120 protein-coding genes, 1 pseudogene and 1 riboswitch (2 of these 122 cut by a window edge) are annotated in these 109,819 nt (G+C 60.4%); of the genes and pseudogenes, 73 read left to right on the top strand and 48 right to left on the bottom strand.

Annotated elements, in window-relative coordinates; translation table 11 throughout:
• The 5 genes from FHW77_RS16405 to FHW77_RS16385 form a co-directional block, all read left to right on the top strand.
• Positions 1–432 carry the 3' portion of an RrF2 family transcriptional regulator gene (locus tag FHW77_RS16405; RefSeq protein ID WP_004440445.1) on the top strand. Its footprint begins 9 nt before the window's first position, so 432 of the gene's 441 nt are visible here — the last part of the coding sequence; the start codon falls outside the window, past its left edge; its stop codon occupies positions 430–432.
• A gap of 245 nt (positions 433–677) precedes the next feature.
• Positions 678–1,703, top strand: coding sequence for a sulfate ABC transporter substrate-binding protein (locus tag FHW77_RS16400; protein ID WP_004440447.1), 1,026 nt, complete (start codon positions 678–680; stop codon positions 1,701–1,703).
• A 198-nt stretch (positions 1,704–1,901) separates the two neighbouring features.
• A complete protein-coding gene (gene cysT / locus FHW77_RS16395) occupies positions 1,902–2,759 on the top strand; it encodes a sulfate ABC transporter permease subunit CysT (protein ID WP_004440449.1) in 858 nt (285 codons plus the stop codon).
• A complete protein-coding gene (cysW, locus tag FHW77_RS16390) occupies positions 2,752–3,624 on the top strand; it encodes a sulfate ABC transporter permease subunit CysW (RefSeq protein WP_004440450.1) in 873 nt (290 codons plus the stop codon). Before cysT ends, cysW begins: the two co-directional genes overlap by 8 nt.
• 11 nt (positions 3,625–3,635) lie before the next feature.
• The gene (locus tag FHW77_RS16385) at positions 3,636–4,676 is read left to right on the top strand and encodes a sulfate/molybdate ABC transporter ATP-binding protein (protein ID WP_004440452.1); all 1,041 of its coding nucleotides are present in this window, start codon (positions 3,636–3,638) and stop codon (positions 4,674–4,676) included.
• Between the two features lie 665 nt (positions 4,677–5,341).
• On the opposite strand, the gene FHW77_RS16380 is transcribed toward FHW77_RS16385, so the two are convergent.
• The 3 genes from FHW77_RS16380 to FHW77_RS16370 form a co-directional block, all read right to left on the bottom strand.
• Positions 5,342–6,355: an NAD(P)H-quinone oxidoreductase gene (locus FHW77_RS16380; protein ID WP_004440457.1), complete on the bottom strand. Its 1,014-nt coding sequence runs from the start codon at positions 6,353–6,355 to the stop codon at positions 5,342–5,344.
• Between the two features lie 87 nt (positions 6,356–6,442).
• Positions 6,443–8,245 carry a GGDEF domain-containing protein gene (locus FHW77_RS16375; RefSeq protein WP_004440459.1) on the bottom strand — a complete coding sequence of 601 codons (1,803 nt, stop codon included), beginning with the start codon at positions 8,243–8,245 and terminating at the stop codon, positions 6,443–6,445.
• A gap of 168 nt (positions 8,246–8,413) precedes the next feature.
• A complete protein-coding gene (locus FHW77_RS16370) occupies positions 8,414–8,650 on the bottom strand; it encodes a ribbon-helix-helix domain-containing protein (RefSeq protein WP_004440460.1) in 237 nt (78 codons plus the stop codon).
• Between the two features lie 370 nt (positions 8,651–9,020).
• Between FHW77_RS16370 and betI the strand changes: the two genes are divergently transcribed.
• The 3 genes from betI (at position 9,021) to betA (ending at position 13,009) form a co-directional block, all read left to right on the top strand.
• Positions 9,021–9,641 carry a transcriptional regulator BetI gene (gene betI / locus FHW77_RS16365; protein WP_004440462.1) on the top strand — a complete coding sequence of 207 codons (621 nt, stop codon included), beginning with the start codon at positions 9,021–9,023 and terminating at the stop codon, positions 9,639–9,641.
• 11 nt (positions 9,642–9,652) lie between these two features.
• Positions 9,653–11,134 carry a betaine-aldehyde dehydrogenase gene (betB, locus tag FHW77_RS16360; protein WP_004440464.1) on the top strand — a complete coding sequence of 494 codons (1,482 nt, stop codon included), beginning with the start codon at positions 9,653–9,655 and terminating at the stop codon, positions 11,132–11,134.
• 225 nt (positions 11,135–11,359) lie between these two features.
• Complete coding sequence (betA, locus tag FHW77_RS16355; protein WP_004440466.1) at positions 11,360–13,009, top strand: choline dehydrogenase; 1,650 nt, start codon at positions 11,360–11,362, stop codon at positions 13,007–13,009.
• 3 nt (positions 13,010–13,012) lie between these two features.
• Here betA and FHW77_RS16350 read toward each other — a convergent pair whose 3' ends face one another.
• Positions 13,013–13,312: a type II toxin-antitoxin system RelE/ParE family toxin gene (locus FHW77_RS16350; RefSeq protein WP_004440468.1), complete on the bottom strand. Its 300-nt coding sequence runs from the start codon at positions 13,310–13,312 to the stop codon at positions 13,013–13,015.
• Positions 13,309–13,584 (bottom strand): YlcI/YnfO family protein, encoded by a 276-nt coding sequence (locus tag FHW77_RS16345; RefSeq protein ID WP_004440470.1) that lies wholly within the window; start codon positions 13,582–13,584, stop codon positions 13,309–13,311. Before FHW77_RS16345 ends, FHW77_RS16350 begins: the two co-directional genes overlap by 4 nt.
• A 146-nt stretch (positions 13,585–13,730) precedes the next feature.
• Between FHW77_RS16345 and FHW77_RS16340 the strand changes: the two genes are divergently transcribed.
• Positions 13,731–15,074: a chloride channel protein gene (locus tag FHW77_RS16340; RefSeq protein ID WP_034495915.1), complete on the top strand. Its 1,344-nt coding sequence runs from the start codon at positions 13,731–13,733 to the stop codon at positions 15,072–15,074.
• Between the two features lie 4 nt (positions 15,075–15,078).
• Here the strand turns inward: FHW77_RS16340 and FHW77_RS16335 are convergent, their stop codons facing one another.
• On the bottom strand, positions 15,079–15,831 hold the full coding sequence (locus tag FHW77_RS16335; RefSeq protein WP_034495912.1) for a DUF3750 domain-containing protein: 753 nt from the start codon (positions 15,829–15,831) through the stop codon (positions 15,079–15,081).
• Positions 15,832–15,904: 73 nt separating this feature from the next.
• Between FHW77_RS16335 and FHW77_RS16330 the strand changes: the two genes are divergently transcribed.
• Positions 15,905–16,903 (top strand): asparaginase, encoded by a 999-nt coding sequence (locus FHW77_RS16330; RefSeq protein ID WP_004440476.1) that lies wholly within the window; start codon positions 15,905–15,907, stop codon positions 16,901–16,903.
• Positions 16,904–17,037: 134 nt separating this feature from the next.
• Positions 17,038–17,658: a glutathione S-transferase family protein gene (locus FHW77_RS16325; RefSeq protein WP_004440479.1), complete on the top strand. Its 621-nt coding sequence runs from the start codon at positions 17,038–17,040 to the stop codon at positions 17,656–17,658.
• A 153-nt stretch (positions 17,659–17,811) separates the two neighbouring features.
• Here the strand turns inward: FHW77_RS16325 and FHW77_RS16320 are convergent, their stop codons facing one another.
• Together FHW77_RS16320 and FHW77_RS16315 are read right to left on the bottom strand one after the other, a co-directional pair.
• Positions 17,812–18,471, bottom strand: coding sequence for a glutathione S-transferase family protein (locus FHW77_RS16320; RefSeq protein ID WP_004440482.1), 660 nt, complete (start codon positions 18,469–18,471; stop codon positions 17,812–17,814).
• An 82-nt stretch (positions 18,472–18,553) separates the two neighbouring features.
• Positions 18,554–19,069 carry a MarR family winged helix-turn-helix transcriptional regulator gene (locus FHW77_RS16315; protein ID WP_004440484.1) on the bottom strand — a complete coding sequence of 172 codons (516 nt, stop codon included), beginning with the start codon at positions 19,067–19,069 and terminating at the stop codon, positions 18,554–18,556.
• Between the two features lie 141 nt (positions 19,070–19,210).
• Here FHW77_RS16315 and FHW77_RS16310 point away from each other — a divergent pair, with 141 nt between their 5' ends.
• Positions 19,211–20,740, top strand: coding sequence for an MDR family MFS transporter (locus FHW77_RS16310; protein ID WP_004440486.1), 1,530 nt, complete (start codon positions 19,211–19,213; stop codon positions 20,738–20,740).
• Positions 20,741–20,769: 29 nt separating this feature from the next.
• Here the strand turns inward: FHW77_RS16310 and FHW77_RS16305 are convergent, their stop codons facing one another.
• Positions 20,770–21,069 carry an addiction module antidote protein gene (locus tag FHW77_RS16305; protein WP_004440487.1) on the bottom strand — a complete coding sequence of 100 codons (300 nt, stop codon included), beginning with the start codon at positions 21,067–21,069 and terminating at the stop codon, positions 20,770–20,772.
• Complete coding sequence (locus FHW77_RS16300) at positions 21,050–21,364, bottom strand: type II toxin-antitoxin system RelE/ParE family toxin (RefSeq protein WP_004440489.1); 315 nt, start codon at positions 21,362–21,364, stop codon at positions 21,050–21,052. Before FHW77_RS16300 ends, FHW77_RS16305 begins: the two co-directional genes overlap by 20 nt.
• 239 nt (positions 21,365–21,603) lie before the next feature.
• On the opposite strand from FHW77_RS16300, the gene FHW77_RS16295 reads away from it, so the two are divergent.
• The 3 genes from FHW77_RS16295 to FHW77_RS16285 all read left to right on the top strand — a co-directional run bounded on the left by FHW77_RS16295 (position 21,604) and on the right by FHW77_RS16285 (position 25,378).
• Entirely contained in the window at positions 21,604–22,614 is a 1,011-nt protein-coding gene (locus FHW77_RS16295; RefSeq protein WP_034496274.1) for a ligase-associated DNA damage response exonuclease, read from the top strand.
• Position 22,615: 1 nt separating this feature from the next.
• A complete protein-coding gene (locus FHW77_RS16290) occupies positions 22,616–24,241 on the top strand; it encodes a cisplatin damage response ATP-dependent DNA ligase (RefSeq protein ID WP_004440496.1) in 1,626 nt (541 codons plus the stop codon).
• A 171-nt stretch (positions 24,242–24,412) separates the two neighbouring features.
• Entirely contained in the window at positions 24,413–25,378 is a 966-nt protein-coding gene (locus tag FHW77_RS16285; RefSeq protein WP_034495910.1) for an alpha/beta hydrolase family protein, read from the top strand.
• A gap of 35 nt (positions 25,379–25,413) precedes the next feature.
• On the opposite strand, the gene FHW77_RS16280 is transcribed toward FHW77_RS16285, so the two are convergent.
• Positions 25,414–26,196 (bottom strand): glycosyltransferase family 32 protein, encoded by a 783-nt coding sequence (locus FHW77_RS16280; protein WP_004440500.1) that lies wholly within the window; start codon positions 26,194–26,196, stop codon positions 25,414–25,416.
• Between the two features lie 153 nt (positions 26,197–26,349).
• A complete protein-coding gene (locus FHW77_RS16275; protein ID WP_004440503.1) occupies positions 26,350–29,100 on the bottom strand; it encodes a heavy metal translocating P-type ATPase in 2,751 nt (916 codons plus the stop codon).
• Between the two features lie 166 nt (positions 29,101–29,266).
• Between FHW77_RS16275 and FHW77_RS16270 the strand changes: the two genes are divergently transcribed.
• On the top strand, positions 29,267–30,181 hold the full coding sequence (locus tag FHW77_RS16270; protein WP_004440506.1) for a L,D-transpeptidase: 915 nt from the start codon (positions 29,267–29,269) through the stop codon (positions 30,179–30,181).
• A gap of 155 nt (positions 30,182–30,336) precedes the next feature.
• The gene (locus FHW77_RS16265) at positions 30,337–31,062 is read left to right on the top strand and encodes a L,D-transpeptidase (RefSeq protein WP_004440507.1); all 726 of its coding nucleotides are present in this window, start codon (positions 30,337–30,339) and stop codon (positions 31,060–31,062) included.
• Between the two features lie 54 nt (positions 31,063–31,116).
• Here FHW77_RS16265 and FHW77_RS16260 read toward each other — a convergent pair whose 3' ends face one another.
• Positions 31,117–31,575, bottom strand: a complete 459-nt coding sequence (locus FHW77_RS16260; protein WP_004440509.1) for a MarR family winged helix-turn-helix transcriptional regulator — start codon at positions 31,573–31,575, stop codon at positions 31,117–31,119.
• Positions 31,576–31,767: 192 nt separating this feature from the next.
• Between FHW77_RS16260 and FHW77_RS16255 the strand changes: the two genes are divergently transcribed.
• From FHW77_RS16255 to FHW77_RS16245, 3 genes are all read left to right on the top strand, one after another.
• Positions 31,768–32,190: an organic hydroperoxide resistance protein gene (locus FHW77_RS16255; protein WP_003509379.1), complete on the top strand. Its 423-nt coding sequence runs from the start codon at positions 31,768–31,770 to the stop codon at positions 32,188–32,190.
• A gap of 299 nt (positions 32,191–32,489) precedes the next feature.
• Entirely contained in the window at positions 32,490–32,873 is a 384-nt protein-coding gene (locus FHW77_RS16250) for an MbcA/ParS/Xre antitoxin family protein (protein WP_004440515.1), read from the top strand.
• Positions 32,833–33,594, top strand: a complete 762-nt coding sequence (locus tag FHW77_RS16245) for an RES family NAD+ phosphorylase (RefSeq protein WP_004440518.1) — start codon at positions 32,833–32,835, stop codon at positions 33,592–33,594. The genes FHW77_RS16250 and FHW77_RS16245 overlap by 41 nt, the downstream gene beginning before the upstream one ends.
• Before the next feature lie 40 nt (positions 33,595–33,634).
• Here FHW77_RS16245 and FHW77_RS16240 read toward each other — a convergent pair whose 3' ends face one another.
• From FHW77_RS16240 to FHW77_RS16230, 3 genes are all read right to left on the bottom strand, one after another.
• Entirely contained in the window at positions 33,635–35,149 is a 1,515-nt protein-coding gene (locus tag FHW77_RS16240) for an ABC-F family ATP-binding cassette domain-containing protein (RefSeq protein WP_004440520.1), read from the bottom strand.
• A 405-nt stretch (positions 35,150–35,554) separates the two neighbouring features.
• Positions 35,555–35,977 (bottom strand): YciI family protein, encoded by a 423-nt coding sequence (locus tag FHW77_RS16235; RefSeq protein WP_004440523.1) that lies wholly within the window; start codon positions 35,975–35,977, stop codon positions 35,555–35,557.
• Positions 35,978–36,064: 87 nt separating this feature from the next.
• A complete protein-coding gene (locus FHW77_RS16230) occupies positions 36,065–36,511 on the bottom strand; it encodes a MarR family winged helix-turn-helix transcriptional regulator (RefSeq protein ID WP_004440524.1) in 447 nt (148 codons plus the stop codon).
• A 149-nt stretch (positions 36,512–36,660) separates the two neighbouring features.
• Here FHW77_RS16230 and FHW77_RS16225 point away from each other — a divergent pair, with 149 nt between their 5' ends.
• The 3 genes from FHW77_RS16225 (at position 36,661) to FHW77_RS16215 (ending at position 38,780) form a co-directional block, all read left to right on the top strand.
• Complete coding sequence (locus tag FHW77_RS16225; protein ID WP_004440526.1) at positions 36,661–37,389, top strand: DUF899 domain-containing protein; 729 nt, start codon at positions 36,661–36,663, stop codon at positions 37,387–37,389.
• Between the two features lie 29 nt (positions 37,390–37,418).
• Positions 37,419–37,907 (top strand): DUF1579 domain-containing protein, encoded by a 489-nt coding sequence (locus FHW77_RS16220; protein WP_004440527.1) that lies wholly within the window; start codon positions 37,419–37,421, stop codon positions 37,905–37,907.
• Between the two features lie 93 nt (positions 37,908–38,000).
• Entirely contained in the window at positions 38,001–38,780 is a 780-nt protein-coding gene (locus tag FHW77_RS16215; protein WP_004440528.1) for a VOC family protein, read from the top strand.
• A gap of 39 nt (positions 38,781–38,819) precedes the next feature.
• On the opposite strand, the gene FHW77_RS16210 is transcribed toward FHW77_RS16215, so the two are convergent.
• Complete coding sequence (locus tag FHW77_RS16210; protein WP_004440529.1) at positions 38,820–39,716, bottom strand: LysR family transcriptional regulator; 897 nt, start codon at positions 39,714–39,716, stop codon at positions 38,820–38,822.
• Positions 39,717–39,837: 121 nt separating this feature from the next.
• Here FHW77_RS16210 and FHW77_RS16205 point away from each other — a divergent pair, with 121 nt between their 5' ends.
• From FHW77_RS16205 to FHW77_RS16195, 3 genes are read left to right on the top strand one after another with little or no spacing between them, the layout of a single operon-like run.
• Positions 39,838–40,560 carry an SDR family oxidoreductase gene (locus FHW77_RS16205; RefSeq protein ID WP_004440531.1) on the top strand — a complete coding sequence of 241 codons (723 nt, stop codon included), beginning with the start codon at positions 39,838–39,840 and terminating at the stop codon, positions 40,558–40,560.
• Positions 40,561–40,570: 10 nt separating this feature from the next.
• Entirely contained in the window at positions 40,571–41,047 is a 477-nt protein-coding gene (locus tag FHW77_RS16200; RefSeq protein WP_004440533.1) for a carboxymuconolactone decarboxylase family protein, read from the top strand.
• Positions 41,044–41,394, top strand: coding sequence for an Atu4866 domain-containing protein (locus FHW77_RS16195; protein WP_004440535.1), 351 nt, complete (start codon positions 41,044–41,046; stop codon positions 41,392–41,394). The genes FHW77_RS16200 and FHW77_RS16195 overlap by 4 nt, the downstream gene beginning before the upstream one ends.
• A gap of 56 nt (positions 41,395–41,450) precedes the next feature.
• Here the strand turns inward: FHW77_RS16195 and FHW77_RS16190 are convergent, their stop codons facing one another.
• On the bottom strand, positions 41,451–43,022 hold the full coding sequence (locus FHW77_RS16190) for a helicase HerA-like C-terminal domain-containing protein (RefSeq protein ID WP_004440537.1): 1,572 nt from the start codon (positions 43,020–43,022) through the stop codon (positions 41,451–41,453).
• Positions 43,023–43,334: 312 nt separating this feature from the next.
• Between FHW77_RS16190 and FHW77_RS16185 the strand changes: the two genes are divergently transcribed.
• The gene (locus tag FHW77_RS16185; RefSeq protein ID WP_004440538.1) at positions 43,335–43,727 is read left to right on the top strand and encodes a hypothetical protein; all 393 of its coding nucleotides are present in this window, start codon (positions 43,335–43,337) and stop codon (positions 43,725–43,727) included.
• Between the two features lie 6 nt (positions 43,728–43,733).
• Here FHW77_RS16185 and FHW77_RS16180 read toward each other — a convergent pair whose 3' ends face one another.
• Positions 43,734–44,165 carry a winged helix-turn-helix transcriptional regulator gene (locus FHW77_RS16180; RefSeq protein ID WP_004440539.1) on the bottom strand — a complete coding sequence of 144 codons (432 nt, stop codon included), beginning with the start codon at positions 44,163–44,165 and terminating at the stop codon, positions 43,734–43,736.
• A gap of 103 nt (positions 44,166–44,268) precedes the next feature.
• Between FHW77_RS16180 and FHW77_RS16175 the strand changes: the two genes are divergently transcribed.
• From FHW77_RS16175 to FHW77_RS16165, 3 genes are all read left to right on the top strand, one after another.
• The gene (locus tag FHW77_RS16175; RefSeq protein ID WP_004440540.1) at positions 44,269–45,027 is read left to right on the top strand and encodes an SDR family oxidoreductase; all 759 of its coding nucleotides are present in this window, start codon (positions 44,269–44,271) and stop codon (positions 45,025–45,027) included.
• Between the two features lie 70 nt (positions 45,028–45,097).
• Positions 45,098–45,940 carry a helix-turn-helix transcriptional regulator gene (locus tag FHW77_RS16170; RefSeq protein WP_004440542.1) on the top strand — a complete coding sequence of 281 codons (843 nt, stop codon included), beginning with the start codon at positions 45,098–45,100 and terminating at the stop codon, positions 45,938–45,940.
• A gap of 187 nt (positions 45,941–46,127) precedes the next feature.
• Positions 46,128–46,739, top strand: a complete 612-nt coding sequence (locus FHW77_RS16165) for a LysE family translocator (protein WP_004440543.1) — start codon at positions 46,128–46,130, stop codon at positions 46,737–46,739.
• A 24-nt stretch (positions 46,740–46,763) separates the two neighbouring features.
• Here the strand turns inward: FHW77_RS16165 and FHW77_RS16160 are convergent, their stop codons facing one another.
• Both FHW77_RS16160 and FHW77_RS16155 read right to left on the bottom strand, forming a co-directional pair.
• Positions 46,764–47,591, bottom strand: a complete 828-nt coding sequence (locus tag FHW77_RS16160; protein WP_004440545.1) for an aldo/keto reductase — start codon at positions 47,589–47,591, stop codon at positions 46,764–46,766.
• A gap of 111 nt (positions 47,592–47,702) precedes the next feature.
• Entirely contained in the window at positions 47,703–48,626 is a 924-nt protein-coding gene (locus FHW77_RS16155) for a bestrophin family protein (protein ID WP_004440547.1), read from the bottom strand.
• Between the two features lie 187 nt (positions 48,627–48,813).
• Here FHW77_RS16155 and FHW77_RS16150 point away from each other — a divergent pair, with 187 nt between their 5' ends.
• Both FHW77_RS16150 and FHW77_RS16145 read left to right on the top strand, forming a co-directional pair.
• Positions 48,814–49,518 carry a helix-turn-helix transcriptional regulator gene (locus FHW77_RS16150; RefSeq protein WP_004440550.1) on the top strand — a complete coding sequence of 235 codons (705 nt, stop codon included), beginning with the start codon at positions 48,814–48,816 and terminating at the stop codon, positions 49,516–49,518.
• A gap of 48 nt (positions 49,519–49,566) precedes the next feature.
• A complete protein-coding gene (locus FHW77_RS16145; RefSeq protein WP_004440552.1) occupies positions 49,567–49,935 on the top strand; it encodes a VOC family protein in 369 nt (122 codons plus the stop codon).
• Positions 49,936–50,142: 207 nt separating this feature from the next.
• Here FHW77_RS16145 and tam read toward each other — a convergent pair whose 3' ends face one another.
• Positions 50,143–50,913 (bottom strand): trans-aconitate 2-methyltransferase, encoded by a 771-nt coding sequence (gene tam / locus FHW77_RS16140; protein ID WP_004440553.1) that lies wholly within the window; start codon positions 50,911–50,913, stop codon positions 50,143–50,145.
• A gap of 337 nt (positions 50,914–51,250) precedes the next feature.
• On the opposite strand from tam, the gene FHW77_RS16135 reads away from it, so the two are divergent.
• Both FHW77_RS16135 and FHW77_RS16130 read left to right on the top strand, forming a co-directional pair.
• Positions 51,251–52,132 carry a branched-chain amino acid aminotransferase gene (locus FHW77_RS16135; RefSeq protein WP_182590601.1) on the top strand — a complete coding sequence of 294 codons (882 nt, stop codon included), beginning with the start codon at positions 51,251–51,253 and terminating at the stop codon, positions 52,130–52,132.
• A 166-nt stretch (positions 52,133–52,298) separates the two neighbouring features.
• Positions 52,299–54,647, top strand: coding sequence for a methyl-accepting chemotaxis protein (locus tag FHW77_RS16130; RefSeq protein ID WP_034495901.1), 2,349 nt, complete (start codon positions 52,299–52,301; stop codon positions 54,645–54,647).
• Between the two features lie 223 nt (positions 54,648–54,870).
• Here FHW77_RS16130 and FHW77_RS16125 read toward each other — a convergent pair whose 3' ends face one another.
• Entirely contained in the window at positions 54,871–55,758 is an 888-nt protein-coding gene (locus FHW77_RS16125; protein ID WP_004440559.1) for a LysR family transcriptional regulator, read from the bottom strand.
• Positions 55,759–55,854: 96 nt separating this feature from the next.
• Here FHW77_RS16125 and FHW77_RS16120 point away from each other — a divergent pair, with 96 nt between their 5' ends.
• Positions 55,855–56,397: a GNAT family N-acetyltransferase gene (locus FHW77_RS16120; protein ID WP_004440561.1), complete on the top strand. Its 543-nt coding sequence runs from the start codon at positions 55,855–55,857 to the stop codon at positions 56,395–56,397.
• Positions 56,398–56,403: 6 nt separating this feature from the next.
• Here the strand turns inward: FHW77_RS16120 and FHW77_RS16115 are convergent, their stop codons facing one another.
• Entirely contained in the window at positions 56,404–56,748 is a 345-nt protein-coding gene (locus FHW77_RS16115) for a hypothetical protein (protein ID WP_004440563.1), read from the bottom strand.
• Between the two features lie 221 nt (positions 56,749–56,969).
• On the opposite strand from FHW77_RS16115, the gene FHW77_RS16110 reads away from it, so the two are divergent.
• Positions 56,970–57,572: a superoxide dismutase gene (locus FHW77_RS16110; RefSeq protein WP_182590600.1), complete on the top strand. Its 603-nt coding sequence runs from the start codon at positions 56,970–56,972 to the stop codon at positions 57,570–57,572.
• 255 nt (positions 57,573–57,827) lie between these two features.
• Positions 57,828–58,673, top strand: a complete 846-nt coding sequence (locus FHW77_RS16105; RefSeq protein WP_004440566.1) for a metallophosphoesterase — start codon at positions 57,828–57,830, stop codon at positions 58,671–58,673.
• Here the strand turns inward: FHW77_RS16105 and FHW77_RS16100 are convergent.
• Positions 58,662–59,370: pseudogene (locus FHW77_RS16100) on the bottom strand (helix-turn-helix transcriptional regulator). The gene FHW77_RS16105 and the pseudogene FHW77_RS16100 overlap by 12 nt on opposite strands.
• A 133-nt stretch (positions 59,371–59,503) precedes the next feature.
• Here FHW77_RS16100 and FHW77_RS16095 point away from each other — a divergent pair.
• From FHW77_RS16095 to FHW77_RS16070, 6 genes are all read left to right on the top strand, one after another.
• Positions 59,504–60,133 (top strand): LysE family translocator, encoded by a 630-nt coding sequence (locus tag FHW77_RS16095; protein WP_034496270.1) that lies wholly within the window; start codon positions 59,504–59,506, stop codon positions 60,131–60,133.
• A gap of 117 nt (positions 60,134–60,250) precedes the next feature.
• The gene (locus FHW77_RS16090) at positions 60,251–60,685 is read left to right on the top strand and encodes a c-type cytochrome (protein ID WP_004440570.1); all 435 of its coding nucleotides are present in this window, start codon (positions 60,251–60,253) and stop codon (positions 60,683–60,685) included.
• A gap of 88 nt (positions 60,686–60,773) precedes the next feature.
• On the top strand, positions 60,774–61,694 hold the full coding sequence (locus FHW77_RS16085) for a c-type cytochrome (RefSeq protein ID WP_004440571.1): 921 nt from the start codon (positions 60,774–60,776) through the stop codon (positions 61,692–61,694).
• A gap of 46 nt (positions 61,695–61,740) precedes the next feature.
• Positions 61,741–61,978, top strand: a riboswitch (cobalamin riboswitch).
• A gap of 159 nt (positions 61,979–62,137) precedes the next feature.
• Complete coding sequence (locus FHW77_RS16080; RefSeq protein WP_004440573.1) at positions 62,138–62,320, top strand: CbtB domain-containing protein; 183 nt, start codon at positions 62,138–62,140, stop codon at positions 62,318–62,320.
• Positions 62,321–62,330: 10 nt separating this feature from the next.
• Entirely contained in the window at positions 62,331–63,044 is a 714-nt protein-coding gene (locus tag FHW77_RS16075; RefSeq protein ID WP_111813916.1) for a CbtA family protein, read from the top strand.
• A 3-nt stretch (positions 63,045–63,047) separates the two neighbouring features.
• Positions 63,048–63,362 carry a hypothetical protein gene (locus FHW77_RS16070; RefSeq protein ID WP_004440577.1) on the top strand — a complete coding sequence of 105 codons (315 nt, stop codon included), beginning with the start codon at positions 63,048–63,050 and terminating at the stop codon, positions 63,360–63,362.
• 170 nt (positions 63,363–63,532) lie between these two features.
• Here FHW77_RS16070 and FHW77_RS16065 read toward each other — a convergent pair whose 3' ends face one another.
• The 5 genes from FHW77_RS16065 to FHW77_RS16045 all read right to left on the bottom strand — a co-directional run bounded on the left by FHW77_RS16065 (position 63,533) and on the right by FHW77_RS16045 (position 66,648).
• A complete protein-coding gene (locus FHW77_RS16065; protein WP_004440580.1) occupies positions 63,533–64,099 on the bottom strand; it encodes a type 1 glutamine amidotransferase family protein in 567 nt (188 codons plus the stop codon).
• Between the two features lie 21 nt (positions 64,100–64,120).
• Positions 64,121–64,609 (bottom strand): GNAT family N-acetyltransferase, encoded by a 489-nt coding sequence (locus FHW77_RS16060; protein ID WP_003509304.1) that lies wholly within the window; start codon positions 64,607–64,609, stop codon positions 64,121–64,123.
• Between the two features lie 193 nt (positions 64,610–64,802).
• Positions 64,803–65,750, bottom strand: a complete 948-nt coding sequence (gene pip / locus FHW77_RS16055) for a prolyl aminopeptidase (RefSeq protein ID WP_004440584.1) — start codon at positions 65,748–65,750, stop codon at positions 64,803–64,805.
• Between the two features lie 76 nt (positions 65,751–65,826).
• Entirely contained in the window at positions 65,827–66,240 is a 414-nt protein-coding gene (locus FHW77_RS16050; RefSeq protein WP_004440587.1) for a MerR family transcriptional regulator, read from the bottom strand.
• Between the two features lie 60 nt (positions 66,241–66,300).
• On the bottom strand, positions 66,301–66,648 hold the full coding sequence (locus tag FHW77_RS16045) for a hypothetical protein (RefSeq protein ID WP_004440589.1): 348 nt from the start codon (positions 66,646–66,648) through the stop codon (positions 66,301–66,303).
• Positions 66,649–66,777: 129 nt separating this feature from the next.
• Between FHW77_RS16045 and dmeR the strand changes: the two genes are divergently transcribed.
• Together dmeR and dmeF are read left to right on the top strand one after the other, a co-directional pair.
• The gene (dmeR, locus tag FHW77_RS16040; protein WP_003509296.1) at positions 66,778–67,050 is read left to right on the top strand and encodes a Ni(II)/Co(II)-sensing transcriptional repressor DmeR; all 273 of its coding nucleotides are present in this window, start codon (positions 66,778–66,780) and stop codon (positions 67,048–67,050) included.
• Positions 67,051–67,070: 20 nt separating this feature from the next.
• Positions 67,071–68,096 carry a CDF family Co(II)/Ni(II) efflux transporter DmeF gene (gene dmeF, locus FHW77_RS16035; RefSeq protein WP_044458746.1) on the top strand — a complete coding sequence of 342 codons (1,026 nt, stop codon included), beginning with the start codon at positions 67,071–67,073 and terminating at the stop codon, positions 68,094–68,096.
• A gap of 10 nt (positions 68,097–68,106) precedes the next feature.
• Here the strand turns inward: dmeF and FHW77_RS16030 are convergent, their stop codons facing one another.
• The 6 genes from FHW77_RS16030 to FHW77_RS16010 form a co-directional block, all read right to left on the bottom strand.
• Complete coding sequence (locus tag FHW77_RS16030; RefSeq protein WP_004440595.1) at positions 68,107–68,394, bottom strand: hypothetical protein; 288 nt, start codon at positions 68,392–68,394, stop codon at positions 68,107–68,109.
• Positions 68,395–68,769: 375 nt separating this feature from the next.
• Complete coding sequence (locus FHW77_RS16025; RefSeq protein ID WP_004440598.1) at positions 68,770–69,873, bottom strand: quaternary amine ABC transporter ATP-binding protein; 1,104 nt, start codon at positions 69,871–69,873, stop codon at positions 68,770–68,772.
• The gene (locus FHW77_RS16020; protein WP_004440601.1) at positions 69,866–70,774 is read right to left on the bottom strand and encodes an ABC transporter permease; all 909 of its coding nucleotides are present in this window, start codon (positions 70,772–70,774) and stop codon (positions 69,866–69,868) included. Before FHW77_RS16020 ends, FHW77_RS16025 begins: the two co-directional genes overlap by 8 nt.
• A gap of 242 nt (positions 70,775–71,016) precedes the next feature.
• The gene (locus FHW77_RS16015) at positions 71,017–72,027 is read right to left on the bottom strand and encodes an ABC transporter substrate-binding protein (RefSeq protein ID WP_004440603.1); all 1,011 of its coding nucleotides are present in this window, start codon (positions 72,025–72,027) and stop codon (positions 71,017–71,019) included.
• Positions 72,028–72,384: 357 nt separating this feature from the next.
• The gene (locus FHW77_RS26760) at positions 72,385–72,510 is read right to left on the bottom strand and encodes a hypothetical protein (protein ID WP_262621354.1); all 126 of its coding nucleotides are present in this window, start codon (positions 72,508–72,510) and stop codon (positions 72,385–72,387) included.
• Positions 72,510–74,609, bottom strand: a complete 2,100-nt coding sequence (locus FHW77_RS16010) for a S9 family peptidase (RefSeq protein ID WP_004440604.1) — start codon at positions 74,607–74,609, stop codon at positions 72,510–72,512. The genes FHW77_RS26760 and FHW77_RS16010 overlap by 1 nt, the downstream gene beginning before the upstream one ends.
• A gap of 223 nt (positions 74,610–74,832) precedes the next feature.
• Between FHW77_RS16010 and FHW77_RS16005 the strand changes: the two genes are divergently transcribed.
• From FHW77_RS16005 to FHW77_RS15990, 4 genes are all read left to right on the top strand, one after another.
• Entirely contained in the window at positions 74,833–75,234 is a 402-nt protein-coding gene (locus FHW77_RS16005) for a DUF930 domain-containing protein (RefSeq protein WP_004440606.1), read from the top strand.
• 104 nt (positions 75,235–75,338) lie between these two features.
• A complete protein-coding gene (locus tag FHW77_RS16000) occupies positions 75,339–76,247 on the top strand; it encodes a dihydrodipicolinate synthase family protein (RefSeq protein ID WP_034495895.1) in 909 nt (302 codons plus the stop codon).
• 61 nt (positions 76,248–76,308) lie between these two features.
• A complete protein-coding gene (locus FHW77_RS15995; RefSeq protein WP_004440610.1) occupies positions 76,309–77,034 on the top strand; it encodes a polysaccharide deacetylase family protein in 726 nt (241 codons plus the stop codon).
• A 159-nt stretch (positions 77,035–77,193) separates the two neighbouring features.
• Positions 77,194–78,279, top strand: coding sequence for a bifunctional transcriptional activator/DNA repair enzyme AdaA (locus FHW77_RS15990; RefSeq protein WP_004440613.1), 1,086 nt, complete (start codon positions 77,194–77,196; stop codon positions 78,277–78,279).
• Between the two features lie 76 nt (positions 78,280–78,355).
• Here FHW77_RS15990 and FHW77_RS15985 read toward each other — a convergent pair whose 3' ends face one another.
• Together FHW77_RS15985 and FHW77_RS15980 are read right to left on the bottom strand one after the other, a co-directional pair.
• A complete protein-coding gene (locus FHW77_RS15985; RefSeq protein WP_004440617.1) occupies positions 78,356–79,516 on the bottom strand; it encodes an AI-2E family transporter in 1,161 nt (386 codons plus the stop codon).
• An 85-nt stretch (positions 79,517–79,601) separates the two neighbouring features.
• Positions 79,602–80,462 (bottom strand): VOC family protein, encoded by an 861-nt coding sequence (locus FHW77_RS15980; protein WP_004440619.1) that lies wholly within the window; start codon positions 80,460–80,462, stop codon positions 79,602–79,604.
• On the opposite strand from FHW77_RS15980, the gene FHW77_RS15975 reads away from it, so the two are divergent.
• From FHW77_RS15975 to FHW77_RS15955, 5 genes are all read left to right on the top strand, one after another.
• On the top strand, positions 80,445–80,780 hold the full coding sequence (locus FHW77_RS15975; protein ID WP_234797385.1) for a hypothetical protein: 336 nt from the start codon (positions 80,445–80,447) through the stop codon (positions 80,778–80,780). The two genes, FHW77_RS15980 and FHW77_RS15975, sit on opposite strands and share 18 nt — an antisense overlap.
• Positions 80,737–81,147, top strand: a complete 411-nt coding sequence (locus FHW77_RS15970; RefSeq protein ID WP_004440622.1) for a universal stress protein — start codon at positions 80,737–80,739, stop codon at positions 81,145–81,147. Before FHW77_RS15975 ends, FHW77_RS15970 begins: the two co-directional genes overlap by 44 nt.
• Positions 81,148–81,269: 122 nt before the next feature.
• Complete coding sequence (locus FHW77_RS15965; protein WP_004440625.1) at positions 81,270–81,590, top strand: TraR/DksA family transcriptional regulator; 321 nt, start codon at positions 81,270–81,272, stop codon at positions 81,588–81,590.
• A gap of 317 nt (positions 81,591–81,907) precedes the next feature.
• The gene (gene trhA, locus FHW77_RS15960; RefSeq protein WP_004440627.1) at positions 81,908–82,576 is read left to right on the top strand and encodes a PAQR family membrane homeostasis protein TrhA; all 669 of its coding nucleotides are present in this window, start codon (positions 81,908–81,910) and stop codon (positions 82,574–82,576) included.
• A gap of 103 nt (positions 82,577–82,679) precedes the next feature.
• Positions 82,680–83,177 carry a GNAT family N-acetyltransferase gene (locus FHW77_RS15955; RefSeq protein WP_004440629.1) on the top strand — a complete coding sequence of 166 codons (498 nt, stop codon included), beginning with the start codon at positions 82,680–82,682 and terminating at the stop codon, positions 83,175–83,177.
• A 194-nt stretch (positions 83,178–83,371) separates the two neighbouring features.
• Here FHW77_RS15955 and msrB read toward each other — a convergent pair whose 3' ends face one another.
• On the bottom strand, positions 83,372–83,779 hold the full coding sequence (gene msrB / locus FHW77_RS15950) for a peptide-methionine (R)-S-oxide reductase MsrB (RefSeq protein WP_004440632.1): 408 nt from the start codon (positions 83,777–83,779) through the stop codon (positions 83,372–83,374).
• Positions 83,780–83,986: 207 nt separating this feature from the next.
• On the opposite strand from msrB, the gene FHW77_RS15945 reads away from it, so the two are divergent.
• The 10 genes from FHW77_RS15945 to FHW77_RS15900 all read left to right on the top strand — a co-directional run bounded on the left by FHW77_RS15945 (position 83,987) and on the right by FHW77_RS15900 (position 92,501).
• The gene (locus FHW77_RS15945; protein ID WP_004440634.1) at positions 83,987–86,353 is read left to right on the top strand and encodes a putative monovalent cation/H+ antiporter subunit A; all 2,367 of its coding nucleotides are present in this window, start codon (positions 83,987–83,989) and stop codon (positions 86,351–86,353) included.
• Positions 86,350–86,769 carry a Na(+)/H(+) antiporter subunit B gene (locus FHW77_RS15940; protein WP_004440637.1) on the top strand — a complete coding sequence of 140 codons (420 nt, stop codon included), beginning with the start codon at positions 86,350–86,352 and terminating at the stop codon, positions 86,767–86,769. Before FHW77_RS15945 ends, FHW77_RS15940 begins: the two co-directional genes overlap by 4 nt.
• Positions 86,769–87,146, top strand: coding sequence for a Na+/H+ antiporter subunit C (locus FHW77_RS15935; RefSeq protein ID WP_004440640.1), 378 nt, complete (start codon positions 86,769–86,771; stop codon positions 87,144–87,146). The genes FHW77_RS15940 and FHW77_RS15935 overlap by 1 nt, the downstream gene beginning before the upstream one ends.
• Positions 87,147–87,165: 19 nt before the next feature.
• On the top strand, positions 87,166–88,731 hold the full coding sequence (locus FHW77_RS15930; protein WP_004440644.1) for a Na+/H+ antiporter subunit D: 1,566 nt from the start codon (positions 87,166–87,168) through the stop codon (positions 88,729–88,731).
• The gene (locus FHW77_RS15925) at positions 88,728–89,207 is read left to right on the top strand and encodes a Na+/H+ antiporter subunit E (protein WP_004440647.1); all 480 of its coding nucleotides are present in this window, start codon (positions 88,728–88,730) and stop codon (positions 89,205–89,207) included. The genes FHW77_RS15930 and FHW77_RS15925 overlap by 4 nt, the downstream gene beginning before the upstream one ends.
• Positions 89,204–89,590: a cation:proton antiporter gene (locus FHW77_RS15920; RefSeq protein ID WP_004440650.1), complete on the top strand. Its 387-nt coding sequence runs from the start codon at positions 89,204–89,206 to the stop codon at positions 89,588–89,590. Before FHW77_RS15925 ends, FHW77_RS15920 begins: the two co-directional genes overlap by 4 nt.
• Positions 89,590–89,919, top strand: a complete 330-nt coding sequence (gene mnhG, locus FHW77_RS15915; protein ID WP_004440653.1) for a monovalent cation/H(+) antiporter subunit G — start codon at positions 89,590–89,592, stop codon at positions 89,917–89,919. The genes FHW77_RS15920 and mnhG overlap by 1 nt, the downstream gene beginning before the upstream one ends.
• A gap of 432 nt (positions 89,920–90,351) precedes the next feature.
• Entirely contained in the window at positions 90,352–90,780 is a 429-nt protein-coding gene (gene ros / locus FHW77_RS15910) for a MucR family transcriptional regulator Ros (protein WP_004440665.1), read from the top strand.
• Positions 90,781–91,258: 478 nt separating this feature from the next.
• Entirely contained in the window at positions 91,259–91,681 is a 423-nt protein-coding gene (locus FHW77_RS15905) for a helix-turn-helix domain-containing protein (RefSeq protein ID WP_004440668.1), read from the top strand.
• Positions 91,674–92,501, top strand: coding sequence for a DUF6456 domain-containing protein (locus FHW77_RS15900; protein ID WP_004440671.1), 828 nt, complete (start codon positions 91,674–91,676; stop codon positions 92,499–92,501). The genes FHW77_RS15905 and FHW77_RS15900 overlap by 8 nt, the downstream gene beginning before the upstream one ends.
• A 3-nt stretch (positions 92,502–92,504) precedes the next feature.
• Here the strand turns inward: FHW77_RS15900 and FHW77_RS15895 are convergent, their stop codons facing one another.
• On the bottom strand, positions 92,505–92,921 hold the full coding sequence (locus tag FHW77_RS15895) for a SufE family protein (protein ID WP_004440673.1): 417 nt from the start codon (positions 92,919–92,921) through the stop codon (positions 92,505–92,507).
• Between the two features lie 179 nt (positions 92,922–93,100).
• Positions 93,101–93,526, bottom strand: coding sequence for a DUF5330 domain-containing protein (locus tag FHW77_RS15890; protein WP_004440675.1), 426 nt, complete (start codon positions 93,524–93,526; stop codon positions 93,101–93,103).
• 487 nt (positions 93,527–94,013) lie between these two features.
• Between FHW77_RS15890 and FHW77_RS15885 the strand changes: the two genes are divergently transcribed.
• From FHW77_RS15885 to FHW77_RS15875, 3 genes are all read left to right on the top strand, one after another.
• A complete protein-coding gene (locus tag FHW77_RS15885; protein ID WP_006700070.1) occupies positions 94,014–95,546 on the top strand; it encodes a sensor histidine kinase in 1,533 nt (510 codons plus the stop codon).
• Positions 95,518–96,420 carry a peptidoglycan-binding domain-containing protein gene (locus FHW77_RS15880; RefSeq protein ID WP_004440677.1) on the top strand — a complete coding sequence of 301 codons (903 nt, stop codon included), beginning with the start codon at positions 95,518–95,520 and terminating at the stop codon, positions 96,418–96,420. Before FHW77_RS15885 ends, FHW77_RS15880 begins: the two co-directional genes overlap by 29 nt.
• A 273-nt stretch (positions 96,421–96,693) precedes the next feature.
• Positions 96,694–97,047 carry a DUF1491 family protein gene (locus FHW77_RS15875; protein WP_004440678.1) on the top strand — a complete coding sequence of 118 codons (354 nt, stop codon included), beginning with the start codon at positions 96,694–96,696 and terminating at the stop codon, positions 97,045–97,047.
• Positions 97,048–97,118: 71 nt separating this feature from the next.
• On the opposite strand, the gene FHW77_RS15870 is transcribed toward FHW77_RS15875, so the two are convergent.
• On the bottom strand, positions 97,119–98,054 hold the full coding sequence (locus FHW77_RS15870) for a DUF2336 domain-containing protein (protein ID WP_210277022.1): 936 nt from the start codon (positions 98,052–98,054) through the stop codon (positions 97,119–97,121).
• 553 nt (positions 98,055–98,607) lie between these two features.
• Between FHW77_RS15870 and FHW77_RS15865 the strand changes: the two genes are divergently transcribed.
• Positions 98,608–98,796 carry a hypothetical protein gene (locus tag FHW77_RS15865; RefSeq protein ID WP_004440680.1) on the top strand — a complete coding sequence of 63 codons (189 nt, stop codon included), beginning with the start codon at positions 98,608–98,610 and terminating at the stop codon, positions 98,794–98,796.
• Positions 98,797–98,816: 20 nt separating this feature from the next.
• On the opposite strand, the gene FHW77_RS15860 is transcribed toward FHW77_RS15865, so the two are convergent.
• From FHW77_RS15860 to FHW77_RS15850, 3 genes are all read right to left on the bottom strand, one after another.
• Entirely contained in the window at positions 98,817–99,365 is a 549-nt protein-coding gene (locus FHW77_RS15860) for a DUF1254 domain-containing protein (RefSeq protein ID WP_004440682.1), read from the bottom strand.
• Complete coding sequence (locus FHW77_RS15855) at positions 99,358–99,945, bottom strand: DUF1214 domain-containing protein (RefSeq protein ID WP_004440683.1); 588 nt, start codon at positions 99,943–99,945, stop codon at positions 99,358–99,360. The genes FHW77_RS15860 and FHW77_RS15855 overlap by 8 nt, the downstream gene beginning before the upstream one ends.
• 110 nt (positions 99,946–100,055) lie before the next feature.
• On the bottom strand, positions 100,056–100,664 hold the full coding sequence (locus FHW77_RS15850; RefSeq protein WP_004440685.1) for a LysE/ArgO family amino acid transporter: 609 nt from the start codon (positions 100,662–100,664) through the stop codon (positions 100,056–100,058).
• Between the two features lie 103 nt (positions 100,665–100,767).
• Between FHW77_RS15850 and FHW77_RS15845 the strand changes: the two genes are divergently transcribed.
• Positions 100,768–101,667 (top strand): LysR family transcriptional regulator ArgP, encoded by a 900-nt coding sequence (locus FHW77_RS15845; protein WP_004440687.1) that lies wholly within the window; start codon positions 100,768–100,770, stop codon positions 101,665–101,667.
• Between the two features lie 243 nt (positions 101,668–101,910).
• Here FHW77_RS15845 and FHW77_RS15840 read toward each other — a convergent pair whose 3' ends face one another.
• The 3 genes from FHW77_RS15840 to FHW77_RS15830 form a co-directional block, all read right to left on the bottom strand.
• Positions 101,911–103,206 (bottom strand): serine hydrolase domain-containing protein, encoded by a 1,296-nt coding sequence (locus FHW77_RS15840; RefSeq protein WP_051674143.1) that lies wholly within the window; start codon positions 103,204–103,206, stop codon positions 101,911–101,913.
• A gap of 25 nt (positions 103,207–103,231) precedes the next feature.
• A complete protein-coding gene (locus FHW77_RS15835) occupies positions 103,232–104,674 on the bottom strand; it encodes an alginate export family protein (protein ID WP_004440689.1) in 1,443 nt (480 codons plus the stop codon).
• 341 nt (positions 104,675–105,015) lie between these two features.
• A complete protein-coding gene (locus FHW77_RS15830; protein ID WP_004440690.1) occupies positions 105,016–107,208 on the bottom strand; it encodes a transglycosylase domain-containing protein in 2,193 nt (730 codons plus the stop codon).
• 253 nt (positions 107,209–107,461) lie between these two features.
• Here FHW77_RS15830 and FHW77_RS15825 point away from each other — a divergent pair, with 253 nt between their 5' ends.
• The 4 genes from FHW77_RS15825 to FHW77_RS15810 form a co-directional block, all read left to right on the top strand.
• Entirely contained in the window at positions 107,462–107,941 is a 480-nt protein-coding gene (locus FHW77_RS15825; protein ID WP_044458749.1) for a YcgN family cysteine cluster protein, read from the top strand.
• A gap of 170 nt (positions 107,942–108,111) precedes the next feature.
• Entirely contained in the window at positions 108,112–108,936 is an 825-nt protein-coding gene (blaOXA, locus tag FHW77_RS15820) for a class D beta-lactamase (RefSeq protein ID WP_044458750.1), read from the top strand.
• 34 nt (positions 108,937–108,970) lie between these two features.
• The gene (locus FHW77_RS15815) at positions 108,971–109,579 is read left to right on the top strand and encodes a class I SAM-dependent methyltransferase (protein WP_044458751.1); all 609 of its coding nucleotides are present in this window, start codon (positions 108,971–108,973) and stop codon (positions 109,577–109,579) included.
• Between the two features lie 67 nt (positions 109,580–109,646).
• Positions 109,647–109,819, top strand: the 5' portion of a protein-coding gene (locus FHW77_RS15810; protein ID WP_004440697.1) for a YkvA family protein. It continues 208 nt past the right edge of the window; only the first 173 of its 381 coding nucleotides appear in the window; it begins with the start codon at positions 109,647–109,649; its stop codon lies off the right edge, out of view.

The raw sequence follows: 109,819 nt of genomic DNA, 5'->3' as shown, positions 1-109,819 counted from the left end.
CAGAAGGCAAAATATGCGCTGAGGGCGCTTCTCTCGCTGGCCAAGGCCGACGGCGGCTGTCCTGTGCAGATTTCCGACATTGCCCGCGAACAGGCCATTCCGAAAAAGTTCCTGGAGCAGATCCTTCTCGAAATGAAGAAGGAACGCCTTGTCGAAAGCCGGCGCGGCAAGCAGGGTGGTTATCTTCTGGCTCGCCCGGCGGATGATATTACTTTCGGCGAGGTGCTGCGGCTCATTGATGGCCCCCTTGCTCCTCTCCCTTGCCTCTCCCAGACCGCCTATCGCCGCTGCGAGGATTGCGACGGCGAGAAGCAGTGCGAGATCCGCCACGTCTTCGCCCGTGTGGCCGATGCGACGCGCAACATCCTGTTCAACACCACCGTTGCGGATGCGGTGGCGGGTGTCGAAGTGCCCGAGCTTTTGACGGCCTGACGAAAAATTCGTCTAAAACACCTCAATATTTTTCGCCATCGCGGCAAAAAACCGGCAAAAATGTGAAACGCTTTTGCATTCAGCAAAGTTTTACACGACGCTTGTTGCGCCTTTCGCTTATGCTGCGCTGTATTTGTTGCCCGGAGAAACGCTCAAGGGAAACACTTTTTCGATCGTATTCGGCCTCATTGACCAACTCTACTCAACCGGTAGAGTTAAGCCATCGCAATCAGGAGGGAATACCGATGTCCAAGCTTCTGTCCGGTTTGAGCGTTGTCGCGCTCAGCCTCTCACTGGCACTTGGCGCAGCTGGCTCGGCCGCGGCGCAGACCAAGCTGCTGAACGTGTCCTATGATCCGACCCGTGAACTCTATAAGGATTTCAACGAAGCCTTCGCCAAGAAATGGAAGGCCGACACCGGCGAGGACGTCACCATCCAGCAGTCGCATGGCGGCTCCGGCAAGCAGGCCCGTTCGGTCATCGACGGTCTGGAAGCCGACGTCGTGACGTTGGCGCTGCAGAGCGACATCGACGCCATCGTGCAGAATTCCGGCAAGATCAACAAGGACTGGCGCGGCCGCCTGCCGCATAATTCCTCCCCTTACACCTCCACCATCGTTTTCCTCGTTCGCAAGGGTAACCCGAAGGGCATCCATAACTGGGGCGATCTGGTGAAGGGCGACGTACAGATCGTGACGCCGAATCCGAAGACCTCGGGCGGTGCGCGCTGGAACTATCTCGCGGCCTGGGCTTGGGCCAATGAAGAGTTCAAGGGCGACAAGGACAAGATCAAGGCCTATGTCGGCGAGCTCTACAAGCGCGCTCCGGTTCTCGACACCGGCGCCCGTGGTTCCACGGTAACCTTCGCACAGCGCCAGATCGGCGACGTGCTGCTCGCCTGGGAAAACGAAGCCTATCTGGCCGGCCAGGAATTCGGCGCTGACGCTTTCGATATCGTCGTTCCGCCGATCTCGATCCTTGCCGAGCCGCCGGTCGCCGTGGTTGACGCCAATGTCGACGCCAAGGGCACCCGCAAGGCAGCCGAAGCCTATCTGCAATATCTCTATTCCGACGAGGGCCAGAATATTGCGGCCAAGCACTTCTATCGTCCGTCCAACCCGGCCGTTGTCTCCAAGGACCTGCTGAAGCAGCTGCCTGACATCAAGCTCGTCACCATTGACGACCCGATCTTCGGCGGTTGGGCAAAGGCGCAGCCGGAACATTTTGGTGACGGCGGCATCTTCGACCAGATTTACAAGCCCGCGAAGTAAGCGGATGATGGGGTGAACGTAGTCACCCCGTCCCACGGGACAAGACAAATCAGAACCTGATCGACCGGACGCCGTGCCGGTCGATACTTTATAATAAGCGCCGGGGGAATACCGGCTCCCAGAGAGCACCTCCAGGACGGGCAGACCTCGGTTGACTGTCCCGGAAATGTTCAAAAACTAAGATTATCCGGAGCCTTGATGAGCAATAATATTTCCGGAAGCAGGTGGAGGTGGCGGCAGTCGAGCGTCATACCGGGCTTCGGCCTGACGTTTGGTTACACCGTCACCTATCTGTTTCTCATCATTCTTATTCCGCTTGGCGGCCTTATCTGGTCCACGGCGAAACTCGGTTTTGCAGATTTCATTGCGATTGCCACGGATAGCCGTACGCTGAATGCGTTGCGCGTCAGTTTTGGCACGGCGTTCCTCGCCGCATTGGTCAATGTGGTCTTCGGCGTCATCGTCGCCTGGGTTCTCACACGTTACCGCTTTCCCGGTCGCCGCTTCGTGGATGCCATCGTGGACCTTCCCTTTGCGCTTCCAACGGCGGTCGCGGGCATTGCGTTGACGGCGCTTTACGCCAATCGCGGCTGGGTCGGTTCGCTGTTTGAGCCCTATGGCATCAAGATTGCGTTCACGCCGACTGGCATCGTCATCGCGTTGATCTTTATCGGCCTGCCATTCGTGGTGCGCACCGTGCAGCCGGTGATGGAGGAGATCGACCGGCAGGTGGAGGAGGTGGCAGCAACGCTCGGTGCCAATCGTTTCCAGACCATCACCCGCATTCTGTTGCCGAGCCTCACACCCGCCATCCTAACGGGGTTTGCGCTGGCCTTCGCGCGTGGTGTCGGAGAATACGGCTCGGTCATCTTCATCGCCGGCAATATTCCCTACGTCTCGGAAATCGCGCCGCTCCTCATCGTCATCCGGCTGGAGGAGTTCAATTATGCGGCCGCCACCGGCATTGCCACCATCATGCTGATCATCTCCTTTGCCATGCTGTTCCTCATCAATCTCATTCAGGCCTGGAGCCGCAAGAGGTACGGTTATGTCTGAGACTGTTTCCCGCACCACATCCCGGCCGTTCCGCGACCCCGCCAGCGAAAGCCTGCCAGCGCGGCTGGCCCTGATCGCCATCGCCTTCGTCTTCCTCGCTGCATTTCTCGTCCTGCCCCTGGTTTCCGTCTTCTTCGAAGCATTCCGCAAGGGCACGGAAAGCTTCTGGGAGGCGATTTTCGAGCCGGATGCGCTTTCCGCCATTCGCCTGACGCTGCTCGTCGCCGCTATTTCGGTGCCGCTCAACCTCATTTTTGGAGTAGCGGCCGCCTGGGCCATTGCGAAATTCGAGTTCAAGGGCAAGGCATTCCTGATCACGCTGATCGACCTGCCATTCTCGATCTCTCCGGTCATATCAGGTCTGGTCTATGTCATCCTGTTTTCCTCGCACAGCGTGCTCGGCCCATGGCTGAAGAGTTACGGCATCGAGATCCTCTTTGCGGTGCCGGGCATCGTGCTCGCCACCATCTTCGTCACCTTTCCCTTTGTCGCGCGCGAGTTGATCCCGCTGATGCAGGATCAGGGCAATGGTGACGAGGAGGCGGCGATTTCGCTTGGCGCATCCGGCTGGCAGACCTTCTGGTACGTCACGCTGCCGAACATCAAATGGGGCCTGCTTTATGGCGTGCTGCTCTGCAACGCCCGCGCCATGGGCGAGTTCGGCGCCGTCTCGGTGGTTTCAGGCCATATTCGCGGCGAGACCAACACCATGCCGCTGCATGTCGAGATACTCTATAATGAGTACAATATCGGCGCATCCTTCGCCGTCGCGACGCTGCTTGCCGGTCTGGCTCTGGTGACCCTCGTTCTCAAAACCATTCTCGAAATACGCTTTGGCGCGGGCAACGCAGCCGGCAAGCATTGAAAGGCATCTTCATGGAAGTGAAAGTTTCCGGCATCACCAAGCAGTTTGATCGCTTTCCGGCGCTGAACGACGTGTCGCTCAACATTCGCTCGGGCGAGCTGATCGCGCTGCTTGGTCCTTCCGGTTCCGGCAAGACGACGCTGCTGCGTCTGATTGCCGGTCTTGAGCAGCCGACGACGGGCCAGATTTTCTTCGGCGACGAAGACGCCTCGCATCGCACCGTGCAGGAGCGCAATGTCGGTTTCGTTTTCCAGCATTACGCGCTGTTTCGCCACATGACGGTGGCAGACAACATTGCTTTCGGCTTGAAGGTGCGACCCTCCGCCAAGCGTCCGCCAAAAGCGGAAATCCGCAAGCGCGTGTCCGAGCTTCTCGACATGGTGCACCTTTCCGGGCTTGAAAAACGCTACCCCTCGCAGCTCTCGGGTGGCCAGCGCCAGCGGGTGGCGCTCGCCCGCGCCGTCGCCATCGAACCGAAGGTGCTGCTTCTCGATGAACCCTTCGGTGCGCTGGATGCCAAGGTGCGCAAGGAGTTGCGCCGTTGGCTGCGTGAATTCCACGACCGCACCGGCCACACCACCGTCTTCGTCACCCACGATCAGGAAGAGGCGCTGGAACTGGCGGACCGCGTCGTCGTCATGAGTCAGGGCAAGATCGAGCAGGTCGGCACCGCCGATGACGTCTACGACACGCCGAACTCGCCCTTCGTCTTCTCCTTCATCGGCGAATCCTCCAGCCTGCCGGTCACCATCCGTGATGGCCATGTGCTGTTCCAGGGCGAAAGCATCGGCGTAAACGAAAGCGGCACAGGCGAGGGCGAATTGTTCTTCCGGCCGGAAGACGTGGTGCTGACGGACGAAAAGGACGCGCTTTACGGCAAGGTCACCACCTGTCGCCGCCTGGCCGGCACCCGCATCGCCGAAATCGACATCGCCAATAACGGCCATGAACCCTACCACCTCGAGATCGAAGTGCCGCTCAACGCCGCCGTGGCGGTGGGTGCCGAACTGCGGTTCCGCCCGACGCGGTGGAAGGTGTTCGGGAAGAAATAAGGAAGAGGTGACCGCATTTGACGGTCGATGATGTTTCGCTTTCTAACGCGCGCCACGTTTACTCCGATTCCACGTTACACCACGGTTGAAATCATCGACGGTTCTGGGTGTCGTTACCCCCCTCTGTCCTGCCGGACATCTCCCCCTCAAGGGGGGAGATCGGCAGGAGGCTTTCTTGCCACTTCATTTCCAACCGCCGAGATGCGCGAGACCTCGCCACGGAACGATCTCCCCCCTTGAGGGGGAGATGTCCGGCAGGACAGAGGGGGGTAACGACACCCAGAACCGTCGATGGTTTCAACGGCGGTGAACTGCAATCTGATTAAGGAGATTTTCTCGTCGCGAGAGAACCGCACCTGCACTCGAAGCGCAGATTTCTCAATAGCCGAAGCAATAAGCAAAAACGGAAAAGGGCCGCCTGAGCGACCCTTCCATGAGTTTGGTCCTGTTTACAGACCCGGGACTGTTTCTCAACGTTCCGAAGGCAGAAGAGGTTTACAACGAGGGCTGCCCCGTCGAAAACACACCCTTTCCATTGCCTGCACCAGAGACCGAAATCTCACTAGACATTGGATCACCTCCTTCCGATACGTTGAACATAACTAGAAGGTAGTACGATTCGTGAGTAATGCAAGAGGGCTAACTGAGAACTTGCTTTGCGGAATCTAGTCGACCCGCATTACGATCTTGCCGATATGGCTGCTGCTTTCCATCAGCCGGTGCGCTTCCGCAACCTCATCCAGTGTGAAGACGCGGTTGATGACCGGTGCGACCTGGCCGCTTTCGATCAGCGGCCAGACCTGATCCACGAGATCGTCACGGATGGCGCGTTTCTCGTCCGCCGTGCGCGGGCGCATGGTGGAGCCGGTGACGGTCAGGCGCTTGACCATGATCGGCGTGAGGTTGACCTTGTCGGCCACGGCGCCCCCCAGGAAGGCGATGATGGACAGGCAGCCGTCCTTGGCCAGCGCCGCAAGGTTCTTTTCGAAATAGGCAGCACCGATCATGTCGAGAACGACATCGACGCCCTTGCCGCCGGTTTCGGATTTCACGACTTCGGCGAAATCCTCGTCGCGGTAATTGATCGCCCGTTTGGCGCCGAGCTTCACACAGGCCTCGCATTTTTCCGCAGAGCCCGCCGTGGCATAAACTTCCGCGCCAAAGGCTTTGGCAAGCTGGATCGCCGTCGTGCCGATGCCGCTGGTGCCGCCGTGGATGAGCACGGTTTCACCTTCGGTCAGGCCCGCCATCTGGAAGAGATTGGCCCAGACGGTGAAGAAGGTTTCCGGCAAGGCTGCGGCTTTGACGGCGTCGTAACCTTTGGGAAAGGGCAGGGCCTGCCCAGCGGGAACGGCGCAATATTGCGCATAACCGCCGCCATTGGCGAGCGCGCAGACCCTGTCGCCAAGCTTGAATTCATCGACGCCTTCGCCAAGCGCAACAACCTCTCCGGCGATCTCAAGGCCGAGGATCGGACTTGCATCCTTCGGTGGCGGATAGGTGCCCTGGCGCTGCGCGACATCCGGCCGGTTGACGCCTGCTGCCTCGACCTTCACCAGAACCTCGCCTTTCGCGGGCTTCGGCAAAGGCGCTTGCGAAAGACGCATCACTTCCGGACCGCCATGGGAGGGAAGGTCGATGAAACGCATTTTTTCGGGCAGGGTCTTGGGGTCGGGCATGGTCAAGTGCAACTCCTCACTATCGGCGTCGCCTGAAGATGTAGGTCAGATGCGCCGCTTAGGGAAGAAGGCCGTTTGTCACTGGTGTCAATTTGTCTCGCCGAAGACCCGGATGACGAGGCCGCTGTCATTTTCCTTCGCAGCCGCCTTAACGCCCGCGATCTCGCTGCCGATGCGCTCGGGATTTGCGATGATCAATCCTTTGGGCAAGCTCAGAACGCCAATGGAACAGCGCAGAAGCGCGAAGTCCCGCTCATTGCCGTGCCGGTCCTGGCCCTTCATGCAGCCCGCCTCGCGATCCTCGGCCGAATACAGTTCCGCGACATCGTCGTGGAAATCGCTGAGCAGCCGCTCGAGTATTTCCGTCAGGTCTTCCACCGCCCAGTCGCGCACGCCGATGAAGAAGTCATCACCGCCAATATGTCCGAGGAAGCAGTCGCCGGCAAAAAAGTAACGGCGCATCAGTGCCGAAAACAGGGTGATGGCGTGGTCGCCGGCGTTGAAGCCGTATTTGTCGTTGAAGGGTTTGAAGTTGTCGAAGTCGCAATAGCAGAAGAAGCGTGTCTCGTCGCCATCGCTGCAGCGGTCGGCGATGAAGCCGCCAATCGCGCGGTTGCCCGGCAGTGCCGTCAGCGGGTTCTGGTCCTGCGCCATCTTCAACTGTTTTTCATTGATGACCTTGATCAGCGAAGCGGCGGAAACGATACCGGCATAACGCATGTTTTCGGTGAGGATAATGCAGGCGCTGCCGCCCATGCTGGCAAACATGTTCATCAACTGGTCGGCATCGGCATCGAGACCGACGATCGGCGCGGCGTCGACGAAATGGGAGATGGTGCGCTCATAGATCTTGTTCTTGAGCAGGTCACGGCCAAAGGGTCGGTAGATATATTCCTTGAGATGATATTCGTTGATGACGCCGCGCGGTTCGCCGTTGGCATTGAGAACCGGAAAAAACGCCTGCTGCGGGTTTCTCCGGAAGAGCTCGAAGACGCTGTCGACGCTGTCATGTTCGAAGACGGTGGGAAGTCGTTCGATTTCACGGCGGATCAGGATTTCATCCAGAGTCTGGCTGTTGCGCCGCGCCACGCCGATGCGGTTGATGTGGGGAAAGCTCTCCGGCAACTCGCTGGTGAAGACCGTTGGCCTGGCGATCAGCCAGCCCTGCACCAGGTCGACGCCGAATTCGCGACACGTCAGGAACTCCGCTTCCGTTTCAATGCCCTCGGCAATGACCCGCACCCCAAGAACATGGGCAATATTGACGATGCTGCGGACAAGATGCTGCTTGCGCGGGAGATGATCGACGCCGGTGATGAAGTGACGGTCGATCTTCAGATAGTCCAGCGGAAAATCGCACAGAAGCTTCATCTCGCCGTGTCCCGCGCCAAAATCGTCGATCGCCAGCTTGAAGCCCTCTTTCCGCATGCGGGCAATCAGCGTCGTGAATTCGGGGACGCTTGTATTGTCGAAGCGTTCGGAAAGCTCGAAGCAGATGGAGGAGGGGGGAATACCCGCGCGCGCCAGATGGCCCACAAGCTTGTCGAGAATGGCGTCGCCCTGCGCGATCAGCCGCACATCGAGGTTGAGAAACAGGGTGGCGGAGGAAAAGTCAGGCAGGGTGGAGAATTTCGCCAGCGCGCGGCTCGCCAACATCTGCTCGAAAGCCTTGAGTTCGCCGCCCTGCGCCGCCTGGTCGAGAAGCGCCAGCGGATCGGAAAAACCGAGCCGGTCGTGGCCGCGCATCAGTGATTCATAACCGAAAATAGTGCCCGTCGTCGCCTCGACGATCGGCTGAAACGCGGTTTCCAGCACGAGCTTCGCCATGGGAAACATGTGCCCGGAGGCAAATCGCCTTACGGCATCGTTTTCCAGCGTAACGGCCTGCATTTCTGTTCTCCGCTATTACGGCTTTCCTTCCGTGGCTGACGTAAGGAGAGCCTTTCTCTTTTGCGGCGAACAATCGCAGATTACAGGTCAACAAAAGCTTTCACGTCTGTGAAGCTTTGATGAACGTTTTGTTGCAACCCCCTTGATATATGGGGTAGTAGCCGGGCCTCACGCCCGGCGGACATGTCCTGAGTGCGCGGCATAGAGATCGGCCACGTTCAACCGCTCTCGGTCGGCTTCCACGGGTTCCCTGGACTTCGCGCCCATACCGTGTGCGCCAGACGCCGCCCATAATCGCAGCGCTTCCCTGACGACCTCGCTACCGGATGCATAAGCCCCGCAATTGACGGCTTCGCGCATTCTCGCGGCCTGTTCCGGGGAAATCGATACTGTCACCATTGGCATGATATCACTCCCTTCTTTAAACACTGCGAACGGTCATTCGATGCCCGGATGGGTATCGGCTGCCGTCGTGGTCTAGGGCGGGCGTTTTTATTGTCTTTCGTCTGGCGCCGCTTCCAGCGAAATTTGTATCAGCTGGGATATTAGCACGGAACGTGTTCCATTCCCAATTCGCAGTATATCACGGTTTAGTTTTTCCCCCGTGACCGCGCCGGGAGCATGAAGATGATCCTCACGCGCCGGCCATTGCCGAAACCAGGGTCCGTCCGATGAGAAAGAATTGATTTACAGCAAAATAGCGACACGGAATGGCGCATTTTTTATTGATTGATCAGTCAATCAAGAATATTTTGCCGCTCTCAAGGAGATCGTCATGCCCAAGGTCGGAATGGAGCCTCTGCGCCGAAAAGCGCTTGTGGATGCGGCGCTGCGCACCATAGGCCATCATGGCTCGTTGAATGTGACAATGTCTGACATCGCCCGGGAAGCGGGGGTGTCGGCGGCGCTTGCGCATCATTATTTCGGCAGCAAGCAGCAGCTCCTGCTGGAGACCATTCGCAGCCTGCTGCGTGATCTCAGGCGTGATGCGGTGGCGGCGCTGACCCGTGCTTCCGGCCCGCGCGAAAGGCTGAGCGCCATCGTCCATGTCTCCTTCCAGAGCGACCAGTTCACGTCCGAAACGGTGGCGGCATGGCTTGCCTTTTACGTTGAGGCGCAGCGCTCGGAAGAAACCCGCCGGCTGCTGGTGATTTATTCCCGCCGCCTGCGCTCCAACCTCATGGCAAGCCTCAACCGGCTCTGCCCGCCCGATGATGCCGCACGCATTGCAGAAGGGGCGGCGGCGCTGATCGACGGGCTTTACATCAGGCACAGCTTGCGTTCCGCCCCGCTCGGCCTCGCTTCTGCACCGGCGCTGGTCGAAGACTATTTCGACATGCAGCTCAGATCCTTTCCCGATGGACAGCGCGCCAAGCCGTCCATCCGCACTCTCTAGGAGACTTCGACATGACCATCGCCACGCCACTCAGGGCGCAGCCGAAAGCCTCGCATTTCATCGACGGCGATTATGTCGAGGATAATACAGGCACGCCGTTCGACAGCATCTTCCCCGCAACCGGCGAGATCATCGCCCGGCTTCACGCCGCAACGCCGGCGATTGTCGAGCGTGCCATCGCCTCGGCCAAGCGCGCCCAGAAGGAATGGGCGGCAATGAGCCCCATGGCGCGGGGACGCATCCTCAAACGCGCCGCCGATATCATGCGCGAACGCAATGAGGCGCTTTCGACGCTGGAAACGCTGGATACCGGCAAGCCCATTCAGGAAACCATCGTCGCCGATCCGACCTCGGGTGCGGATGCCTTCGAATTTTTCGGCGGTATCGCCCCTTCCGCATTGAATGGCGATTACATCCCGCTCGGCGGCGATTTCGCCTATACGAAACGTGTGCCGCTCGGCGTCTGCGTCGGTATCGGCGCGTGGAACTATCCGCAGCAGATCGCCTGCTGGAAGGCCGCGCCTGCGCTCGTCGCCGGCAATGCCATGGTCTTCAAGCCTTCTGAAAACACCCCGCTCGGCGCGCTGAAGATTGCTGAAATCCTTATCGAAGCGGGTCTGCCCAAAGGCTTGTTCAATGTCATTCAGGGGGATCGTGATACGGGGCCGCTGCTCGTTAATCACCCGGATGTGGCGAAGGTCTCGCTTACCGGCTCTGTGCCGACCGGCCGCAAGGTGGCCGCTGCCGCCGCCGGGCATTTGAAGCATGTCACCATGGAACTCGGCGGCAAGTCGCCGCTGATCGTCTTCGACGACGCCGATATCGAAAGCGCCGTCGGCGGCGCAATGCTTGGCAATTTCTATTCCTCCGGTCAGGTCTGCTCCAACGGCACGCGCGTTTTCGTGCAGAAGAAGGCGAAGGCGCGCTTCCTCGACAACCTGAAAAGCCGCACGGAAGCGATGATCCTCGGCGATCCCCTCGATTACGCCACCCATCTCGGCCCGCTGGTCTCCAAGGCCCAGCAGGAGAAGGTTCTCGGTTATATCGAAAAGGGCAAGGCGGAAGGTGCGACGCTCATCACCGGCGGCGGCATCCCCAACAATGTCGCGGGTGAGGGCGCCTACGTTCAGCCCACCGTGTTCGCTGACGTGACCGACGACATGACGATCGCCCGCGAGGAAATCTTCGGGCCCGTCATGTGCGTGCTGGATTTCGAGGATGAAGACGAGGTTCTTGCCCGCGCCAACGCCACCGAATTCGGGCTGGCCGGCGGCGTCTTTACCGCCGATCTCGCCCGCGCCCACCGCGTGGTGGATCAGCTGGAGGCGGGCACGCTGTGGATCAATACGTACAATCTCTGCCCGGTGGAAATCCCCTTCGGCGGCTCGAAACAATCCGGCTTCGGCCGCGAGAATTCGGCGGCGGCGCTGGAGCATTATAGCGAGTTGAAGACGGTTTATGTGAGCACGGGGAAGGTGGACGCGCCTTATTGAGGTTCAGTGGGTAAGTTCACCCCCTCTGTCCTGCCGGGCATCTCCCCCTCAAGGGGGGGAGATCGGCAAGCGGCGCTACCACCGCTCCATTCGCAAACGTTGAGATGGGCTGAATCCAACCACGAGTCGATCTCCCCCCTTGAGGAGGAGATGCCCGGCAGGGCAGAGGGGGGTGAACCCACCCCAATACATTCATCGGAACCGAAGCCCCAAGTGGAGCAACCAATGCAAGCAGATTACGTCATCGTCGGCTCCGGCTCCGCAGGGTCCGCCATCGCCTACCGCCTGTCGGAAGATGGTCGCTATTCCGTCATCGTCATTGAGGCCGGCGGTTCCGATTTCGGCCCGTTCATCCAGATGCCTGCCGCATTGGCCTGGCCGATGAGCATGAAGCGCTACAATTGGGGTTACCTGTCCGAGCCAGAACCGAACCTCAATAATCGCCGCATCACCGCCCCGCGTGGCAAGGTCATCGGCGGCTCCTCCTCCATTAACGGCCTCGTTTACGTGCGCGGCCATGCCGAGGATTTCAATCGCTGGGAAGAGCTCGGCGCGCAGGGCTGGGCCTATGCGGATGTGCTGCCTTATTTCAAGCGCATGGAACACAGCCATGGCGGCGAGGAAGGCTGGCGTGGCACGGATGGGCCGCTGCATGTGCAGCGCGGGCCGGTCAACAACCCCCTGTTTCACGCCTTCATTCAGGCCGGCGCCCAAGCGGGGTTTGAACTGACGGATGACTATAACGGCTCCAAACAGGAAGGTTTCGGCCTGATGGAGCAGACCATTCACAATGGCCGTCGCTGGTCCGCCGCCAATGCCTATCTCAAACCGGCGCTGAAGCGAGGCAATGTCACGCTGGTCAACGGTTTTGCCCGCAAGATCGTCATCGAGAACGGCCGCGCCGTGGGAGTCGAGATCGAGCGCAGGGGTGTGGTGGAGACCATCCAGGCCGGTCGCGAGGTCATCGTTTCGGCCTCCTCCTTCAATTCGCCGAAGCTGCTGATGCTCTCGGGCATCGGCCCCGCCGCCCATCTGAAACACATGGGCATTGAGGTGAAGGCGGATCGCCCCGGCGTCGGCGCAAATCTCCAGGACCATATGGAGTTTTATTTCCAGCAGGTCTCCACCAAGCCGGTCTCGCTTTATTCGTGGCTTCCGTGGTTCTGGCAGGGTGTGGCCGGTGCGCAATGGCTGCTGTCGAAAGGCGGCCTCGGTGCTTCCAACCAGTTCGAGGCCTGCGCCTTCCTGCGCTCCGCCCCCGGGCTCAAGCAACCTGACATCCAGTATCATTTCTTGCCCGTCGCCATCTCCTATGACGGCAAGGCGGCGGCGAAAAGCCATGGTTTTCAGGCGCATGTCGGCTACAACCTGTCGAAATCGCGCGGCAACGTCACCTTGCGCTCCGCGGATCCCTCAGATGAGCCGGTCATTCGTTTCAACTATATGAGCCACCCCGAGGATTGGGAGAAATTCCGCCACTGCGTGCGCCTCACGCGCGAAATTTTTGGCCAGAAAGCATTCGACGAATTCCGTGGCCCGGAAATCCAGCCCGGTGAAAATATCGAGACCGATGAGCAGATCGATGCCTTCCTGCGCGACCATCTGGAAAGCGCTTACCACCCCTGCGGCACCTGCCGCATGGGCGACAGAAACGACCCGATGGCGGTTGTCGATCCCGAATGCCGCGTGATCGGTGTCGACGGCCTGCGCGTCGCAGACAGCTCGATCTTCCCGCACGTGACCTATGGTAACCTGAACGGCCCCTCCATCATGACGGGCGAAAAGGCCGCGGACCACATTCTCGGCAAAACCCCACTGCCGCGCTCTAATCAGGAACCGTGGGTAAACCCGCGAGCGGCAGTCAGCGACCGGTGAGGGTCAATGATAATCATCCTCGCGCTGGTGGCGGATCGCGAGGATTGTTACCTTTTCAGCATTCTCTATTTCAAAGAGAATGACGTAGCCTGATGAACCGAACGGAATAAGAAACTCACGCAGAAACGGGTTGTCCGCATCAATTTTCCTGCAACTCATTGGAAAATCCGCCAGTGCGGCTATTCCTTTTTCGATTGCCCTATAGGCTCGCTTAGCCGCATGTTTGTCACGGTGAAGGAGATGAGAATATAGGCGCGTTATGTTGTCGCGCGCTCTGTCGGCGAGAAAAACCTGATACGTCACTTGTCGTCGTCTTCAGCGAGCTTCGCGTCAAGCATAGTTTTTAGTTCAGCAAGAACGTCTTCCGCCCTGTGATAAACACCCGTTTTTTTGGCTTCTTCACGTGCCGCCAGCCCGCGGGCAATAAAATCTGCCTGTGACTTGCGGATTTCAACTTCCCTGCGGACCGAATCCTCGACAAATGACGATAGCGTCTCGCCGTCCTTCAGAACGCTTTCTGCCGCTTCGCGGAAATCCGCCGTTACACGCAGCGAAGGCAAAGTTGCGGTTTTCATCTTGTCTCTCCATGCGTTGCATTTGCGATGCACAGCATCTGCCATCTGTCGCAACGAGTCAAATGCAAAACTTGCAATCGCCGGCTGGCAGGCCGATAAAAGGGCCTCCCGCCCGACAATGACTGAAATCACTGATCTGGATCCCCATGCCCGTCGATTATAAGAAGCTGAAAATGCTCCGCCGTTCCCGTGTTGTCTGGGGTTCATGGCGGATTTGGAAGCCAAGGGCGGTTTTCTGGATTGGCGCTATTGCAGTTGGCCTTATCAGCGTCGGTTTCGCTTGGGCAGCGGATCGCGCCCAGCACCTCTTCTTCGCGGCCACGTCCTCAGGCGAATGGGCGTTTCTGCTGCCGCTCATCATCACGCCGCTCGGCTTTACGCTCTGCGCCTGGCTCGCGATCACGGTTTTCCCCAATGCCGGCGGTAGCGGCATTCCGCAGGCCATCGCCGCCCGGCACCTGCGGGATGATGCGGATCGTTCGCGGCTTCTGTCGCTGAAGCTTGCTTTTGGCAAGGTGGTGCTCACCGTCGCCGGTCTGCTCTCCGGCGCGTCGATTGGCCGTGAGGGGCCGACGGTTCAGGTGGGGGCCTCGATCATGCTGCAGGCCGCTCGCTGGGGCGGCATGGCGCAGGCCAAGGGTCTCATCCTAGCCGGTTCGGCCGCGGGCATTGCGGCGGCCTTCAACACACCGCTCGCAGGCATCGTCTTTGCCATCGAGGAGATGAGTAAGACTTATGAATCCCGCGCCAACGGCCTTGTGCTGACGGCCGTCATCCTGTCGGGCCTTGCATCGCTGGCTCTGGTCGGCAGCTATACCTATTTCGGCACCAGCTCCGTCATGGCGAAAACGACGATGGACTGGCTGCTGGTGCTTGTCTGCGGCGTCGGCGGTGGTGCATTTGGCGCGCTGTTCAGTGCCGGGGCGTTGCGGCTCTCCGCGCGTATCCGTCGTTTCGCCCAGAAGATGCCCCTGAAGCGAATGCTGGCGGTTGCCGCCGCCTGCGGCCTTGCTTCCGCCGTCCTCGGCATCGCAACAGGCGGCGCGACATTCGGAACCGGTTACGAACAGGCCCGTGCGGCGATAGAGGGGCAAGCCGCACCGTCCTTCTTCTTCATCGAAAAACTGGCGGCGACTTTCCTTGCCATGATGTCGGGCATCCCCGGCGGCATTTTCGCGCCGTCTCTGTCGGTCGGTGCGGGTTTCGGCAGCACCATGGCGAGCTTGCTCGGCACCAGCATCGGCCTTGGCGCCATCGTCGGCATGGCGGGTTATTTTGCCGGCGTTGTGCAGGCTCCGATGACGGCCTTCGTCATCATCCTCGAAATGACCGGCAATCATGAAGGCGTCATACCCATCATGGCCGCATCGATGCTGGGATATCTGACGTCTCGGCTCTTTTCTCGCGAACCGCTTTATCACGGCCTGTCACGGGTCTTCATCGCCCAGAGCATCCGCGCCAGACGCGCCGCTCAGGCCACTGAAACGTGATGGCTCAAGCCCTGATGCCCGCCACGCCGAAATAACCGAGCCCCGGTATCTTCACGCCCGGCCGGGCGAGATCGATGCCGGCCACGAGACCGAGGAAGTTGATCTCGAAGCCGCTGCGCGCACCCGCCGAAATGCCGAACAGGCCACCGAGCGAAACGCTCGCATCCTTCCAGTCGTCGGCGACGTGGTAAAATGCACCGTCCGGCAGATAGTCGCGGCCGACCGCGTCCGGCGGCAACACGACGCCGAGTTCGGGCACGCTGCGCAGCACATGGGCGACGAAGGTGTTGGAGTTCGGGCCGGGATAGATGCGATAGCCGCCCGGCTTGCCATAGGGATAGTCGGCAATCGCCTTTTCGATCTTGGGGATCAGCTTTTCCGCCTCTACGCCGTGAATGGCCACCACCTGGCGCGGCATGTTGGAATACCAATAGGCGTCCGCCGCATATCCATTGTGGCGGATCGGCGTGCCCCAGCCCACTTTGTCATAACGGTCATAGCTCGTAGCGCCCGGCTTTTTCAGCACGACCCAGGCGTGGCTGGCAACCGAGCCCTTGAAGCCGCCGGTCATGGCGGAAAAGACGTAGACGGCGGCTTGCCCGTCGCTCGAAGCCGCCGGCAGCATGCCTGACGATGACCATCTGGCGGCATTCCAGCCGCGCGGATGGTCCTTCATGGCCCACAGTCCGGCCGATGCCAGTGCCGGCAGCAGATAGATGATGGCAATCGCCAGTAACAGACGTTTTGCAAATTTCACTGATGGCCCCGTGCATCGAAAAATCAATTGCGGTATCAACAACATAAAATCAGAATTTTTTGAGGCTGAGAGAATGAACAATTCCGTTACCGTCGAAGTCGTCAGGGGCAATCTCGTGGAAAGCCGCCACAGGGGCCTTGCGGTAGTGGTGGATGGCGATGGCGGCGTGCTGTTTTCCACGGGAGATCTGGAACGTGGCATCTTCCCGCGTTCGGCCTGCAAGGCCATGCAGGCCCTGCCGCTGGTGGAAAGCGGTGCCGCGGACGCCTATGGTTTCGGCAGCCGCGAGCTGGCGCTTGCCTGTTCTTCTCATTCCGGCGAGGACGCACATGTGGAACTTGCCGCTTCTATGCTCGCCAAGGCGGGCAGGGATGTGGATACGCTGGAATGCGGCGCGCACTGGTCCTCCGACCAGAAAACCATCATCCATCAGGCCCGCACGCTGGAAAAGCCGACGGCGCTTCACAATAATTGCTCCGGTAAACATTCAGGCTTCATCTGCGCCTGCTGTCATACCGGAACGGACCCCAAGGGCTATGTCGGTTATGACCACCCGCTGCAGCAGGAAATCCGCGCGACGATGGAGAGCCTGACGGGTGCTGCGCTGGGTCACGACAATTGCGGCGTGGACGGCTGCTCCATCCCGACCTATGCGGTGCCGCTCAAAGGGCTGGCACATGGTTTCGCAAAGATGGCGACGGGCAGGGGGCTGGAAGCCGGCCGGGCGAGCGCCTCGCGCCGGCTCGTGGAGGCCTGCATGGCAGAACCCTTCTATGTGGCAGGCACCGGCCGCGCCTGCACGAAGCTGATGCAGATCGCGCCGGGCAAGATTTTCGCCAAGACCGGCGCGGAGGGCGTCTTCGTCGCGGCCCTGCCGGAAAAGGGCATCGCTATGGCGGTGAAATGCGAAGACGGCACGACGCGTGCGGCGGAAGCCATGGTTTCGGCATTGCTCGCCCGCTATTTCGATGAAGGCAGCGCCGAACAACAGGCGCTGAGCGGCATGGCGAACCGGCAGATGCGCAATTGGAACGGCATCCATGTCGGCGATATCAGGGTCGTCGGTCTCTAAATAACCTTTGACGCGGCCGTTTGCCGGCACGATGATGACGCGCCCCGCACGTGACGGCCACCCCATGGCCCTCGCGGGGCGGTGTCCGCATGAGGAAGAAGCGGGCGCTTCATTGCTTTGGAGGTCGCATATCCATGTTCACATTGTTTTTCTCCCCCGGTTCCTGCTCCCGCGCCAGCCATATTGTGCTGGAGGAATCGGGCCTGCCTTACAAGGCCCACCGCGTCAATTTCGCGGAAGGCGAGCAACGCTCCGAGGCATTTTTAAAGATCAATCCCAAGGGCCGCGTGCCGGCGCTGGCGACGGAAAGCGGCGTGCTGACGGAGACGCCGGCCATCCTCGCCTTCATCGCCCAGATGGCGCCCGAGAAGAAACTCGCGCCGCTCGACGATCCCTTCGAATTCGCGTTGATGCAGTCCTTCAACGCTTTCATTTCTTCGACGGTGCATGTCGCCCATGCCCACGGCCGGCGCGGCAGTCGCTGGGCGAGCAAGGATAGCTCGCTTGAGGATATGAAGGCGAAAGTGCCGCAGACCATGGGTGAATGCTTCGAACTGATCGAGCACGGCATGCTGCGTGGCCCATGGGTTCTCGGCACTGCCTATTCCGTGGCCGATCCCTATCTTTTCGTCATGTCCGGATGGCTGGAAAGCGACGGCGTGGATATTGCCCGTTTCCCCAAGGTGCACGACCACTTCCGCCGCATGAACGACCGCCCGGCGGTCCAACGGGCGCTCGCGGGGGAGAGGGGCTGAGAGGCTGAAAGGCTCACTTCGTCATCCTCGGGCTTGTCCCGAGGATCTAATCACGTCTCGTAAATCCAGAGGTCGCAGATGCTCGGGACAAGCCCGAGCATGACGTTGAGTGTGGAGGCTGGTCTGCCAGCTATCGCAACTTGGCGTCTTGACTCAAGCCGCCTCGGCCGCGCGCGTATCCCACATCGTCTTGAACGCCGTGCGGGCCTGGCAACGATCCAGCCAGGCCTTCAGAGCCGGATGGGCGTCGAACAGCGGCTTGTGGCCCTGTGCGTAACGAACGATTTCCGCCGCGTTGAGATCGGCGACGGTAAAGCGATCGCCCACCAGATAATCATGACTGGAAAGATGCTGCTCCAGCACCCGGAAGGGGCGCTTCAGCAGGCGGCTGGCAACATCGATCACGGCCTTGCCGCTATCACTTTCCGACAGGCCTTCGGCGATGGCGGAGGAAATCTTCAGCGAATTCGTCTCCACTTCGGTCGCGGCAAAGAAGGACCATTGCAGCATCGCCGCATCTTCCTTCAGATCGATCGGCGCAAGCGGTCCGCCATATTTGCGGGCGAGGTAGAGATTGATGGCCATGGATTCGTAAAGCACCATGCCGTCATCCTCGATGCAGGGAATGGTGCCCATCGGGTTGACGGCCAGGAAGTCCGGAGACAGCGTGTTGAGCGGCGCATCCGCAGCCAGCGGATCGGCAAGACGGCGGGCCTGTATCACAGGCACGTGCTTGAATTCTATGCCGAGTTCGCCCGCCAGCCATAATGTGCGTGTGGCGCGGGAACGGTAGACACCGTAAATCGTCAACATCGAAATTACCCCTTCAACCTGTCAGATGGCGGCAAGTTACGGTCAAGCCCTCCTAAAGTGAAGCTGTGGATCGCAGCGCCAACTATGATTTTTTCTGATCCGGCAGGAGGTCTGTATCGGGCGAGAGCCGGCATTCGAAACGGTCGATGAACCGCTCGAACAGCCGGGCGAATGTCTCCACATCCTCCGCCGGCCAGCCATCCATCACGTCCTCGATGACGCTCATCTTCGTCCGACGCATTTCCTGCAAGAGACTGGTGCCGAGCGGGGTGATCTCTACGATGCTGCGGCGGGCGTCTTGCTGGGAAACGCCGCGTTTCAGCAGCCCTCTCCCGACCATATCGGCCACAACCCGGCTGCCGCGTGAGGGATCGATACGCATGCCCTCGGCAATCGCGCCCACGGTCACATCGCCCTCCGCCCGGCGTAGAATGTCGAGCACGTCGATATGGGAAAGTTCGAGACCTGGAGCGAGCCTGGCAAGCGCCATGCGGCCGATGATGCGGCGGCCGATCATGATGCGCATGCGCGTCATCGTATTGCCGATCCGCTTGATGTCCTCGGGCAGATCCTCGTTCCAGTTTTCCTCAGTCGCCACGCTTCATCGTCCCTTTCGATGCTGTTTTCCGATCACGTTTAGCGGCAATAGCACAGATGTCAAAAACTTGCCATTGACATATATATGCTGATAGCACACAAATTGTCGCAGCAAATCTGCCTGAAGCCAACGAGATTTTTCATGGATATGTCCACCGCCCCCGTGGCGCCGCTTGTGTCGGATCATCGCCGCAGGCTCATCGTCTTTCTGTTTCTGATGCTGGCCATGTTCATGGCGACCCTCGATAACCAGATCGTATCGACGGCACTGCCCACCATCGTCGGTGAATTCGGCGCGCTGGAGCGTTTCGGCTGGATCGGCTCTGCCTATCTGCTGGCGACCAGCGCGGTCATGCCTGTCTATGGCAAGCTCGGCGATCTGTTCGGCCGGAAATATGTGATGATCGCGGCGGTCGTCATCTTCACGCTTGGTTCGCTCGCCTGCGGGCTGGCATGGTCGATGGACAGTCTGATTGCTGCCCGCGTGTTGCAGGGCCTTGGCGGCGGCGGCATCATGGTATCGATCTTTTCCGTCAATGCGGATCTGTTCGAACCGCGTGAACGCGCCCGTTACCAGAGCTATTCCAGCCTCACCATCATGGCATCGGGCAGTGTCGGCCCGATCCTCGGCGGCACGATGAGTGATCTCTTTGGCTGGCGGTCGATTTTCCTGATCAATCTGCCGCTCGGCATCATCGTTATTGCCGGTCTGGCGCTGATGCTGCCTTACCGACGCCCGGCGCGCCAGCCGAAGATCGATTATCTCGGTGCGGTCCTCTTGGCGGCCACCATTGCCAGCGTGGTCTTCTGGGCGGACAGCAGCGAATTGTTCGGCTCGCTCATCGCGGCCCCCAGCCTCGGCATCATCGCCTTCGCCGTCATCGCCGCTTTCCTCTGGGTGCAGGTGGAGCGCCGCGCGCCGGAACCGGTGGTGCCCCTGCGTCTCTTCAAGGACAGCACCTTTCCGCTGTTGATGATCGTCTCGCTGACCAGCGGCGGCATCGGCATCGGCATGGTCAATTATTATGCCCTGTTCCTGCAGACGACCACCGGCCTTTCCCCCTCCCATGCCGGCCTGTTCTTCATTGCGGTCACCGGCGGCATCGTCATGGGTTCGCTTTCGGCCGGACGGCTGATTTCGATTACCGGCGTCTACAAGCCCTTCTCGGTTGCGGGCCTGACAATCAACGTCATCGCCATGCTGCTCTTCACGCAGATGCATGCGGGAACGCCGCTTTGGCTGATCGCGGTGCTGATGCTGGCGCAGGGTTTCGCAGTCGGCCTCGGCCAGCAGGCTCCGATCATCGGCGTGCAGAATTCAGCACCCAAAGCTGATATCGGTGCGGCGAGCGGCGCGGTAACGCTGACCCGCATGGGCGGCGCGGCGATTGCCATTTCTGTCTATGGCGCCATCGTCTCGTCGAGCCTGAAAGGTGTCGCGGTCGATATTCCAGGTGTCGGCAAGATCGAGGAACTGACGCCGAAAATACTCTCTGAACTGCCCGCAGCCTCCCAGGCCGCCGTCGCCTCGCTCTACTCGGATGCGTTTACGCCGCTGTTCTTCGCGGCCACGGCAACCGCTGCCATCGGCCTTGCCGCGGCGCTGATGCTGAAACCGGTGCGGCTGCCGGCTGCGGTTGAGGCGAAGCCGGCGGAGGCGGCGGGGGAGTAGGGCGCGAAGGTGGGTGTGTGGACGCCGCCTTACGCGGCGTTCGATGACTTTTCGACGGCCAGTCGGAAGCCTAGCGAATGCAGGATTTTCTGCACGGTCTCGTAGCGGAGCTTCGAACCGGGCTTAAGTGCCTTATAGAGACTTTCCCGGCCGAGACCTGCGGCATCCGCGACATGCGACATTCCGCGAGCTCTGGCGACCGCGCCAAGGGCGGCGATGAAGACGTCGGGGTTCTCGTCTTCCATCGCCACTGCCAGGTATTCGAGCATGGCTTCATCGCTATTCAGGTAGTCCGACACATCGAATTTGCTAAACTGCGTCACGGTCATTCCTTCCTATTGTTTGCGCCATCTCGACTGCCCGCTTTATGTCCCGCTTCTGCGAGGATTTGTCTCCGCCGACCAGAAGGAAATACACCCTCTTGCCAATGCGTGTGAAATAGACCCGATAACCCGGACCACAGTGGATGCGCATTTCTGAAACACCCCCACCGACCGGCTCGCAGTCGCCGAAATTCCCGTGCTCGGCCGCGGTAAGGCGATGAAGAATTCGCGCCTTTCCGGTGCGATCTTTCAAAGCCTTCAGCCATTCGTCGAACTCTGCCGATTTCTCGAAATCGTTCATAAAATGTATCCGATCGGATACGTTTCTGCAAACTCGAATCTCATGATTGTCCTCTAAGTCGGTCTTGCGCTGATGTTGTGTGCAAACCGCGGCCACAACTCGATACAGTCCCGGCTCAAAGCCGAAATGACAGGGGGGGCGACCGCAAAACAAAAACGCGCCCATTGGAAATTTAACGCGCGTTCCGCGTTATGCTCGCATCACTTAAGATTCGCGCGGGCGGCCCTATCTCAATGAACATGAAGCCGGAACAGCTCCTGAATTCCACGCCCAAGGGCCTTTATTGCCCGACGGGTGATTTTTATATCGATCCCGTGCGGCCCGTGGCGCGGGCGCTCATCACCCATGGTCATTCCGATCACGCCCGCGCTGGCCATGGCGCGGTGCTGGCCACGCGCCAGACGCTGGATATCATGCGCATCCGTTATGGTGAGGATTTCTGCGGCAGCGAGCAGGCGGTCGCATTCGGCGAGAGGGTGGAGGTGAACGGCGTCACCGTCGGTTTCCATCCGGCAGGCCATGTTCTGGGTTCGGCGCAGATTTCCGTGGAAATGAACGGTCTGCGCATCGTCGCATCCGGCGACTACAAGCGTGGCATCGACCCCACCTGCGCCCCCTTCGAGACGGTGCCCTGCGATGTCTTCATCACCGAAGCCACCTTCGGCCTGCCAGTATTTCACCATCCGCTGCCGCGTGTGGAAACGGCCAAACTGCTCACCTCCATCAAACAGTTTCCCGAACGTACCCATCTCGTCGGGGCTTATTCTTTGGGCAAGGCGCAGCGGGTCATCCGGCTCTTGCGCGATAATGGTTATGCCGAGCCGATCTATATCCACGGTGCGCTGGCGCGGCTCTGCGATTATTACGTCTCGCAGGGTATCGATCTCGGTGATCTCAGGCCCGCAACACTGGAAAAAAGCGATCCTTCCGCCTTCAAGGGCGCGATTGTCGTCGGACCGCCCTCGGCATTTCAGGAGCGCTGGGCGCGCCGCTTCAACGAACCACTGATTGCCTTCGCGTCCGGCTGGATGATGGTGCGGCAGAGGGCAAAGCAGGGCGGTGTGGAATTGCCGCTGGTGATCTCGGACCATTGCGACTGGCCGGAACTGCTGGAGACGATCAAGGAAATTTTCCCGCAGGCCGTCTGGGTCACGCATGGCCGGGAGGAGGCGCTGGTGCGCTGGTGCGAATTGCAGGGCATCGCCGCCAAGCCACTGCATCTCGTTGGTTACGAGGACGAGGGGGATTGAGATGAAAGCCTTCGCCACTCTTCTTGACCGCCTGGTTCTCACCCCGTCGCGCAATGGCAAGCTGAAGCTGCTGACCGATTATTTCCGCGATACGCCCGATCCCGACCGGGGTTACGGGCTGGCGGCCATTGCCGGCACGCTGGACCTCAAAAGCGTCAAGCCGGCCCTGCTGCGCGAACTGGTCTTGGAGCGGATGGATGAGGTTCTGTTCCGCTATTCCTATGATTATGTGGGCGATCTCGCCGAAACCATTTCGCTGGTCTGGGGCAATATCGGTGGTGCTGACGATTCAGAGGCACAGGATCCGCGTCTTGGTGAAGTGGTGACACTGATGAATTCGCTCGGCCGTACGGAGGTGCGCGGTGCGGTGCGTGATCTCCTGGATCGGCTCGATACGTCCTCTCGTTTCGCTTTCCTCAAACTTGCCACCGGCAGCCTGCGCATCGGTGTTTCGGCCCGGCTGGCGCGTCAGGCGCTGGCGGATTTTGCGGGGAAAGACATCATCGAGATCGAAACCCTTTGGCACGGGCTGGCGCCGCCCTATACGCCGCTTTTCGCATGGCTCGAGGGCAAGGCGGACCGCCCGGTGCTGGCAACGCCCGCCATCTTCCATTCGGTGATGCTGGCGACGCCGGTGGCGGATGGCGACCTCGATGGGCTGGACCCCGCCGACTACGCCGCCGAATGGAAATGGGACGGTATTCGTGTGCAATTGTCCCGCGCCGGTGGGACACGGAAACTCTATTCCCGTTCAGGCGACGATATTTCAGGCGCCTTCCCTGACGTTCTTGACGCGATCGATTTCGAAGGTGTGATGGATGGTGAGCTGCTGATTGGCGGCACGGCACGGTCCAACAATCTCACCCGAACCTTTTCTGACCTGCAGCAGCGACTGAACCGCAAGACGGTGACGGCGAAGATGCTGGACGACTATCCCGCCTTTATCCGCGCCTATGACCTGCTGTTCGACGGCGAGAGCGATATCCGCGCGCAGACCTATCTGCAGCGTCGCGGCCGGCTGTCTGACATTATCGAACATGCACCGCATGACCGCTTCGACCTCTCGCCGCTGATCGGCTTTTCCAGCTGGCAGGAACTCGATACGCTACGCGCCGCACCGCCCGATCCGGTCATCGAGGGCGTCATGATCAAGCGCCGCGACAGCACCTATCAGGCCGGGCGCGCTAAAGGCCCCTGGTTCAAGTGGAAACGCGATCCTTACAATATCGACGCCGTCATGATGTATGCCCAGCGTGGCCACGGCAAAAGATCGAGCTATTATTCCGATTTCACCTTCGGTGTCTGGGCGGAGGGGGAGGACGGCGAACAGCTCGTGCCTGTCGGAAAGGCTTATTTCGGTTTCACCGATGCGGAGCTGGAGGTGCTGGACAAGTTCGTGCGCGACAATACCGTCGAGCGTTTCGGCCCGGTGCGGGCGGTGCGGGCCACACCGGATTTCGGTTTCGTGCTTGAAGTTGCCTTCGAAGGCATCAACCGCTCTACCCGCCACAAATCCGGCGTCGCCATGCGGTTCCCCCGCATTGCCCGGCTGCGCGCCGACAAGTTGCCGGCCGAAGCCGACAGGCTTTCAACCCTGGTGGCGATGATCGACGGTGTGGAAGGCTAGGGTGGCACGATCGCCTGTTTATTTCCATGGGCGTCACAGCCGGGGCGAGGCGACGTCCAGAAATTGCCACGATGGCTGCGAATACATTGTTGTCATTCGCGAATCCGTGATTGGACAGCCTTCCGCCGCAGTGCTGAACTGCTAATGCAACCATCCTCGTCAGGTGACCATATGGCAGACAAACGCTTTCTTTCCTCACCCTTCGGACGGGAAGAGAGCGGCACGATCTCGCCGGGCATGACGCGGCGTGGATTGCTCGCTGGCGCAATGGGGCTGTCAGCAGCGCTTGTCCTGCCGCCCGCCGTGAAAGCGGGCATTCCGACACCTGAAGTCTTGCCGCTGGAACGGCAGGATTATGCGGAGGCTCGCCGACGTTTCCACACCCACCTGCTGCGCAAGATGTCGGCGCCGGAGAAGTCCTCGGCGCTTGGCACACCGCCCGGGGCGGAGCGTGTCACCTATCGTGGCGGGCCGGATGGCTCGATCGAACTTGTCGCCTGGCTCTCCCACTACCAGCCGTCAAAAACACTGAAACCGGCCGTCCTCTTCCTGCATGGCGGCAACGCCACCGGGGATGGCCATTGGGCGCTGATGAAGCCATATTGGGAAGCGGGCTTCGTTGTGCTGCTACCGTCCTTTCGTGGCGAAAACGGCCAGAACGGCAATTATTCAGGCTTCTACGACGAAACCTCGGATGCGCTGGCGGCGGCCACCTATCTTGAAAATCTTCCCGGCATTGACAGAGCTCGCTTCTTCATCGCCGGCCATTCCAACGGCGGCACGCTCACGCTTCTGGCAGCCATGAGCCGTAAATTCCGTGCTGCGGCCCCCATATCCGCTGGCGTCAATTCATGGCGCTATTTCAACCGCTATAGCGAGGAGATCTGTTTCGACGAAACCGACGAACGCGAATTCATCATGCGCTCCTCCGTCTGTTTCGGCCCCAGCCTCAAATGTCCGGCACTGCTGTTGCGCGGCACGGAGGAACGACCTTTCGACGCCGATCACCAGCTTTTTGTGGACCGCGCCCTGACCTCGGGTTTCAGGGTCGACAAAAAACTGCTGGCGGGAACTCATAATGGTGTCGTCCCCGGTGCAGTGGCGGAAAGCATCCGTTTTTTCAACGGCTTCGCGTAAACGCGATGTTGCACCGTCCGTAGGCGTGTGGTGTCCTACGTCTTGACGATGGACGTCTTGGCCTGCTCTGCCCACCATGCGCCGTCTTTTTTGTCGGCATATTGGGCGCGCTTGTTGGTGAATTGGCCCTGGGTGCAAATTTCCCGGTAGTTGCGGACCGGCAGCCCCAGTTCCTTGACGACGGCATGCACCACGGTTGGGCCCGTCATGTCATAGACGCTGACGAGCGTCCCTTCTTCGATATTACGGGCAATACGATCGGCTATCAGCCTGAGCGCCGGGTGGCCGGGTTTCGACGCCATGAAATAGTTGGTGATTTCGCCGTTCTTCATGGCAATGAAAACGGCTTCTTCATCCGTATCGATCACATCTTCGGGCCGGGCCGCAAAATTGGAATCAATATCCAGATAGATGCCGCCTTCCTGCAGAAGAACGAGAATGCGCCAGAAATCCGCTTTGGCGGCGCCCACCTGCAGTCGACGGAAGGCGTCCGCATAACGTCCGGGAAAATGGCGGTCGATATAGGCCTGACACGCCTCGTCATCATGGTAACGATATTCGAATTCCGGCGTCAGCCAGCGGTTGAACAGGAAATTCGCATAGATCGGCGTCGTGACCCGATTGGAGTAATTCGTCTGCCAGATAATGCGAGGGATGGCTTTTTCCGTTTTTGGGCTGCGTCTGGCAGGCTGATGCTGCGGGAGCGTTTTTCTCCTGCCGGGCCGGATGAACAAATCGATGGAAAAAATGACCTTGGCGATGTTTCCACCGATCTTGATCGCGCGGTACGCGATGCGGTTATAGCCATGCTTTGCCAAGTTCAGCGCTCCTGCGCGTGGAATCGATTGTCACGCACGTGGAAACGGCGGTACGCGGTATTTATTGGACGCAATTAGTTTGTCAATATGCCGTAAATGAGACGGTCGGGCCTCGATGGACGAGACCCGGCCGTCTTGCACGCAAATGGAATGTCAGCCCCTGTTGCGGTTGAAATATCCAAGCAGCCGCATTGCATTGGCGGTCACCAGAACCGTGGCGCCCGTATCGGCGAAGACGGCAAGCCACAGGCCGGAAAGGCCGGTAACTGTTGTGACCAGGAACACCGCCTTCAGGCCGAGCGCAATCGTCACATTCTGTCGGATATTGTTCATGGTGGCGCGCGAAAGGCCGATGAGGCGGGCGGCGTCGCCGACATTGTTGCGCATCAGCGCCGCATCCGCCGCTTCCATCGCCACGTCCGTGCCCGAGCCGATGGCAACACCGACGCTGGCCGCCGCAAGGGCCGGCGCATCGTTGATGCCGTCACCCACCATGACCACGGTCTTCTTTTCGGCAAGCTTGCGGATTTCCTCGACCTTGTTCTGCGGCAGGAGTTCACCGCGCGCTTCTAGGCCCAGCTTGTTGCCGATGGCACGCGCCGTGCGGGCATTGTCACCCGACAGCATCAGCGAGGAAATGCCCATTTCCTTCAGCGCCTTGACGCCTTCGGCGGCATCCTTGCGCGGCTCGTCGCGCATGGCGAAGAGGCCGCTTGCCGCACCGCCGGCCATGACGACAGCCACCGTCTTGCCTTCGCTTTCCAGCGCAGAGATGCGATCGGAGAGGTCCTTTGAAAGCGTACCGACCTCAGTCGCAAAGCGCGGTGCGCCTATAAACAGGTCCTTGCCGCCGACATTGCCCTGCATGCCGCGACCGGAAATCGCCTTGATGTTGGAACCGGGCAGCGGCTTGACGCCGGCCTTTTCGGCATGATTGACGATCGCGCGGGCGAGCGGATGGCTCGACTCGTTCTCGATGGTCGCGGCCTGCGCAATCAGCTCGGCCTCGTTGCCATCAACAGTGATCACATCCGTCACGACAGGCTCACCAAGCGTCAGCGTGCCGGTCTTGTCGAAGGCGACGGTTTCGGTGCGCGCCAGCATTTCGATGACCGCGCCGCCCTTCACCAGCATACCGTGGCGTGCCGCAGCCGAAAGGCTGGAGGCGATGGCGGCGGGAACCGAGATGACCAGCGCGCAGGGGCAACCGATCAGGAGCAGCGCGAGACCACGGTAAATCCAGGTATCCCAGTCGCCGAGACCGGCGAGCGGCGGCACGATGATGGTCAGCACCGAGATCGCGACGATCAGCGGCATGTAATAACGCGAGAAGCTCTGGATGAAGCGCTCGGTCGGCGCGCGGGCATCCTGTGCTTCTTCGACCAGCGTAATGATGCGGGCGATGGTGTTGTCTTCCGGCGCACGGTCGACGCGGATGCGCAGCGAACCGTCATGGTTGATCGAGCCGGCAAAGACGCGGTCGCCCTTGTCCTTGGCGACGGGAATGCTTTCCCCGGTCATCGGCGATTCGTCGACGCTGGACTGGCCGTCGATGACAACACCATCGGCGGCGATACGGTCGCCGGGGCGCGCCACGACCACCTGGCCGATGCGAACCTGATCGGCGGAGACCTGCCGAAGCGCGCCGTTTTCCTCCACCATCGCCGTTTTCGGCAGCAGTGAACCGAGCGCCTTGATGCCGGAGCGGGCGCGGGCGGCGGCAAAGCCTTCCAGCAATTCGCCGACGGAGAACAGCAGCACGACGATAGCCGCCTCTTCCGCCTCGCCGATGATGATCGCGCCGATGGCGGCAATGGTCATCAGCATCTCGATGGTGAAGACAGCGCCGAAACGGGCAGCATTAAAGGCATTGCGTGCGATCGGGAAGAGCGTGACCAGCGTGGCGACGATGAAGGCGTAACTACCCCAGGCCGGGAAGGTCAGTTCCGCCGCATAGGCAATCGCGACCAGAATGGTGCCGGTGAAGGTGTTGCGCGCCTTGGCGGTGCGCCACCATGCACCTTTTTCGTCCGCGCCATGGGCGTGCCCTATCTCGGCGCTCTGGTTTGCGGCGGCAGGTGCGGCAGCGTGGGAATGGCCCGCATGGTCGTGTCCGTGATCGTGACCTGAATGATCATGGCCGGAGTGATCGTGGTCATGCCCGTTGCAGGAATGCTGCTCGTCTCCCGAATGGTCATGCGCCGCGTGGTCGTGGCCGGAATGATCATGCCCGGAGTGATCATGACCGGAATGATCATGATCGTGATGGCCACCGCATGTCGCGTGATCATGATCGTGTTCGTGCTTTTGATCCGGCGTTTTTTCGCGCGCGGCCTTCTCCTGCGGCAGCAGGGCCGGCTTGAAGCCGAGCTTGCGCAACGTATCCTCGATCTTTTCCACCGGGGTTTTGTTTTCGGCAAGCGAAAGGTTCAGCCGCTCGCGGGCCACCGACACCTTGACGTCAGCAACGCCGGGCAGGCGGGACAGTGCGGTTTCGATCTTGGCCGCGCAGCTGCCGCAATCCATGCCGCCGACCGAAAAGGTCAGCGCATTGTTGTTTTCAATAGCCGTTTGGGGCGTGTCATTATGGTGACCGCCGCAGGAGGAATGGTCGTGATGATCGGCCTCCACCTTTGCTGCGGGCGCTTTTTCGCGCGGCAGCAGAGCGGGCTTGAAGCCGAGCTTGCGCAACGTATCCTCGATTTTTTCCACCGGGGTTTTGTTTTCGGCAAGCGAAAGGTTCAGCCGCTCGCGGGCCACTGACACCTTGACGTCGGCAACGCCCGGCAGGCGCGACAGCGCGGTTTCGATCTTGGCCGCGCAGCTGCCGCAATCCATGCCACCGACCGAAAAGGTCAGGGCCTCCGGTTCCCCGTTCAAACTGCCGCGTGTCGAAATATTCATGGTTTCGCTCCTGAATTCCACTCGACAGCCAATCTGGCACCTCTAGCAACTAGAGCTTCAAGAGAAAAAATGCAGTTCTTCGATTTTTTTTGAAAAACCGACGCCAGCTTCGCGCCAGCCGCGCGGTCCATCATGGCCTCAGATTGGATTCCATGAAGCGGTTCAGATGATAGCACTCCTTTTGAAAAACGGTCGCCGGGCGGCCTCTCTGGTCGGGCTTGCCCTGCTGCCCCTGATGAGCGGCTGCCTTTTCGTGACGGATACGACCCGGATGGATCCGGACGTCTTCGTCAGGGAAACGGCGCCAGTGTTCAATTTCAATTCCGTCAGCTCCAATCGCCAGCCGGAACTGCCGCCGCAGCCGGGCCAGCTTTCGACGCGCCCGCCGGATCTGTTCCGAACCCGCTTCCATCAGGAATATGGCCCGCCGGTGCGCGGCCAGGGGCTGCAGGCCCCGCAGGTGCAGGGCTATAATGTGCCCCAGGGTCAGAGCCAAGGCCAGGCGGTGGCCTATGGTCTGCCGGTCTCCAATCCGCTGCACCGTGTCATGTATGGCCCGATCCGCGATGAGGATCGCTCCTTGCCGGCCATTCCCTATGGCCGCATCGATCCGCGTTATCTCCGGCAGGAAGTCAGCTACCAGACGGCGGAAGCGCCTGGCACCATCGTGGTCGATACGAAGCAGCATTACCTTTATCTCGTTCAATCCGGCGGCAAGGCCATCCGCTATGGCGTCGGGCTGGGACGTGACGGTTACGCCTGGTCGGGCCGTGGCAAGATCCAGTGGAAGGCCAAGTGGCCGCGCTGGACGCCGCCCGATGAAATGGTCAAGCGCCAGCCGGAACTCGCCTCCATCTCCGCCGCCAATGGCGGCATGACGCCGGGTCTGAACAACCCGCTTGGCGCACGTGCGCTTTATATCTTCAAGGATGGCAAGGACACGCTGTACCGTGTGCACGGCACGCCGGACTGGCAGTCTGTCGGTAAAGCGACGTCCTCCGGCTGCGTGCGCATGCTCAATCAGGATGTGATCGATCTCTATGAGCGCGTGCCGCAGGGTGCGCAGATTGTGGTTATCTGAACACGTTCTAAAAGAAAGAGATAGGGGACCCATTCCGCCAGCAGCTTGTGACTGGCTTTTAGCGGTCGGTTAACTATTTTCGCAATACGCATGATACGGAACAAATGACGTACAACGGCGATCTAGCCGTTCGAAATGTGGGACAAACCGGCCTTATGACAAGCACCGACACAGATCTTTCCAGACGCACCTTTCTTTCCCTTCTTGGCCTTTCTTCCGCTTCGCTTCTCGCAGGCTGCGCCTCATCGGGCACGGGAGACGCCATCCGCCAGCAGGCAAGTGCCATTGGCAGCGATTTCCGCCAGATGTTCTCGTCCGGCGTCAGCGACGCGGAACTGGCCGTCATGTACGGCTCGGTCGAGGATGGCGGTTACGTCATTCCTGCCGTGCCGTATCAGAAAATCGACCGGCGTTATTACCGCCAGCGGGTCGTTGATCCGACGGGCGAACGTCCAGGCACCGTGGTCGTCGATACGCGTTCGCGCTTCCTTTACGTGGTGGAGCCGGGCGGCAGCGCCATGCGTTATGGCGTCGGCATTGGCCGCGAAGGTTTCGCCTGGTCGGGCGAGGGCGTCATCCAGTGGCGTCAGAAATGGCCGAAGTGGACACCGCCGGACGAAATGGTCGCCCGCCAGCCGGAACTCACCAAATATTCCTCCAAGAACGGCGGCATGCCGCCGGGCCTGAAGAACCCGCTCGGCGCCCGCGCGCTCTATATCTTCCAGAATGGCAAGGACACACTTTACCGCCTGCACGGTTCGCCGGAGTGGAACTCCATTGGCAAGGCGGTCTCCTCCGGCTGCGTGCGCCTGATGAACCAGGACGTCATCGATCTCTACGACCGCGTGCCGCAGAAGGCGCGTGTCGTGGTCTGGCAGTGAGCCGAGACTTCTTCATATGAAAAAAGGCGGCTCCGTGCCGCCTTTTTTGTTACGTCAGGGTCGGGTGAGGCTGTCCTTCAGCGCATTCACCCGGTCGCGGATCTGCACCAACTCTTCCAGACCGCAACCAGTGGCATTGCCGATCGCCGCCATGATCTTCACGCCCTCTTTTTTAAGGTTCGCGCCCTTTGGCGTCAGGGCCACCAGCACCTGTCGTTCGTCCACCGTCCCGCGCTTGCGGGTGATCAACCCCGCATGCTCCAGCCTTTTCAGCAGCGGGGAAAGGGTGCCGGAATCGAGCCCCAGCATTTCGCCGAGCGCCTTGACGGTGGAGGTCTCTTTCTCCCATAGCGCCATCATGACCAGATATTGCGGATAAGTCAGCCCGATTGGGTCGAGCAGCGGTTTGTAGGCCCTTGTGAAGGCATGCGCCGCGCCGTAAAGCGCAAAACATATCTGCTGGTCCAGCCTCAGCAGGCTTTCCATCTTCTTGTCGTCGCCCTCTGCACCCATTTTCCTGCTCCAAAATCAACCGGGGAGGGAACAATCGGCCCCCGCTTTCGGTTCCTGCCGCATGGATGCGCGGCGAAATTTCGTGAAAATTATCGCAAAAAACGAATTCGCATTCAATGTGCAAAATTATATTGCGCACAATTCAATTGTTCGCTATAAGAGCCTCAACGCCAACCCGAAGGAGTAAATGTCATGCCAATTCTCTACACGACCAAAGCATCTGCCACCGGTGGCCGCGCCGGTAACGCCAAGTCGGAAGACGGCGTTCTCGACGTCACACTCACCGTTCCCAAGGAACTGGGCGGTGATGGCGCCCGCGGCACCAATCCGGAACAGCTTTTTGCAGCCGGTTATTCCGCCTGCTTCCTCGGCGCCCTGAAATTCGTCGCAGGCAAGGAAAAGGTAAAGATTCCTGAAGACACCACTGTGACGGCAACCGTCGGTATCGGCCCGCGTGAGGATGGCGGCGGCTTCGGCATCGAAGTCTCGCTGAAGGCCAATATTCCTGGTGTCGAGCGCGAAGTTGCTGAAAAACTGGTTGCTGCTGCGCACATCGTCTGCCCCTACAGCCACGCCATGCGCACCTCCACGGAAGTGCCGGTCTCGGTAGCCTGATTTTTCAGGTCTGAAATGTGTGGCGGGTTCATCCCGGCCTGAAGTGGACCGCGACGTCTCCTCCGCATGCCGGACTATCCGGCATCCAGCCCCGGCGCGTCTGCGCCTTGAAAGGAGTCTATCGCGATCAAGGACTTGATCGCGCTGGACCCCGGATCTAGTCCGGGGTGACGGGGCGGGGCGCCCTGCACACGATAAATATCAGGCTTGGGCAGTGGATCGTCATTCCTGCGTTCATTCCGCCCTTCTTGTTTGCGGAAAGAAATGTGCTATATTCTTTCCAAGGAAAGGATATACCCATGAATATTCACACCAAGGCCACCGCGGACCCCGCATCGCAAGGCAGGGTCGTCACCAAGGCTGTCATCGCCGCCGCGGAGCGGCTCGGCCTGAATGCCGCCCGCACGGCGGATATTCTTGGCGTTTCCGCGCCCACGGTGTCGCGTATGAAGCGGCTTGATTTCCTGCTGGAGCCGGGTGCCAAATCTTTTGAACTGGCTGTGTTGCTGATCCGGGTTTTCCGTTCGCTGGATGCGATTGCCGGCGGCGACGAGGCCGTGGCGAAAAGCTGGCTGCGCAATCATAACACGGCGCTCGGCGCCGTACCTGCCGACAAGCTGACCACCATTACCGGATTGATCGATGTCCTCTCCTATCTGGACGCCCGACGCGCTCCTGTCTGAAAAACGCGCTGCGGCGGGAAAATACTGGCGGTTGGTGGAGGCGCAGCACCAGGTTTCCACCATGAAGCTGGTGGATACGGTGGAGGAGCAATCGCTGCTGGAAGATATTCTGGAGGCGAGCAAGCGGCCGTTTCCACCCGAATGCGCCGGTTTTGATTATCTTCTCGCGACGCCCTTCCGTTATGGCGCAGCCTATCCGCATGGCTCGCGGTTCCGCCGCGCGGGCTATACCGAAGGCGTCTATTACGCCGCCGCGAAGGTGGAAACGGCGCTTGCTGAAATGGCCTTTTACCGGCTGCTGTTTTACGCCGAATCGCCTGGCACGCCGCTGCCTGCCAATCCAGCCGACTATTCCGCCTTTGCCGCCCGCGTCGCCACCGATGCCGCGCTGGATCTGACCGAACCGGCACTCAACCGTGACGAGGCCCTGTGGACTGATCCCACGAATTACGAAGCTTGCCAGACACTAGCGGATCAGGCGCGTCTCGCCCGGATCGAGGCCATACTCTACCGCTCGGTGCGCGATCCGGCAGGCGGCCTCAACATTGCCATCCTGTCGCCGAAGGCCTTCGCCGAAAAATCGCCGGTGGAGCGGATGAGCTGGCGCATCCATCTTTCGAAAACCGGGGTGCAGGCGCTGTGCGAATTCCCGATGCGGCGAACCGGTTTTTCGGCCGCGGATTTTGCCGGTGATCCACGCCTCGCCAGCCTGCTGGGCTGACGGGCGTTCTCTGTTTCATCCTCTTGGTGGGCCGATGATGTCAGGCGGAAGCGAAAAACGCTTCCGGGTCGTCACCTTCCACCAGCCTGCGCTTGTCGATCAGCCAGAAGCGGTTACCTACCGTCCGCACAAAACTCCTGTCATGCGAAACGAAGACGCAGCTGGCTTCACGGCTGATGATTTCCGCCTCCAGCGCTTCCTGTCCCTCGATATCCAGATGGTTCGTCGGCTCGTCCAGCAGGTAGAAATTCGGCTCCGCCAGCCTGAGCGCCAGCATGGCAAGTCGCGCCTTCTGCCCACCTGAGAGCGTGGCGATCCGGCGTTTCTGCATTTCCATGTCGATGCCGGCGCCGGCGAGCAGGCCGTGGATGCGCTGGTCGCCGATGTCGAAGCGATGCGAGAGAAGCGTCGCCGGCGTGCTGTCGTCATCGATGTCGGCAAGCGACTGGTCGACATATCCGGCTACTAGCGAGGGCGTGGCCTTGATGCCCTCCTGAATATGGCCATCACCCGTCACCGCCGCCTGCAGCAGTGACATCAGCCGCGTCTTGCCGACACCGTTGCGACCGAGAATGACGATGCGGTCGCCCTGGCGGATGAATTGCCGGCCGGTGCGGAACAGCACCGTTCCGTCCGGCGTGGAGACGGCCACATCCTCCAGCGTTACCAGTACCTTGGCATGGGTGCCGCGATTGGCGAGCTGGATTTTGCCGGCGGATCGTTCGATATGGGCAGGGCGCGCTTTCTCCTCGATCCTTTCCGCACGCTCGCGCAATTGCTTGGTTTTAACGGTCAGGAGATCGCTGCCGGAATTGATGCCGATATTGTTGAGCTTGGCCGCCTGCCGGCGCAACTGCTGTGCGGTTTTCATGTCGCGCTGGAAACGCCGCTCATCGGCGGCGTCCTCCTCCTCCAGCGCCGCGCGCGCACGGCCATAGGGCAGGCGAAACAGCGCCGAGTTCTCAGGCCGCAGGAAAAGCGTCGTCCGCGTGACATTGTCGAGAAAGGCGCGGTCGTGGCTGACGATGATGACGGCCGTGTCGCGCGGCAGGGCGCCCAGCCAGCTTTCCAGCACGTTGATCTTTTCAAGGTCGAGATGGTTGGTCGGCTCGTCGAGCAGCAGCACGTCAGGCTCTGTGATCCAGGCCTTGGCCAGCATGGCAAGCCTCTGCCAGCCGCCGCTCAGTTCTTTCAGGCGACGCTCGCGGAACGGCTCCGGCACCAGCATGTCATCGAAGATGATGTCTGCGCGCCAGCTTTCGCTATCGATCGTATCCGCCGGCAGGGCGGAGAGCACGGCATCCCGCATGGTCAGCTCCATCAGGGCGGCAGGTGGATTTTGGTGCACGATGGACTGGGTTAGCCCGCGCAGCCGGCTGATGTCGCCGCTACTGGGCTCCATGTCGCCCACCAGGCAATTGAGCAGGGTGGACTTGCCGCAACCATTGGCGGCGACGATGCCGATGCGGTCGCCCGCATTCACGGTGAGGCTGAGATTGGAAAAAAGCGGTTTGCCAAGGATGATACCGAGGTTGCGCAGCGTAATGATGGTCATGATGTCGTCTCTGGCGAAGACGGACCCGCACCGTTGCCTGCGCGTGCAGGACGGGGTTTCGGTTATCGTTGATCCGTCGTGAAACTATGCGCAATGGCAGACGAACTGCGTCCTGCGCGGCCTTTTAGGCAAACCAGAGGGGTGGTGTTCCGGTCAGCCCTGCAAACGTGTCCGCAGGGCAAAAAGGTGGCAGAGCTGACGATTGCGCCAGAAGCAGGAAATATCCATGCGAAGCCTCCTTTCTTGAAACGGGTTGAACCGCCCGACCATTAACAGCGGCGGCGATCCGTTGCAACCCACTTTGAGAAGGGGTGGGTAGGGCCGATGCGGCAAGGCCTACCCGGTGCGAGATGTAGTCGATGCCGCACCTGATCCTTTCAGCCGGGCTCGTTCGGCCCGCTGGCGTCATTGGTTGCCGACACGCGCCCGCAGTTCTTCGACATGAGCGGCGATTTCAGGTGTCACCGCGTCGCCGAAGTCTTCCATTTCAAACATGGGGCGGATTTCGATTTCGCTGCGCTCCAACATCGGGTTCGGGCAGCGTTTCACCCATTCCACCGCCTCGTCCATATCCTTCACGTTCCAGATCCAGAAACCGGCGACCAGCTCGTTGGTGTGCGGGAAGGGACCGTCGATCACGGTGCGGCTGTCGCCGTCGAAGATCACGCGCTTACCCTTGGAGGAGGGGTGCAGGCCGTCGCCGGACTGCATGATGCCGGCATTGACCAGTTCTTCGTTGAATTTCCCCATTGCCTCCATCAGTTCCGTCGTCGGCATCACGCCGTCTTCGCTGCTTTTTGTGGCTTTTACAAAAACGATTGCACGCATGATCATTCCTCCTGGATTGCGTTTCGTTCAGTTTCGCTCTCCGGCGCGACAACCGGATGACAGTCTTGCCGGGGCGCTCCGTCCCTGTCAGCCAAGATCGATGAGGTCGCGGCGCAGTCTTTCAGGGTCACCGCTTCCAATCTTTGCTTCGATTTCCGCATGGGTCTGCTCCCATATCGGGAACGCGGCGGCGAGTACGGCCATCCCGTCAGCCGTCAGCCGCAGCCGTTTGCCGCGCTTGTCCTTCGGGTCCTGTTCGATGCTGACCAGCCCGCGCCGCTCCAGCGGCTTCAGCGCCGCCGTCAACGTCGTGCGGTCCATCGCCAGAAGATTGGCGACCGGCCCCATCGGCGGCGGCTCCGGGCGGTTCAGCGACATCAGCAGCGAAAATTGACCATTGTTGATGCCCACCGGCTTCAACGCATTGTCGAACAGCCGTGCCAGCGCACGTGCCGCACGCTGTGCATGCAGGCACAGGCAGGAATCACGCACGAGAATGGTTGTCGCAAAAGGAATCACGCTGACGTTTGACATGCGCCAAATATGTTGATATCAACCTAATTAGTCAAGCGGAACTTGGTGCTCTGCAGACTGTTTGTTGCCTTTCAGCACAGAAATAGGCGGTGCCGGCCGTTGGGACGGAGCGGCGCCGAGGTGAAGGACGGATCCAAGGAGGAAAGATCATGTCTCATCCCGTCGTTTCAAAAGAGGAGTGGCTTGCGGCCCGCCGCGATCTGCTGGTGAAGGAAAAGGAATTGACCCGTGCCCGTGACAGGCTGAACGAAGCCCGTCGCGCATTGCCGTGGGAGGAGGTGACGAAGGATTATATCTTCGACGCGCCTTCCGGCCCCAAATCGCTGCAGGAGCTGTTCGGTGATTGCAGTCAGCTGATCGTCTACCACTTCATGCTGGCGCCGGACTGGGAGGAGGGCTGCGTTGGCTGCTCCTTCTTCGCCGATCACGTCGATGGCGCGCTGATCCATCTCAAGCATGGCGATGCTGGCTTCGTCGCGGTGTCGCGGGCACCGCTTGAAAAGATCGAAAGCTACAAAAACCGCATGGGATGGAAATTCCCCTGGGTTTCAGCCGCAGGCACGGATTTCAATTACGATTATCAGGCCTCGTTTCGCGACGAGGATATGGCAAGCGGCGAAATCACCTACAATTACCGTGACATGGCGCCCTATGGCGACCTGAAGGACCTGCACGGCATCAGCGTTTTCGCCAGGGGCGAGGACGGCAAGATCTATCACACCTATTCCACTTATGCCCGCGGCGCGGAGCAGACGCTCGGCACATTGATGCTGCTCGATCTGGTGCCAAAAGGCCGTAATGAAGAGGGTGTAATGGATTGGGTGCGCCGCCACGACCAATATGAGGACGCGCCGAAAGCCGCATCCTGCTGCCACTGAAAACGGCAAGACGAGAGGAGGAGACGACAATGGAAATGGAAAGCGTCAAGCCGCAGAAGGAACACGAATTCCTGTCTAGGCTCGTCGGCGACTGGGTAATGGTTGCCGGCCATGAAGGATACGATCCTGATGATCCGGACCAGCGTTTTACGGAGACCGTCCGCTCCATCGGCGGGTTGTGGGTCATCGGCGAAGGCACCGGCAGGATGCCTGACGGCGACCGGATGACGGCCGTCATAACGGTCGGCTTCGATCCGGCCAAGGGCAATTTTGTCGGCACCTGGGTAGGGTCGATGATGACGCATCTCTGGGTCTACAAGGGCTGGCTGGAAGAGGACGGCAAGACCCTGACGCTGGAAGCGGAAGGCCCCGCTTTCGACGGTTCCGGTGGCACCGCGACCTATCACGACGTGCTGGTGCTGCATGATGACAATCACCGCAGTTTCTCCGGCAGCGTCAGGCAGCCGGACGGCACATTCAAGACCTTCATGACATCGGAGTTCCGGCGCAAGTCGTAAAGCTCGCCGGGACTTGATCTGAACGAACGTGCCGCCGCGCCCTGCGGCGGGCGCTTGCCGAAACACCCGCCAAACCCTCCATAGGAGACGACAATGTCCGATACGCATGGAAAATTCATCTGGGTCGAGCTGATGACACCCGACATGGAAGCGGCCGCCCGCTTTTATGGTCATGTCGTTGGCTGGCAGACCAAGGATTTCGGCTCGCCGGAAATGCCCTATCTCGTGCTGGAAGCCGACGGCAAGGGCATGGGCGGCGTCATGGAACTGACCGACGAGCACAAGGGCCAGGGCATTCCGCCGAACTGGACGGCCTATGTCGATGTCGACGATGTGGACGCGACGGCAAAACGTTTTGCCGAAAAAGGTGGCGCGATCCGACGTCCGCCGCAGGATATCCCGGAAATCGGCCGCTTTGCCGTGGTGGCCGATCCCTATGGCGCCGTGCTCTGCATCATGACGCCGCAGCCAATGGAAACCGGCGGTTTCCCTGAGGATATGCAGGCGAAACAGGGCCATGTCGGCTGGTACGAACTCTTCACCGACAATGTCGATGAAGCGATGGCCTTCTACGGCGATGTCTTCGGCTGGACCAAGGACCATGATTTCGACATGGGCGAAATGGGCCCGTACCGCATCTTCGCCCATAACGGCAAAGCCGTTGGCGGCATAATGAAACGCATGCCGCAGGTTCCCGTCTGCCATTGGGGTTATTACTTCAATGTGGATGGCATCGATGACGCCATCACTCGCGTCAGCACCGGCGGCGGACAGGTCGTCAACGGCCCGATGGAAGTGCCCGGCGACAGCTGGATCGTTAACTGCGTCGATCCGCAGGGCGCCTATTTCTCGCTGGTCTCGCAGAAGAAATAAGTCTGTTGCTGATGATCTGCCGGGGCAACGTCCGGCAGATCATCGCTCTCTCGACAGGCGAACATGATCGATAAAGGCCCGCAGCTTCGGCGCAAGGTTGCGACGGCTGGGATAATAGAGATAAAACCCTGCGAAGCTGGGCGAATAGTCTTCCAGCATGGAAACAAGCTCTCCGCGCTCCAGATAGGGCCGGAATGTCTCTTCCATGCCAAAGGTAATGCCTGCACCGGCACAGGCGAGCTTGATCATCAGCTGCATGTCGTTGGTGGTGAAAGCAGGCTCCACCGCCACCGCAAACTCCCGGCCGCTTTCGGCAAATTCCCATCTATATGGCGCAATACCCGGACGAGGCCGCCAGCCGATACACCTGTGCTCGATCAGCTCGCGTGGCTGGTCGGGCAGGCCGAATCGGTCCCGGTAGGAAGGAGAACAGACGGCAAGCTGCCGCTGGGGAACTGATACCGGAACGGCAATCATATCCTGTTCGATAAGCTCTCCCAAACGCACGCCGGCATCATAATGCTCGGCGACAATATCGAATTCTTCATCCGTCACGACGATGTCGAGCTGCACTTCGGGATGTGCCTCGGCAAAGCTTGCTAGCAGAGGTCCCGACAAGAAACGTTCTGCAATGGACGACACCGCCAGCCGAAGCTGACCGCGCACCGTGCCGCCAAGCGATGAGGCTGCCTGCGCCGCCTGCGAGATCGCGCCTATGGAAGACGAGACATCAGCGTAAAGCTGCTGCCCCGCTTCCGTCAGGCTCACGCTGCGGGTGGTTCGTTGGACCAGCGCAATTCCCATTGTCTCCTCAAGCTTGCGGATGGTCTGGCTGACGGCGGAGCGGGTGACGCCCAGCCTGTCCGCGACGGCGCGAAAATTCCGTTCCTCGGCAACAAGGCAGAACGTTGAGACGGCATTGAGATCAATGTTCATTGGTTAGAAATTCTATCCATTGAGGTAACTATTAAGGCGGTTATCGCGACAATGCCTGAGCGCTATCTTCCCTGCAACGGTCGATTTCGAAAAAGCCGACCGTAACAGCAAGGAGATAGCCATGACATTGAACAAAGTTGTTCTCATCACGGGTGCATCGAGCGGGATAGGTGAAGGCATTGCGCGAGAGCTGGCCGCCGGCGGCGCAAAACTGGTGCTCGGCGCGCGCCGGCTGGATCGCCTTGAGGCGCTGGCCGAAGAACTGCGCGAGACAGGGGCTGAGGTCGTCGTCCATCCGCTTGACGTCATCGATAGGCACAGCGTCGAAGCCTTTGCCGAGGCAGGCCGCAAGGCGTTTGGCGAGATCGACGTCATCGTCAACAATGCCGGGATCATGCCGCTGTCGCTGATGTCGTCGCTCAAGGTCGATGAATGGGACCGCATGGTCGACGTCAACATCAAGGGCGTGCTTTATGGCGTCGCGGCCGTTCTGCCCGAGATGACCGCCCGCGCCTCGGGCCATATCATCAACATCGCTTCCATCGGTGCGCTCGCGGTTTCGCCAACGGCGGCCGTTTATTGCGCGACGAAATTTGCCGTGCGGGCGATTTCGGACGGGCTGCGTCAGGAAAACCGCGATCTGCGTGTCACCTGCATTCACCCCGGCGTGGTGGAAAGCGAACTCGCCCATACCATCACCGACCCGGCCGCCGCCGAACTGATGCAGAGCTACAGGGCCATCGCCCTGAAGCCGGACGCGATCGGCCGCGCGGTGCGCTACGCCATCGAACAGCCTGACGATGTGGACGTCAACGAAATCGTCGTCCGCCCAACGGCTGCCTGAGGAGATTGAGATGAAAGCCATTTTTTCAAGTGCACTTGCGATTGCAATGCTCGGTGGAAATGCCGCCGCGCTCGCAAATACGCAGTATCAGGATGACCGAATGAAACGCGGCGATGATGTCGTCCGCAGCCTCAACAATGGCCAGCCGCAAGCCAATCTGGAGCGCATGCGGCAGGAGTTTCCATTCCTGGCGCAGGCAACGGAGGGCTATGCCCTGGGCGAGGTCTGGTCGCGGTCGGGTCTGGACAACCGCACCCGCCAGCTGGCCGCCGTCGCTGTCATGGCGGCCCTTGGCGAGCGCGATCTGATGAAAGTCCATGCCGGTTATGCGCTGAATGTGGGCGCAACCGACGAGGAACTGAAGGAGATGATCTATCTCATCACCGTCCCGGCCGGTTTCCCAAAAGCCATCGCCGCATCACGCACGCTTGCGGAACTGTTCGAGGAGCGCCGCGCCAATGCCGCAACGGGAGTGGAGAGACAATGAACATCGTATCGACATCGGTTGCGCTCCTGCTTGCGGCGGCTTCCGCCGAAGGGGAGAACCGCAAATCTAGCAACGCCACGGAAGTGAACATGACCGAAAACGCGGAGATCCAGAACCATCCGTATGTCGGCATGTGGGTCACCGGCGATGGCCACGTTCGTCAGGAACTTCTGCCCAATGGCCGCTATGACGAGGCGCGGGGTAACCGCAAGAGCGCCTATCAGGGACGGTATGAGGTGAAGGGCAACCACATCGACTATTGGGACGACACCGGCTTTACGGCCGATGGCGAATTCGTGGACGACATTCTCTACCACGGCGGCATGATCTTCTACCGCGAGAAGTGATAACCACGCCAATCAAGCGCCGCCCGCTCCATCGAGAGCGGGCGGCGCGCCTGTTGCTATCGCTTCAAACTACCCAAAATCCCGCGCACGATGGCGCGGCCCACCGAAGTCGCGACCGAACGTGCAGCACTTTTCATCGCGGCCTCGATCACCGTTTCGCGCTGGTAGCCGGAACGGCGCGTGCCGCCGTTGCGTGAGCCGCTGGAATTTTGCGCAGGTTCGTCATCACCGAAGCCGGGCAGGCGCCAGCGGCCGGAGGCGTTGTCGGACTGGTTTTGGGCATTTTCTTCTTCAGCACGCTTCGCAGCCTCGGCCTCCGCCGCCTTCTGGGCACGGGCGGCAAGAATCTCGAAAGCCGATTCCCGGTCTATATCCCTGTCGTATTGGCCGGAGAGGGGGCTGAGATCGATCAGCGATTTGCGTTCCGCATCCGTCAGCGGTCCGACGCGGCCGGATGGTGGCCTGACGAGCGTGCGCTCGACGATGGAGGGCGCACCCTTGTCGTGCAGGGTGGAAATCAGCGCTTCACCCGTGCCGAGCGTGGTGATGGTATCTGCCGTGTTGAAGGCCGGGTTCTGTCGGAACGTATCGGCTGCCGTGCGCACGGCTTTCTGTTCGCGCGGCGTATAGGCGCGCAGCGCATGCTGCACGCGGTTGCCGAGCTGGGCAAGCACGGTCTCCGGCACGTCGAGCGGGTTCTGCGTCACGAAATAAACGCCAACGCCCTTGGAGCGGATGAGGCGCACGACCTGCTCCACACGCTCCACCAACACGCGCGGCGCATCGTTGAACAGCAGATGCGCTTCATCGAAGAAGAACACCAGACGCGGCTTTTCCGGATCGCCGACCTCGGGAAGCTCTTCGAAGAGTTCGGAGAGCATCCAGAGCAGGAAGGTGGCGTAAAGGCGCGGGTTCATCATCAGCTTGTCGGCGGCGAGAACCGAAACCGTGCCGCGCCCATCGGTGCCCACACGCATGATGTCGGCGATCTTCAACGCCGGCTCGCCGAAGAAATTGGCAGCGCCCTGCTGTTCGAGAACCAGCAGCCCGCGCTGCAGCGAACCGACCGAAGCCTTGGAAATCAGGCCGAACTGGTTGGAGAGTTCCGTTGCGTTTTCGCCCATATAGTTGAGGAGCGATTGCAGGTCTTTCAGATCGAGCAGCGGCAGCCCGCCCTGATCGGCGATCTTGAAGGCGATGTTGAGAACGCCTTCCTGCGCCTCGGAAGCATCCATCAGCCGGGCGAGCAGCAGCGGCCCCATTTCGGCGATGGTGGCACGCACGCGATGGCCTTTTTCGCCATAGAGATCCCAGAAGATGACAGGCGATTTGCCGTAGGAAAAATCGGTAAAGCCGATCTGTTCGGCGCGCTTCTGCACCCAGTCCTTCGCTTCGCCTTCGGCTGCGATTCCGGAAAGGTCACCCTTGATATCGGCGCAGAAGACCGGAACGCCGGCCTTCGAAAAACCTTCTGCCAGAACCTGCAACGTCACGGTCTTGCCCGTGCCTGTCGCGCCGGTGATGAGGCCGTGCCGGTTGCCGAATTTCAGTTCGAGATATTCGCCCTTGTTCAGGCTGTCATCCGGATTGCGGCTGGTGCCGATATAGAGCTGTCCGTCCTGCAACATCGACCAATTTCTCCTGCGGCTGAAACACGACCCCTAAAATCGCGGCGGATTTTGCAAAAGTCATGTCCGAATTAAAAGTGTTCCGGCATGATAGGGAGACTCCGGCAGGGAGCAGCCCTTTCATAGTTTGGTTGCGATGATCTTATAAGGACAGTTTCAAGGCGCAACAACTGCTTGATGGCGATGAAGAAAAAGCGCTTGATGAAAGTTGCCGCACCGCTCATGGCCGCTTGAATGCCGCATGAGATTGTTTTACGTTGACGTTAACGTCAGTTCGCAGAAGTTGACGTCGTTTTTCAACAGGAGGCAAGAATGAACGAAGTCGTGGATCAGATCGCCGCAAAGGCGGGGATCGACCCTGAACTGGCTGAAAAGGCCATTGGCATGATTCTCGGTTTTCTCCAGCGCGAGGCTGCCGACGGCCCGATCGCGCGGATGATCGAAGCCATTCCCGGCGCGAGCGATCTGGTGGCGCAGTATAATGGCGAAGGTGCCGGCGGCGGCGGTCTGCTCGGTGGCCTGATGAGCGCCATCGGCGGCGGCGGCATCATGGGGCTTGGCCAGCAGCTGATGAGCCAGGGCCTTGGCATGAGCGAGATTTCCACCCTCGCCAAGGAAACCATCGCCGCTGCCCGCCAGCATGCCGGCGATGAAACCGTCGATCAGGTGATCGCCTCGGTCCCGGGCCTCAGCCAGTTCGCCTGAGCCGGACTATTCCATCGCGGGGCGTGGCGGCTGTTCTTTGAACAGGCGCCGCGCCTCTTCTATTTCGGCATGGTGCGTTTCCGCCCATATCCACACCCCGCAAAAAGCGCTGCCCAGCGTGCGGCCAAGGTTCGTCAGGCCATAATCCACATGTGGGGGAATGACGGGATGCACCGTGCGGCGCACCAGCCCGTCGCTTTCCATCTGCCGCAGCGTCTTCGTCAGCATCTTCTGGCTGATATTGCCCACATGTTTGCCAATCTGCGTAAAGCGCAGCGTGCCGTGCTCTTCCAGCACTTCGAGAATGAGCATCGTCCATTTGTCGGCCACCTTGGCAATGATGTCCTGAACCAGCGCCTCTATTGCCGGATCTGTATCCGTCGGTGGCGGAACCTTGCGCCGGTTCTCGATGGCCGGGTCGGCTGCATGCCGCTTCATCTTACACTCTCCATTTGGTAAGTATAAATCTTTTGGGTGCCTACTTTCGATTGGAGAGTATCATAGCTAACTTCCTTTCAGCCAACAAGCAAAGGATGTTCCCATGAAAATCTCTGGCAATACCATTCTCATCACCGGCGGCGGTTCCGGCATCGGTCGTGCTCTGGCGGAGGCCTTTCACAAGGTCGGCAACAGGGTCATCATTTCCGGCCGGCGCAAGGCCGTGCTCGACGAGGTGACGGCCGCCAATCCCGGCATGGCCTCGATGGTGATGGATGCGACGGACGCGGCAGGCATCCGCGCTTTCGCAGAGGCTGTCGTAAAGGCCCATCCCACTCTCAACGCCGTTATCAACAATGCCGGCATCATGCGGCCGGAAGACATCGCGGCAGCCCCGGATTATCTGGACACGGCCGAAGAAACCATCGCCACCAATCTTCTTGCACCCATCCGCCTGACGGCGGCGCTTTTGCCGCATTTCCTCAAGCAACCCGCTGCGACGGTGCTGACGGTCTCCTCCGGCCTCGCCTTCGTGCCGATGGTGCTGACCCCCACCTACAGCGCCACCAAATCCGCCATTCATGCCTATTCGGTCGCTCTGCGCGAGCAGCTTGAAGAGACGCCGGTGGAAGTCATCGAAATCGTGCCGCCTTACGTGCAGACGACGCTGATGGGTGAGGGGCAGGCGAAGGATGAAAGAGCCATGCCGCTTGATGCCTTCATTGCCGAGGTCATGGATATCCTCGAAAATCGTCCGGACGAGAAGGAAGTGGTGGTGGAACGCTGCAAGCCGCTGCGGTTTGCAGCGCAGAACGGAAATTTCGATCAGGTCTTCGCCATGATCAACCATATGCATCCTTGAGCGGCAGCGTCTGTCGCATGGGGGCATCCTGTGATAGCGTCGCGCTCCTATCTGAGGAGTGCGCGCTTTCATGGCCCAAGGCCGGTTCCTGATGCCGAAAACCAGCATGCCCGGTGTCGTCGCCGTAGTGGCGGATAGCGATCGTTCTTTCCCACGCCATATGCATGATCAATTCGGTATCGGCGTCATCGAACGCGGCGCGCAGAAATCGCTTTCCGGCCGTGGCATGGTGGAAGCGGCCGCCGGTCAGGTCATCACCGTCAATCCCGGCGAGATACATGACGGTATCCCGCTCGGGGAGGGCGGCCGCGCCTGGCGGATGCTCTATCTCGACATCGATATCGTGCGCGATGTCATTGCCGATGTCTGTCAGAAGGATCGCGGCTTTTTCGAATTCGCCTATCCTGTTGATGCAAGGCCTTTGGCGGAGCGGTTCAACGCTGTCTTTTCCGCCGTCACTGCGAAGGAACGACCGGGCGAAACCCTGCACAGCGACGAGACCTTGCTGATGCTTCTGGCGGCTGCGATGGAGACGGCGGCTAAACCGCCCGTGGTGACCTCGCCCGACACCATCAGGCGCGCGAAAAGCAGCATCGATGACGACCCTGCCCACCCGTTCCGCCTTGCCGATCTGGCCGCGGAAGCCGGCATGAGCCAATTCCGTTTCCTGCGCGCCTTCGCAAAAGCAACCGGCCTGACGCCGCACAGCTATCTTCTCCAGCGGCGCGTCCATCTGGCCCGGCACGCGCTGGCCGGAGGTAAGCCGCCGGCCGAGGTTGCCTTCCTTGCCGGTTTTGCCGACCAGAGCCATCTGAACCGCGTTTTCGTGCGCCAGTTCGGGGTGACGCCGGCGGTTTACCGGGCGGCGACGGGCGGCGGATCGTCGCGCTCTTCCGTCGTCATGCCGGACTAGATCCGGCATCCAGCCATGGCGCGCCCGCGCCGTGAAAGAAGTCTTTCGTGGTCAAGGACTTGACCACGCTGGATCCCGGCTCGGGGGCCGGGGTGACGGTGTGCGGATTTGGCCCTGCAATTTCATCCAAGACAACGATCCTACGCACCCTCATGCTCCTGCCCTTCACCCACAGGAGAGACCCACCATGACACCCGAATTCCTCATCACATCCTTCATCGTTGCCGCCTCTCCGGGCACCGGCGTGGTATACACGCTGGCTGCCGGCCTTTCGCAGGGGGCGCGGGCGAGCGTCATTGCGGCCTTCGGCTGCACGCTCGGTATCGTGCCGCATCTGCTCGCCGCCATCACCGGTCTTGCCGCCATCCTGCACACCAGTGCGCTGGCCTTTAGCGTGGTCAAATATCTGGGGGTCGCCTATCTGCTCTACATGGCGTGGAACACGCTGCAGGAGAATGGCGCGCTGAAGATCAATGAGACGAGGCAGCCGCAAAAAGCCGCCCGCGTCATCGGTGAGGCGATCCTCATCAATCTGCTGAACCCGAAACTGTCGATCTTCTTTTTCGCCTTCCTGCCGCAGTTCATCGCCCAGGGCGAGCTTTCACCGACAGGCCGGATGATCGAGCTCGGGCTGGTCTTCATGGCTATGACCTTTCTGCTCTTTGCGCTTTACGGCTGTTTTGCCGCCTCGGTCCGGCAGCAGGTCGTTTCGCGTCCTGCGGTTCTCACCTGGCTAAGGCGCAGCTTCGCCGCCGCTTTCGTGGCGCTGGGTGCGAAGCTGGCCCTGACCGAGCGATGAGATCGGAGCGAATGACCGACCGCCTCAGTTGTCCCAGTCGGGCGCGAGGTGGCCGGGGCTGACAATGCGGCCATTTGGCTTTGCCAGCGCATGGATTGCCCGCATTTCTTCTTCCGAGAGCGCAAAATCGAAAATATTGAAATTCTCCTTGAGGCGGCTTTCCGTCGCCGTCTTGGAAAGCGCCACGATATCCGGCTGTTGTACCGCCCAGCGAAGGGTTACCTGCGCGGCGGTTTTGCCATGCCTCGCGCCGATATCCTTCAGAACAGGGTCGTTCGGCACCTTGCCGTCGGCCATCAGGTAATAGGCTGTCACCGACATGCCGTGCTTGCGCGCAGCCGCAATCACCTTGGTCTGGTCGAGATAGGGGTGATATTCGATCTGGTTGGTGGCAAGCGGCGTGTCGGACAGTTTCACCGCCTCGTCGGTCAGCGCCACGTTAAAGTTGGAAATGCCGATATTGCGCGCCTTTCCGGCCTTGCGCACCGCGTTCAGCGCGCCCATGCGCTCGGCAAGCGGCACATCGCTCTTTGGCCAGTGCAGCAGCAAAAGGTCGACATAGTCGGTCTTCAGCTTTGCAAGACTCTCATCAACGGAAGCGAGAAAATCGTCGTGGCGATAGCGGTCCACCCAGACCTTTGTGGTCAGGAATATATCGTGCCGGGAAATGCCCGACTTGGCGATGACTTCGCCCACGGCCCCTTCGTTCTTGTAAATCTGCGCGGTATCGACATGGCGGAAACCGAGCTTCAGCGCCTCCGGCAGAATGCGCCTGACATCGTCTTCCGGAATGCGGAAGGTGCCGAAACCGAGGGCGGGAATGTTCGCGCCATTTGCGCTGACGTCATACATGGGATGTCTCTCCTGTTTGCTGAAACATGGCCGGCGCGGGACGCCGGGGGCAGGGAAGCCGTCTTTCATTAACTGGTATCCGCACGATCGGTTTCAACCCGACGACGCCAGTCACATCAGCACGTAATCCACCGGACGCGGATCGGCCGGCAGGTCGGTATCGCCGATCGCCTCGCGCAGATTGATCTCGATTGTGGTGGCAAGGGCATTTATCGGCAGCGCGTTGAGGCCGGTGCCGAAGGGGTCCTCCAGCTCGTCGGACAGCGCATCGAGGCCGAAAAACGTATAGGCGATCAACGTACTCGTGAAAGGCGTCGCCCAGCCGAGCAGATCGGTGAAACCGAACGGCAGGAGAAGGCAGAAAAGATGCGCGGTCCGGTGCAGCAGCAGCGAATAACCGAAAGGAACCGGCGTGTGGCGAATGCGCTCGCACGAAGCCTGTGCGGCGCCCATCTGCTGCACGGTCGCATCCAGCATCTGCAACTGTATATCGCTGATCTGGCCTTTGCCATGAGCGGCGACGATGGCGCCGGAGATTTCGCGCAGCAGCATGTCCGGCCTGTTGCGGCTGCAGGCATAGGTCTGCGAAAGGTCCTCCGGAACGAGGTCGGTGGCGACCGTCGCATTCGCCGGACGCAGATGTGAGACCAGCGCGTGACAGAAGGCGATGACAAGATCGGTGATCCGTCTGCGGGTGACGGGATCGGCCACATCCTGCCGGCCTTCCAGCATCACGGTCTGGCGTGCCAGCGTGCGGGCCACGGTAATCAGAGCGCCCCACTGCTTGCGGGCTTCCCACCAGCGATCGTAACAGGCATTGGCGCGAAAACCGAGAAACACCGAAAGCGCGATGCCGAGCAGCGAGAACGGCGCTCCATTTAGCGCCGGCACCAGATCCGGGCGATCCTTGTGCGCCCAGACCACCAGCGTCGACAGCAGGAAAACCGCAAGCACCTGCGGAAAGATGCGGACGATGATGGAGCCGCGCACGATGAGGAAAAGCTGCAGCAGGTTCGGTTTTGGACGAACGATCATGGTGGAAACTCGAAATGCCTGTGGCGGGTGGGGGCGCGTGAAAATGCCCGACCCTATCTACATGCTGGCTACGCGGCCTTGTCCACCCTTTTTTGCGTGGTTGCGCACGGCGGCTGGCAGCGCTACGCGTCTATTGCGGGCATCGTCAATAGATGATCCGACCGTGCGGGGTGGAAGGAAATGTCGCGTGTCACGTTCACAACGGCTTCTTGATCTGTTGCAGATTCTTCGTTCCCACCGCATGCCGGTGAGTGGTGCAGCCCTTGCCGCGAAGACCGGCGTCAGCCTGCGCACGCTCTACCGTGATATGGCAACGCTTCAGGCGCAGGGCGCCGATATCGAGGGCGAAGCGGGCGTGGGTTATGTGCTGCGTCCCGGTTTCCTGCTGCCGCCGTTGATGTTTTCCCAGCACGAAATCGAGGCGCTGGTGCTCGGCTCGCGCTGGGTGGCGGGCCGCGCCGATGCCGGACTGGCGGAGGCTGCGCGCGCCGCACTCGTCAAGATCGGCGCCGTTCTGCCCGAAGCCCTGCGGGAGGAACTCGATCATTCCACCCTGCTTGTCGGTCCGGGGCAGGGGCTTGCGGCCATCCATGTCGATCTGGCGGCCATTCGCGATACGATTCGCAGGGAAAGCAGGGTCGTCATCACCTATCGCGACGAAAAGGGGGACGTGACGGAGCGGGTTATCTGGCCTTTTGCACTCGCTTTTTTCGATCTGGTGCGGGTGGTGCTGGGCTGGTGCGAGACACGGCAGGACTACCGCAGTTTCCGGGCTGACCGCATCGAAAGCTTTCGTCCCCTCGACGGCCGTTATTCGCGCCGCCGCCAGGTGCTGCTGAAAGAATGGCGCGAACGGGAAAAACAGCGGCGGCAACATGCTGACAAAAACTGACAGCATCGGGGTCTAGAAACCGTTCATCCGCAACACAGGAGAACAACCATGACCCACCCCGATTTCACCATTCTTTACGTCGATAATCCGCCGGCCAGCACCGAGTTCTACAAGGCCCTGCTGGGCGTTGATCCCGTCGAAGCCTCCCCGACATTTTCCCTCTTCGTCCTTGCCAACGGCATGAAGCTCGGCCTCTGGTCGCGGCACACGGTGGAACCGAAGGCATCCGTTACGGGCGGCGGCGTCGAACTCGCCTTCCGCGTCGAAAACGACCTTCAGGTGGAAGAGACTTTCGCGAGCTGGAAGGCAAGAGGCGTCGCCATGCTGCAGCAGCCAGCGAAAATGGAGTTCGGTTATACCTTCACGGCCGCCGACCCGGACAGCCATCGCCTCCGGGTCTATGCCTTCGCGAGCTGATGACAAGCGGCTTGGCCGGTTGGTCAAACAAAGCCATCCTCGTCCACGCACGCGGTATTCCGCACGCTCCAGTCGACGCGCGTCTGAGCGGCGGGGAGAGCCCTGTCAGCGCAAGGACTTGGGCTGGCTGGATTCCTGGGACAGGCACAGTAATGAGGGCGGTGGGGAGGCGTCCGCGTGTGACAATCGCACGTCGCATCTGATGCCCTACGTCTTGACCGCCACGACAAAAAGGCGGGGAAACCGCAGAAGCAACCGGCCATCCGCCATCGGCGGATAGGCCTCCCTAATACGCCGCGTATAGTCGGCGAGGAAGGCTTCGCGGTTCTCCTCGCCGGCGGCGGCGAGATAGGGGCGCAGCCCCGTGCCCTTCACCCATTCGACAATGCTATCCGCATCTTTCATCGGGTGATTATAGATCGTGTGCCACACATCCACCCGCACGGATTTCGGTGAAAGCGCATTGAAATAATCCGACGGTGCGGGCAGGGGTTTGCGCCGCAACCGGCCATCGGAAAAAGTCTGTTTCCATGGGCCTTCGTCACCTGTCTCATGCATCGCGATATGCGTCGGCTCCTGCAGATTGTCAGGCATCTGCACGGCCAGAACGCCGCCGCTTTCCAGCTGGTCCATCAGTTGCGAAAGAATGGCGAGATGATCCGGCACCCACTGGAAAACGGCATTGGCGTAAAGCAGGTCCGCCTTCTGCGCCGGTTTCCAATGCGCGAGGTCGGCCTTGCCGAAGCGGGTGGTCGGCAGCCGGTCTGCTGCCTTCGCCAGCATATCATCATCGCTATCAATACCGGTGATGACATTGACGCCGTAACGGTCGGTCAGAAGCTCGGTGGAATTGCCGGGACCGCAACCGAGGTCATAGCCGTTCAGCACCCGCTCCAGCGGCACCTGGGCCAGGAGATCCCGCGCCGGGCGCGTCCGCTCGTCTTCGAATTTCAGATATTGCTGTGCGGACCATGCCATGATTTTTCTCCTGCGGACTGCCGTCAGATCGTCAGCATCGCATGGGCGAAATCGCCCCGCCATCATTCAATCGATGAATTATTGTGATGAATCTATTCACCAACCTTTTGTTTCGCCTCATAAAACATCCCGGCGGGGCCGCTGCTTTGTTATTTTCCATCAAAATCAGAAATCGCGGCAATTAAAACTTGACCTCATTGAGGGAGAGGCATTCACTCCGGCCGATTTCCCGCACATGCCCGGTTGCGCGCGCACAGCGTTCCTCATCCGGCAATGCATCAGAACAAAAAGACGGAGCGTTTTTACCGAACGGAAACGCTCGAGACAGGAGACCATCATGAGCGTCGATACCGCACCCCGATCAACCACCTGGACCTATGTTGACGGTCAATGGCTGCCTGGCAATCCGCCGCTCATCGGGCCAACCTCGCATGCCATGTGGCTGGCCTCTACGGTATTCGATGGTGCACGCTGGTTCGATGGCGTCGCGCCTGATCTTGATCTGCACTGCCAGCGCGTCAATCGCTCTGCCGTCAACATGGGCATGGAGCCGACCATGACCGCCGAGGAAATCGAGGCCCTGGCGCTCGAGGGCGTGAAGAAATTCGACGGCAAGATGGCGATCTACATCAAGCCGATGTACTGGGCCGAACACGGCATGCCCGGCAGCGTCGTTGCACCGGATGCCAGTTCCACCCGGTTTGCGCTCTGCCTTTTCGAAGCGCCGATGGACGCCGGCAAGCCGCTGACGCTCACCGTCTCGCCGCTGCGCCGCCCCTCGCCGGAAACGGCAATGACGGACGCGAAGGCAGGCAGCCTTTATCCGAATAGCGGCCGCGCGATTCTGGAAGCGCGCTCACGCGGTTTCGACAACGCCCTGATGCGGGACATGAACGGAAATGTCGCGGAGTCGGCCTCCGCCAACATCTTCATGGTCAAGGACGGCGTCGTTCTCACGCCGGTCCCGAACCGTACCTTCCTTGCCGGCATCACCCGTTCACGCGTGATCGGTCTTCTGCGCCAGGCCGGTTTTGACGTGCGGGAAGCGACGCTTTCGGTTGAGGATTTCCGTGAGGCCGACGAAATCTTCTGCTCCGGCAACTATTCCAAGGTTTCGCCTGTCGTGAAGCTCGACGACCGCGAGCTGCAGGCCGGCCCGGTCGCCCGCAAGGCGCTTGATCTTTACATGGAATGGGCACGTCTCGGCGCAGACGTCTGAATTCTGCATCTATTCGCGTGAAACGGCCATGACAGACATTCGTTCGGTCATGGCCATTTTTTTGCGATGCAAAAAAACCCTGAAAACAGGGGGTAATTTAATCCAATTTTAGAAAACAGAATTGTAGCTTGCGACATCTTCACTTCCGGGCAGCGGGGGCCGCCAGATGTCTTTCAGCATTCGAAATGTACTTGTAGGTTTTTTTCTCACCATCAGCCTTGCACTTGCCGGTTTGGTCGGCAACGAAGCCTGGCGCTCGGTCAATCGCGCCAGCGCCTTTTCTGAGGTTGCGCAGCTTGTCGCGCTCGACAAGCTTCTCTTCAACGCGCTTCTGAATTTCCGCAGTGAGCGCGGCGACAGCGCCACCGCGCTCACTGTCGATCCTTCGAAATCGGCGGGCAGCGTCGCCAGCGTGCAGGCGGCGCGTCAGAAGGTGGATGCCGCCATGACGGCCTTTATCGCGCAGTCTCCGTCGATTGCAGATGCGAAGCTCCAGGGGCCGCTCAAGCGCGTGAGCGATGTCTACGCACAGTTCGTCGACCTGCGAAAGAAGGTGGACGCCAATATTTCCCAGCCGCTTGATCGGCGCGAAAACGGCCTCGACAAGACCGTGATGACGCTGGGCGCCGATTTCCTTGCGTCTCTCGAAGCCGGCTCGACTGCGCTGGAAGGCGCCGTCCGTTCGCTGGATCAGGGCCAGACAGGCCTCATCCAGCTGCGATCCTACGGCTGGTCCGCCCGTGCGCTTGGCGGCAGCGCCACCGTTGTCCTCAACGCTGCTGTGGCGCAGAACCGTCCTCTTACCGCCCAGGAAATGCAGCAGCTCGGCGCCTTCGATGCCGGCGCGGCTTTCGCGTGGAAAGCAACGGGCGATCTCGTGGCGCATGAATCGGCGCCGCAATCGCTCAAGGACATCTACGCCACTGCGGACAAGACTTATTTCAAAGGCGATTTCAACGCCCAGCGAACCAAGCTCATCGAAGACCTGAACAATGGCCGCACGCCGTCCTTTACCATGGATAGCTGGCGCACCACCGTCACGGAAAATCTCGGCACGATTGCCAAGATCGCTTCTGCCGCCATGGACGTGCTGGATGCCAACGCCGAGAAGGCGAAACAGGAAGCCTTCACCGATGCGGTGATCTTTCTCGCGGTCTTCGTGGTCACGCTCGCCCTCTGCATTGTCTCGCTCGCCGTCATCGTCGGCCGCGTCACCCGGCCGATCAGCCGGCTGACCAATGCCATGATGGCACTGTCGGGTGGCAATCTCGCAATCGATATCGCTGGCGCAAAACGCGGTGACGAGATCGGCGAGATGGCCCGGGCCGTGGAAGTTTTCCGTGAGGCCGCCATCCGCAATCGGCAGCTGGAGGCGGATGCCGTCGCAAACCGGGAACAGGCCGAACGCGACCGCATCGAGCTGCAGCAGCGTGCCGAGGCCGAAGCCGAAGCACGGCTCAACCAGGCGACGGGTTCGCTGGCAGGCGGCCTGCGCCGCCTCGCCTCGGGCGATATGCTCTGCGAGATCGCCACGCCATTCGCGCCGCAATTCGAGGCGCTACGGCACGATTTCAACAGCTCCGTGCACCAGCTTCGCGAAGCGCTGACCAGCGTCGGCCAGTCCGTGCAGACGGTGAATGGCGGCGCACACGAGGTGTCGTCGGCATCCGACGATCTTTCCCGCCGCACCGAACAGCAGGCCGCCTCCCTGGAAGAGACAGCCGCCGCGCTGGAAGAGATCACCGCCAACGTGTCCGCCACGTCCAAACGCGCCGGCGAAGCGCGCGACACGGTACGGGAAGCGCGGACGAAGGCCGATCTTTCCGGCAAGGTGGTGCGCGATGCCGTTGCCGCCATGGAACGCATCGAACATTCCTCGCGTCAGATCGGTCAGATCATCGGCGTGATCGATGAGATCGCCTTCCAGACCAACCTTCTGGCGCTGAATGCCGGCGTTGAAGCGGCGAGGGCGGGCGATGCCGGCAAGGGCTTTGCCGTCGTTGCACAGGAGGTGCGCGAACTGGCGCAGCGCTCCGCCAATGCGGCCAAGGAAATCAAGCAGCTCATCAATACGTCAGCCGTTGCGGTGGGCGAAGGCGTGAAGCTGGTGGCCGATACCGGCGTCGGGCTTTCCGAGATCGAGCAGCTGGTGCTTTCCGTCAACAGCCACATGGACGCCATCGCGACGGCAGCACAGGAACAGTCTGCCGGCCTTTCCGAGGTCAACACCGCCGTCAACCACATGGATCAGGCCACGCAGCAGAATGCTGCCATGGTCGAGGAAATGAATGCGGCCGGTGCGGGGCTCGCACAGGAATGCGCCAACCTCCAGGCGCTGCTGGCGCAGTTCCAGCTTGGCCACCAGACCTCGGCCCTGCGGGAGACGGCGCGGCAGATGCAGCGCGCTGCAAGCCCGGCCCCTGCGCCGGTCACCTCCGCCCCGAAAGCCCGCCCGATCGCTGCACGCGGCAATGCGGCACTGGCCGTGAAGGGTGACGACTGGACGGAGTTTTGAGTTTCGCCGGCGAGGCCCGCGTCATCAAAGGGCGCGGGCAATGTTGTTACCGAGGCTTCCCCCTCGCGACGTCATCCTCGGGCTCGTCGCGAGGATCTGCAACCGATTGATTTGTGGACGTGCTCAGATCTTTGGGACGAGCCCAAAGGATGACGTTGATTAAATGCGCACTATCGCTATCGGCTCCGATGGTCTGACCTGTGCCCAAAAACCGGCGCGGGCCTCATCCCTTCCGCACATCCTCCAGCGCAGCGGCAAGCGCCCTCAGCGGCGCCGTCATATGTTTGTCGCGGCGCATGGCCAGCGCGATCCGGCGTTCGAGCGGCGGCTCGAGCGAACGCCACTCGAGCCCAGATGAGGTGGCTTCCTGCTCCACCGCCATCCTTGGCACGATGGCGAGCCCAAGCCCGGCCCCGGCCAGTTTCTTGATGGCTTCGACGCTGCCGAGTTCCATCGTGGGCTGCACGGTGCGGCCGCTTGCAGCGAACCATTGATCCACCAGCTTGCGCGTATTGCCACCCTCGTAGAGCAGCAACGGCTTTGTCGAAAGCATGTCGGCGGTCAGCGTCGTCGTGGCTGCAATCATGTCGCGGGGAAATACCCCGACCAGCTCATCGAAATGGATATCGCTGATATCGAGGCTGCGGCCGCTGGCGGGCAGGGCCACCACGGCGGCGTCGATCGTGTTGGCCTCCAGAAGCCGCAGGATATCGTGGGTATTGCCCGTCTGCACCACGATCTCGATGCCGGGCATGGCTGCGCGAATACGCCCCAGAACCGGCGGCAGGAGATAGATGCAGGCGGTGGCGCCCGTGCCGATGCGCAGGCGTCCCGTCACCCCGCTGCGATGCGGCGCGACCGTATCGATGGCGTGCGCCACCTCTTCTGCAATCCGCCTTGCATGAATGAGGAAGTAGCGGCCCGCCGCCGTCGGCTGGGCGCGCCTGCCCACCCTCTCGATCAGCCGCACGCCCAGCTGTTTTTCAAGCAGCCTGATGTGCAGGCTGATGGCCGGCTGCGTCACTCCGGCCTTGTCGGCGGCGGCGGAAAAGCTGCCGAGATCGGCCACATCCATGAAACTTCTTACTTGCCGAAGGTCGAGATCCATCATCAAAGAAAACCTTATCGTTTGTATAAGTCAGATAATCTTTATTTTGGCTGCGCCGCAATGCACAATGACGGCGTGAATGATCCGCAGGACAAGAGAATGACCCTTTCCACCGTTTCCAGCCTTCTGATCCGCCCCTGTGAAGAGGCGGATATCCCAGCCATTACCGAAATTTACCGGGACGCCGTTTTGCATGGCCGCGCCAGCTTCGAGATCGATCCGCCAACGGCGGAAACGATGGCTGAGCGCCGCCGCCTTCTGGTGGAGGGCAATTTCCCCTATCTCGTCGCTGAGCGTGAAGGCAAGGTGGCGGGATATGCCTATGCCGGGGCTTATCGCGCCCGCCCGGCCTATGGCGCGACGGTTGAGGATTCCGTTTACATCGACCCTTCGATGAAAGGCATGGGTATTGGCCGCAAGCTGCTCGACGCGCTCATCAAGGAGGCGACCGTGCGCGGCTTCCGGCAGATGATCGCCGTCATCGGCGACAGCGCAAATGCGGCTTCGGTCGGCGTGCATCGCGCCGCCGGTTTCGAGCACGTCGGAACCTTCAAATCCATCGGCTGGAAACACGGTCAATGGCTGGACACGGTGCTGATGCAGCGCGCACTGGGCGAGGGCGATACCACGCCGCGTTTCTGACCCGCGTCAGGGCTTGGTGGAGCCGGGAATTTCCACCTTCAGCGTATCGCCGGCAAGTTCGCTGCCGAGTTCCACGGCCTTTGTCTTCTTGTCATAGACGCAGATATGGCTGACCGTCACATCCGCGCCCTTTGCCCTGCCGGTCAGGATGGCAAGACCGTAATTCTCGCTGCCAACGGGATCGACGACCGCCTTGGCGTCGTCGATCATGTCTCCGGCTGCGGCAAGACAGGCAGTCTGCACATCCGCCACGAATTCCTTCCACGCATCGTCCGAAGATGCGGACGCAGGCAGGACAGCCGACGAGACGGCAACAAGGAGGGCGGCTGTGTGGATCATCGGGCGTATCATGGAATTTCCTTCCTGCAATCTCGATCAAAAGCGAACCGATAGGGTGGAAAACGGTACGCCAGCGGTGTGAAACAAATATGGTGGCGGCCGGCGCGAGAGGAATTTTCTCTTTTGGCGGAACATTTTGATAATTCACAGGTTGCCCAAACAGAGCTTCGCTCCTATGGTCCGCTCACACGGTTTCTAGGAGCGGTAACGCGCTGCAAAAAGGAGTAAAAACCATGGCCTTCGAACTTCCCGAACTCCCCTACGACTACGACGCGCTTGCACCTTACATGTCGCGCGAGACGCTCGAGTTCCATCACGACAAGCACCACAAGGCGTATGTCGACAACGGCAACAAGCTTGCAGCTGAAGCCGGTCTTTCCGACCTGTCGCTCGAAGAAGTCGTGAAGAAGTCCTTTGGCACCAATGACGGTCTCTTCAACAATGCGGCCCAGCACTACAACCACGTTCATTTCTGGAAGTGGATGAAGAAGGGCGGCGGCGGCAACAAGCTGCCGGGCAAGCTTGAGCAGGCAATTGCCTCCGATCTCGGCGGTTACGACAAGTTCAAGGCCGATTTCATCGCAGCCGGCACCACGCAGTTCGGCTCCGGCTGGGCGTGGCTGTCCGTCAAGAACGGCAAGCTCGAAATCTCCAAGACCCCGAACGGCGAAAACCCGCTCGTTCACGGTGCAGAACCGATCCTCGGCGTCGACGTATGGGAACACTCCTACTACATCGACTACCGCAACCTGCGTCCGAAGTACCTCGAAGCCTTCGTCGATAACCTCATCAACTGGGACTACGTCCTGGAGCGTTACGAAGCTGCTGCCAAGTAAGGCTTGCGACAAGCGTGGTTGCTGATCGAGGCAGCCACCTCTTGCGCGACGTCATCCTCGGCCTTGTGACGAGGATCAGCGGATGTTCCCTGAAACGGGATGTCAGCAGATGCGCCGGGACAGGCCCGAGCATGGCGACGGAAAGCTTGCGGTACCACCTATTGAACACCCGGCTCTCAGGCCGGGTGTTTTGCTTTGGAGCATATTCTGCTCCTGTCACAAGCCTGTCATCCGCCGGGTTTATCGCGGCGCATCATGACTGAAAAAACAACTCCTCTCTTCTCCTTCGGCATAGTCGCCGATCCCCAATATGCCGATATCGATCCGCGTCCCGAGATGGGCCGTCATTATCGCGAAAGTCCCAAAAAGCTCGCGGAGGCGGTGGATGCCTTCAATCGCGAAAATCTGGCCTTCGTCGTGACGCTGGGCGACATCATCGATCGCGGTTTTGAAAATTTCGATGCGATTCTTGCCGTTTACGACCGGCTTCGCCACCGCTCGCTCCTGCTGCCGGGCAATCACGATTTCGCCGTTGCCGCCGAGCATTTGCCTGGCGTCCACGCCCGCCTCGGCATGGCCGCCGCCTGGCATGATTTTACCGTCGGCGGCATCCGCTTCGCCGTGCTTGATGGCAATGACGTCAGCCTTTTCGCCCCACCGGTTGGGGATCCGCGTCGCACCCTTGCTGCCGAGCGGCTGAAGCGCCTCTCGGATGTAGGCGCAATCAACGCGCAGGACTGGAACGCCTCGCTTGGCGACGAGCAGTTCGACTGGCTGCGGGCGGTTCTGCAAAAGGCGGATGCGGCGGGCGAAAGAGTCATCGTGCTGTGCCACTACCCTGTCTATCCGGAAAACGCCCATAACATGTGGGACGCGCCGCGCATCCTTGATCTTCTCAACGCCCATCCTTGCGCCATCGCATGGTTCAACGGCCATAACCATGAGGGCAATTACGGCGTATCGGGCAATACACATTTCGTGAATTTCAAGGGCATGGTCGACACGCCCGACCAGAACACCTTCGCCATCGCCGATGTCTTTGCCGACCGAATCGCCATTCGCGGTTTCGGGCGGGAGGAGGATCGCCTCTTACGGTTGTGAGTAAGGGATGGCCGGCTGGTTGCTCTGCCAGCCGGCCATCCACAATTGCCGCAGCTTCTCGCCTTCGAGCTTGAAGAAGCTGCCGGTCGCCTGGCAGCTCTGCACCCGGTCCGAGCGGAAATTACGGATGGCCTGCCGCAGCTCGCACCAGGCGACAATATTTACGGTTTCGGAGTAATAGATCACCGCGATTGGCCGAACCCGCCGCCGCGTTTCCGCGCCGGCTTCATCGCGATAGATGATTTCCAGCGTCTCCTCGTCGCGCACCGCACGCCTGACCGTCGAGAGATCAAGTCCTGCCGGTGCCGGCGCGATGCTGCCCCAGGCGTGGAGGGCATTGGCGGAAAGGGTCTTTGACAGCGGTTCGGGCAGAGACGCGGCAATCTTGTCGCTCGCCTTCTTCGCGGCCCGGCGCAATTCCATATCGCCGGTGCGGTCGACCATGGCGAGCGCCAGCACGATTGCCTCGGTTTCCTCAATGGAAAACATCAGTGGCGGCAGGTTGAAACCGGGCCGGAGAATATACCCCACGCCGCGTTCCCCTGCGATGGGCACACGCATGGTCTGAAGGGCTGCCATATCGCGATAGACCGAGCGCACTGTTGTCCAGCATGTCGGCAATCGTCTGCGCGGTCACCGGGCGGCGCGCCAGCCGCAAAATCTGGATGATCTCGAACAGTCTTGAGGCCTTGCGCATTGCCGTCTTCCCGATGGATTTTCCCACGCAACTGACACAACGCTGTCAGTTGGCGTTCCCTATAAACGGAAAAATACATTGAGAAACATGGGGTTTCTCGAATGCACCTCTATCCGGTATGAAAGATACTGACATGACTTATGTCGAAAATCTCTGGCTTTTCTTTGTTGTCCTCTTCGGCATCATCATCCTGCCGGGCATGGACATGCTCTTCGTGCTGGCAAGCGCGCTGACAGGTGGCAGGAGAACCGGCCTTTCCGCCGCCGTCGGCATGAGCGCCGGCGGCATCGTGCATTCGCTGTATGGCGCGCTGGGTGTCGGCATGCTTGCCGCATGGATGCCGTCGCTGTTCCTGCCGCTGCTTGTCGTCGGCGCGGCTTACATGGTCTGGATCGGTATCGGCCTGGTGCGCAGTGCGATTGTCGTGAACGGCGATGAGGCTGAAGCAAGCGCTTCGGTGAAAAAGGCATTCTGGCGGGCGGTGTTGACCTGCCTGTCAAACCCGAAGGCCTACCTGTTCATGATGGCCGTCTACCCACAGTTTCTCAAACCCGCCTATGGGCCGATCTGGATGCAGGGGCTGGTGATGGGTGCGATGGTGGCGGTAACGCAGTTCACCGTTTATGGCGCGCTGGCGCTGACGGCGGATAGAAGCCGCGCATGGCTCGTTTCCTCTCCCGCGGTTACGATCGTCATCGGCCGCATCGCCGGTTTCATGCTGATTGCCGCAGCACTTCTCACATTGTGGGAAGCCTTGTCTTAGGCTTCTGTTTTCACGATGGAATTCACCGCAATGTGACTTCTTTTCGCCATGTGGAAAGGGCATCCTCGCGGCGTTCCATCAAGCGTCCGGCGCCCGCCGGAATCAAGGAGAGAGTGTATGAAACTGAAAACAATCGCAGCGGCCACGCTGTTCGGCTGTCTTTGCGCCGGAGCGGTCTATGCTGCCGGCGAAGTCGAAAAACGTGAAGGCATGATGAAGCAGATCGGTGGCTCCATGGGAGCGCTCGCCGCCATCTCCAAGGGCCAGAAGCCTTTCGACGCCGAAGCCGTCAAGGCCGCCGTGACGACCATCAGCACCAATGCCAAGGCTTTCCCCGACCAGTTCCCCGCCGGCACCGAGACCGGCAGCGCGGCAGCGCCCGCGATCTGGGAAAACTTCGATGACTTCAAGGCCAAGTCCGCCAAGCTCGGCGCAGATGCGGATAAGATTCTCGCCAATCTCCCCACCGATCAGGCGGGTGTAACCACCGCCATGCAGACGTTGGGCGCCGATTGCGGCACCTGCCACCAGACCTATCGCCTGAAGAAATAATCGAACGAGTTTGAAACGCCGCTCCCGGGCGGCGTTTTTCCGTCACGAAAGACACCTGACAATGTCAGGGGAGAATGGGGAGAGGGGCATGTCTTCCATTTGGACGAAGCTTGTGGGCGGGATCGTGGTCGCGGCCGTTGCGGGCTACGGGATTTTCGCATGGGTGACCGCGCCGCAGCGCCAGGCGCCCAGCCATTGGGTGAGCCTCGGTGAGCCGGATCTCGCCAATGGCGAGACGCTGTTCTGGGCGGGCGGCTGCGCAAGCTGTCATGCCGCGCCGGATGCTAAGGGTGAAGCGCTGTTGACGCTTTCAGGCGGGCAGGCACTGAAAAGCCCCTTCGGCACCTTTCATGTTCCAAATATTTCGTCTGATCCGCAGCACGGCATCGGCGGCTGGACGCTGGCGGAATTTGGCGATGCCATGACGCGCGGTGTGGGAAAGAACGGCGAACATCTCTACCCCTCCTTCCCCTATGCCTCTTATGCCCGGATGACGCAGAAGGACATCAATGACCTCTTCGGTTATCTGAAGGCCCTGCCGGCGAGCCAGAACGATGCGCCCGACCACGATCTGCCGTTCCCCTTCAACATGCGCATGGCGCTCGGCGGCTGGAAGTTCCTGTATTTCGACCCTTCGGCACCGCCGCGCGTCGAGCTGGCCAATGCCAATGCCGAACTTCTGCGTGGCCAATATCTGGTGGAAGGTCCGGGCCATTGCGGCGAATGCCACACGCCGCGCAATGCGCTCGGTGGCTTCCTGAAGGGCAAGTGGCTGGCCGGCGGCCCCAATCCGGAAGGCGAAGGCCGCATTCCGGACATTACCCCCGGCTCGCAAAGCATCGGAAGCTGGGCCGAGGCCGATATTTCGAGCTATCTCGAAACCGGCTTCACCCCGGAATTCGACAGTGTCGGCGGTTCCATGGTGAAGGTGCAGCAGAACATGGCGCATCTGACAGCCGAGGACCGCGACGCGATCGCCGCCTATCTGAAGGCGATCCCGGCGCGCTGAGGGTCCCGTTGGCATGCGTGCCCATTGACTCCCGTCCCCACGCGGCGGATAACAACCCTGTGATGGTTCCTTCCGGGCGTTCCGGAAGGTGAAAAGGGAACACGATAGGGAGAAATCCTCATTCGTGGCTGCCCCCGCAACTGTGAGCGGAGAGCCTGAAACGAAATGCCACTGGCAGACCCTTCGACCGAACCGGCGTTTCCGGTTGAGGCGAGGTGATGCCGGGAAGGTGTTTCAGGTTTTGACCCGTAAGCCAGGAGACCTGCCATCACGGAAATGTCCATGCCGGCGGGGTGTCCGGAAGAGCGGAATGTCAGGGTGGCAAGATCGATGCCCCCTGTGTCAGTCTCGTATCCCCGTGGTGAAGTGTATCGCAGGCGGTCGTATGGCTTTGCCGTTCGACCGCATCCAGAGGCGCGGGGTCGCGCCGGAGAGGGGTCACCATGTCCATCCACCAGAATACGGCCAATTCAGCCGTTTCAGCAAAAACGGGCAGCTTCGCGCAATCGCTGACGGCGATCGTGCTTGGCCTGTTCGTTGTCGGTTTTGTCGGTTTCTCGCATGTGGAAGCCGTTCACAATGCCGCCCATGACACGCGTCATGCCAATGCCTTCCCCTGCCATTGAGGGGAATGTCATGTCGTCTTTTCGCAATATCGTCTTTACCGCAGTTCTCGTCGGCATCCTCGGCGGCTTAGCCGTTTCAGCCATGCAGGCCTTCGGCACCACGCCGCTCATCCTTCAGGCAGAGACCTATGAGGGCGCGGGCGGTGAAGCTGCCCACAGCCACGAGGCCACGGCGCCCGGTGCTGTGGCTCCCGCCCACGAGCACAATGAAGAGGCCTGGGCTCCGGCCGATGGTTTCGAACGCACTGCCTATACGGTTGCCGCCAATGTCCTGACCGCGATCGGTTATGCGCTGGTGCTGACCGGACTGATTTCGCTGCGCGGCACCAATGGCGGCTGGCGTGAGGGGCTTTTGTGGGGCATTGCCGGATTTGCCGCCGTCATGCTCGCCCCGATGATCGGCCTGCCGCCGGAACTGCCGGGCAGCCCCGCCGCAGCACTTGAGGCACGACAAATCTGGTGGCTCGCAACCGTTGCCGCAACAGCCGCCGGCATCGCGCTGATCGCCTTCCGTCGCGAACCCTGGGCCATCGTCCTGGCGCTGTTGCTGATCGTCGCGCCGCATGTGGTGGGTGCGCCCCTGCCGCCGCAAGGCGAACATGCACTGGCACCGCTGCCGCTGGAGCGTCAGTTCATCGTCGCCGCTACGGTTACGAGCTTCGTCTTCTGGGCTTTGCTCGGAACATTGAGCACGTTTTTCCTCAAGCGCTTCCAGTCGGCCTAAGTCATGGAGGACGCAGCGGATTGGAGTGAGGAACTCGATGCGCTGCGTTTTGCAGTTCCCGGTCACGGCGCTTGCTGCGCCGTGCATCGTCTCGCCTTCAAGGCGGTACTGGGCCCGAGCCCGGCGGATGAGGCGGCTCTTGCCTTTTTCCAACACCATCAGGCCGCCTTTGTGGCGGCGGCACTCGCCAAGATCAAACGTGCAAATTTACCCGCCGGCCGCAGCCTGCATCTGAACAGCCGCGATATTCGCCGGGCGATTGCCGGGGAGGGCGGCGATCACGCAGCACGTGTGTGCCGGGTGCTGGATCAGCGATAATCATCGCTGTTCTCACCTCCGTCATCCCGGCCCTGAGCCGAAATCCAGGCAGCCCAAGTCCTTGGGCTGAAAGAAGTCATCTCGCCGCGCAGATGCGCGTCGGCTGGATTCCGGCTCAAGGCCGGAATGACGGGGAGTAGGGGAGCGCGAACAACCGAGGCGGCTATGCCTCAGCGATGCTCCGCCGCAAAAACCTGAAGTTCGGCCTCGGCTTCCGGACCAAAGAGGCCGAGGCTTTTCAGAATTTCCACCGCGAAACTGACTGGCGCGCTGCCGGCCGCGGTAATGATGCCGCCATCGTTGACCGCTTTCGGCTGGTCGCGGTAAAGCGTCTCGCCGCCATAGGCCGAATAGGCCCTGTGCGAAGCCAGCGAATTGCCGGTATGGGCAACGGCGTTCAGAACGCCCGTGCCTGCCAGCGCACTTGCCGCCGCGCAGATGCCGGCCACCAGTCGGTTCTTCTCGCGAAAGCGGCGCACCAGTTCGCCGAGATCGGCAGCTGTTCCCTTTTCCCAGCTCAGGCCTCCGGGAATGACCAGCGCATCGATGTCAACGGCATCGAGCGCGTCATAGGATGTATCCGGCGTCACCTTCAGCCCGCCCATGGAGGTTACCGGACGTCCGTCCGGCGTGGCATAGACGATCTCGACACCGAGATAGCTGCGCGCCGCGGCGGCAAGCAGCGCCGGCTCCCAGTCAGCAAAATCCTGGGCGAGCGCAATGGCGATCCGTGTCATGGTCGTCTCCGTGTTTTTTAATCAGGCGATGGACTGCATATAGCGCATGCCGGTCACCGGGCGGGGCGCGAAATCCATGTTTTCGTAGAAACGATGCGCCGCCACATTGCCGGTTGTGGCGCTGACGGAAAGATAGTCGCAGCCGAGACGCTTGGCGATATCGCGGGCCCGGGAAACCAGATGCTGGCCGGTGCCATGGCCACGATGGCCGTCGCGCACGAAGAGATGATGCAGTTCGAGCCCGCGGCGGCCCTCCTGCGCCCTGTAGAGCGGCAGAAGCAGGGCGTAACCGATCAACGCGCCATCGGCCTCGGCCACGAGACCGTGCACCCAGGGCAGCGGGCCGAACAGGTCGCGCTCCAGTTTCGCCGGCGTGATCGCCGCCGCATCGCCGTGGTAGGAGGCCAACAGCGTGATCATCTCGTTGAGTTCGGGCAGATCCGTCTTGCGCGCGCCACGGATGATGACGACGGGCGGTCTTTCCAGTGTCAGGGAGCTATCTTCGGTCATTTTTCGGTCCTTTGGTCTTATCGGTGCCGTCAGGACGTTTGAAAACAACAAAGCCGCCTGACGGCGGCTTGTTGACAATATGATCTGTCGAGCCGCCCTTAGAGGAAGGCCCAAAAATACGAGCAGGAGATGGGTGCGCGTTCGTTGATCATGGAAAATGAAATGCGCCCGAATCCGCCATCTGTCAAGCGGGTCAATTCGCAAATCGCGCAATTGCCGACAGGATTGCGTCTTCCATGCCCGCATCGCCCGTCGAATGGCCAGCGCCATCGATGGTAACAAGCTCGCTTCCCGGCCACGCCTCGGCAAGTTCGAAAGCGGTGACGGGCGGCCCCTGCAAGTCGCGCATGCCCTGAACGAGTATCCCGGGAATACCGGCGAGGTCTCCGGCGTTGCGCAGGAGCGCGCCATCATCCAGCCAGGCCGCATGGTGGAAATAATGGGCGCAGAGGCGGGCGCGGGCGAGAATATACGCGCTGTCGCGCCATTTCTCCGGAAAGGCCGAAATGCCCTCCGCGCTGATCGAGCCCGCCTCCCACAGGTGCCACTCTAAGGCGGCCGTCGCGCGCACGGCGGGATCGGGATCATTCAGAAGCCGGCGATAGGCGCCGACCGGATCTTGCCTGGACATGTCATCGGGGATCGCGGCGATGAAACGCTGCCACTGCTGCGGCAGAAACATTGCCAGCCCCTTGTACAGCCAGTCGATTTCCCTCTGCCGGGTGGTGGTGACGCCGGCCAGAACCATGCCGCGAACATGGTCTGCATGGCGCTGTGCGTAAGCGAGGGCCAGCGTGGAACCCCATGAACTGCCGTAGATCAGCCAGTCTTCCACCGCGAGGGCACAGCGAATGGCCTCCATGTCATCGATCAGATGATGCGTGGTGTTATGCTCGAGACTATCAGCGGCGTTTGGCGTGCTTTGACCGCAGCCGCGCTGGTCGAACTGGACGATGCGGAAAATGGCAGGATCGAAATAGCATCGCGCTGTCGATGACAATCCTGAACCAGGCCCTCCATGCAGCAGGATTGCAGGCCGCCCCGCCGGATTGCCGGCAATCGTCACGTGCAGCCGATGGCCCTCGGAAACATCAAGGAAAATCGTGTCTGATGGCGTGATTTCAGGGAAGAGCTCGGCCATCTGACGTCCTTTTTTCAGGCGGGCAAGAGGCGATTACCGGGTGCACGTGACATTCGAATGTCAGCCTCTTCTCGGCTCAATGCTCCCCCTCGCACATGCCGTGATCGGAAAGCGCGCGGATGACATAACAATCCTCGATGGAATGGCCGTGGCAATGGGAGACGATCCGCTCCAGTTCGTGTTCCAGCTTCTTCAGGCTGGCGATTTTTTCCCGCACATCGGCAAGATGTTCGGCGGCGATGCGGTCTGCACCCTCGCACGGCATTTCCCGGTGCTGGCTGAGTGCGATCAACTCGCGAATGGCGTCTATGTTCAGGCCGAGATCGCGCGCGTGGCGGATGAAGGCCAGCCGTTCGAGATCGGATTTTTCGTAGCGGCGTTGATTGCCCTCCGAACGATCCGCCTCGCGGATGAGGCCCATCTGCTCGTAATAGCGGATCGTCGGCACCTTGACGCCGGTGCGTTTGGACAGTTCACCGATGGACAGCATGGCTTTCTCCATATCTCCAGTCTCTAGAGATATGGCCTTTCGGCCCGTCGTTCAATGGGGTCAGGCAGCGTCCTCCACGCCGAGTGCCTGGGCAAGCGCCTTCAGAACCTGCGATTCGAGGCTTGCCATATCGGGCTGTGTGGAGGCGGCCACATCAGCATTGACGCCGGTTGCGGCGGAGGCGCCGCTATCCATGTTCCAGAGGGCCGCAGCAAGGCTCGCGGAAGCGCTGGCGAGCGGTGCCACGGACGTGGCGACATTGCCGGCCACCGAAATGGCGCGATGGGCCGCCCGCGTCAACTCCTGCAAAGCTTCGGTGGTGGACTGTGTCTCCCTGCTCCGCGCCGGCTCGATGCTCCGGGCAGGAGAGGTGAAATTGATGCTGCTGGTTGCTGCAATAGTCGTCATGACTGAGTCCCCTAAGTTCTGATGGATGTTTTTTAATGCCCGAAACATTCGCGAGGATTGCGTCTCACACGACTTGCGCAAAAAACATGGGAAATATACTATACCCCCCTATAGTATATGAGGTCGGCCATGTCCCATACCATCCGCAACAAGGAAAAGCTTCTCGCCCGCATCCGCCGCCTGAAAGGGCAGATGGAAGCGGTCGAACGTGCGCTCGATGATGCCAAGCCCTGCGGCGAGGTGCTGCAGCTGCTCGCTTCGGTACGCGGCGCGCTTTCGGGCCTGACGGGGGAGGTAATGCAGGAGCATCTGCACGAGCACGTGGTGCATGCTGAAAATGAAGACGAACGGGCGCGGGCGGCGGAAGAGCTGGCCCAGGTGCTGAAGACCTACATCCGGTAAAACCGACAGGATTAAGCGACATGACGACGACATCCGAATACCGCGCAGCAGCCGGTCACGACCATGTTTTCCTTGGCCAGAACCACGAGCGTAATGAAAGGCGCGTCTGGATGGTCATCGCGCTGACCGCGGCGATGATGGTGGCGGAAATCGTCGCCGGTCACTGGTACGGCTCCATGGCGCTAACGGCGGATGGCTGGCACATGTCCACCCATGCGGGCGCGATGCTGATTTCGGCACTCGCTTATCTCTATGCCCGCCGCGAGGCCCGCAACCCACGCTTCACCTTCGGCACCGGCAAGTTCGGCGATCTCGCAGGTTTTGCCAGCGCCATCGTGCTGGCGGTGGTGGCGTTGCTGATTGCCGTGGAAAGCGGGATGCGCCTCGTCAGTCCCGTCGAGATCGATTTCAACCAGGCCATCCTCGTCGCCATCATCGGCCTTGCCGTCAATCTTCTCAGCGCGGTGCTTTTGAAGGATGACCATCACCACGATCATGGCCACGGCCACGGCCACGGTCATGCCCACGGCTCACATGCCCACCATGGGCACGGCAGCCACGCCCACCATGATCATGGGTCCCATGCCGAGCACCACGCCGGGCACGGGGCAAAGGGCGGCCGGGACAATAATCTGCGCGCTGCCTATCTGCATGTGCTGGCGGATGCGCTGACCTCGGTTTTGGCAATCGTCGCGCTGCTGCTCGGCAAGTGGAACGGCTGGTCGTTCCTTGATCCGTTGATGGGTATCGTTGGCGGCCTGGTGATTGCCCGCTGGTCATGGGGCCTGATCCGCTCCACGGCGACAACCCTGCTCGACGCGCTGCCGTCGGCCGAGGATCTGCCTCAGGAAATCCGTGAAAGCGTGGAAACGGAAGAGGATCGCATTACCGATCTGCATGTCTGGCAGGTGGGGCCGGGGCATCACGCCGCCATCGTGGCGATCCTTTCGCAGGCGCCCAAAGCACCGGCATTTTATAAGCAGAAACTTGCCGCCATACATGAACTCTCGCATGTGACGGTGGAAGTCAGCCCGGCAAGAGGCTGATTGGAATCGCCTATTCGGTATATTCCGAATAGGCGCTGCGTACCCATTCAGCCTGCGCTTCCGCCTTGTCCTCGGGGGAGGCGGTGGCCGCATCCTGATAGGCCGGCGCGCTGCCGTTGCCGACGGCCCATAGAACGTTGGCCAGCGACTGGGAAAGAATGGTGCTGGAAACGGTGGGGTTGCCGGGGCCGCGTTTTACCGCCTGCTCCTCCGGCGCGCTTTGGGCGCTGCCAGCTTTTTCGATGTCGCGGATGCGACCCTGATAGTTATATCCGCCAATGTTGCTTTCGATCTGCATGTCGGTGATTCCGCGTTCAAAAGTTAACGAATGGTTAACGGCGGCGACTTGTCCGAAACTTGCGCTTGCTGCGCTGCAGCGACTGTCGAGGGTTGACAGCCGGCGAAGTAGTGCTTCGTTTTGGCATAGTGAAGACGGGGCAGGAGGCAATTGCGAGCTTTGTGCCTCGCGGCATTACAGTCCGGTTTAAATTTCTGGCGCCGTGAATACCTCACTCCCGTCATTCCGGCCTTAAGCCGGAATCCAGCCGACGCGCGTCTGCGCGGCGAGAGAGTCCTTTCAGCCCAAGGACCTGGGCTGGCTGGATACCGGCTCAAGGCCGGTATGACGGAAAGAGGAAATCTCGCGGACGCGGCCAATCCGTCCGGTGCCGGATTACGCCGTTTCCTTCTCCACCGACATAACCGTTTCCTGGAGCTTTTCCGGCTCCTCCGCCTTCACCTCCGCCTCAACCTCCTGCGGCGCGGGCGTCACCATCGCAGCCACCAGCGTATCAAGCCCGATGCTGCCGACCGGCTTGCCGTCCTCGTCCACCACATGGGCCTGCGTCTCGTTGGCTTCCGACATGTCGCGGGCGATGGTTTCGAGCGTTGCGGTCTCGGGGACCGGCATGCCCTCGGGCTTGCTCTCCAGCGGCTCCATGACAGTGTTTGCCTGCAGCACGCGGCCACGATTGACATCGCGCACGAAGTCGGTGACGTAACCATCGGCCGGCGAGAGGATGATGCTCTGGCCGTCGCCCTGTTGCACCACTTCGCCGTCTTTCAGGATGGCTATATGGTCGCCCAGCCGCAAAGCCTCGTCGAGATCATGGGTGATGAATACAACGGTCTTCTTCAGTTCCTGTTGCAGATCGAGCAGCATCGTCTGCATATCCACGCGGATCAGTGGATCGAGCGCCGAATAGGCCTCGTCCATCAGGAGAATATCGGCGTCATTGGCAAGCGCCCGGGCAAGGCCGACGCGCTGCTGCATGCCGCCGGAAAGCTGGTTCGGATAATAATCCTCGTAACCGGCAAGGCCGACACGCTCCAGCCAGTAACGGCCCTTTTCCTCGCTTTGCTTGCGCGGTACGCCCTGGATATCGAGGCCGTAGACGCTGTTTTCGAGTACCGTGCGATGCGGCAGAAGGCCGAATTTCTGGAACACCATCGCCGTCTTGTGGCGGCGGAATTGCCTGAGCGCCGAGGCGCTCATGCCGCAGATATCCTCGCCGTCATAAAGAACTTCGCCGGCGGTCGGGTCGATCAGCCGGTTGATGTGGCGGATCAGTGTCGATTTGCCGGAGCCTGACAGCCCCATGACGACGGTGATCTTGCCGCCCGGCATGGTGATGTTGATGTTGTTGAGGCCGAGAACGTGGTTGTGCCTGTCGTTAAGCTCGACCTTGTCCATGCCTTTACGCACCGCTTCGAGGTACTTCTCGGGATGCTTGCCGAAGATCTTGTAAAGATTCCTGATTTCGATGCTTTTAGCCATGGGAGACCTCGCGGTATTTCTGCAGGCGCTTGCCGAAAGCCTGGCTCGCCCGGTCGAACATGATGGCGATGGCGACCAGAGCGAAACCGTTCAGGAAGCCCACCGTGAAGAACTGGTTGTTGATGGCCTGCAGCACATTCTTGCCAAGCCCGCCGACACCGACCATGGAGGCGACGACGACCATGGCGAGCGCCATCATGATGGTCTGGTTGATGCCGGTCATAATGGTCGGCAACGCCAGTGGTAGCTGCACATTGAAAAGCTTCTGACCGTTAGAGGAGCCGAAGGCGTCTGCCGCCTCAAGCACTTCGCGATCGACCAAACGGATGCCGAGGCTGGTCAGGCGGATGACGGGTGGAATGGCATAGATCACCACTGCGATCAGGCCCGGAACCTTGCCGATGCCGAAAATCACCACCACGGGGATGAGATAAACGAAACTTGGCAGGGTCTGCATCACGTCGAGCACGGGATTGATGAGACGTTGCAGGCGTTCGGAACGACCCATCAGAATGCCGAGCGGCAGGCCGATGACGATGGCGATCAGGGTAGCGATGGCGACGATGGAGAGCGTCGTCATGGCATCGCGCCAGAGGCCGACCGCGCCGATCATCAGCAGGGAAATGGCGGTGCCGCCTGTGATCTTGAAGCTGCGTCCGGCCAGATGCACGATGGCGAGAATGACCAGCATGGTAATGATCCACGGCGTCTGGATGAACAGACGCTCCGAGGAATTGAGGAAAAGCTGCAGCGGGTGAACGACGACGTCGATCGCATCGCCGTAATTGCGCACGATATCGCGAAACCCGTCATCGATGGTTTTGCGAGCCACGCGCATGGTGGAGTTGTCGATTGCCGGGAACTTGCAGAGCAGGTCCGGCAGGTAGGTGCAGAGGGCCATTATTGTTGTTTTCCCTTTGGGTTGTTGGGGAATGGTGCGGCGGAGGTTGGTGCGTGCGGGCACCCCCCTCTGTCCTGCCGGACATCTCCCCCTCAAGGGGGAGATCGGCAGGGCGCACCCTTTCCAAAATCTCAACGTAAGCGATGGGCGAGACCCCCGCCGCAGGTCGATCTCCCCCCTTGAGGGGGAGATGCCCGGCAGGGCAGAGGGGGGTAAGCGGCTTGCGCCAACCCCGCCTCCCGTCACATCGAAGCCTTGATCTTCTCAGCCACCTCGGGCGAAACCCACTTCGTCCAGAGTTCCTCATGGTTCTCGAGGAAATACTCGGCCCCATCTTCATTGGTGCCCTGATTTTCATCCATCCACGCCAGAACCTTGGCGACGGTGTCGTTGTCCCACTGCCGCTTGCGGATGTAGTCGATGGAAGGGCCCGCCTTTTCGGCGAAATCCTTGGTCACGACGGTGAAGACCTCCGCCACCGGATAGGCATTCGGCTTGGGATCGGCGCAGTCCGCCTTGGCGATGCAATTGTCGTAAGCCGCCCGGTCAAGCGGAACGCCATCGTCCAGCTTCACCATATCGTATTTGCCGAGAATGGCCGTCGGAGCCCAATAATAGCCGAGCCAGCCCTGCTTCTTTTCGTAGGCATTGGAAATAGAGCCATCCAGACCGGCCGCGGAGCCGGTATCGATCAATGCAAAGCCCTTCTCATCAGCCTTGCGGGCCTTGAACAGGTTGGCGGTGGTTGGCTGGCAACCCCAGCCCGGCGGGCAGCCGAACACGGCGCCCTTGCTGGCGTCTTCAGGCGCGGGAAACAGTTCAGGATGCTTCAGCGCATCCTCGACGGTCTTGATGTCTGGATGTTCGTCGGCGAGATATTTCGGAATCCACCAGCCTTCAACGCCGCCTTCGCTCAGGATTTTGACTTCCTGAATGAGATTGCCGCTCTTGACGGCTTCCTCGTAGGGGGTGCCAAGTGTGTTCACCCACATTTCGGGCGCCATATCCGGCTGGCCCTTTTCATTCATGGAGGTGAAAGTGGGGGTGGTGTCGCCGCTGACGACATTGACCGTGCAGTCATAGCCGTTTTCCATGATGAACTTGTCGACGTAGGCCGCGACACCGGCGGATGCCCAGTTCATTTCGGCGATGGTGATGCTGCCACAGCTGTCTGCGGCATTGGCGGAAGATGCTGCACCGGCAGCGATGGTAAAGCCCGTTACGAGAATGGTCGAGGCCAGGAGTTTCTTCATGAGGAGACCTCCAAGTCTGATGCAGTGTTTTCATTTGGCAAAGCGGGAGCACTGCAAAGCCCGGATTGCCAAGGGCGAACTGACATGGCGCGTGGAGATGCCGAAAATCCGGCGAGAGAATATCCGCAGAACAAGCCGCGAGATTGCCGCGGAAACTGCGGCGAAAAGGCGCATGAATATGTCAACGCCGTGCATAATACGGCCAAAAAGTGATATTGCAACGCGGCAATGCGCAGGGCAGCCATGCAGGTGATCTATGGAGCGATTTTCCTGTTCGGGTAATACATGGCGTGTATTTTATTATTCAGTAGAAAATATCGACTATACAGTAGATCGAAATAAAAATTCCCAATAATTTCAAGTTTTGTTTAAATAAGAAATTTTTGCCGCAATTTGTGAAAAAAATAATCTGAAATCTTTTTTCGAGAGGTATTTTTGTGCGAAACGATACGGGCGGCAGCCTACGCCGCCCGCATCGGGCATCAGACGGCGTCCTTGCCGGCTACCTTCAGCGCGAAGGCGTATTCGAAGGCTATTTCCTCCAGCCGCTGGAAGCGGCCCGACTTGCCACCATGGCCGGCCGCCATGTTGGTCTTGAGCAGGATCGGCGCTTCACCCGTGGTCTTTTCGCGCAGCTTCGCCACCCATTTGGTCGGCTCCCAATAGGTCACACGCGGATCGGTGAGGCCGGAAAGCGCCAGAATCGGCGGGTAAGGCTTCGCACCGACATTGTCATAGGGGCTGTAGGCGGCGATCCAGCCATATTCCTCTGCCGCTTCCAGCGGATTGCCCCATTCCGGCCATTCCGGCGGCGTCAGCGGCAGCGTGTCGTCCAGCATCGTTGTCAGCACGTCCACGAAGGGAACGGCGGCGATGATGCCGGCAAACTTCTCCGGCGCCATATTGGCGACGGCGCCCATCAACATGCCGCCGGCAGAACCACCCTCGGCGATGATGCGCTCGTAAGACGTGAAACCTTCCTGCACCAGATGATCGGCAGCGGCAATGAAGTCTCTGAACGTGTTCTGCTTGTGCTCCATCTTGCCGGTTTCGTACCACTCGAAACCCTTGTCCTTGCCGCCGCGAATATGGGCGATGGCATAGATGAAACCACGGTCCGCCAGAGACAGCGTCGTGGTGGAGAAGGAAGCGGGAATGGTGATGCCGTAAGCGCCGTAGCCATAAAGCAGGCAGGGGGCGGAACCGTCGAGCGCCACGTCCTTGCGGTAAAGCAGAGAGACCGGCACCAGCTCACCATCATGCGCAGGGGCCATGATGCGGCGGGTGATGTAATCATCAGGATTGTGGCCCGAGGGCACTTCCTGCGTCTTCAGAAGCGTGCGTTCGCGCGTCACCATGTCGTAATCAAACAGCTGGCTCGGCGTCGTCATCGAGGAATAGGAGAAACGGATGACGTCGGTGTCATATTCCGCCGCGCCATGCAGGCCCAGCGAATAGGCCTCTTCGGCAAAGGCGATGGAATGTTCCTCGCCGGTGCGGCGGTCGCGGATGACGATGCGCGGCAGGCCGTCACGGCGCTCCAGCCATATCAGATGGCGGGCATAGGCATCGACGGAGAGGATCAGCCGGCCCGGCTCATGCGGCACCACCTCTTTCCAGTTTTCCTTGCCGGGCGCCGTGACCGGGGCTTCCACAATGCGGAAATCCTTGGCATCGCCGTCATTGGTGAGGATGAAGAAGACATCGCCGCCTTCGCACATCGAATATTCGATGCCCTCTTCGCGTTCCGCCACGATAGCCGGTTCCGCGGTCAGGTCTTTCGTGGAGAGAATGCGATATTCGCTGGTCTCATGATCGTGAATGTCGATGAAGATGAAATCATCGAGAACGGACGCACCGACACCCATGAAGAAACCGGGATCCTTCTCCTCATAGACCAGCCGGTCGGCCGATTGCGGCTCACCGATAATATGGTGGAAGACCTTGGAAGGGCGGTGGTTCTCGTCCTGCAGCGTATAGAAGAAGCTCTTGCCATCGGGCGCCCATGCGCCGCCGCCGCCGGTGTTTTCGACGATATCGGCAAGGTCCTCGCCGGTTTCGAGGTTACGGATGCGCAGGGTGAAATATTCCGAGCCCTTGTCGTCATAACCCCAGATGCCGTGTGTGTGATCGGAAGACTGGTCGAGACCGGCAAGACGGAAATAATCCTTGCCCTCGGCTTCTTTGTCGCCGTTCAAAAGCACCTGTTTCTCACCGCCGCCGCGCGGGGTGCGGAAATAATGCGGCTGCTCGCCGCCGGTCACGAAAAGCGTGCCATAGGCATAAGGCCCGTCATTGACCGGCACGGAGGAATCGTCCTGCTTGATGCGGCCCTTCATCTCCTCGAAAAGCTTCTCCTGAAGCGCCTTGGTGTCGCCCATGGCCGCTTCCATATAGGCGTTTTCCGCCTCCAGATGGGCGCGGATCGCCGGGTCGAGAATGGAGGTGTCCTTGAACATGGCCTGCCAGTTATCGGCCCGGAACCATGCGTAATCGTCGGTGCGGGTAATGCCGTGATGCGTATCCTGAACGGGCCGTTTTTCGGCGGTCGGGGCGGCGGGCAGGTTCTTGAAAATCGGCAATGGAAACTCGCTTTCCTGTAAAAATTCTTGAGCGGCACCAAGATGTAGAGCGGGGCTTGCGGCCGATCAAGTTTCAAATCTCCACAGGCGGAATGGCGTTCGGGCACAATTTCGTCAGCTTTCGATCACATTTTGGCAATATCCGGCAAATCAGCGATGATGCTTGCCGCCCGATGGCACGCAATCCATCGTCAAGAACAAACGAAAAAACTGACAGGACCCCATGCGAAAGCTTCTTCCCGCTGCCCTTTCTGCCTTTTTCCTTGGCTTGCAGACCCTTACCCCCGCTTTTGCGATTGATGCCAGCGTCATGCGGCAGTTGAACGCGCTTGCTCCCGAGGAGCGTCTGGAGCAGCGTTGCGACATTGAGGCGATGGAGCGGATAGCAACCGAGCAGAAGGGCATGAAGCCGGACAAGGTGATCGCCTATACGTTCGGTGATCCGGAAGTGGGAAAAAACTCCATCAAGGCGCCGGGCGCGGTCTTCAGAAGTTCGGGCGAATGGTACAAGCTCAGATACAAGTGTCAGCTGAAGAGCGATAGTCTCAGCATCCAGTCCTTCGACTACCGTGTGGGCGACAAAATTCCCGAGGAGCAGTGGAAGAAGTTGTATCTTTATGACTGATCACGGAATTTTTCGGTTTCGAACCGGCGTTTAGCCGCCGCTTTGTTGCCCCGTCGCAACCGGCTCTGTAACCCTGACATCTGATCGAAGTGAGGGGCACAGACATGGCGAGACGATTCAAGGGACTTTCTGCTTTTCCGATAACGCCGGCAGATGAGGCAGGGCGGGTCGATGTTGAAGCCTTCTCCGCCCTGATCGAGCGGCTGGATGTCGCGGCAGTTGATTCGGTCGGCATTCTCGGCAGCACCGGCATCTATATGTATCTCACCCGCGAGGAGAGACGCCGCGCCATCGAAGCGGCCGCCGCCATCCTCAACGGCAGGCGCACACTGATGGCCGGCGTCGGCGCCTTGCGCACCGATGAAGCCGTGGCGCTGGCAAGGGATGCGGAAGCGGCCGGTGCCGATGCGCTGCTGCTCGCGCCGGTCTCCTACACGCCGCTGACGCAGGAAGAGGCCTATCACCATTTCGCCGCCGTGGCGGGTGCGACGGCCCTGCCGCTCGCCATCTATAATAACCCGACGACCACCCGCTTCACCTTCAGCGACGAACTTCTGGTGCGGCTCGCCTATATTCCCAATATCCGCGCCATCAAGATGCCGCTGCCCGCTGATTCCGATTATGCCGGCGAGCTTGCGCGGCTCAGGCCCAAACTGTCGGACGATTTCGCCATCGGCTATAGCGGTGACTGGGGCTGCGCCGAGGCCACACTCGCCGGCGGTGACACCTGGTACAGCGTCATCGCCGGCCTGCTGCCGGTTCCGGCGCTGCAATTGATGCGGGCGGCACAGACCGGCAATGCGGAGGAGGCAAAAAGGCTCGATGCGGTCTTCCAGCCGCTCTGGGCGCTGTTCAGGGAATTCGGCAGCATCCGGGTTGTGTATGCCGCCGCCAATATCCTGTCGCTGACGGTCAGCGAACCGCCCCGACCGATCCTGCCGCTTACGAGTGCGGAACGCCAGCGGGTGGAAGAGGCGCTGGAGGCGCTCTCCGCGCTGGAAACCGCGCCATAATTCGGGCGCTTTGCGGGCGGATTGCCACACACCATGACTGCATGAAATTGCGGAACCAGAAATGATACGTCGTCTCCTCCTCGCTGCCCTGTTTGCCTCTGCCGCCGCGACCGCCTTTGCGGCGAACGGCCTTGTCGAGCCGTCGCTGAAAATGTCGCCGCAGCATGATGGCAAGGTGCGGGTGGCGATGACGCTCGACGCCTGCATGGGCAAGACCGACCACCGCATTCTCGACACGCTCGTTCGCGAACGTATTCCCGCAACAATCTTCGTGACCGCCCGCTGGCTGAAGCATAACAGCGAGGCGCTCGCGGTGCTGATGGCAAATCCCGACCTGTTCGAGATCGAAAACCACGGCGAAAACCATGTGCCGGCGGTGGACAAGCCCGTTTCGATTTACGGCATCGCTGCTGCGGGATCGGAAGCTTCGGTCGTGCAGGAAGTGGAAGGCGGTCGTCAGGCCATCGTCGCTGCCACAGGCATCCAGCCGCAATGGTTTCGGGGTGCGACGGCCAAATATACAAGCTCGTCCATGGCCACCATCAACCGGCTCGGCATGCGCGTGGCGGGTTACTCCGTCAATGGCGATGGCGGCTCGCTGCTGGGCGCTGCCGCGACGGCCAAACATATCGCTGCGGCGAAGAATGGCGATGTCATCATCTCCCACATCAACCAGCCCACCCACGAGGCGGGCGAGGGCGTGGTGAAGGGCCTGTTGGCGCTCAAGGCACGCGGCGTGATTTTCACGCGGCTGGACGACCCGTCATTCGCGCCGCCGGGGAATTGATCTCCAAGGTTGCCGCCCGTTTCTTCTCCCCGCCGGGGAGAAGAAATATGCCGCAGACTTTTCCTTCAAACGGCGCGGAAGAAAAGAGCTGACAAATCCCCCACATCTACGCCCGTTTTTCGGCGGCGTGCCGTTCGAAATTGCGCTAGCATCTTCGTCATGATGCTGTTCAAACGCCCCGACACCGAAACCCTGTATTCCGCCCTTGTGAACAAGGACCCCGCCTATGAAGGCGTGGCCTATGTGTGCGTGACCTCGACCAAAATCTTCTGCCGCTTCACCTGCACGGCGCGCAAACCGAAGATCGAAAACTGCCGGTTCCGCGAGACCATCGCCGAATGCCTGGAGGCGGGGTTCCGCCCCTGCAAGCGCTGCAAACCGATGCTCTCCTATGGCACGGCCGATGAAACGGTAACGCAACTGCTGACGGCGCTGGAAAACGAACCGGCGCGGCGCTGGCGTGAGGAGGATGTGGTGGCGCTTGGCCATGATCCCTCCACCGTGCGCCGCACCTTCAAGCGCCGTTTCGGCATGAGCTTTCTGGAAATCGCCAGATTGCGCCGCTTGGGCGATGCGGTGGAAAGCATCGCTTCCGGCGAAGCGGTGATCGGCGCGCAGATCGACGCCGGTTACGACTCCGGCAGCGGCTTCCGCGCCGCGATCAACCAGTTCTTCGGCTCCTCTCCCGCCGCCATGAAGGGCAGGGGGTTCCTGAAGGGTGACTGGATCGATACGCCGATTGGTCCGATGCTCGCCATTGCCGACGATCATGCCCTGCATCTGCTAGAATTCGCGGACCGGCCGGCGCTTCCGGCCGAACTGAAGCGGCTGAAGAGCCGCACCGGCGCGGACATGGTGCTCGGCCGAACGGAGGTAACAGGTCAGATCGAAGCCGAGCTCAAGGCCTATTTCGCCGGGCAGTCAGCCTCCTTCGAAACCCGCCTTGCCGGCCAGGGCACGCCCTTCGAGCGCGATGTCTGGCGCAGCCTGCGGCAGATCCCGGTGGGCGAAATCGTCAGCTATTCGGCACTCGCAACCGCCATGGAAAGGCCATCCGCCGTGCGCGCGGTGGCGCGCGCCAACGGTGCCAACCAGATCGCCATCGTCGTGCCGTGCCACCGGGTGCTCGGTGCGGATGGCAGTCTGACCGGTTATGGCGGCGGCCTGTGGCGCAAGAAATGGCTGATCGAGCATGAGCGTCGCATGGCGCAAGGGCAGGTGCGCGAGATGCCGCTCGCTTCCTGAGCGGCCTCGTTGTGGGGTTTCAGGAGATTTTCCGTTGGCGGAGGCGCGTCGCGCCCTCCGCCTCTGTATCCGCCGTTCAATCCGGCAGGTTCGGCACGACCCGGCGGGAGGGGAAGAGTTCGCGCGTCACCGTCATGACGATCAGCGACAACGGCAGGGCCAGCATGGCGCCGGCCGCGCCCCACATCCACGTCCAGAAGATGATCATCACAAAGACGAGGAAGGGGTTGATCTCCATGTTGCGGCCCACCACCGCCGGAAAGGCGAGGTTTTCCATCAAGAGGTGGATGGTGAAGAACACTCCCGCCGGCAGCAGCGCGAGGATCATGTTGTCATGCGTGATGATACCGGCGACGGTCAGCGATATTGTCATCAACGTGATGCCGAGAAACGGAATGAAGCTCGAAAGAAAGGCAAAAAGCCCCCAAAGAAGCGGCATGGCGAGGCCACCGAGATAGGCGATCACGATCATCGTCACACCCAGCGCGGCGTAGATGAGGCTTGCCGTGGCAAAATAGGTGCCCAGCACCTTCTCCACCGAGCCGATGATGCGAATGGTTCTGAGCCTTTGATGGCGCGCCGGAAAGGCCATGATGAGAGCCTTGCGCAGTCGCAGCCGGCTGTAGAGAAACATTAGAAGAGCCGCCAGGAAGATCAGTCCCTGAACGATGGCCGGCGTCACATTCGCGCCAAGCAGGGAAATGATTTCGCCGCTACGCGACAGCAGCGATTCCATCGACATGGAGCCCATGCTGAACGTGGCCGCGGAAATATTCAGCCACCGCAGATTTTCGAGGTAAGGAAGGAAGCGGTCAATGCTGCGCTCGATCAGGGCAGGGCCTTCCGATGCCAGCTGTGAGACCGGGTCAATCAGGGAATTGACCACGAAAAAAATGACCGCAGCGACGAGTGTGGACAGGATGATGGCGACACCGGCACCCGGAATGCCGTAGGAGGCCAGTTTTTCGGCGGAGATGCCCAGGATCATGCCAACAACGACAGCCATGACGACGGGCATCAGAATCATCGATAATTCGTGGATCACCGCCATGGACATGATCAGGAAAATGCCGATGACCGACCAGGCAACGAAAACGTCAAGCGCCTCCCGCCCCAGCGGTTGCTGACTGCGCGCGTCATCCCGCTGTGAAACAGAGGCGGGTGTCGCAAGCGGATCGGCCTTGTCTACTGGCAAGGCCGCAGTGCCGGAAAGATCCGGCTTGGCATTCTCATTCATCGGACTATCCCCCAATAACGAGGTTAACGTCCGACAAATCCGGCGGTTCCGGGGCGGCTGAAATTTCTGCCGCCCCGTTCAGCGTTTATGCGGAAAGCTTTAGCCCTATGCCCCACGGATCCTTCAAAAAGATGCCGTCACTTTGCCTTTCGGTGGAGATTTCCAGCCGGTCGAGTGCGGCGAGAGCCGTCTCGAGCGCGGCCGGCTCGTTGAATTTCAGCGAGTAACCGGAAAGCCCCGTCATGTTCTCCCTGCGGGCCACGGCGCCACGGCTGTTCCAGATATTGGCGGCCACGTGGTGGTGATACGCGCCCGATCCGAAGAAGCTTGCTCCGGGATACCGCGCCATGATCTTAAGCCCCAGCACATCCTGATAAAACTCATCCGCCTGCGGAATATTGCCGACCTGCAGGTGAATGTGGCCGATGGCGGTTCCCTCCGCTGCGCCGGTGAAGGCCGCCTTCGGGGCGCTGTCGTAAAGCGCCTGAAGATTGAGGCCGATTGTCGCCATCTCCACCGTGCCATCCGGCTGGTAGGTCCATTCTTCCGGCGACCGGTCGCGATAGACCTCTATGCCGTTGCCTTCCGGATCTGCGAGATAGATGGCCTCGCTGACCAGATGGTCAGACGCACCCTGAAGCTGAACATTGTTCTGAGCGGCATGTGCCAGCCAGTGCGCGAGGTCATCGCGGCTCGGCATCAGGAATGCGGTGTGGAACAGGCCTGCGGCATTGCGCGGCGCGCGTTCCGCCGTGCTGGAGGTGGAAAGTGTGAGCAGCGGCTGGCCTCCGACGCCAAGCACCTCACCGCTCGGGTTCTTTTCAAGAACGGAAAGACCGATGATCTTTTGATAGAAATCCGAAACGCGCGGCAGATCGTGAACGACGAGATGGGCCTGGCCGACATAGGCCGGCCGCGTCAGGGCGAATTGTTTGATTTCACTCATCATCATCTCCATATTGATTCCGACGCGCCAAGGGGTGGGCCGGTTGCCGACGAGATCGGCTTCGCCGCTTTGCGGCGTTTGTCGAAGACGAATATGGGCTGGTTTCGTCGTTCAGCAAAGATCACCAGCTGGCGATTGACTGTCCACTATTCGTTGACAATGCCCTGTTCCGGCATGGCTTCGGCTTTGACTTCGATCAAGGTGAAGGCCGCGCCGGCCGGCAAATATGAGCTTGAGCCCGACACAACGGCGGATCACGTCAAAGGAGACAGCCATGTACAAGAAGATCATCGTACCGGTAGACCTCAGCGCCACTGACAAGGGAGAAAAGATTCTCGAAAAGGCCAAGGCACTGCTGGACCCCGACGGCGAGATCGTTCTCATCAACGTTGTCGAGGAACTGCCGGGCTATATGGCGATCGACCTTCCTGTCGACCTCATCGAAAACGCGATCAAGGACGCCAAGGCAAAACTCTCGGACCTCAAGGCCAGGGTCGGTTTCAACGGCAGCCATGAAATCAGAAGTGGCGCGCCGGCGCGGGAAATCATCGCTGCGGCAGAGGAACACAAGGCTGATCTCATCATCATCGCGTCGCACACGCCTGACTTCAGCAACTATTTCATCGGCGCCACCGCCGACCGCGTGGTGCGCCACGCCAAATGCTCGGTGCTGGTGGATCGCTAAGGTTTGACGTTTTTGGGTTGCGGGCGGGTTTCCCGCCCCTCCAAGCATTTCCAGGAAAAGTGGAATCCGGTTTTCCATCCGGAAATGCGACAAAACAAGAAGATCGGCTGGAGGAAAAGTCCATGAATACCGAAAGTTACGAGAAAATCCTGCGTGACCGGCAGCGCGAGCTTTATCGCCGCCTGCATAAGATCGAGGCCGACTTCGAAGAGCCGCGCAATCCTGATGACGATGACAGGGCCACCGAACGCAGCAATGACGAGGTGCTGGACGAGCTGGGGCAGGTGGGGCAGGATGAGTTGCGCGCTATCGACGCCGCCCTCGAGCGTATCGCCAAGGGCACTTTCGGCACCTGCGTCAAATGCGGAAGCGAGATTTCGGAGGATCGGTTGAAGGCTGTTCCCTATACGCCGTTCTGTCAGGAATGTGCTGCGGCGTTGTGAGGGCAGGGAAAGCGTGGCTGGGTCTCTTCCCCCCGCTGGGAAGAAGGTGGCCCGAAGGGCCGGACGAGGGGGCAAGCTCTCCGAACACATCTACCCTGCCGCCTCATCCCGCTGCCGCGGACTTCTCCCCGGCGGGGAGAAGAAACAAGTGTATGCCGCTCGCTCCACAGGCAATTGGTCTGGCCGCAGGGCAACCCAGGACCTCTCCTTTCGCAACAGCACCGAACGCAATTTGATCGCCATTAACCGGCTGCTGTCTTGTTCCTGTCTAATATTGTCTTCATGCTTTGGTGAAAGCACGCAGACAGGATTGGACTATGAGCGATTTGTGGCGGTTCGGACGCCAGTATGATTTTCACGAGATTGTCGCCGATGGCATCGTCCACGGGGTCGGTATCGTGCTGGCGCTTATCGGCGCCACGGCGCTGATTTTCTACGCGATGGTATGGGGTACGCTCAGCGCCATTGCAGCGGCGTGGATTTACGGCCTCGGTCTCGTCGTGTGCCTATCCGTCTCCTTCACCTATAATATCTGGCCGCACTCGAACGTGAAATGGTTCCTGCGCCGGCTGGATCACTCGGCGATCTTCATTCTCATCGCAGCCACCTATACGCCGTTTCTGATGCGGGGTATCCACGATCCCATGATCGCGGTCATGCTGGGGCTGATCTGGCTCGCTGCGATCTGCGGCATCCTTCTCAAATGCCTGTTTCCCGGCCGTTACGACCGGGTCGCCATCGGCCTTTATCTCGCCATGGGCTGGAGCGGCGTCATGGTGGTCGAGCCGCTGTCGTCGCATCTCGCGCCGGTCACGCTCTGGCTGATCGTCGCCGGCGGCGTCATATATTCGCTCGGCGTCATCTTCCATGTCTGGGAAAAGCTGCGCTTCCAGAATGCGATCTGGCACGGTTTTGTGGTCGCAGCCGCTGCGGTTCACTATTTTGCCGTGGTCACCGCCTTCAGCCTCGTTCCCCTGGCTTCGTGAAGATCGTGAGAGCGCGGCGCTGGACATGTCTCCGTCTCATCGCTTAAGGCTCGGCGCAGGCGCGGCAAAGCCGCGTATTCGCAAACCAGGCGGAGCTAAGAAAATGACCGTGGAACTTCGCGACGCGACCGTTGATGACCTCTCCGGCATCATGGAGATATACAATGACGCTGTCGTGAACACGACGGCGATCTGGAACGAGGTGGTGGTCGATCTCGACAATCGCAAGGACTGGTTCGCCGCCCGCAAGTCGCGCGGCTTTCCCGTCATCGTCGCGGTTCTGGACGGCGAGGTCGCGGGCTACGCTTCCTATGGTGACTGGCGCGCTTTTGACGGTTATCGCCATACCCGCGAACATTCCGTCTATGTGCATAAGGACGCCCGCGGCCACGGCATCGGCAAGAAACTGATGCAGGCGCTCATCGATCATGCCGCCGGCAACGACGTGCACGTACTGATCGCCGCCATCGAGTCGGAAAACACCGCTTCCATCCGCCTGCATGAAAGCCTCGGTTTCACGGTCGCGGGCCGGTTCTCGGAAGTCGGCACCAAGTTCGGGCGCTGGCTGGATCTGACGTGTATGGAACTGAAATTAGGTTAAGCCAAGAAGCTTAAGCCAAGAAGCTTAAGCCATCTTTTGACCGGTCGAGTGTCACGAGTCTCTTCTCCCCGAGGGGGAGAAGTCCGCGGCAGCGGGATGAGGGGCAAGCTCTCCGAATATCGCTAACGTAGCCCCCTCATCCGACCCTTCGGGCCACCTTCTCCCCGCCGGGGAGAAGAAATACGCGGTATGGCTCAGACCGGCTCGAACACCATCGAATGGCCGTTGATGCAATAACGCAGACCGGTGGGCGGCGGGCCATCGGGGAAGACGTGGCCGAGATGACCGCCGCAATTGGCGCAGCGGATTTCAGTGCGCACCATGCCATGGCTGGCGTCGCGATGTTCCGTCACTGCGCCGGGCTTCACCGGTTCGAAATAGCTTGGCCAGCCGCAGCCGGCGTCGAATTTCGTGTCGGAGAGGAACAGCGGCTCGTCGCACGCCGCACAGCGGTAGAGGCCTTTTTGGAATGTGTCCCAATACGGCCCGGTAAAGGCGCGCTCGGTGCCGTGCTCGCGCAGGATGCGATATTGCTCCGGCGTCAGCTGCTCACGCCATTCGGCATCGGTCTTCTTCACTTTTGGGGATGTCAGATCGCTCATGGAATGATCCTTTCTGTTCATGCCTCAGATAATCATCGCCATGGCGGATTGAAAGAGGACATATCCCATAACGACTCCGTTATGAAACGGGACGGGGTGTCGATTTGGGTTGAGAAGGCATTGCCTATGCCTTAACTGAAAAATCCGATTTGAAACAAGAACGCCAGCCATGGCGCGCAGGGGTGGGGGACACCCCGGGAGATATGAATGACGTCCGATGTCACGCCGATGACATTTCTGTCGCTATTTCTGCCGTTTCTCGCGGCGCTCGCCGCACCGGCGCTGGTGAAGAGATTCGGGCACAATGCCGCCTGGATACTGGCGATTGCGCCGGCGCTTTCCTTTGTCCATTTCGCACTGATGTTGCCGCAGGTGGCGGCTGGCGGCGTGGTGACGGGCGGTTATGCGTGGGTCCCAAGTTTCAATCTCAGCTTTTCCTGGTTCATCGACGGCCTGTCGCTCACCTTTGCGCTGCTGATCACCGGCATCGGCCTGCTGATCGTGCTTTATGCCGGCGGCTACATGAAGGGGCATCCGCAGCAGGGCCGATTCCTGTCTTTCCTGCTGCTGTTCATGGGCGCGATGCTGGGCGTCGTCGTCTCGGACAGTCTGCTGATGCTGTTCGTCTACTGGGAGCTGACCTCCATCACCTCCTTCCTGCTGATCGGTTTCGACCATGAACGTGCCGCCTCGCGCCGCGCCGCATTGCAGGCACTGGTGGTGACCGGCGGCGGCGGACTGCTGCTGCTTGCCGGGCTGATCTTCATCTGGGACATGAGCGGGATGACGCAGCTGTCGATGCTGGTGCGCAGCGGCGATATCCTGCGTGACAGCCCGTTTTATCTGGCCGCGCTGCTGCTGGTGCTCGGCGGTGCCTTCACCAAATCGGCGCAGTTTCCCTTTCATTTCTGGCTGCCCAACGCCATGGAGGCGCCTACCCCCGTTTCGGCCTATCTGCACTCCGCGACCATGGTGAAGGCCGGCGTCTATCTGCTGATGCGGCTTAATCCGGTTCTGGGCGATACCGCCGCCTGGCAGATACTGCTGCCCTTCTTCGGCGGGCTGACCATGCTCACCGGCGCGCTGCTTGCCATACGCCAGACCGATCTCAAGCTGATGCTCGCCTATACCACGGTGTCGTCGCTCGGCCTGCTGGTCATGCTGACGGGTTTCGGCTCCGACCATGCCATCGAGGCGGCGGTGCTCTATCTGGTGGCGCATTCCCTGTTCAAGGGCGCACTGTTCATGGTCGCCGGTATCATCGACCATGAGACCGGCACACGCGACGTGACGAAGCTTGGCGGCCTGCGAAGAGCCATGCCCGTCACCTTTGCGGCGGCGCTGGCGGCCGCGATTTCCATGGCCGGCCTGCCGCCCTTCTTTGGTTTTCTTGCCAAGGAAGAGATTTATTATGCGCTCGCGCATGGCAATCCGCGTGCCGTGCTGTTCACCGGCATTGCCATTCTCGGCAACGGGCTGATGTTTGCCGTCGCCTTTGCAGTGGCGCTGAAACCCTTTCTCGGCAAGCCGGTAAAGACCCCGAAACATGCACATGAAGGCCCGCTGCTGCTCTGGCTCGGCCCGGCGCTTCTGGCGCTGAAGGGGCTCACCATCGCTCTGTTCTCCGGCATCGCGCATTTCTACATCTCGACACCCATGGCAAGCGCCATTGCCGGTGAGGCGCGACCGGTGGAAATCTCGCTCATTCCGCATATCGGCGTGCCGCTCGGCCTGTCGCTGCTCACCATCGCACTCGGCATCGTCCTTTATACGCAGCTTTCCGCTGTCCGTGGCCTCATCGATCGCACCTTCAGGGCGCTGGGGGCAGGGCCGGACCGAGGCTTTGACGTCTTCATCGAAATGCTGGTGAAAATGTCGTTCCACATCACCCGGCTGATCCAGCCGGGCCGTCTCGAATTTTACGTTACCGCCACTTTCGCTGTCATCGCCGCCGTGCTGCTCGTGCCGCTGTTCCTCTATGGCGAATTGCCGTCCATGCCGTCATGGCCGCGGGATGCGCCGATCCATGAACTGACCTTCATCGCCATTGCCGTGGCGGGGCTCATCGCTGTGCTGACGGCCTCGAGCCGCCTGACGGCGATCATCGCGCTCGGCATCCAGGGCTTCGCGGTGGCAGTCATCTTCCTGCTGTTCGGCGCCCCGGACCTGTCCTTCACGCAGTTCATGGTGGAAACGCTGTCCGTCGTCATATTGACGCTGGTGATGACGCGGTTGCGCCTGTCGCCATCCGACCATCGCGGCCTTGGCCAGAAGCTCTTGGACAGCAGCATTGCAATTGCCTGCGGGACTGGCTTTGCGCTTTACCTGATGCGCGCGACGCAGGTGAGCTTCGACAATCGCCTGACCGATTTCTACAACAGCTATTCCAAGGTCATCGCCCATGGAGCGAACGTCGTCAACGTCATCATCGTCGATTTCCGCGGCACGGATACGCTGGGAGAAATCGCTGTCGTGATGATAACGGGCCTTGCCATCCTGGCGCTGATCCGTATCCGCCCTGCCGCGGTCAAGGAGCCGGCGAAAAGGTTCAAAAAGAAGGGAGCGCGGGCATGAACACGCTCATTCTGCGCACTGTGGCGCCCGTCGTCACCAGCCTGATGGTGCTGTTTTCCATCTTCGTCCTGCTGCGCGGCCATAACGAGCCGGGCGGCGGCTTCATCGGCGGCCTGATCGCGGTCTCGGCGCTGGCGATCTACGGCATCGCCTATGGCGTGGCGGCGGTGCGGCGCGCAATCTTCTTTCACCCGCTGGCGATTGCCGGGGCAGGGCTCCTGCTTTCGATGCTCTCCGGCCTCGTTTCCATTGTCGCCGGCGTGCCCTTCATGACCGGGCTTTGGGTCTACCCGAACCTCTTCGGCGTCGAACTGGCGCTCTCCACCGTCATGTCCTTCGATATCGGTGTCTATCTGGTCGTGGTCGGTGCCATCACATCCATTGCGCTGGCGCTGGAAGAAAGGGAAAGCGACTGATGGAAGCGATCTTCTCGATTCTCGTCGGCGTCTTCTTCTCGGTCGCGATCTACCTCATGCTGTCACGTCACAGCATCCGCGTGCTGCTGGGCATCGCCATTCTCGGCAATGCGGTCAACCTGCTGCTCTTCACGGCGGGGCGGCTCACCCGGGAGGTGCCGCCGATCATTCCGGCGGGCATGGACGCGTTGCCCGCAGGGGCTGCCAATCCGCTGCCGCAGGCGCTCATCCTGACGGCGATCGTGATTTCCTTTTCATTCTTCTGTTTCCTGCTGGTCCTGACATGGCGCGCGTTTCAGGAGTTGCAGACCGACGATACCGATGAAATGCGCACCGCAGAACCGGCAGGCGAGCCCCTGCCGCCGCTCGGTTATTGAGCGGCGAGGCTGAAACGACATGGCTTCATCCCCTACTTCCGCAGTTACCGATCTTTCCGCCGCGCTCGTCATGGCGCCCGTGCCGCTGCCGGACTGGCTGATCATTCTTCCGATCGCGCTGTGCATCGGCGTGGGCGCGGTGCTGATGATGATGCGCCACGCCATTCGCTACCATGCGTTGGTCGCCATCGCCGCGCTGGCCCTCCTCGTGGTTCTCGATGCCGCGCTCTTATGGAAGGTTGCCACGCAGGGGCCGTTCACCATGGTCATGGGCCGCTGGCTGCCGCCCTTCGGCATCGCCTTCACGGCCGATCTCACCGGCGCGTTGCTGTCACTCGCGGCCGCCATCGTCGCGCTGGCCGGCGCCATTCACGCCGGCAGCGATATTGACGCCAGCGGCAGACGTTACGGCTTCTATCCCTTCCTGATGCTGCTGATGGCCGGCGTTACCGGCGCGTTCCTGACCGGAGACATCTTCAACCTCTATGTCTGGTTCGAAGTGCTGCTGATCTCGTCCTTCGGCCTCATCGTGCTCGGCTCGACGCGGGAGCAGATCGACGGCGCGTTGAAATATGTCGTCCTGAACCTCATCGGCACGACGCTTTTCCTGATCACGGTGGGTTATCTCTACGCCATCTTCGGCACGCTCAACATGGCCGATATCGCGTTGAAGGCAAACGGACTGCGCGAAACCGCGCCGCTGATGACGCTTGCCAGCCTCTTCACGCTTGCCTTCGCCATGAAGGCGGCGGCTTTTCCGGTGAATTTCTGGCTTCCCGCTTCCTATCACACGCCGCGCATCGTCGTCTCCGCCCTGTTCGGTGGACTGCTAACCAAGGTCGGCATCTATTCGCTGCTGCGCGTCATGGTCATGCTGTTCCCGGTCGAGCGGGAGGAACTCAGCATCGTCATCGCCGCTTCCGCCGCGCTGACAATGGTGCTCGGCGCCATGGGTGCGCTCGCCCAGAACGATATTCGCCGGATGCTCGGCTATATCGTCATATCCGGCATCGGCTACATGATGGCGGGCATCGCCATCGGCACGCCGTCAGGCGTCTCGGGCGCGATCTTCTACGCGCTGCATTCCATGGTGCTGATGACGGCGCTCTACCTTGCCGCAGGCCACGCCGCTCGTCTCGGCGGCGGTTTCAGCCTCACCGTGCTTGGCGGCCTTTACCGGCAGGCTCCGTGGTTTTCGGCGCTTGCGCTCGCGCTGTTTTTCGCCGGTTCCGGCCTGCCGCCCTTTTCCGGCTTCTGGCCGAAGGCGGTCCTGGTCAAATCGGCGATCGATATCGGCGCATGGTGGCTGGCCGCCGCCATTCTCCTCTCCGGTTTCATCGCCACCATCGCCTTCGGACGGGTCTTCCTTCTATGTTTCTGGCGTCCGGCGGCAAAGCCATTGCCACAACCCGCCTTGCCCGCCGCGGCGCCCTCCGTCGCTCCGCTGGTCGCGCTGACGCTGCTGGTCGTGTTCTTCGGCCTGTTTCCCGAAAGCCTGCTTGATCTCAGCCAGGATGCCGCAGCCGGGCTCGGGAACCCGCAAGCCTATATCCATTCGGTCTTTCCAGAAGGAGGCAAGCCATGAGCCTCTATGTCGTGCAATTGCTGTTCGTGGCGGTATGGCTTGCGGTAACGGGCAGCCTGACGCTGGCAAACGTCATCTTCGCCCTCATCGTCTCCACGCTGGCGCTCTGGCTTATCCGCCACCAGCTTCCCGGCGGGCGCAATCACTGGCTGCGTCTTGGCCGCGTGTTGTCGCTGGTGCTGTTGTTCTTCAAGGAGCTTGCGCTTTCCGCCTGGAAGGTTGCCGTGATGGTGACACGCCCGAAACTGGACGTTCAACCCGGCATTTTTGCCTATCCGCTGACCGTAACCACGGATTTCGAAATCACGCTGCTCGCCAATCTCATCACGCTCACGCCCGGCACGCTTTCCGTCGATGTTTCCCCTGACAGAAAGGTGCTCTACGTGCACGCAATCGATTGCAGCGATATCGAAACCGCAAAAAACGACATTAAGAACGGCTTCGAAAAGAAGATCATGGAGGCGTTTCAGCAATGAATCCGGAACAGATAGTTTCATTTGCAAATATACTTGCGCTGGTTGTTCTCTCGGTGGCCTTTTTGCTGACAGTCTACCGCGTTGTCGTTGGTCCCACCTTGCCGGACCGTATCGTCGCGCTGGACATGCTGGTCGGCATCGCCATCGGCTTCATTGCGGTCATTGCCATCCGCACCGGCTTCAATCTCTATGTCGACATTGCCATTGCCCTTGGGCTCGTCGGTTTTCTGGCCACGGTGGCGTTCGCGCGCTTCGTGCTGTCGCGCGGACCGGATGGCGGGCGCGGCCCGAAAGGGGTTCTGGATGGCGCACGCCGGTCTGAATTCGCTCAGAACCCCTCGAAAATTCGGGTGAATAGCGGAAAAGAAAAGGGAAGGCGGTAATGGGTTGGATCGTTGCTATCCTGGTTGCGGCGCTGATGATCTCGGGTGCCGCCTTTTCACTGATCGCCGCAATCGGGCTCAATCGCCTGCCTGATGTTTACACCCGCATGCATGCCGCATCCAAGGCGGGGACGGTCGGCTCCGGCCTGCTGCTTCTGGCGGTGGGCATCCACTCTATGGATATATCGACGCTGGCTCGGGCGCTCGCCGGTTTCTTCTTTTTCGTTCTGACGGCGCCGGTTTCCGCGCATCTTCTTGCAATGGCTGCGCACAAGGCAGGTTATCCGCTTTCCGTTAAATCGGTAGTTGATGACCTCAAGAAAATTTGAAGTTGAATTACCCCCTAATAATAGGGGGTGCGCGTTTTCAATTACTACTAGGCATAGTATTTTATTACCCGTAATTTTTTGTATTCCGATTAGACTGTTTTGAACTAAAAAATTCACAGCAGGAATTTGACTTTTGCTGTTTTGCTGTTATCCAAATTAAGTGTAAAGTTGCTAATCGCGATTTGCATCTAGCCTCTTCATAGTCGGCATAGGCATTTTATTAATGTCTAATCTACGGGTCTCAGGACCATTGCTGCCCATGTCGCTGGTCATAAGTTGAATCTCGGACCAATACGTTTCCGGTTTTCGCTTGAAATCTAGGGGTAGATTTCACGTTGGTTTCAACAGGGCGAAGGTGGGGGCACCGGTAACTTCACATCGCTCGATGCGGCGTTCGCCCGCGTCAGGGGATCACTAACAGGAGATACTTAAATGACGGAAACTGCATACGGTAACGCCCAGGATCTGCTGGTCGAACTGACGGCGGATATTGTGGCTGCCTATGTTAGCAACCACGTCGTCCCGGTAACGGAGCTTCCCGGCCTTATTTCGGATGTTCACACGGCGCTCAGCGGAACGTCCGCGCCGGCATCGGTAGCGGTCAATGTTGAAAAGCAGAAGCCGGCCGTCTCTGTCCGCAAGTCGGTTCAGGACGATCACATCGTCTGTTTGGAATGCGGCGGCTCCTTCAAGTCGCTCAAGCGCCATCTCACGACGCATCACAGCATGACGCCGGAAGAATACCGCGAAAAATGGGACCTGCAGGTCGATTATCCGATGGTTGCGCCCGCCTATGCCGAAGCCCGCTCGCGGCTCGCCAAGGAAATGGGTCTCGGTCAGCGCCGCAAGGCCAACCGCTGATTTTCGAAGACAATCCGGCTTGCAGTGAAAGCCGGAAGTCGCAAGTTAATACGGCCGGTCCTTAGACCGGCCGATTTTGTTTTCGGGATTGAAGACCATGCCTTGGCGTGCGGTTCCGGAACGAAGCCGAGCATCATAAGGCCGCCATTAACGTCGTATCCGCGCCGTGAGAAACAACCCTTTCGCGATAGGGAACCTTATTGCGCTGCACGCCGGATGCTACGCGGCGAAAGCCTGCGGGCGCCGCTGCTTGCCATCATCCAGTCTCCAGGGAAAATCATCACCGGCCAGCCAGCGTGGAGATCGGCTTTTTTATCGTCTCGCGCAATATCGACTGAGGAAAAAAATCCTCAATTACGTCCATCACTTTCGAGAAAATCAAGCTATCTCAATGGCCTGAACTCCATCGCAAAATTTGCGCTTCCCCAAGTCTTTCCTCAGGTGTATGAATTAATTCCTATTCGTAGAGGAGTTGCATATGCCGTCGGATACCGTGTTTCTGCCTGCTGCCGCGCGGCCTTGCCTGCGGGTGCGTGATCGTCCCTTTCGTTCGTGGCCGTCTGCGGGCGGGCGGGATGACATTTCCCGTCTTTGCCGTCTGGTGCGGCAACTCACCGGGGAGATGGTGCGATTGACGGGTGAGCGAACGCCGGTGCGCCGCGATATCAGGCGCATGGAGTGCCACGTCCGCCAGATCGCCATGTATGTGTGCCATGTGCAGCTTGGCATTCCCATGTCGGATATCGGACCTTGCTTCGGCCGGGACAGGACGACGGTCGGCCATGCCTGCCAGGTGGTCGAGGACCGACGGGACGAGCCGGCATTTGACGAGTTTGTCGCCACGCTCGAGCGGCTTACCGGCAGTATCGTCAACGTGATGACAGGGGGCCGGGATGACTGAGACGAAACCCATGCCGGCTGCCTCCTCCGATCCTCATCTATTGCGGCTGCTGCGGTGCATCGCCGCCGGCGCAGCCGAGATGTCCCCGGAGGGGGGCGATATTGTGCTGCGCCGGGGGCGGGCAGGGCATCCCGCGCTACGGTTTCCGGCCGCGACGGTGCGGCTTGCCGTTTCGTCCGGGCTGGTCGAGCAGCGGGAAAACACCCTTCATGCGGCGCCGCCGCTCGCCTCCTACCTGAAACGCGCAATGGCAAAAGACCGCGACGAGATTTTTCAGGAGCAGCATCGGGATATGCAGACGGTTGTCGTGGATATCGGCGATGCGAAGCAGTCGGCCAGGCGTAACCTCAACACCTCGCAGCTGATCAGCCTTTCAAGGCTGAAGGAGCGTGACGGCGCGGCATTCTTTCCACCGGATGCGCTGGAGGCGGGGGAGCGGCTGGCCGCCGATTTTCATCGCGGCCACCTCAATCCCAGGGTGACGGCGACATGGGAACCCAGAACGGCGAGCCGCACAAAGGGTGAGGCGGGAGGCGCGCTCGAACTCACCGAGGCAGCAATGGCCGCAAGAACACGGTTTTCCCGCGCAGCCGAGGCGATGGGGCCTGAATTATCCGGCGTGGCTATCGATATCTGCTGTTTCGAAAAGGGACTGGAGACGGTGGAACGCGAGAGGCAATGGCCAGCGCGTTCGGCAAAATTGCTGCTGCGTGCCGCATTGCTGGCGCTGGCGCGCCACTACGCGCCGCCTGCAACCCGTGCAGGCAGGAAAGAACACCATTGGGGCGATGCTGATTATCGCCCATCGATGACGCGATAAATCTCAGGCGGTAAGCAGCCGGGCTTCCTCGCGGATACGCTTGATCATCGAGCGCAGGCCGTTGGCGCGCTGCGACGACAGATGTTCCACGAGCCCTATTTTGTCGAATACCTCGATCGCGTCGAGACCGGCGATTTCGGAGGCCCTTTTGCCGGAATAGACCGCAAGCACGATGGCGACGAGGCCGCGCACGATATGCGCATCCGAATCGCCCTCGAAGGTCAGGAGAGGGTCTTCGGCGCCGTCGCTATGGCTGACGAGCCAGACCTGGCTGGCGCACCCCTGAACCTTGTTTTCAGCCGTGCGCTTGTCTTCCGGCAGATCGGGCAGCGCCTTGCCGAGTTCGATGACATAACGATAGCGATCCTCCCAGTCATCGAGGAAAGCGAAGTCGTCAAGGATCGTTTCGAGAGAGGCCATTTGTGCGCCGTATCATCCGTTATTGCAGGTCTTCGTCACGATATAGGTGAAGTGCGGTCGGTTTTGAACCATAGCCCACGAAAAAGCCCACGGAAAACAGGTTCCGTGGGCAAGTTTGGCAGGCAGTGGCGGAAGGAAATCTCCATCCGCAATAAAGGCGGGCGCGGTGGCCGGCAGGATCAGGGAGCAGGGCGCTTCTGCGGCAGGGGAATGACGGTGCCGGTCTTCAGCATGTCGGCATCTGCGGGAAACTCGACGCTGACAACGGGTGCCGCTGCAAGCTTTTCGGCTTCTGCCGCAACGTCGGCAACATCGGCGGGCTTGTCCCCGGAGGCAAGCTGCTTGTCCAGCAGTTCATAGGCAACCTTTGCCCCTTCCTTTGCCCTTTCGCCCAGCGCATGGAAGGTTTCGGCGCCCTTGATGCAGACATCGGGCTTTTCGATGCAGATGGCGCTGACATAACGATAGGCCTCGCCGGCAGCCGAAACGGCGCTGGGAATATCGAAGGCCGAAGGTTCCTTGGCCGGATCGTTGCTGCTGCCGAAATAGGACAGCGCCACCAGTACCAGCGAAAACCAGAATGTTCCTTTGATCAGAAACCACATTGTCAGACACCCTGCCAGATGATCTTTGTTTTCGAAAGCCCCGCCCGGTTTCGGGTCATCGGCCTTTGTCCCGTTTTTCGGGCTTGTGAACAACCTACAGACGACCGGCGAACAGCCGATTGCAAAAAGCGGCGCAATTTAATTCAAATTGTATCTATTCTCCTCGGATCGGGACGGCGGCCATCAATTGACTCGCATTTTAACGGTCCATGTTAAGCATAATTGCGACAGAGGCCGCGCGTTCCGGGCGAAAGCGGCGAAAAGCTCTGCCGCAAAAGTTAACGCGATGGCAAAAATGAAGCGAAATCCGTCGCTTACCCGTCATTAACCATGATTGGCAAAGCTTCCTGGAAATGCCCCGTAATGGGACTGTCACGCATTTGACGGGCTTTTCAGCCCATTCTTTTTATCCATTCCTTAAGCCGCCGCCTTCTATTGTCGGAGCCGTTGGAACCGCCTTCAGGATTCGGGTTTGGTATTGCGTAATATGAGAGAAAAAGCGGTCGCACTGGTCGACCATGCAGCGGGCAGATGGCTTGCGCGCATGGAAGAGGACGCCGAAAGGCGCGCCGGGACCGTTGCGCGCCTGCGCTGGCTGATTGCCTTCAGCGCCGTCGGCCTTGTGGTTGTACCAGCCATTTTCAGCCTCGTCGTCAGCCCCGCCATCGCGCTGCCCATCGGTGCGGCCCTGGTGCTGGCGCTGTTTCTGGCCGCCGCCGCCCTGCTGATCGCCTTCTCCCATTCTGCGCACGGCGCATCCGCTCATTCGGTTTCCTCGGTGAACGACGATCTGATCGCGGCATCGCAGGTGCCGGGCCTGGTGCTGGTGATCGGTGAAACCGGCTTCGTCGAACACGTGTCCGGTCGCGATTGCGCGGCATTCCCGGCCGACCTTCAAGCCAGCAAAGGACATATCCTCGTTGAATATGTCTATGTCTCCGATCGTATCGAACTGATGCAGGCTTTCGACGTCCTGCGGCAGGGTGAGGACAGGGCAACCGCCGAACTCCGCTTCGAGACCGGTGCGAAATCGCGCCAGGCGCAATTCATGCACGCCCGTATCGAGATGACCGCCATTCGCGGCGCGACAGGTCGCCTGCGCCGCATCGTCGCCCAGCTCACCGATATTACCGAGATGGAGCGTCTGCGCCGCGATGTCGCCCGCAAGGCAGCCGAGGCGGAATCCGCCAATGACGCCAAGTCGCGTTTCCTCGCTGCCGTCAGCCATGAACTGCGCACGCCGCTCAATGCCGTCCTCGGTTTCTCCGATATTCTCGCCGGCGAATATTTCGGACGGCTGGAGAACGACCGTCAGCGGGAATATGTCGGCCTCATCCGCCAGTCTGGCGCCCATCTTCTGTCCGTCGTCAACACCATGCTCGATATGAGCAAGCTGGAAGCTGGCCGTTACGAGCTGATGATGGAAAGCTTCCCGATTGCGGAAACCATCTCGTCCTGCGAAGCGATGCTCGGCCTTCAGGCGAAAGAGAAGGGCCTGACCCTGACCAGCCGCATCCAGCGCGGCATCGGTGAAATCTCGGCCGATCAGCGCGCCATCCGTCAGGTTCTCATTAACCTCGCCGGCAATGCCATAAAATTCACCGATGCCGGTGGTGTGGTATCGATCGACGCTGCGCGCGAAGGCGCAATGCTGAAATTGACGGTGAGCGACACCGGCATCGGCATCGCGTCTGACAAGATTGAACTGCTGGGCCAGCCCTTCATGCAGGTTCAGAATGAATATACCCGTCGCTATGAAGGCACGGGTCTGGGATTGTCCCTGGTCAAGGGGCTCGTGGCTCTGCATGGCGGCACATTCGCCATCGCCAGCAAGCCCGGCGAGGGGACGGTCGTAACGATCACTTTGCCTGCCGATGGTTCCGGCATGGCGGGTGGCGGCGAAAGCGCTGACGCCGAAAGCATGGTGGAGTTCCCACCGCGCATACGGCAGCTTGGCGACATGGCGGCGAAAATGAGAAAGGACGGTGACGATGGCCCCGCGAAAGCGAAAATCGCCTAAGAAAACAACGGCCCAGATTGGCGCCGGGATTGTTTCCTTGGTGGTTTCGGCCATCGGGCGCGAAATCCTGCGCCATCCGAAACTGGTGGGCGGCTGCGGTGCCTTCGCGGTCGTCTTCGGTTTTGTCGCCGCCAATGCGCTCTGGTACCAGCCTGGTGTGCACCCGTCGCCCTTCCTGCGCACGCGCGATGCGGAAAACCCGAACGGCATCGCCGGTTATCGCCCGGCCGAACCACTCGGCACCCATGGTAACGTCACCACGTTCCGCATAGAGCGCCCGGCAGAAACGGAAACGGCACAGCAGCAGCCTGCGGCCGAAACGCCGGCGCAACCCATCGCCGAAAGCCAGAAACCGCAGCAGATCGTCGCCGACATTCAGGGCGAACTGAAGAAGCGCGGGCTTTATGAGGGCGAGGCGGACGGTCGCATGGGACCGAAGACGGCCGCCGCCATTATGTTCTTTGAAGAAACTCTCGGCATGGAACAGACCGGCGAGCCGACAAGCCGGGTGCTGGCGGCGCTCAGGATCGATGGCGCAACGGTTGCCGCGATCCCGAAGGACCGGCCTGCCGATAGCAGCGGCGGTGTCGAAATCGACCCCGTTGCCGCCGCCATTCGCAAGGCGGAAGCGCCGCATCCCAAGGCCGAACCGGTCTCCCTCAACAGCGCCGCGAAACCCGCAAGCCGCGATCTCATCGCCAAGATCCAGCAGGGGCTGATCAATATCGCCTATGCCGACGTGAAGGTGGACGGCGTGGCTGGCCAGCAGACCCGCAATGCCATCAGGGCGTTCGAAAAACACTACCGTCTGCCGGAAACCGGCGAGCCGAGTGAGGCCGTGCTGAAGAAGTTGAAGTCGATCGGGGCGCTTTGAGGCTTTGACGGCAGCGTGGGGCGTGTGTGGCTCTACCCCCCCTCTGCCCTGCCGGGCATCTCCCCCTCAAGGGGGAGATCGGCAGGAGGCGCTACCACCACATCATTCGCAAGTGTTGAGATGGGCGAGACTTATCCGCTTGCCGATCTCCCCCCTTGAGGGGGAGATGCCCGGCAGGGCAGAGGGGGGTAAAGCCACGCACACCTTCGTCAGCTTAAAAATCAACATCGAAACCCCACCCACCTAGGCAGCGCAAAAATCGAAAGCAAACCCATGCGCCTCAAATCCGAAATGTTCGTCTCAGCCCTCATCCGCCGCGTCTTTGCTGCCGGTGGATTTGCCGCTGTCGAAAAGAAGGGTGCGGAGGAGGCGGGGGCGATATTTGTCCGACAGAGGCTGCGTGACGGCCGCGAAAACCTCTACGGGCCCGCGCCGCAAAGTTTTGCCGATGATGAGGATATCCGAGCCGAGCGCCGTTTCGAAACGCGCCTTGCCGGTGCTGAAGGCGAAGAAAGCACAGCTCTTCTGGAAAGGGAGCGACGGTTCGACAGTGACCTGTGGGTTGTCGAAATAGAGACCGACGAAATCGGAACATTGCTGACGCTGGTGGACCCGCCCGGGGCCTAGTTCCAGCAGCCCCTTGTGCCTTGGCGTTTTCAGCCGAAGATGGCCTGCGCTGTCGAAAGCGCAGGGCCCTGTTATCCCTGCGTTCCCGTTCTCTGCGTGGCCGGGTTATTGCGGCCCGGCCGCTCGCGGCCATGGGTGTAGCTGTCGGCGCGCCGCCAGCTTTCCAGCCGCTCTTCGCATTCCACGGTGTTGAGACGGTCAAGCAGGGCTTCCGCCCGGCTCATATCGCCTTCTGCGGCGGAAAGGTGCGGATAGAAGCACTGCAAGACGAAGGCCGCCTCGGAAAATTCCATGCCGAGGCCGGTCAGCGTGGTGGCAAGCTGCGTGCCCGATATATCGAGCATGATGCGCTCCGACAGCCAGTAGCTGGAGGAGAGGGAATCTGCCAGCGCCACCGCGAACTGCCGCGCATTGCGTTCGCGGGCGAAACGCACCAGCAGCGCGTCCTGCACCTCGCTGAGGCGGCGAAGGCCGAGGACATCGCTTTCCGGGCGGTTGAGATGGCGCGCCATCTGCTTGATCCGCTGGCGCATTTCCTCTTCGAGCGCGGAAGCCGCGGCGATGTTGTCCGTCTTCACTTCCGCCTTAGGCGCTTCGATGCTCGCCGCTGCCGGCGGTTCAGTGGCAGGCGTTTCCTCTTGCGGTCGCTTGAGGTCTTCGATGTGCCGCAGGCCCACGAGCGCGTCGATGACGGTGGGGGAGAGGTCCTCCCGCCGGACGATGGCGCGTGCGTGGGCGGCCCCTTGCGTGCGGGCAATGGTGATGAGCGTGTCGTCGTCGAGGCACTTCGAGGCAATGAGGAAAGGAGCCGCAAGCGAAATCGGCTGGCAGGCAATGAAGAAGGCAACCGCGGAAGGCACGTTCGGGTGCTGCGAAAGGGCGGCAATTGCCTCCCGCTTGGCTTCATCGGTGGAGGCATTAAAAAGCGGCATGAAAAGTTCGGCGAATTGCCGGAGATCCGTTTTTGACGGAAGGGGAACATTCTCGAAATTCGTCACGGTGGCCATCAGCACCACATCTTTCTTCCTCACGGCTCTTGGCCTCTCAAGTTCTCGAAACCGGTCGGTCAACGCACTACCCAACAAACGCAAACACAATATCGGTTCAATTTAGAGCAAATCCGTTGACGTCCTGTTAACTATGGGTGCCACCAAGAGAGAAACCGCCAATATCAACAGGCAAATTTTAAAATCGTGTGGTGGGGAAAATGCCGCGGAACTTTGCGGCCTCGCCTTTGTTTTCAACGGGTGTGGCTCGGCAAAGGAGAAAACGCCACCCGGTCATTAGGGTTAACGGATCATTAACCTCTGTCTGTTTGTAATTTCATGGGCAGTATTAGGATTCCATGTTATTCTGAAATCCGGAATAAGAGCCGAACCGGCGTCTGATGCCTGAATGTCCGCATAGCCCAGCGTTAAAACCCGCGATGGTTTTCAGGGATATGCGAAAACCAGCCTGTGGGCTGGATTATGCGCAATGTGATGGTGATGAAATTCCCGACGCAAGACGAGGCTTGCGCGGTTCCCATGGGCAACATTGACTCCCGAAGAGGAGAAGAGCATGGCAGACATTATTCCACTTGTTGACGCCCGACGAAGCCTGCGTCCCGCAGGCGTGGTCAGCACGATGATCGGCCCCGCGAAAGTGGTTCTGTTCACCGGCGTTCGTTATGAGAAACGCGACAGCGAGCCGGCAGGCAAGGTTGCGCGCAAGGGCAAATCCGCACCGGAAACCGCCTTGAAATCCTGATTAATATAAATAAGCCGCCGTTATTTCCACGGCGTCGGCTGGCACTTTGCCTCGTTCAGGAACCGTTCCGCCTCTTCGCCGAAACTCGGCTGCGGTACGAGGGTCCTCAAAACCACATATCCTTCCGTCTGATCCGATTCCGCCAGAATTGCCTGTGAAAGCGCGGGCGGTTGCGCCTTGCGGATGGCGGCGATCTGCACCGCATCTGCCACCAGAATATCCATGACGCCGGCGGCGGATGTGCGGTCATTCATGCTGAACACCTCGTTCGAGGCCTTGTCGTAAACCGCCACGGACCAGAAGGGCACGGCCCCGATGGCGGTCAGCCGGATCGGCTGTTCCTCAATATTGAAGGTGCATACGGCCACCCGCATGAAGGGATCGCCGCTGCCCAGCGTCTTTTTTTCCGTCGTTTCTTCAAGCAGATGGAACAGGTGCGGTTTTCCTTCCGCCACTGCCCGCGTATAGGCGTCGCGATTGCTGAAGTGCGGTATCGCCAGGAGAATGATGACGTGCAGCACGGCCGCGCCGACGAGACCGGTGACGATGGCGAGCAGGACCCTAAGCATTGCCACACCCCAGCTTGCGGATCTGCGGCATGGAAATGTCGATCAGGCCGGAACTGCCGGCCACAGGCGTGTCGAGCAGGGTCAGGACGAGCTTGAAGGTCTGTCCCTGAGGCACCGCGAGCCAGTTATAGGTCTGGGCATCCGGAGCAATGGTGATGTCTATGCCGCCATCGGCGCTGCGCAGAAGCGTGCGGGAATTGAGTGCGAATGGCCGTCCGGCATCCTCAGCCAGCACATTGCCCTGTTGATCGGCGGTGTAAAGCGTCCAGAAACGTGCTGGTGGCACAGCCCCGGCCAGCCGGTAGCGGCATTCGCCGCTCAGGCGCTGGCCCTCGCTGTCGACGGACGCGGTGAAGGCCAGCCCCTCCGCCGTTCCGTAAAGCAGCTTGCCGGCGTCAGCGCGGTGCGACTTGGCATAAGGATCGGCCTCGATCGTCTGCGCTTCCGGAAACGCGTCCCAGGAACCGATGCGGATCGAACCGAAACCGGAGGTCGCTTCAAGCGCCGCGAGCGTTGCGGCAATACCGCCGCCAAAGGCGATCAGAAGGGCGATGCCGACAAGGAATGGAACTCGGAACACGCTGTTTTCCCGTTTATGAACAGGTCGAGGACTATCACTGATTCCCTGTTTGGAAAATGGCGCGGCTTGTTTAGTCCTCGTGAAAGTGACTGGAGCGCGAAATTCCTGGACTATGCGCCCATGACGAGCTTGAAGGCGATGGCCCACATGGTGATGGCGATGACGCCTTCGAGGATGCGCCAGGCGGAAGGTTTTTCGAAGATCGGTCGCAGCCAGCGCGCTCCGTAGCCCAGCGAAAAGAAGAACAGCAGCGAGCCGGTGGCCGCCCCTGCGGCAAAGGTCTTTTCAAAGCCGGGAAACTGCGTGGAAATCGTGCCGAGCAGCACGACCGTGTCGAGATAGACATGCGGATTGAGGAAGGTGAGGGCCAGGCAGATGGCCAGCGTCTGCCACAGGCTCGCTTCCCGTCGCTCGGCCACTGACAGCGCTTCCGACGAACGCAAAGCCGAGTGCAGGCTTTTGGCACCATACCAGATGAGGAAGGCGGCGCCGGCATAACGCATGATGGGATCAAGCGCCGGCATGATGGCGCTGATCCGCTGGAAACCGAACACGCCGACGGTAATGAGCAGCGCATCCGATATCGCACAGGTGGCGCAGACGGCAAACACATGCGAGCGCGCCAGCCCCTGTTTCAGCACAAAGGCATTCTGCGCGCCGATGGCGACGATGAGACTGAGGCCCATGGTGAGGCCGGTAAAGAAGATCTGGATGTCCACGCCCGCTACCGCTTTTTGTCGAAATGATATGAAGCAGGGCTTGGATATTTCCCCATGACGGATTAATCAAATTAAACGATCTCAGTCAGGATAAGAACTACTAATGCTGGACTATCCCGCAATGCGCGCTGCGGCGCTGGTTGTTCAGACCGGCAGCTTTGAAAAGGCGGCGCAGGCACTGCATGTCACGCCATCGGCTGTTTCCCAGCGTATCAAGCAACTGGAGGAGCGGCTGGGCGTGGTGTTGATCGTGCGCGGTAACCCCTGCGTTGCAACGGAAAAGGGTGAGTGGCTCTGCCGTCACATGGATCACGTCGGCATGCTGGAAAGCGAATTGTTCCGCCAGCTACCGGCCTTGGCGGAAGCGGGAGCGGCGCAGGAGCGGGTGACGCTCAACATCGCCACCAATGCCGACAGCCTGGGCACATGGTTTCTGGATGCGGTGTCGAAATTCACCGGTAGCAGCGATTATCTCGTTAATATCGCCGTCGACGATCAGGATCACACGGTGGAATGGCTGCGCGCGGGCAGGGTGCTCGCCGCCGTGACCGCCCATGACAAGCCGGTGCAGGGGTGCCGGGTCACGCCGCTCGGTGTACTCAGATATCACGCGACCGCCAGCCCGGATTTCATGACCCGCCATTTTGCCGAAGGAGTAACATCAGCGACGCTCGCCTGCGCGCCGGGCTTGACCTTCAACCAGAAGGACCGGCTGCAGGCGAGCTGGGTAAGGGAGGTGCTGGGTGAAGACATTGCCTACCCGACGCACTGGTTGCCTTCGACCGATGGATTTGTGAAGGCGAGCCTTGCCGGCATGGGCTGGGGGCTCAATCCGGTTCAATTGGTGGGGGAGCATTTGCAGGCAGGGCGGCTGATGGAGGTCGTTCCCGGCACGCCGCTCGATATCCCGCTCTATTGGCAGGTCAACCGGCTTGCGGCGGAAAGGCTGGCGGGGTTGACAGATATGGTGGTGGGGACGGCTAGGGCGAGGTTGTTGGTGTGAGGCATCGCGGAGCGTGGAGCTTGCGGCTTACCCCCTCTGTCCTGCCGGACATCTCCCCCTCAAGGGGGGAGATCGGTATGCGGCAAGGTTTGGCCTATCTCAACGTTAGAGAATGAAGTGGCGATGTCGCGTCTTGCCGATCTCCCCCCTTGAGGGGGAGATGTCCGGCAGGACAGAGGGGGGTAAGCCGCAAGCTCCGACAGAAAACTTCAGTTGTTTCGCACCGGCTTCACCGCCTCGCCCTCACTGCTTCCCCGCCTGTTCCATCAAATAACGCGCCACAGCCTCATAAGCCGGTAACGATGTCGCGTCGTTGGCGGCGTTGCTCGCGACGGGGTGCGAGGAAAAGCGGGCAATAACCATTTCGGCGGCGGGATCGACATAGATCGCCTGGCCGTGCACCCCACGCGCCATGAAAGCGCCGTTGGCATTGTGGGTGATCCACCACATGGCGCGATAGCTCCAACCCTGCAGCGCCGGATATCCGCCTTTTGCGAAAACCGCCTTGTCGCCGCCTTGACGGATGGCGTCGATCGCCTTTTGGGGAATGAGCCGCTCGCCGCCCATCGTACCGCCGTCCAGTAGCAGCTGGCCGATGCGCGCCATGTCGCGCAGGCCGGCATTCAGCCCGCCGCCGGCAAAAGGCGTGCCGGTGGAATCGACGGTGTAATAGGCGTCCTGTTCGGCGCCCATCCGGCTCCAGATGCGCTCGGAAAGCAGCTTTGCCACCGATTTTCCCGAGGCGCGGGCAATGATCCAGCCAAGCGCATCGCTGTTGATCGTCTTGTACCCGAAGGCGGAACCGTGTTCTCCCTGCTTCACCACCGTCTTCAGATAATCGAAATAGCTGCGAGGGCCTTCGTAACCCTCGGGCTTGGGAAGCGGATTGCCAGCGGCGGAATATATCCATACGTCGGCATTGGGATCGGCGTAGTCCTCGCTGTAACGCAGGCCGGTCGTCATATCCAGCACCTGCCGGATCGTCGCATCGCCGAACGCGCTTTTTTCAAGTTCGGGAACAACGGTCGCGACTTTGGCATTCTCGTCCAGCGTCCCTTCGGCAACCAGCATCTCGCCCAGAAGCCCGGTCAGCGATTTCGTTACCGACATCGCCCCGTGCTGCCCCGTATCGTTGAGGCAGCCGGAGTAGCGCTCATAGACAAGCACTCCCTTGTGCAGCACGACGATGCCATCGGTATAGTTGGCCGAAAGCGATTGCAGCCAGGTCATGTCCTGCTCACCGCCGGTCGGGCGGAAGGTCACGGCGTCGATGGCGGGGTCGGGCTTGCGCTCAAGGGCCGCTGGCGCGCCGAGCCCACGGCTGACATTGACCGTCGGCATCAGCTGGCGGAAGTGACACACTGTCCAGCGCAATTTCGGAAAGTTGAAATAGTCGCTGTCCGAAAAGCGGATGATCTCGTCTTCCGGCGGCGGAAAGCCCTGCATCCAGCCGAGCTTCAGCGGGTCCGACTGCTCGGCTGAAAGCGGCGCGGCTTGCTGACTGGCAGCGGCATAGGGGTAAGCCAGAACAGGCACCATGGCTGCAAGAAGGACGGGCAGGGTTCTAGAAATTGACGATGACATTGACGAAACCTCCAAGCCAGTTCGGCGAACGCTCTGCCGTCAGGGAATCCATGCCCTTGCCAGGGAATGAAATGCTGACGCCGGCGGTGAGATAGGTATTGGCATTGATGATGCGCGAATATTCCAGATAGAGATCATCGGCGAGATGGCGGTTGCCGACGCCCGCAACGGGGGTGGGCGTGCCGTCGATGTCGTCGAGCCGCGTGCCCTGTCCAAACTGGATAGGGCTATCCAACTCGTTGGCGCGGATATGCGCGTAACGGAGCGTCCATGTATCGGCCTGCGTTGGCTTCACCTGCAGGCTGATCTGATGGGCATTGACGTTGGAATTGAGAAACATCATCGAGGACTTCGTGCCCGTCGACCATGCGCTCGGATTGCCTTCGTAATACAGCGGATCGAAGCGTTCGAGACGCGAGGTTGAAGGATCGTCGCCGGAGAAGGTCTGAAAGCTGTAGGCGATCGTCGGCATCCATGAAACATCTTCGAAAGCATAGCCGATCTGGGCGCGGCCGCCCCAGGCTGCAAGGTCGATGTCGGGATTCCATTGATAGGCGATATCGCCGCCGATGAAAAATCCCGGCAATGGCGCGCCGAACGGATTGGTACGGGTATAGGCGTTGATGAAGCTCAAGCCCTCGCGCGCACCCGGCATGATGACCGGCGCGCCGATGCCGCCGGCCGCGGCTCGAGGGTAAGGCGAGCCGGATTCCGGCACATGGCCGAAGGTAACGCCGAAATATCGACCCTCGTGCGGTTCATAACGCAGATCCGCTCCCAAGATCTTCGTCCCGCTGTCCTTGTCGGATAATTCATTCGCGTCGATGAAAAAGGCCGTGGCCGTCAGGTCATCCTTGCCGAGCCGGAGGATCGCCGCCTGCTCCCAAGCCTTTCTCGGCCCTAGTTTCAACGCGCCACGCTCAAAACCGCTTGATCCGCCATTGGCAATCAGCATGCCCGTTCCCGTCTTGAACGGACGCGGCCCCAGGGAGATATCGAAGAACGGGCCGCTCTCCGCCTTCGAGCGCAGGCCGAGATAGCCGTCTTCGAGTGTCACGGCGCCCGTGCCACCGGCATCGAAGGCGTCGGTGCCGAGCGTGCCGGAGGCAACGGCCGAGATTTTTCCATAGACCTGAAGCCGGTCGCCGGCGTCGGCGGTAAAACCGATGCCGGGCATCAAATAGCCCTCAAGCCAGCGCGTGTCGCTGTCGAAGCCGGCGTCCGGCGCAAATCGATCGGCAAAGTTCCAGAACAGGTTCTGTTCGGCAACGGCATTGATGCCGGCTTGAAAATACAGGCGCAATTCAAAACCCGGCTCGTCGATCAGCAGCATGGGGTCCTGCGCATGTGCCGCATCCGCTGCAAACCACAGTCCGGCGAGAAGAGCAACCGCCGCCGCGCGCGTTTCCGCCGCATCATTCATGCCGTCCTCCGGGGCGCGCTGTTATCGCACAAGAGATAACCGCATCCACTTAGACATGAATTGACTGGCTAGGTCCATTCAATCTTGAAGTGTAAAAACAATATTGCGGAATATTACGTCTTGAAAGGCTCGGATAAAGGCAGTTTGCGTAGAGTTTCCGTAAAATACTATTATATTATTCGTAGGCAGGAGAAGCCTGGATTGGTTTCGCACCTCATTTTCGTCGATGGCAGATCGACCATCCCGGTCATGGAGGCAACCAAGGATTGTTTAAACGTGCAGGATTCCGCCTGTTATTCCTTCTAGAGTCTCACGATACCTTATAGGGATACTGAAACACCCTAACGCCGCGCGGCTTCGTCTTTGTTATCGCGGATGGCGGCATCCGCCACCTTCTGCGTCGTCACATTCAGCGCCGTGGCTTCCTTCATCTTCCGCCCGATGGAGCGGATTACACGGGTCGCCTCGGCCGAGAGCGAGCGGGGACGGGTGAGGGCCGGCAGGGCGGGTGTGCTGCTGGCTGCGGCTGCCACTTCCGCAGAAGGCTGCGGTCGGGCGCCGGTCGGCAGCGGGTTCTGGATGCCGGGGATGGGGCGCAGCTCCATGCCCTGATGGGCATAGTCCATCAGCCGCTTGAAGGTCATGGCGGGCAGCGCACCGCCGGTCATGTTGTTCATCGGCGTGAAATCGTCGTTACCGAACCAGACGGCGGTGGTGTAGTTGCCGGTAAAGCCCACATACCAGGCATCGCGATAGGCCTGTGAAGTGCCGGTCTTGCCGCCGGAGACGATGCCATTGTCAAGCGCACCGCGCCGCGCCGTACCCATCACGGGAATGGTCACCAGCATCTGGTTCATCTTCGAATTGGCGTCTACGGACAGCACGCGTTTGGCGGGCGGCTCGTCATGGCTGAAATCGTAGAGAACATTGCCCTCGTAATCCAGCACCTGCTCGATGCCGTGGCGGCGCGACTGCATGCCGTCAGCCGGGAAAACGGCATAGGCGGTGGCCTGATCCAGTACCGTCACTTCCGATGTGCCGAGCGGGATGGTCTTGTCGCTGCGCAGCGGCGTGGCGACACCCATCGCCTTGGCGGTATCGACGATGACCTGCGTGCCGAGCACGTCCTTGGCGAGCCGGACCGGCACGGTATTGTAGGACTTGGCGAGCGCCATCTGCAGCGTCACCTTACCCGCATAGGAGCGGCCGTAATTCTGCGGCGACCAGCCGCGCCATGTTACCGGCGCGTCGGAAATCAGCGTTTCCGGCTTCATGCCTTTTTCCATGGCGGCCGAATAGGTATAGACCTTGAAGGAGGAACCCGGCTGGCGCAGCGCCGCCGTGGCGCGGTTGAACTGGCTTTCGCCATAGTCGCGGCCGCCCACCATGGCGCGCACGCCACCGCCATTTTCGATCATCACCATCGCGCCCTGCTTGACGCGATACCCTTCGCCGAGTTCGCGCAGGCCCATTTCCATCGCCTGTTCGGCCGCCTGCTGCAGGCCGGTGTCGATGGTGGTGCGGACGACGACGGTGTGATCCTTGAACTTGCCCGCGGCGGCCAGCCGCTGCACTTCGTCAAAAGCCCAGTCGAGGAAATAATCCGGCGCCTTCACGTCTTCGCGGTCGATGACGGTGGCGGGGTTGCGGCGCGCGCCGACCACCTGCCCCTCGGTCATCAGCCCGCTCTGCACGAGGTTGGAAAGCACGGTGTTCGCGCGGGCACGCGCCGCCGGAAGGTTGACATGCGGTGCATATTTCGCTGGCGCTTTGAAAAGCCCGGCCAGAATGGCGGATTCCGAAAGCGTCACGTCGGTGAGGTTCTTGCCGAAATAAAACTGCGCGGCCGCAGCAGCACCAAAGGTGCCGCCGCCCATATAGGCGCGGTCGAGATAAAGGCTCAGGATTTCCTTCTTCGACATGTTGGTCTCGAGCCACAGCGCGAGGAAGGCTTCCTTGATCTTGCGCTCCAGCGAGCGTTCATTGGTGAGGAAGAGGTTCTTGGCGAGCTGCTGCGTCAGCGTCGAGCCGCCCTGCACCACGCCGCCGGCGCGGGCGTTTTCGCTCATGGCGCGGGCAAGGCCGATGAAATCGATACCGAAATGGTCGAAGAAGCGCCGGTCCTCGGTCGCCAGCACCGCCTTGATGAAATGATCAGGCATCTGGTCGATCGGCACGCTGTCTTCATGGATGATGCCGCGATGACCGATGGTGTTGCCGTATCGGTCGAGGAAGGTGACTGCGAAGTCACCGCGATAACGCCAGTCCTTCTTGGTTTCTTCGAAAGCGGGCATGGCAAGCGCCAGAAGCACGACCGATCCCGCCGTTCCAAAGGTCAGCGCGTCGCAGGTGAGATTGACGAGGAGCTTCTTCCAGCCGCGGACATGCAGCTTGCGGGAGGCGATGGTGACATCTTCCCAGAAATCCACCAGCCTTGCCGCAGCCGTCCACAGGCCGGAGTCGATGAAGCTATCGATCCGGAGCAGGATATGCCGTTTTTTGCGGCCTTTTTTATCGTCTTTTTCTTCCTGCACCTGGCGATATTTCCTGTTTAAGGCAATGCGACCGTCGATATTCTGCGCTTCAACCCATTCCCGACGCAAAACCGTGGCATGGTTATGTCGGAAGTGCTTGACGTGGCGGCCTTTCGCGGGCCAATGACCCCTTCGCCGCCTGCCAATATGCTAAAATATCGTACAAACCAGCCCTTGGCGATACGATATAAAGGATTAGGGACCGGTTAAACACTCCCGTCCAAGAGATCAAAATGAAACGGAAATGTTAACGATGAATGACGCGCCGTTCTGGAGAACCAAATCGCTGACCGAGATGACCGGCGAGGAATGGGAAAGCCTGTGCGACGGCTGCGGATTGTGCTGTCTCAACAAGCTGGAGGACTGGGACACCGGCGAAGTGGTGTTCACCTCCGTCCGCTGCGTGCTGCTCGACGGCGAGAGCTGTCGATGCTCGGATTACGAGAACCGCCGTGCCACCGTGCCTGATTGTATCCAGCTTGACCTGAAGAAGGTTCACGAGATCGGCTGGCTGCCCCCCACCTGCGCCTATGCGCTGGTGCGCGATGGCAAGGATCTCTACTGGTGGCATTATCTCGTCTCCGGCGATACCGAAACAGTGCATCAGGCCGGCATTTCCGCGCGCGGCCGCACCGTCAGCGAGGCCGATGTGGATGTTGACGACTTCGAGGATTATGTGGTCGACTGGCCGCTGACGGTCGGCGAAAGGGCGGGAGAAAAGGAGCGGACGTGATGAAAAACGGCAATTTTCGTTTTGGTCCTATTCCTGCCCCATCAGCCTCCTAAAGGCATGTCATCCGAAAACGTGTCACGGTTTCGGGCTATGACTTGTCTGAAATCAAAGACAGCTTCCGGCTATTCCGGCAATTGATCCGCAAAAGCGGACGAGGGACATCAAAACGCATGCGCTACCGGCTGCCCGCCATCTTTCTTTCATGCCTTGCCCTTCCGGGGCTCCTGCCGTTTTCCGCTGACGCCCAGCAACAGCCCCAGGCCTTCGAATGCACGCTGGTCACATCAATCGAGACCGGCGCCATCATCAACCAGCAGGGCGCCTGCGACCAGCGGGTGGCGCCAGCCTCCACCTTCAAGGTGCCGCTGGCGCTGATCGGTTACGATGCCGGTATTCTCCAGGATGAAAAATCGCCCGCCTGGGACTGGAAACCTGGCACGGAGGCGCGCGCCTCGGATCGCAAGACGGTTGACCCGACCATCTGGGAGCAGGATTCGGTGCTGTGGTATTCCCGCGAAATCACCCGTCGCCTCGGCCCGGAAAAATTCGCCGCCTATGTGAAGCGTCTCGGTTACGGTAATGCCGATGTATCGGGCGAGCCTGGCAAAAACAATGGACTCACCCATTCCTGGCTGGGGGCGTCGCTCACCATCTCGCCGGTGGAGCAGGTCGGTTTCCTTCGCCGGTTGCTTGCCGGCAATCTGCCTTTCTCCCGCGATGCGCAGGCCAAGACGCGCGCCATCGTACCGGTCTTCGATGCGCCGGAAAGCTGGGCCGTGCACGGCAAGACCGGAACCGGCTACATGCGTGACGAAAAGGGCAACCCCGACCGCAACCGCCCCTTCGGCTGGTTCGTCGGCTGGGCGGAGCGTGAAGGCCAGCACATCGTCTTCGCAAGGCTGCGTGTTTCCGACAAGCCGTCAAACGAGCCGCTCGGCCCCGCCGTGCGCGATGCCTTCCTGCGCGATATCCCGCGGCTCGCCGTGCACAGGTAGGCGACGGCCCTCACACGGGAAAGGACATCAGCATATGTCGGATGCCTCTCGCGATGTCATCAAGCTCTATACCAAGCACGGTGCTGATTTTGACAATCAGCGCGGTCGTTCCCTTGTCGAAAAACCCTGGCTGGACAGGTTCACCTCGCTTTTGCCCGATGGCGGCTCCATTCTCGATATCGGATGCGGTTCGGGTGAGCCGATCGCTGGCTATTTCATCTCCAACGGTTATGACCTCACGGGCATCGATGCGTCGCTGCCGCTGATCGAACTTTGCCGCAGCCGCTTTCCGGAAAAACTCTGGGTGGTTGCCGATATGCGCGAACTGGCCCTCGGCCGCCGTTTCGATGGGCTGATTGCCTGGCACAGCTTTTTTCACCTGTGTCCCGAGGATCAGCGCCGGATGTTCGGTATCTTCCGCCAGCATGCCAATGAAGGTGCGGCCCTGATGTTCACTGCCGGGCCAGTGCACGGCGAAGCAATCGGTACCCTTCAGGGCAAGCCACTTTATCACGCCAGCCTCGCGCGTGAAGATTACGAAGGCCTTTTGGCCACGCATGGATTCCGGCTTCTGGATCACGTCCTCAACGATCCGCAATGCGGTGGGGCAACGATCTATCTCGCCAGGCGGATCGTATCATAGAGACCATTGCATAGTCCCCGGGGATCACGCATAGGATCGACAGGCCGGATGTTTCAGGGACTTTCCCATGCTCGAAAAGCTCAAGCGATGGGCGAAATCCATCAAGCGTGACGTTCACGCCCTTTATCTTGCCGCACGCGATCCACGCACGCCGCTTTTGGCCAAAGTGGTGGCGATGCTGGTCGCCGCCTATGCGCTTTCACCAATCGATCTCATCCCGGATTTCATTCCTGTCATCGG

This window comes from Agrobacterium sp. RC10-4-1 (assembly GCF_014138475.1).
Lineage (GTDB): Bacteria > Pseudomonadota > Alphaproteobacteria > Rhizobiales > Rhizobiaceae > Agrobacterium > Agrobacterium pusense.
Note: the sequence above shows the minus strand (reverse complement) of the source record. Positions and strands in the feature narration are given on the sequence as shown.

Coding starts and splice junctions, on each gene's coding strand:
- FHW77_RS16400 (WP_004440447.1), top strand. CDS start 678: ATGTCCAAGCTTCTGTCCGGTTTGAGCGTTGTCGCGCTCAGCCTCTCA.
- cysT (WP_004440449.1), top strand. CDS start 1,902: ATGAGCAATAATATTTCCGGAAGCAGGTGGAGGTGGCGGCAGTCGAGC.
- cysW (WP_004440450.1), top strand. CDS start 2,752: ATGTCTGAGACTGTTTCCCGCACCACATCCCGGCCGTTCCGCGACCCC.
- FHW77_RS16385 (WP_004440452.1), top strand. CDS start 3,636: ATGGAAGTGAAAGTTTCCGGCATCACCAAGCAGTTTGATCGCTTTCCG.
- FHW77_RS16380 (WP_004440457.1), bottom strand. CDS start 6,355: ATGCCCGACCCCAAGACCCTGCCCGAAAAAATGCGTTTCATCGACCTT.
- FHW77_RS16375 (WP_004440459.1), bottom strand. CDS start 8,245: ATGCAGGCCGTTACGCTGGAAAACGATGCCGTAAGGCGATTTGCCTCC.
- FHW77_RS16370 (WP_004440460.1), bottom strand. CDS start 8,650: ATGCCAATGGTGACAGTATCGATTTCCCCGGAACAGGCCGCGAGAATG.
- betI (WP_004440462.1), top strand. CDS start 9,021: ATGCCCAAGGTCGGAATGGAGCCTCTGCGCCGAAAAGCGCTTGTGGAT.
- betB (WP_004440464.1), top strand. CDS start 9,653: ATGACCATCGCCACGCCACTCAGGGCGCAGCCGAAAGCCTCGCATTTC.
- betA (WP_004440466.1), top strand. CDS start 11,360: ATGCAAGCAGATTACGTCATCGTCGGCTCCGGCTCCGCAGGGTCCGCC.
- FHW77_RS16345 (WP_004440470.1), bottom strand. CDS start 13,584: ATGAAAACCGCAACTTTGCCTTCGCTGCGTGTAACGGCGGATTTCCGC.
- FHW77_RS16340 (WP_034495915.1), top strand. CDS start 13,731: ATGCCCGTCGATTATAAGAAGCTGAAAATGCTCCGCCGTTCCCGTGTT.
- FHW77_RS16330 (WP_004440476.1), top strand. CDS start 15,905: ATGAACAATTCCGTTACCGTCGAAGTCGTCAGGGGCAATCTCGTGGAA.
- FHW77_RS16325 (WP_004440479.1), top strand. CDS start 17,038: ATGTTCACATTGTTTTTCTCCCCCGGTTCCTGCTCCCGCGCCAGCCAT.
- FHW77_RS16320 (WP_004440482.1), bottom strand. CDS start 18,471: ATGTTGACGATTTACGGTGTCTACCGTTCCCGCGCCACACGCACATTA.
- FHW77_RS16310 (WP_004440486.1), top strand. CDS start 19,211: ATGGATATGTCCACCGCCCCCGTGGCGCCGCTTGTGTCGGATCATCGC.
- FHW77_RS16305 (WP_004440487.1), bottom strand. CDS start 21,069: ATGACCGTGACGCAGTTTAGCAAATTCGATGTGTCGGACTACCTGAAT.
- FHW77_RS16300 (WP_004440489.1), bottom strand. CDS start 21,364: ATGAACGATTTCGAGAAATCGGCAGAGTTCGACGAATGGCTGAAGGCT.
- FHW77_RS16295 (WP_034496274.1), top strand. CDS start 21,604: ATGAAGCCGGAACAGCTCCTGAATTCCACGCCCAAGGGCCTTTATTGC.
- FHW77_RS16290 (WP_004440496.1), top strand. CDS start 22,616: ATGAAAGCCTTCGCCACTCTTCTTGACCGCCTGGTTCTCACCCCGTCG.
- FHW77_RS16285 (WP_034495910.1), top strand. CDS start 24,413: ATGGCAGACAAACGCTTTCTTTCCTCACCCTTCGGACGGGAAGAGAGC.
- FHW77_RS16275 (WP_004440503.1), bottom strand. CDS start 29,100: ATGAATATTTCGACACGCGGCAGTTTGAACGGGGAACCGGAGGCCCTG.
- FHW77_RS16270 (WP_004440506.1), top strand. CDS start 29,267: ATGATAGCACTCCTTTTGAAAAACGGTCGCCGGGCGGCCTCTCTGGTC.
- FHW77_RS16265 (WP_004440507.1), top strand. CDS start 30,337: ATGACAAGCACCGACACAGATCTTTCCAGACGCACCTTTCTTTCCCTT.
- FHW77_RS16260 (WP_004440509.1), bottom strand. CDS start 31,575: ATGGGTGCAGAGGGCGACGACAAGAAGATGGAAAGCCTGCTGAGGCTG.
- FHW77_RS16255 (WP_003509379.1), top strand. CDS start 31,768: ATGCCAATTCTCTACACGACCAAAGCATCTGCCACCGGTGGCCGCGCC.
- FHW77_RS16250 (WP_004440515.1), top strand. CDS start 32,490: ATGAATATTCACACCAAGGCCACCGCGGACCCCGCATCGCAAGGCAGG.
- FHW77_RS16245 (WP_004440518.1), top strand. CDS start 32,833: ATGTCCTCTCCTATCTGGACGCCCGACGCGCTCCTGTCTGAAAAACGC.
- FHW77_RS16240 (WP_004440520.1), bottom strand. CDS start 35,149: ATGACCATCATTACGCTGCGCAACCTCGGTATCATCCTTGGCAAACCG.
- FHW77_RS16235 (WP_004440523.1), bottom strand. CDS start 35,977: ATGCGTGCAATCGTTTTTGTAAAAGCCACAAAAAGCAGCGAAGACGGC.
- FHW77_RS16230 (WP_004440524.1), bottom strand. CDS start 36,511: ATGTCAAACGTCAGCGTGATTCCTTTTGCGACAACCATTCTCGTGCGT.
- FHW77_RS16225 (WP_004440526.1), top strand. CDS start 36,661: ATGTCTCATCCCGTCGTTTCAAAAGAGGAGTGGCTTGCGGCCCGCCGC.
- FHW77_RS16220 (WP_004440527.1), top strand. CDS start 37,419: ATGGAAATGGAAAGCGTCAAGCCGCAGAAGGAACACGAATTCCTGTCT.
- FHW77_RS16215 (WP_004440528.1), top strand. CDS start 38,001: ATGTCCGATACGCATGGAAAATTCATCTGGGTCGAGCTGATGACACCC.
- FHW77_RS16210 (WP_004440529.1), bottom strand. CDS start 39,716: ATGAACATTGATCTCAATGCCGTCTCAACGTTCTGCCTTGTTGCCGAG.
- FHW77_RS16205 (WP_004440531.1), top strand. CDS start 39,838: ATGACATTGAACAAAGTTGTTCTCATCACGGGTGCATCGAGCGGGATA.
- FHW77_RS16200 (WP_004440533.1), top strand. CDS start 40,571: ATGAAAGCCATTTTTTCAAGTGCACTTGCGATTGCAATGCTCGGTGGA.
- FHW77_RS16195 (WP_004440535.1), top strand. CDS start 41,044: ATGAACATCGTATCGACATCGGTTGCGCTCCTGCTTGCGGCGGCTTCC.
- FHW77_RS16190 (WP_004440537.1), bottom strand. CDS start 43,022: ATGTTGCAGGACGGACAGCTCTATATCGGCACCAGCCGCAATCCGGAT.
- FHW77_RS16185 (WP_004440538.1), top strand. CDS start 43,335: ATGAACGAAGTCGTGGATCAGATCGCCGCAAAGGCGGGGATCGACCCT.
- FHW77_RS16180 (WP_004440539.1), bottom strand. CDS start 44,165: ATGAAGCGGCATGCAGCCGACCCGGCCATCGAGAACCGGCGCAAGGTT.
- FHW77_RS16175 (WP_004440540.1), top strand. CDS start 44,269: ATGAAAATCTCTGGCAATACCATTCTCATCACCGGCGGCGGTTCCGGC.
- FHW77_RS16170 (WP_004440542.1), top strand. CDS start 45,098: ATGGCCCAAGGCCGGTTCCTGATGCCGAAAACCAGCATGCCCGGTGTC.
- FHW77_RS16165 (WP_004440543.1), top strand. CDS start 46,128: ATGACACCCGAATTCCTCATCACATCCTTCATCGTTGCCGCCTCTCCG.
- FHW77_RS16160 (WP_004440545.1), bottom strand. CDS start 47,591: ATGTATGACGTCAGCGCAAATGGCGCGAACATTCCCGCCCTCGGTTTC.
- FHW77_RS16155 (WP_004440547.1), bottom strand. CDS start 48,626: ATGATCGTTCGTCCAAAACCGAACCTGCTGCAGCTTTTCCTCATCGTG.
- FHW77_RS16145 (WP_004440552.1), top strand. CDS start 49,567: ATGACCCACCCCGATTTCACCATTCTTTACGTCGATAATCCGCCGGCC.
- tam (WP_004440553.1), bottom strand. CDS start 50,913: ATGGCATGGTCCGCACAGCAATATCTGAAATTCGAAGACGAGCGGACG.
- FHW77_RS16135 (WP_182590601.1), top strand. CDS start 51,251: ATGAGCGTCGATACCGCACCCCGATCAACCACCTGGACCTATGTTGAC.
- FHW77_RS16130 (WP_034495901.1), top strand. CDS start 52,299: ATGTCTTTCAGCATTCGAAATGTACTTGTAGGTTTTTTTCTCACCATC.
- FHW77_RS16125 (WP_004440559.1), bottom strand. CDS start 55,758: ATGATGGATCTCGACCTTCGGCAAGTAAGAAGTTTCATGGATGTGGCC.
- FHW77_RS16120 (WP_004440561.1), top strand. CDS start 55,855: ATGACCCTTTCCACCGTTTCCAGCCTTCTGATCCGCCCCTGTGAAGAG.
- FHW77_RS16115 (WP_004440563.1), bottom strand. CDS start 56,748: ATGATACGCCCGATGATCCACACAGCCGCCCTCCTTGTTGCCGTCTCG.
- FHW77_RS16110 (WP_182590600.1), top strand. CDS start 56,970: ATGGCCTTCGAACTTCCCGAACTCCCCTACGACTACGACGCGCTTGCA.
- FHW77_RS16105 (WP_004440566.1), top strand. CDS start 57,828: ATGACTGAAAAAACAACTCCTCTCTTCTCCTTCGGCATAGTCGCCGAT.
- FHW77_RS16095 (WP_034496270.1), top strand. CDS start 59,504: ATGACTTATGTCGAAAATCTCTGGCTTTTCTTTGTTGTCCTCTTCGGC.
- FHW77_RS16090 (WP_004440570.1), top strand. CDS start 60,251: ATGAAACTGAAAACAATCGCAGCGGCCACGCTGTTCGGCTGTCTTTGC.
- FHW77_RS16085 (WP_004440571.1), top strand. CDS start 60,774: ATGTCTTCCATTTGGACGAAGCTTGTGGGCGGGATCGTGGTCGCGGCC.
- FHW77_RS16080 (WP_004440573.1), top strand. CDS start 62,138: ATGTCCATCCACCAGAATACGGCCAATTCAGCCGTTTCAGCAAAAACG.
- FHW77_RS16075 (WP_111813916.1), top strand. CDS start 62,331: ATGTCGTCTTTTCGCAATATCGTCTTTACCGCAGTTCTCGTCGGCATC.
- FHW77_RS16070 (WP_004440577.1), top strand. CDS start 63,048: ATGGAGGACGCAGCGGATTGGAGTGAGGAACTCGATGCGCTGCGTTTT.
- FHW77_RS16065 (WP_004440580.1), bottom strand. CDS start 64,099: ATGACACGGATCGCCATTGCGCTCGCCCAGGATTTTGCTGACTGGGAG.
- FHW77_RS16060 (WP_003509304.1), bottom strand. CDS start 64,609: ATGACCGAAGATAGCTCCCTGACACTGGAAAGACCGCCCGTCGTCATC.
- pip (WP_004440584.1), bottom strand. CDS start 65,750: ATGGCCGAGCTCTTCCCTGAAATCACGCCATCAGACACGATTTTCCTT.
- FHW77_RS16050 (WP_004440587.1), bottom strand. CDS start 66,240: ATGCTGTCCATCGGTGAACTGTCCAAACGCACCGGCGTCAAGGTGCCG.
- FHW77_RS16045 (WP_004440589.1), bottom strand. CDS start 66,648: ATGACGACTATTGCAGCAACCAGCAGCATCAATTTCACCTCTCCTGCC.
- dmeR (WP_003509296.1), top strand. CDS start 66,778: ATGTCCCATACCATCCGCAACAAGGAAAAGCTTCTCGCCCGCATCCGC.
- dmeF (WP_044458746.1), top strand. CDS start 67,071: ATGACGACGACATCCGAATACCGCGCAGCAGCCGGTCACGACCATGTT.
- FHW77_RS16030 (WP_004440595.1), bottom strand. CDS start 68,394: ATGCAGATCGAAAGCAACATTGGCGGATATAACTATCAGGGTCGCATC.
- FHW77_RS16025 (WP_004440598.1), bottom strand. CDS start 69,873: ATGGCTAAAAGCATCGAAATCAGGAATCTTTACAAGATCTTCGGCAAG.
- FHW77_RS16020 (WP_004440601.1), bottom strand. CDS start 70,774: ATGGCCCTCTGCACCTACCTGCCGGACCTGCTCTGCAAGTTCCCGGCA.
- FHW77_RS16015 (WP_004440603.1), bottom strand. CDS start 72,027: ATGAAGAAACTCCTGGCCTCGACCATTCTCGTAACGGGCTTTACCATC.
- FHW77_RS26760 (WP_262621354.1), bottom strand. CDS start 72,510: ATGCCCGATGCGGGCGGCGTAGGCTGCCGCCCGTATCGTTTCGCACAA.
- FHW77_RS16005 (WP_004440606.1), top strand. CDS start 74,833: ATGCGAAAGCTTCTTCCCGCTGCCCTTTCTGCCTTTTTCCTTGGCTTG.
- FHW77_RS16000 (WP_034495895.1), top strand. CDS start 75,339: ATGGCGAGACGATTCAAGGGACTTTCTGCTTTTCCGATAACGCCGGCA.
- FHW77_RS15995 (WP_004440610.1), top strand. CDS start 76,309: ATGATACGTCGTCTCCTCCTCGCTGCCCTGTTTGCCTCTGCCGCCGCG.
- FHW77_RS15990 (WP_004440613.1), top strand. CDS start 77,194: ATGATGCTGTTCAAACGCCCCGACACCGAAACCCTGTATTCCGCCCTT.
- FHW77_RS15985 (WP_004440617.1), bottom strand. CDS start 79,516: ATGAATGAGAATGCCAAGCCGGATCTTTCCGGCACTGCGGCCTTGCCA.
- FHW77_RS15980 (WP_004440619.1), bottom strand. CDS start 80,462: ATGAGTGAAATCAAACAATTCGCCCTGACGCGGCCGGCCTATGTCGGC.
- FHW77_RS15970 (WP_004440622.1), top strand. CDS start 80,737: ATGTACAAGAAGATCATCGTACCGGTAGACCTCAGCGCCACTGACAAG.
- FHW77_RS15965 (WP_004440625.1), top strand. CDS start 81,270: ATGAATACCGAAAGTTACGAGAAAATCCTGCGTGACCGGCAGCGCGAG.
- trhA (WP_004440627.1), top strand. CDS start 81,908: ATGAGCGATTTGTGGCGGTTCGGACGCCAGTATGATTTTCACGAGATT.
- FHW77_RS15955 (WP_004440629.1), top strand. CDS start 82,680: ATGACCGTGGAACTTCGCGACGCGACCGTTGATGACCTCTCCGGCATC.
- msrB (WP_004440632.1), bottom strand. CDS start 83,779: ATGAGCGATCTGACATCCCCAAAAGTGAAGAAGACCGATGCCGAATGG.
- FHW77_RS15945 (WP_004440634.1), top strand. CDS start 83,987: ATGACGTCCGATGTCACGCCGATGACATTTCTGTCGCTATTTCTGCCG.
- FHW77_RS15940 (WP_004440637.1), top strand. CDS start 86,350: ATGAACACGCTCATTCTGCGCACTGTGGCGCCCGTCGTCACCAGCCTG.
- FHW77_RS15935 (WP_004440640.1), top strand. CDS start 86,769: ATGGAAGCGATCTTCTCGATTCTCGTCGGCGTCTTCTTCTCGGTCGCG.
- FHW77_RS15930 (WP_004440644.1), top strand. CDS start 87,166: ATGGCTTCATCCCCTACTTCCGCAGTTACCGATCTTTCCGCCGCGCTC.
- FHW77_RS15925 (WP_004440647.1), top strand. CDS start 88,728: ATGAGCCTCTATGTCGTGCAATTGCTGTTCGTGGCGGTATGGCTTGCG.
- FHW77_RS15920 (WP_004440650.1), top strand. CDS start 89,204: ATGAATCCGGAACAGATAGTTTCATTTGCAAATATACTTGCGCTGGTT.
- mnhG (WP_004440653.1), top strand. CDS start 89,590: ATGGGTTGGATCGTTGCTATCCTGGTTGCGGCGCTGATGATCTCGGGT.
- ros (WP_004440665.1), top strand. CDS start 90,352: ATGACGGAAACTGCATACGGTAACGCCCAGGATCTGCTGGTCGAACTG.
- FHW77_RS15905 (WP_004440668.1), top strand. CDS start 91,259: ATGCCGTCGGATACCGTGTTTCTGCCTGCTGCCGCGCGGCCTTGCCTG.
- FHW77_RS15900 (WP_004440671.1), top strand. CDS start 91,674: ATGACTGAGACGAAACCCATGCCGGCTGCCTCCTCCGATCCTCATCTA.
- FHW77_RS15895 (WP_004440673.1), bottom strand. CDS start 92,921: ATGGCCTCTCTCGAAACGATCCTTGACGACTTCGCTTTCCTCGATGAC.
- FHW77_RS15890 (WP_004440675.1), bottom strand. CDS start 93,526: ATGTGGTTTCTGATCAAAGGAACATTCTGGTTTTCGCTGGTACTGGTG.
- FHW77_RS15885 (WP_006700070.1), top strand. CDS start 94,014: ATGAGAGAAAAAGCGGTCGCACTGGTCGACCATGCAGCGGGCAGATGG.
- FHW77_RS15880 (WP_004440677.1), top strand. CDS start 95,518: ATGGCCCCGCGAAAGCGAAAATCGCCTAAGAAAACAACGGCCCAGATT.
- FHW77_RS15875 (WP_004440678.1), top strand. CDS start 96,694: ATGCGCCTCAAATCCGAAATGTTCGTCTCAGCCCTCATCCGCCGCGTC.
- FHW77_RS15870 (WP_210277022.1), bottom strand. CDS start 98,054: ATGGCCACCGTGACGAATTTCGAGAATGTTCCCCTTCCGTCAAAAACG.
- FHW77_RS15865 (WP_004440680.1), top strand. CDS start 98,608: ATGGCAGACATTATTCCACTTGTTGACGCCCGACGAAGCCTGCGTCCC.
- FHW77_RS15860 (WP_004440682.1), bottom strand. CDS start 99,365: ATGCTTAGGGTCCTGCTCGCCATCGTCACCGGTCTCGTCGGCGCGGCC.
- FHW77_RS15845 (WP_004440687.1), top strand. CDS start 100,768: ATGCTGGACTATCCCGCAATGCGCGCTGCGGCGCTGGTTGTTCAGACC.
- FHW77_RS15840 (WP_051674143.1), bottom strand. CDS start 103,206: ATGGTGCCTGTTCTGGCTTACCCCTATGCCGCTGCCAGTCAGCAAGCC.
- FHW77_RS15835 (WP_004440689.1), bottom strand. CDS start 104,674: ATGAATGATGCGGCGGAAACGCGCGCGGCGGCGGTTGCTCTTCTCGCC.
- FHW77_RS15825 (WP_044458749.1), top strand. CDS start 107,462: ATGAATGACGCGCCGTTCTGGAGAACCAAATCGCTGACCGAGATGACC.
- blaOXA (WP_044458750.1), top strand. CDS start 108,112: ATGCGCTACCGGCTGCCCGCCATCTTTCTTTCATGCCTTGCCCTTCCG.
- FHW77_RS15815 (WP_044458751.1), top strand. CDS start 108,971: ATGTCGGATGCCTCTCGCGATGTCATCAAGCTCTATACCAAGCACGGT.